Genomic DNA, 113,243 nt, shown 5'->3' with positions numbered 1-113,243 from the left:
TGCTGGACGAGCGTCTCGGCAAGATCACCTTCTGGACGCTGTTCATCGGCTTCCACGGCACGTTCCTCGTCCAGCACTGGCTGGGCGCCGAGGGCATGCCGCGCCGGTACGCCGACTACCTGGCGGCCGACGGCTTCACCACGCTGAACACGGTCTCGACGATCAGCTCGTTCCTGCTCGGCATGTCGATCCTGCCGTTCTTCTACAACGTGTGGAAGACGGCCAAGTACGGCAAGCCGGTCGGCGTCGACGACCCGTGGGGCTACGGCCGCTCCCTGGAGTGGGCGACCTCCTGCCCGCCGCCGCGGCACAACTTCGTCGTCATGCCGCGGGTCCGCAGTGAATCCCCGGCGTTCGACCTGCACCACCCGGAGATCGCCGCCCTCGACCAGCTCGAGAACGTCGGTCACGGCGAGAAGGCCATCGCTGGTGGCAAGGAGGCCGGCAAGTGAAGATCCAGGGTCAGATGTTCATGTGGCTGAGCGTCTTCGTCCTCGCCATGGCCGTGGTCTATGGCGTGTGGTCGAAGGAGCCGGCCGGTACCACGGCCCTCTTCCTGGCCTTCGGCCTGTGCATCATGATCGGCTTCTACCTCGGCTTCACGGCCAAGCGGGTGGACGTCGGCGCACAGGACAACAAGGAGGCGGACGTCGCGGACGACGCCGGCGAGGTCGGGTTCTTCAGCCCGCACAGCTGGCAGCCGCTCTCCCTGGCCATCGGCGGTGCCCTCGCCTTCCTGTCGATCGCGATCGGCTGGTGGCTGATGTACTTCTCGCTGCCGATCATCCTGATCGGCGTCTGGGGCTGGGTGTTCGAGTACTACCGCGGTGAGAACCGCACCCAGTAACACGCGCCGAGCGCCTCAGGGGCCCGGACACTCCGCAAGGAGCGTCCGGGCCCCTGCTTTTGCCGTAATGCGTGTCACTCGTACGGTTCGCTCGGCGTGCCGCTGTTGACGCTGCTTCCTAGCGTGAGCTCATGAGCCACACAGTGATATCCCGCCCCCGCACCGTCGTCGGCTGCACGCTGCTGGTGATCGCCCTCTGCGCGGGCGTCACCGCCTGCGGCTCGGACGGCAACCCGCTGGCCGCCCGCCCCTACGACGCGGCGGACCAGGTCTCCTTCAACGCCCCCTCGGAGGGCCGCCAGAAGGCCGACCCGGACAAGCCACTGGAAGTCGTCGAGGACTCCGACGGGCGCATCACGGACGTCACCGCCCACGACGCCTCAGGACGCTACGTGGCGGGCGAACTCGCCGCCGACGGCAGCCGCTGGCACAGCACCTCCCCGCTCGCCGCGAACGCCAGCTACACGGTCCGGGTGAGCACCGAGGATGAGGACGGGGCACCCGGCCGCAAGGTCGTCACCTTCGACACCGGCAAGCCCACCACCAAGAAGAGCCTGGACGTCACCTTCGGACCCAAGACGGGCACCTACGGCGTCGGCCAGCCCGTCACGGCCGAGCTGAGCCAGCCGGTCAAGGACACAGCCCAGCGGGCCGTCGTGGAACGCGCCCTGAAGGTCTCCTCGTCGCCCTCCACGGACGGCGCCTGGCACTGGGTGGACGACAAGAAGCTCCACTACCGCCCGAAGGACTACTGGCCCGCCCACGCCACCGTCCAGGTCCGCAGCAACCTCCAGGGCATCAAGATCGGCGACCGGATGTGGGGCGGCAAGGCCAAGCCGCTGACCTTCACCACCGCGGACAAGCTCGTGGCCGTCACGGACGCCGCCGCCCACCAGATGACCGTCTACAAGAACGACGAGATCGTCCGGCAGATACCGGTCACCACAGGCATGCCGGGCTACGACACCCGCAACGGCGTCAAGGTCGTGCTGGCGAAGGAGGGCACCGTCCGCATGACCAGCGCCAGCATCGGCGCCGCGGACTTCTACGACCTGATCGTGCACCACTCGGTCCGGGTCACCAACAGCGGCGAGTACGTCCACGCCGCCCCCTGGTCCGTCGGCTCCCAGGGCTACGCCAACGTCAGCCACGGCTGCACCGGCATGAGCACCGAGAACGCCGCCTGGTTCTACGACACCGTCCGCGAGGGCGACATCGTCAAGGTCATCAACTCCGGCGGCGACATGATGGCCCCCTTCGGCAACGGCTTCGGCGACTGGAACCTCGACTGGGCGAAGTGGCGCACCGGCAGCGCCCTGGTCGGCGGCACCCCGGACGGCCCGACGGAGGCCGACAGGGCCCGGCTGAGGCCGCAGAGCGTCTGAACGCCCTCAGGGGCGCGGGGAACTGCGCGAACAGCCCCCACGCGCCCGCACACGCCGAACTACGGGCGAACCCGACCCCTCAGGCGTTCAAAGCCGCCTTCTCCCGCAACAGAGAGGCCAATGCGGAGGCGAACTCCACCGGCTCCACCGGCAAGGTCACCGCGGACTCGGCCCGGCTCCAGGTCGCCAGCCACGCGTCCTGGGGCCGCCCGATCAGCAACAGCACCGGCGGACAGTCGAACACCTCGTCCTTGATCTGCCGGCAGACCCCCATGCCCCCCATCGGCACGGCCTCGCCGTCCAGCACACAGACGTCGATCCCACCCCGGTCCAGCTCCTTGAGCACCGCGGCCGGAGTCGCGCACTCCAGGAACTCCACCACGGGAACGTCCGGAGCCGGCCTCCGTCCCGTGGCGAGCCGCACCTGCTCGCGGGTGTTGGAGTCGTCGCTGTAGACCAGCACCGTGGCGGTCGGCTGCATTGTTCCTCCGTGACGTCAGCGTCGTAAGGACAGGCCCGTTGGGCCGGATGCTACTCCCTTGAACACCACGTCAACACCGGTACGACCGGCTTAGACACTCCGAACGGCACCCCCCGGAGTGAGGGCGGGATAAGCGACCGACATAATGTCGGTCGTGGCGACAGCAACGACAGTAGAAACCGGGCACGCGCACCCGTCGGTCAACCGGCCGAACCTCACCAGCGTCGGAACCATCATCTGGCTGAGTTCCGAGCTGATGTTCTTCGCGGCCCTCTTCGCGATGTACTTCACCCTGCGATCGGTGACGGGTCCCGATCACTGGAAGGAGATGGCTGCCCATCTCAACTTCCCGTTCTCGGCGACGAACACCACCATCCTGGTGCTCTCCTCACTCACCTGCCAGCTCGGCGTCTTCGCCGCCGAGCGCGGTGACGTGAAGAAGCTCCGGATGTGGTTCATCGTCACGTTCGTGATGGGTGCGATCTTCATCGGCGGTCAGGTCTTCGAGTACACGGAGCTGGTCAAGGAGGCGGGCCTGTCCCTCTCCTCCGACCCGTACGGCTCGGTGTTCTACCTGACCACCGGCTTCCACGGCCTGCACGTGACGGGCGGACTCATCGCCTTCCTGCTGGTCCTGGGCCGGACCTACGCGGCCCGGAGGTTCACCCACGAGCAGGCGACGGCCGCGATCGTCGTGTCCTACTACTGGCACTTCGTCGATGTCGTCTGGATCGGTCTCTTCGCCACGATCTACATGATCAAGTAGCAGGGCCCGCATCCGCGCGTGCTCGACGAAGCGCGCATCCCAGAAGCATCGACGCAGAAGATCCTGACACCGGGGTAATCCGTGAAAAAGCTCTCCGCACGACGACGCCACCCGCTGGCGGCGCTCGTCGTCCTACTCCTCGCGCTGGCATGCACCGGGGGGCTGTACGCCGTGTTCGCACCCGCGGACAAGGCGCAGGCCGACGAAACCGCCCAGTCCCTCACCATCGAGGAGGGCAAGAAGCTCTACGCCGTCGGCTGCGCCAGTTGCCACGGCACCGGCGGTCAGGGCACCTCCGACGGGCCGAGCCTGGTGGGTGTGGGCGCCGCGGCCGTCGACTTCCAGGTGGCCACCGGCCGTATGCCGGCCGCCACCTCCCAGGGCCCCCAGGTCCCGGAGAAGAAGAACATCTACTCGCAGGCCGAGATCGACCAGCTCGCGGCGTACATCGCCTCGCTGGGCGCCGGCCCGTCGATCCCGACGGAGGAGCAGTACGGCCCCGAGGGTGCCGACATCGCCAAGGGCGGTGAGCTGTTCCGCACCAACTGCGCGCAGTGCCACAACTTCACCGGCAAGGGCGGCGCGCTGACGCACGGCAAGTACGCGCCGACCCTCGAGGGCGTCTCCCCGAAGCACATCTACGAGGCCATGCAGACCGGCCCGCAGAACATGCCGTCCTTCCCCGACACCACGCTGTCGGAGAAGAACAAGAAGGACATCATCGCGTACCTCGACGCGGTCAACAGCGAAAAGACCGAGAGCCCCGGCGGCCTCGAACTGGGTGGCCTCGGGCCGGTCAGCGAGGGCCTGTTCGGCTGGATCTTCGGTCTCGGCGGTCTGATCGCCGTCGCCGTGTGGGTCGCCGCCCGGACCGCAAAGGCCAAGAAGTCATGAGTAGCCAAGACATTCCAGAAGAGAACCTGCCTGCCGCGCAGTCCGCAGGCCATGACGAGCACGGGCACGGCGCGGTGAGCGTCGCGGACGACAAGCACCCGTTCGCCGACCCGGGCCTGCCGCCCCACGAGCACCGGATCCAGGACGTCGACGAGCGGGCCGCCAAGCGCTCGGAGCGCTCGGTCGCCCTGATGTTCACGACGTCGATGCTGGCCACGGTCGCCTTCATCGCCGCGTTCGTGGCGATCCCGGTCGACAAGTCGGTCTACATCTGGCCGCTCGGCCACATCAGCGCCCTGAACTTCGCGCTGGGCATGACGCTCGGCATCGCGCTGTTCTGCATCGGCGCGGGCGCCGTCCACTGGGCCCGCACCCTGATGTCGGACGTGGAGGTCGCCGACGAGCGGCACCCGATCGAGGCGACGCCCGAGGTCCGCGAGAAGGTCTTCGCCGACTTCAAGCAGGGCGCCAAGGAGTCCGCGCTCGGCCGCCGCAAGCTGATCCGCAACACGATGCTCGGCGCGCTCACGCTGGTGCCGCTCTCCGGCGTCGTGCTGCTGCGCGACCTCGGCCCGCTGCCCGGCACGAAGCTCCGCCACACGCTGTGGTCCAAGGGCAAGCTGCTCGTCAACATGAACACGAACGAGCCGCTGCGCCCGTCCGATGTCGCGGTCGGTTCGCTGACCTTCGCCAAGCCCGAGGGCCTGGAGGAGCACGACCACTCGTTCCAGAACGAGATCGCCAAGGCCGCCCTGATGATCGTCCGGATCCAGCCGGAGGACATCAAGGACAAGCGCGAGCTCGAGTGGTCGCACGAGGGCATCGTCGCGTACTCGAAGATCTGCACCCACGTCGGTTGCCCGATCTCCCTGTACGAGCAGCAGACGCACCACGTGCTCTGCCCCTGCCACCAGTCCACCTTCGACCTCTCCGACGGTGCCCGAGTGATCTTCGGTCCCGCCGGTCACGCCCTGCCGCAGCTCCGCATCGGCGTGAACGACGAGGGCTATCTTGAGGCGCTCGGCGACTTCGACGAGCCCGTCGGCCCTGCATTCTGGGAGCGCGGATGAGCACTGCACAGACACGCCGCAAGGCCCCCGCGGGTGAGCGGGTCGCCGACTGGGCCGACGGCCGCCTCGGGATCTACTCCCTGGCCAAGGCCAACATGCGCAAGATCTTCCCGGACCACTGGTCCTTCATGCTGGGTGAGATCTGCCTCTACAGCTTCATCATCATCATCCTCACGGGTGTGTACCTGACGCTGTTCTTCCACCCGTCGATGAACGAGGTGGAGTACCACGGCAGTTACGTCCCGCTCCAGGGGCAGCTGATGTCGGAGGCGTTCGCCTCCACGCTGGACATCAGCTTCGACGTCCGCGGCGGTCTGCTCATCCGGCAGATCCACCACTGGGCGGCGATCATCTTCCTCGCCGGCATGTTCGTGCACATGATGCGCGTCTTCTTCACCGGCGCGTTCCGCAAGCCGCGCGAGATCAACTGGCTGTTCGGCTTCCTGCTGTTCGTCCTGGGCATGTTCACCGGCTTCACCGGCTACTCGCTCCCGGACGACCTGCTCTCCGGCACCGGTGTCCGCTTCACGCAGGGCGCGATCCTGTCCGTGCCGATCGTGGGCACGTACATCTCGATGTTCCTGTTCGGCGGGGAGTTCCCGGGCACCGACTTCGTCGCCCGGTTCTACTCGATCCACATCCTGCTGCTGCCGGGCATCATGCTCGGGCTCGTGGTCGGCCACCTGATCCTGGTCTTCTACCACAAGCACACCCAGTTCGCGGGTCCCGGCCGCACGAACAAGAACGTCGTCGGCATGCCGCTGCTGCCGGTCTACATGGCCAAGGCCGGAGGCTTCTTCTTCCTGGTCTTCGGTCTCATCGCGGCCCTCTCCGCGATCGCGACGATCAACCCGATCTGGGTCCTCGGCCCGTACCGGCCCGACCAGGTGTCGACCGGTGCCCAGCCCGACTGGTACATGGGCTTCGCCGAAGGCCTGATCCGTGCGATGCCGGGCTGGGAGATCAACCTCTGGGGCCACACCCTCGTCCTGGGCGTGTTCATCCCGCTGCTGCTCTTCGGTGTGTTCCTCGCGATCATCGCCCTCTACCCGTTCATCGAGTCGTGGGTCACCGGGGACAAGCGCGAGCACCACATCCTGGACCGGCCGCGCAACGCCCCGACCCGCACCGGTGTCGGTGTCGCGTGGGTCACCGGCTACATCATCATGCTGATCGGCGGTGGCAACGACATCGTCGCGACGCACTTCCATCTGTCGATCAACGCGGTGACCTGGTTCGTCCGGATCGGGTTCTTCGTCGGACCGGTCATCGCCTTCATCGTCACCAAGCGGATCTGCCTCGGCCTGCAGCGCCGGGACAAGGAGAAGGTGCTGCACGGCCGCGAGTCGGGCATCATCAAGCGCCTGCCGCACGGTGAGTTCATCGAGGTGCACGAGCCGCTCAGCCAGGAGCAGATGTACACGCTCACGGCGCACGAGCAGTACCAGCCGGCCGAGATCGGCCCGACGGTCGACGAGAACGGTGTCGAGCGCAAGGTGAAGGGCTCCGAGAAGCTGCGCGCCAAGCTCAGCGACGCCTACTACGGCGAGGGCGCCCAGATTCCGAAGCCCACCGCCGAGGAGTACCGGGAGATCACGAGCGGCCACGGCCACCACTGATCACTGCTTCGCCACGCCACAGAAGGGCCTCGTCCGAACACCGGACGAGGCCCTTCGTGGTGCTCGGGGCTGGATAGGGTGGGACCACTGCTTTTACGTGACGTACGACGACCCTGGAGCGGCTGATGAGCGCTGTGACCCCCGCTGGAGGCGACACCGCGGCGGGCCGCTCCTGGCCCCTGCTGCTGAACGGCCTGCTGGACGGCATGCACCTGGGCGCGGACGACACCGCCTGGGCGATGGACCGGATCATGCGCGGCGAGGCGACCGAGGCGCAGATCGCCGGGTTCGTCGTGGCGCTGCGCGCCAAGGGCGAGACCGTCGAGGAGATCAACGGCCTGGTCCGCACGATGTACGAGCACGCCAACGTGATCGAGGTGCCCGGGGCGACGGTCGACATCGTCGGCACCGGCGGTGACGGCGCGAAGACGGTCAACATCTCCACGATGTCCTCGATCGTCGTCGCCGGCACCGGCGCGAAGGTCGTCAAGCACGGCAACCGGGCCGCGTCCTCGGCGTCCGGGGCCTCCGACGTGCTGGAGAAGCTCGGCGTCAACCTGGAGCTGCCGCTGCACCGCGTCGCGGAGGTCGCCGACGAGGCCGGGATCACCTTCTGCTTCGCGGTGAAGTTCCACCCGGCGCTGCGGCACGCGGGCGCCGCCCGCGGCCAGTTGGGCATCCGCACGGTGTTCAACGCCCTCGGCCCGCTCACCAACCCGGCCCGGGTCCGCGCCCAGGCGGTCGGCGTGGCGGACCCGCGCATGGCGCCGATCGTCGCGGGAGTCTTCGCCGAGCGCGGCAACTCGTCCCTGGTCTTCCGGGGCGACGACGGCCTCGACGAGCTCACGACCACGGCCACCTCCCGGGTGTGGATCGTCCGGGACGGCCAGGTCACCGAGGAAACTTTCGACCCGCGGGACGTGGGCCTCGAACTGGTCCCGGTGGAGGCGCTGCGCGGCGCCGACGCCTCCTACAACGCCGAGGTCGCCCGCCGCCTGCTGGACGGCGAGACCGGCCCGGTCCGCGAGGCGGTCCTGCTGAACTCGGCTGCGGCGCTGGTGGCCCTGGAGCCCACCGCCGCGCCCCTGGCCGAGCAGATCGGCGCCGGGATGGCGAAGGCGGCCGAGTCGATCGACTCGGGGGCGGCCAAGCGCACGCTGGAGCGCTGGGTGGCCGCCAGCAACAGGTAGGACACCACGGACGGCGTCCCGCGATCCGGACTCGGGTTGCGGGACGCCGATCTCTTCGCGTACGTTCCTGATCAGGTCATGAGTGACAGTCATGAGGCCCCGGCCGACTGTCCGGCAACCCTCCGTCCGTGGCGGGGTGCCCCGGGTGAAGACCGGGTCGTAGGCAGCGAGGTCTACGGCAAGCGCGTGACGAGGAGTCTTCCGTGAACCAGCGAATGCGATAGGGCCGCAGAGCCCCGCCTCCGCATCCCCCTTTTCCTTTCCCCCGCTTGAGCCGACGCGCTCGCGGGCGGATTCCACCTGCCTTCACGGGAGTTCCGCCATGTCCGTCTCCACCCTTGCCTCCGCTCCGTCCGTTTGTGCCCCGCTGCCCGTTCTGGGGCGGGATGTCACCGTGCCGCTCGTGACCGGCGGCGAGGTCGCCTACGCCGCCCTCGACTACGCCGCCAGCGCCCCGGCCCTCCAGCGGGTCTGGGACGACGTAGCCGCCTACGCGCCCTACTACGGCAGCGTCCACCGCGGTGCCGGGTACCTCTCCCAGCTCTCCACCGACCTGTTCGAGAACGCCCGCCGGACCGTCGCCGGGTTCCTCGGCTGCCGCGAGGACGACCAGGTCGTGTTCACCCGGTCGACCACCGACTCACTCAACCTCCTCGCCGCCGCCCTCCCCGCCGACTGCCAGGTCTTCGTCTTCGAGACCGAGCACCACGCCTCCCTGCTGCCCTGGCGCGACGCCCGCGTCACGTACCTCGACGCCCCGCGCAGCCCCCGCGAGGCCGTCGAGACCCTGGAGCGCGCCCTCGCCGACCGCGACCCCTACGGGCCGGCCCTGGTGTGCGTCACCGGCGCCTCGAACGTCACCGGCGAGCTGTGGCCCGTACGGGAACTCGCGGCGGCCGCGCACGCCCACGGTGCGCGGATCGTGCTGGACGCCGCCCAGCTGGCCCCGCACCACCCGGTGTCCGTCGCGGACCTCGACGTCGACTGGGTCGCCTTGTCCGGGCACAAGCTGTACGCGCCGTTCGGCTCGGGCGTCCTGGCCGGTCGGGCGGACTGGCTGCGCGCGGCCGAGCCGTACCTCGCGGGCGGCGGCGCCAGCCGCAAGGTCAGCCGGCGCCAGGACGGGGGAGTGGACGTGGCGTGGCACGACAGCGCCGCCCGCCACGAGGCCGGGTCGCCCAACGTCATCGGCGCCTACGCGGTCGCCTCGGCCTGCAAGGCGCTGACCGAGGCCGGTTTCGACCGCCTCGTCGCCCGGGAGCAGCACCTGGTCCGCGCCGTGCGCGACGGTCTCGCCGATGTCCCCGAGGTGCGGTTCCTGTCCCTCTTCGGGGACGACGCGCCGCGTGTCGGCGTGCTCTCCTTCGTCGTCGAGGGCTGGAACAGCTCTCACTTCGCAGCCGCCCTGTCCGCCGAGTACGGCATCGGCGTACGGGACGGGCTGTTCTGCGCCCACCCGCTGCTGCGCACCCTGCTCGGCAGCGACCCGCAGGCGCAGGGCGAGTGCGGGTCGCCCGAGTCCGAGCCCGGGGAGAAGTCGCTCAACGCCATCCGGGTCAGCTTCGGCGCGGGCACGCCGGACGAGCACGTCGAGCGGTTCGTACGGGCCGTGAAGGAGCTCGTGACGGACGGGGCGCGGTGGAACTACCGCACGGAGGACGGGCGCTGCGTGCCCGACACCTCCGCCTGAACCGGCAGCCGGGTGCCCAGGACGATCATCCGCAGGGCGCGTTCGGTGGCGTCCGTGAGGAGTTCGCTCGCGCGCAGCAGGGCCTCGGCCAACTCCATCGGGGCGGGCAGGATGCCGTGACAGGCGTCCACGCCCGGCACCTCGCCCGCCCCCTCGCCGAGCGTGCCGGCCAGGGCCAGGACGGGCCGGCCGTGGAGCTTCGCGCGCCGGGCCACCTCGGCGGGGACCTTGCCGCGCGGCGTCTGGTGGTCCAGGGCGCCCTCGGCGGTGACGACCAGGTCGGCGCGGGCCAGCCGGGCGTCCAGGTCGAGGTGGTCCAGCAGCACGTCGAAGCGGGGGAGCAGCCGGGCGCCCAGGGCGGCAAGGCCCGCCCCCAGGCCGCCGGAGGCGCCCGTGCCGGGCCCGGAGCGCAGGTCGCTGTCCGGTACGGCGGCATCGCGGGTGAGGACGAACGCCCAGTTCTCCAGGGCCGCCGACAGTTCCTCCACCTGCGCGGGCGTCGCGCCCTTCTGCGGACCGAAGACCCGGGCCACGCCCCGATCGCCGCACAGCACGTTGTACGGGTTGCAGGCGACGAGCAGTTCCACCTCCGTGAGCCGGGGGTCCAAGCCGGTGGGGTCGATACGGTGCAGGCGCGTCAGCTCACGGCCGCCGTGGGGGAGTTCGCGCCCCTCGGCGTCCAGCAGCCGCGCCCCGAGCGCCTGGAGGGCGCCCGCGCCCCCGTCCGAGGTGCCCGAGTCGCCGCAGCCGACGAGGATCCGGTGGACGCCTGTGTCCAGGGCGGCGCGGATCAGCTCGCCGACGCCGTACGTGGTCGTGGCGCCCGGGTCGCGCAGGCCGCGCGGGACGAGCGAGAGGCCCGCGACCGCCGCCATCTCCACGACCGCGGTGTTCCCGCCGCCGAGGAGGGCGAAGTGCGCGGCGATGGTCTCCCCGACCGGGCCGGTCGCCGCGGTGGTGACGATCCGGCCCTCGGTCGCGGCGGCCAGGGCGAGAGCCGTGCCCTCGCCGCCGTCCACCAGGGGCACGAGGTCGAGGTCGGCGCCGGGCAGGACCCGGCGTACGCCGGCCGCGATGGCGTCGGCGGCGGCCTCGGCCGACAGGGACTCCTTGAAGCCGCTGGGGGCTACGACGACACGGTTCAGCACGGAAGGCTCCTCAACGGGTGACGGACACGCCGAGCAGCGGCCACACCGCGACGGCGAAGAACAGGACGAGCGCGGCGGTCAGCGGCGCCAGGACGGCGGACAGCCGCAGCAGGTCGCGCGGGGTGTAGGTCGGGGTGCCGGGGAGCTGCGCGAAGAGCGTGACCGGCTTGGCCGAGGCGGGCAGGGTGTGGCAGAAGCCCGCGGCGGCGGTCGAGGCGAGGGCGGCGGCGACCGGGTTGACCCCGACGCCGACGGAGGCGGCCACGACCAGCGGCACCAGCACCGACGAGCGGGCCGAACGGGACTGCAGAACGAGGTGGGCCACCGTGCTGACGGTGATCACGATGGCCAGGAACACCATCGGGGACGCGCCGGCCGGCAGCCCGGATACCAGCCATGTCGCCGCACCCGAGTCGGCTAGCGCGACCCCCATCGCCATCGTCGCGGCCATGAACAGCAGCAGCGACCAGGGGACGGTCTTCAGCGCGTCCTTCAGGCGCACGGTGCCGAGGGCGGGCGAGGCGGCGATGACCGCGCCGATCAGCGCCACCAGGGCCGGCGGCACACGGTGCAGCGGCTCACTGCACCACAGGACGATCACGGTGGCCAGCAGCAGGACACAGCGCTTCTCGGCCTGGCTCCAGGGGCCGGTGACCGGCTGTTCGCTGTGCCGCTGGATCTGCTCGGGGGTGATGTGGACGGGGCCGGTGCGGTCCGCGCGCCGGGTCGTCGTCAGCAGCACCAGCTCCGCGGCCAGGTGGGAGGAGGCCACGGCCAGCGGCAGGCCCAGCAGCAGCCACTGCGTGAAGCCGACCTGCTGTCCGGTCGTCTCCCAGAGCACCGACACGGTGATCAGATGGGCTCCCGCGCCGATCAGCGTCGCCACCGCCGACAGCAGGATCACCGTGGGGAACAGCAGCGCCAGCATCACGACCAGTCGCTTCCGGTCGGCCAGGACCTTGGCCAGGGCGAGGAACACCGGCAGCGCGAGCGCGGCCCGGCCGGAGGTGGCGGGCACCGCGAACGCCGTGACGACCAGGGCGGCCGTCGTCAGGTGCACCAGCTGCCGGACGGTGCGCGCCCCGCTCACCAGGAACACCGCAGCCCGCCCCGCGAGCCCGGTCCGGCTCACCGCGGCCGCGAGCACGAACGCGCAGATCAGCAGCCACACCGTGTCATCACCGAGCGTGCCGAACAGGGTGTCGCTGCTGATCACCCCGGTCACCGTGAGCGCGAGCCCGGCGCCGAGCGCGATGTACGTGTCGTCGATCGACGTCCCGATCCAGGCACAGGTCGCGAGCACGAACACGACGAGAGTGACCCGCGCGTCGCCACCGAGCCCCGGGAAGTTCGTAGGGACGGCGAGCAGCGCACACATCGACAGGGCGAAGCACAGGGCGGTGGCGGTCCGGAGGTTCAACGTCACACCATCGAGGATCTTCACGGGCGGTGAGCCGTCGATGAGTTCCACATGAAGGAACTTTCAGGTGCGGGACCTCAGGGGCGCGGGGAACTGCGCGAGCAGCCACATACGGCCCGCAGCTCACGGCAGCCGGTACCCCATCCCCCGCACCGTCTCCACCCGCTCCGCCCCCAGCTTCTTCCGCAGCGTCCGCACGTACACGTCCACGATGTTGGACCCCGGATCGAAGTCGTACCCCCACACATGGGACAGGATCTGCTCCCGGGAGAGCACCTGCCCGGGATGCCGCAGGAACAGTTCCAGCAGCACGAACTCACGAGCTGTCAGATCGACCGTCCGCTCCCCGGCCCGCGCACGCCTGGTGCGGAGATCGAGGCTCAGCGAGCCCGACCTGAGCACCGTCACCTCCGGCGCCCGCGCCGCCGTCCGCAGCCGCAGCCGCACCCGCGCGAGCAGCTCCTCGAACCGGAACGGCTTGGTCATCCAGTCGTCGGCGCCGCCCTCCAGGCCCGCCACCGTGTCCCGTACGGAGTCCCGTGCGGTCAGCACGATCACCGGCACCGACACCCGCGCCTCGCGCAGCTCCCGCAGGATCGTGAAGCCGTCCCGGCCGGGCAGCCCGATGTCCAGGACGACGAGGTCGAAGCCGCCGGTCAGGGCGTACTCGTAGCCCGCGTCGCCGTCGGTGACGACGGTCGTGGTGAAGCCGTTGGAGCGCAGGCCCTTCTCCACGAAGGAGGCGATGCGCTCCTCGTCCTCGACGATGAGGATGCGGTTCACGAGGGGTCCCCTTCCGGTGGCCGGGGGGTGTTCAGGACGAGGGCGAAGGTGGCGCCGCCCCCGGGTGTGCCGTGCAGCTGCACCCGGCCCCGGTGCCCCTCGGCGATCGCCTTGACGATGGACAGCCCGAGTCCGGCACCGGAGCCCCGGGCGCCCCGGCGGGCCGTGCCGCGCCGGAAGCGTTCGAAGATCACCTCGGCGTCCTGCGGCTGCACACCGGGCCCCGAATCCGCCACGTACAGCTCCAGGTCCGGGCCGACGGTGCGGGAGCCGATGCGGATGGTCTGCCCCGGCATCGTGTGCTGCACGGCGTTCTGCGCGAGCTGCACCATGGCCTGGGTGATCCGCTGCGGATCCAGTTCGGCCTCCAGGTCGGCGACCCCGTCGAGCCGCCAGTCGCGGTCGCCCAGGGTGCGGGCCTTGACGTAGACGTCGGCGGTGAGTTCGGCGACCTGGATCGGCTCGGGGGAGACGAAGTCGGGGCGTTCGGCCTTGGCGAGCAGGAGCAGGTCCTCGACGATGCGGCTCATCCGGTCCAGCTCGTCGGTGACCAGCCGGACGGTCTCCTCGCGTTCGGCCGGGTCGTCGCCCATGACCTCCAGGTGCCCGCGCACGATGGTGATGGGGGTGCGCAGCTCGTGGCCGGCGTCGTCGACGAACTCGCGCTGGGCGGCGAAGGCCCGCTCCAGCCGGTCGAGCATGCCGTTGAACGTCTCGGCGAGCGCCGCTATGTCGTCGTGGCCGTGCACCGGGATCCGGCGGGTGAGGTCCTGCTCGGTCAGCTGCGCCGCCGCCGCGCGCACCACCCGCACCGGTTTGAGGATCCGCCCGGCGACCGCCCAGGCGATGCCGACGGTCAGCAGCAGGGCCACCCCGGAGATGACGAGCAGCGTGCGGAACACGCTGGTGACCCGGGCCTGCTCGCGCTCCGGGTGGAACGCCACGACGAACGCGGCGTCCGGCGCCCGGCCCGGCTGGGCCACGGTGACCTTCGCCCACCGGATCTCGCCCTGCGGCCGGTCGAGCACGCCGGAGGAGTCGGGCGAGCCGAAGAGGCGGGCCCGGGCGGCGGGGTCCTCGTGCAGGGGCAGGGCGACGGGCAGGTCGTGCGGCTGGCGGATCTGCCGGGGGCCGGTGCCCGCCCGGCCGACCAGGCCGATCAGCTCCTCGTCCGCGTCGGGGTACTGCCGTTCCAGGAACACCGTCAGCAGCCGGTCCGCGTCGGTGAACGGGCGGCCGGTGCGCGGATCCCCGCCGCGCTCCTCGAAGTTCGCGAACTCGCCGGTCTCCTGGGTGAGCAGCCGGTTGATGCGGTGGTCGACGTCCCGCAGCAGGAAGGAGCGGGTGGTCATGGCCACCGCGGCGAGCGCGAGCGCCATCACGAGCAGCAGCCAGAGCAGGATCCGGACCCGGGCGGAGACCCGCCGGGGGCCGGTGTCAGCCGTCGGAGCCGGGGCCGTCGTCGTCGCCCGGTCCGTCGTCTCCGGTGCCCCGGCCGTGGTCGTCGTCGTCATCGTCACCCGCTGAGCTGTCGGTCACCGGAGGCCGCGAGACGACCTCGTCACCCGGTGTGGCGCCGGGCGGTGTGGCCTTCGGAGAGGGCCGGAGGGTGGAGGTGGGCGTGGGCGAGCCGTGGTCCAGCTCCACCTGCTGGGAGGGCACCCTGGGCGACTCGGGGCTGTCGGCGAGCGCGTAGCTGGTCGCGGCGATGCCCAGCGGGATCAGCACGACGGCGGACAGGGCCGCCATCCGGCGAGAGAAAACCATGCGCCCGATCCTGCGGAGGGAACCAGGGGAGCGGGATGAAGCCCGGATGAAGAACTTCTCATCCGGGGCCCGGCGGGCAGCACGCCGTCGCTAGTTGTCCAGCCCGATCGAGAAGGCCGCCTCCAGGTCGTGCTGGGAGTACGTGCGGAACGCCACGTGCGTGTCGGTGCCCTCCACCCCGGGGATCTTGCTGATCCGGCCCGGGATGACCTCCGCCAGGTCCTCGTGCTCCTTGACCCGGACCATCGCGATCAGGTCGTAGGTGCCCGTGACGGAGAAGACCTCGCTGACGCTGTCCAGCGCCGCGATCGACTCGGCGATCTCGGGGATCCGGTCCACGCTGGTCTTGATGAGGACGATCGCGGTGATCACGGCTGGTTCTCTCCCTCGGGGGCCGGAGCAGGGGCGGCCTTCACTCTAGTAGGGCTGGTGGGACGGCCGTAGCGGACCGACGCATAGCCGAAGCCCAGCCCGAATCCGATCAGGTGGGCGAGGTAGGCCACCCCCGGCCCGTCCGAGGCCCGCCCCGCCGCCAGCCACTGCAGTGCCGCCCAGAACGGCAGCACCACCCACGCCGGGAAACGCACCGGCAGGAAGAAGAGGAACGGCAGGAGACTGGTCACCCTGGCCCGGGGGAACAGGTAGAGGAACGCACCGAGGACCGCGGAGATCGCCCCCGAGGCACCGACCAGGGACTGCTCGGAGTCCGCGTTGGCGACGGCGTAGCCCAGCAGGGCCAGGTAGCCGCAGCCGACGTAGAACAGGGTGAACTGCACTCGCCCCATCCGCTCCTCGGTCATCGCCCCGAAGACGTAGAGGAAGAGCATGTTGCCGAGCAGGTGCACCCAGCTGCCGTGGACGAAGAGCGCGGTGGCGGGGGTGAGGGCCGACCCCGCGGACCCTTCGAACAGTTCTGCGGGAATGACGCCCCAGCGCCGGAAGTAGGCCCGCTGCACGGCGAGCAGTTCGTCGCCCGTGCCGTAGGCCGGATTCAGGCCCGAGGCGGGCCCGGCCAGGAAGGCCAGGCAGCACAGGGCGATCAGTGAGTACGTCACGGGCGCCGACGACCCCCGGGCCGCTCTGCCGGCCCGGACGAGCGACGCACTCCACTTGCGGATCATGAATACAGAGCATGACGTAACCGGACGCAACCACCCAGACCGCCTCGCCGCCGTGGACGCGCGGGCGGCGGGTACCCGCCAGGCCGTAGGGTTACGAGCCACACGCACCGGGGATGCCGGTCGCGTCGCGGACACTAGAAGGAAAGAGAACAGGTCACGATGACGGTTCCCCTGCCGACCGCCGAGACGCGGTGGCGCTGCACCCTCTGCGGCAACCTCACGAGGTTCGACGTGACCCGCTCGGCGAAGGTCGTCGAGTACGTCCACCTCGACCTGGCCGGAGAGCCGAAGGTCGAGGAGCGCGAGGTGCTCAGTGAGACCATCGAGTCGGTGCGCTGCCGCTGGTGCAACGCGGTGGACCAGGTGGAACTCGTGGACAGGCCGGGCGCCGGCTCCTGACAGGAGCCGGCCCCGCTCAGGCATTGGGGTGTGACGGATGGTGGAGACCACGGGCGGGGGGCCGGACGACGGCGCCGCCGAGGTGCTCGACCGTCCGCTGCCCGACGGCGTGCGCCGCAGGGTCGTGCAGATCGTCTCCGACGGCTTCGGCGCGCTGACGGTCGGGGAGCTGCCCGCGCAACTGAGGCAGTACGCCCGGTTCGCACCGAACCGCCGGGCGAAGTTCGCCGGCAACGCGATGGCGGCCGCCCTGGAGACCGACCCGCTGTTCCGGCAGCGCATCGGCGAGAAGCTCAGAGAGGCCCAGCCGGAACTGACCGGCGCCCTGGACTCCGGCTCCCCGCCCCCGGCCGCGGACCCGCTCGACGTGGCGGCCGCGGCCTACGTACTGCGGCCCCCCGGCTGGGTGAAGCAGGTGACGGCCGCCGGCGAGGAGGCCCAGCGGGCCGACGCCGAGCGCGCCGACGAGGAGGGCCGGGCCGAGCTGGAGCGGCTGCGCGCCGAACTGGACCGGGCCCGCGACCACACCCGGGCCGAGACCGAGCGGCTGCGCACGGAGCTGGAATCGGCCAAGAAGGAAACCGAGTCGCTGCACCGCAAGCTGCGCGCCGCCCTCAGCGACGTCAAGCGCGGTGAGGCCGCCCTGCGCAAGGCGCAGGGCGAGATCGAGGCCGTCCGCGCCGAGGGGCACGCCCAGGTGTCCGCCGCCGAGAGCGAGACCCGGCGCCTCAAGTCCCGGCTGGGCGAGACCGAGGCCGCCCTGGAGGCCGCGCGCCGGGCCGCCCGCGAGGGCCGCAGCGTCGAGGACATGCGGGTCCGGCTGCTGCTGGACACCCTGCTGGACGCCGCCCAGGGGCTCCGCCGCGAACTGGCCCTGCCGCCGGTGTCGGTGCGCCCCGCCGAGACCGTCGACGCCGTCGAGCCGGGCCGGATGTCCCCGAAGGACATCGCCGCCCGTGCCCTGTCCGAGCACGACCCGCAGGTCCTGGACCAGCTGCTGGCGCTCCCGCAGGCCCATCTCGTCGTCGACGGCTACAACGTCACCAAGACCGGCTATCCGCAGATGCCGCTGGAGAAGCAGCGCCTCAGGCTGCTCGGGCAGCTCTCCCAACTCGCCGCGCAGAGCGGCGCCGAGGTGACCTGCGTCTTCGACGGCGCCGAGCTCGCCGCGCCGGTGCTGCTCGCGCCGCCGCGCGGCGTCCGGGTGCTCTTCTCGAAGCCCGGCGTCACCGCCGACGAGCTGATCCGGCAGCTGGTGCGTGCCGAGCCCCCGGGTCGCCCGGTCATCGTGGCCTCCACCGACCGGGAGGTCGCCGACGGCGTGGCCCGCGCCGGCGCCCGCCCGGTGGCCTCGGCGATGCTCCTCAAGCGCCTTTCGCGGCCCTAGGAGACGTACGCCCCATGCGTAACGTCCGGGCCTGATGCCCGAATTGACGGGACCTGTGAGCCACCGTGCGTCAAGTGGGTCTCACCACCCGTGAGTCCAGAGGAAAAGTTGGCCTACCGTGACGCAATTTTTCATCTGAGGATTTGAACTGATCACAGGAAGGTCACTAGGGTCGGGCCGAAACCTCCGCTCGGGTGATCACTCATCGGGAGAGACGGCGGAGGGGCTGAGAAGGAGCTTTTCACCCGTGGCGTCCCACCGTCGTCCCAAGCAGCCGAGCCGCGCACGTGTGACCGTGCTGACCACCGCCGCCGCCGCTGCCGTCGCCTTCAGCTCGCAGGCCGCCAACGCCGCCCCCAGCGAGAAGCCGAGCAAGGACGAGGTCAAGGCCAAGGTCGACAAGCTCTACGAAGAGGCGGAGCAGGCCACCGAGAAGTACAACGGGGCCAAGGAGAAGCAGGAGAAGCTCCAGAAGGAGATCTCCACCATCCAGGACAACGTGGCCCGCGGCCAGGAGGAGCTCAACGAGCTCCGCGACAGCCTGGGCCTCGCCGCCGCGTCGCAGTACCGCACCGGCTCCATCGACCCCTCCGTCCAGCTGTTCCTCTCCGCGAACCCGGAGGACTACCTGGACAAGGCCTCCACCCTCGACCAGTTGAGCAGCCAGCAGGTCGAGGCGCTGAAGAAGGTCCAGGAGAAGCAGCGCGAACTGGCCCAGGAGCGCGCCGAGGCCTCCGAGAAGCTCAAGGACCTCGCCTCCACCCGGACCGAACTCGGCAAGAAGAAGAAGGAAGTCCAGGGCAAGCTCTCCTCCGCGCAGAAGCTGCTCAACAGCCTCACCGCGGCCCAGAAGGCCGAACTGGCCGCAGAGCAGAACCGCGCCAGCCGCACCGCCGAGCGCGACGCCCTCACCGCCGACGTCCCGCCCGGCTCCGGCCGTGCCGCCGCCGCCTTCGCCTTCGCCCAGAGCCAGCTCGGCAAGCCCTACGTCTACGGCGCCACCGGCATGAGCTCCTACGACTGCTCCGGCCTCACCTCCCGGGCGTACGCCGCCGCCGGCGTCCAGATCCCGCGCACCTCCGAGGCCCAGACCGGGGCCGGCACCAAGATCTACTCGGTCAGCCAGCTCAAGGTCGGCGACCTGGTCTTCTTCTTCAACGACCTGCACCACGTGGGCCTCTACGCCGGCAACGGGCAGATCATCCACGCCCCGCGCACCGGCACGGTCGTCCGCTACGAGTCGATGAACACCATCGGCGGCCCGTTCATGTTCGGCGTCCGGGTCTGATCCCGGCCCCCGCCGCCGCCCCTCAAAGACTCCCGGCGTCCTCAAGATCAGGACACCGTGTCCGCCGTTCGGGCGAATCGCAACAGCCCGAGTGAGCCCACGCCCCGCCATTGACCTGCGTCAGCGGCGGGGCGCCGTGCCGGATACCCACGGATGGTCGTTGGCGGCCCCCTGCCGCGGGGCTACTGTCTGCCGCGTTCCAAGTCCGCCAGCGGAAGGAGAGCGGCTTCCCGTGGGGTCTCATCGCCGCCTTGCACCGTCCGGGTTCGACCGGGGCGCCGGTGCCGCGGTCGGCTTCCTGTCCGTCGCGGCCGCCGCCGTGGGCGCCGTGCCGGCCACCGCCACACCGTACGACGACACCCGGGCCTCGGTGGACCGGCTCTACGAGCAGGCCGAGAAGGCGACCGAGGCGTACAACGCGGCCGACGAGCGCGCCGACGAGCTGCGCGACGAGGCCGGCATCGCCCGGGACCGCATCGCCCGGCGCCAGCACCGCGTCAACACCCTGCGGGAGTCCCTCGGTTCGCTGGCCGGCGCCCAGTACCGCGAGGGCGGCATCGACCCGTCCCTCGCCCTGCTGTTCTCCGACGACCCGGACGACTACCTCGACCACGCGTCCCGGCTCGACCGTCTCACCGCCCACCAGGCCGGTGAGCTGAAGCAACTCCGGCACGCCCTGCGCGAACTCGCCCAGGACCGCGAGGAGGCCGCCGGGAAGCTCCGCGAACTGGACCGGAGCCGTAAGGCCGTCGCCGCGCACAAGAAGACCGTCGAGCGCAAACTCGCCACGGCCCGGCGGCTGCTCAACTCCCTGCCGGAGTCCGAGCGCGACGCCTACGGCCGGGCCTCCCGCTCCGGCCGCGGCGACCTGCCCGGCCTCGATGGCGCCACCGCCGCCTCGGGACGCGGGTCGGCCGCCGTCGCAGCCGCCCGCAGCGCGCTCGGCAAGCCCTACGTCTGGGGTGCCAACGGGCCCACCGGCTTCGACTGCTCGGGCCTGATGCAGTGGTCGTACGCGCAGGCCGGGGTCTCCCTGCCGCGCACCTCGCAGGCCCAGCGGTACGCCGGCCGGCAGGTCCCGCTGTCCGAGGCACGCCCCGGTGACCTGGTCGTCTACCGGGGCGACGCCAGCCACGTCGGGATGTACATGGGCAACGGCCAGGTCATCCACGCGCCCTACCCCGGCGCGCCCGTGCGCTACGACCCGGTCGGGATGATGCCCGTCTCGTCGGTCACCAGGGTCTGACCGGGGCGGCCCGGCGCCCGTACGATCGGGAACGTGGCTGGTCGAAGGTCGGGGTCCGTGCTCGTGGCGCTCGTCGTGCTGCTCGTCGCCCTGACCGGGTGCGGCGGGCGGCCCGCGGCCGACCGTGCCACGGCCGACGTCCAGCGGCTTCTGGACCGGCGGGCCGCAGCCGTCCTCGACCGCGACGAGCGGGCCTACGAACGCACGGGCAGGGGGACGGATTTCGCCAGACTGCGCGAGGTGCCGGTGGCCGCCTGGTCGTACCGGGTGACCGGACTGCGCCGCACCGGCGACACAGCCACCGCCGACGCCGAACTGCGCTACCGCGTCGCGGGGTACGACCGGGCGCCGGTGACCGCCGGGCGCACCCTGCGGCTGAGCCGGGACGCGGACGGGAAGTGGTCCGTCGACACCGACCGGCCCGCGAAGAAGTCCGCGCAACAGCTCTGGGACCAGGGGGCGGTGCACCTCGTCCGGGGCCGGTACAGTCTCGTGCTCGGCGTCGGGCAGTCCGGGCGGGCGCTGCGGGACTTCGCCGACCTGGCCGACCGTGCCGTGCCCGCCGTGTCGGACGCCTGGGGCACGCAATGGAGCCGGCGGGTCGTCGTACTCGTACCGAGGTCGCTGGAGGGGATGGCGGGGCTGCTCGGCTCGCCCGCCTCCTCCTACCGCGGGATCGCGGCGGTCACCACCGGCGAGACGGGTGTGCGGGACCGGGCGTCGGCGGACCGGATCATCGTCAACCCGGACGCGTTCGCGCTCCTCGGGGGTCCCGGCGAGCAGGTCGTCGTCACCCACGAGACCACCCATGTCGCCACCCGTTCCCGCACCACGGCCGCCACGCCCCTGTGGCTGTCCGAGGGGTACGCCGACTGGGTCGGCTACCGCACCACCGGCCGCACCCCTGCCGAGGCCGCGCCCGAACTGTCCCGGGCGGTCGGTGCGGGCCGGGTCCCCACCGCGCTCCCGGACGACGAGGACTTCGGCTTCACCGGCGACGCGAGCCGCCTGGCCCGCTCCTACGAGAGCGGCTGGACGGCCTGCCGGCTGATCGCCGACCACTGGGGCGAGGCCCGGCTGCGCGACTTCTACCGGGCCGTCGGGGAGCACCGGGAGCGGCCCGGGGCGGTGGAGGACGCGATGCGGAAGGTTCTGGGGACGACGCCGGAGGCCTTCACGGAGCAGTGGCGGGCCTATCTGCGGGAGCAGCTGGGCTGACCCGGGGCCGGGCCGTCCGCGGTCTCACTCCGGCCGGTCGAGCAGCTCGATGGCCTCGCGCAGCCAGGCCCGTTCGGCCTCGCCCGTCGCCCGGGCCACGCGCAGCATGCCCTGGCGGAACAGGTCGTCCGACTCCTCGGCGCGGACCGGCTTGCCGGAGTCGTAGAAGAAGCTCGACGGCGTCTGGAGGAAGTCCAGCCGGCGGCGCAGCACCGCGGCCTGCTCGTGCCGGTCGGGCAGGTGGCGCAGGAACGCGAGGACCGTATTGAAGCGGACGTGGTCGGTGATCTCCGTCTGCTTCGGGTCGCGCAGGCGCGCCAGCAGTTCCTCCCGGCCCTCGGCGGTGAGGGCGAGGATCCGGCGCGGGGCCGCGCTCGCGCCCGGCTCGGTGTGCTGGTCGAGCAGGCCTTTCGCGGTGAGCCGGGTGATCGCCGGGTAGAGCGCGCCGTCGCTGACCGGCCGGACATGCCCGGTCAGCGCCGTGATGCGGTCCTTCAACTCATAGCCGTGCAGGGGCTCCTCGGCCAGGAAGCCCAGGATCGACAGCTCCAGCATGGTCCTCCTTGCGGGCGGGTCAGGGCGCATGCTACCTCTTAGCGAGATACCTCGAAACGTGATAGCTCGAATCGAGGTAGGCCGCATCGCGGTTCATCAGGACTCAGGGGGACCCTCACCGTGAACGCCCACCGCGAACAGCTCGTGCTGCTCGCCCGGCCCGTCTACTTCTCGCTGCTCGCCTCCGTCGCCGCCGGGATCATCAACACCGTCTGGGTCGCCCGGCTGGGCGGACCGGCCGTGGCCGCCGTCGCCGTGGCGACCACCACGGAGAACGTGCTGCTCGGCATCGCCCTGGTCTTCGGCTCCGGCACGACCGTGCTGGTCGCCCACGCCCGGGGCGCCCGCGACCCCGCCGCCGTACGGGCCGCGGTGCGCGGCGGGTGGGCGCTGTGGGCGCTGGTGACGCCGGTGGTCGTGGCCTGCGGTCTGCTGGGGCGCGAACCGCTTGCCCGGCTGGTGCTGGGCGGGGCCGACAGTGCCGCACTCCCGCTCGCCGTCGCCTACTTCACGCTCTCCATGCCGGGCCTGGCCGTCTTCTTCGCCCAGCAGCTCGTCGACGGCATCCTCAAGGGCACCGGCGACACCCGCACCCCGATGCGCCTCGCCCTGCTGGCAGGCGGCCTGATCCTGGCCCTCGACCCGCTCTTCATCCACCTCTACGGCGTCCGGGGCGCCGCCGCCGCGACGGTGCTGTCCCGGTGCGTGGCGCTCGGGGCCGGACTGGTGGCGCTGCGGCGCTCCCCCCTGCTGCGCACGGCCCGCAGGGCCGAACCGGGCGAGCCCCTGGAGGCCTCCCTGCGGCGCACGCTGAGGACCGGCCTGCCCATGTCAGCGGACTTCACCGTGCGGCAGACCGGCGCCCTGGTCCTGGTCGCGGTCGTGGCGCGGCTCGGGGTGACGGCGGTGGCGGCGTACGCGATCGCCTACAAGGTCATGTACGTGGCGACCATGGCCTTCTACGCCGTCCGGCAGGCCGCCTCCATCCATACCGCGCACGCGCGGGGCGCCGGACAGGACGCCCGGCGGGCGATCGGGCGGCAGGCCGTGCTCCTCTCCGGCGCCGTCGGGCTCGCCGCCGCCGTGCTCCTGGCCGTCACCGCCCCGTGGATCATGGCCGCCTTCGGCGCCGGGCCCCGGGTCGCGGGCGAGGGCGTGCTGTTCTTGCGCTGCGTCGGGCCCTACCTGGTGCTGCTGGGCTGCCTCATCGCGCTCGGCGGGGTCTTCGAGGGCAGCGGGCGGGCCCCCGTGCTGCTGCGGGTGACCGTGCTCGGGACGGCCGTCCAGCTGGGACTGGCGTACGCCCTCACGGAGTTCGGGCTCCCCGGGGTGTGTCTCGCGATGGCGCTCGCGGCGGCCGTGCAGTGCGCGGCGGCGGGGCTGCTGTTCCGGCGGGACCCGGTTCAGGAGGAGACGGGGGTCTCGTCGGTCCGGACGGGCTGAGCGGGCACGGCGGCGGGGAGGGTACGCGGCACCGCCGCACGCCACAGGGCACGGGCCGCGATCAGCGCGGCGGCCACCAGGAGGCCGTTGCGCAGGAACAGCAGGGTGAGGCCGAGGCCGTCGCTGGCGACGACGTTGGCGAAGTAGAACGGGAACTCCAGCACCGTCACGAAGCACGCCACCAGCACCAGGACGACCGGCAGCCGCATCCGGCTCCCGGGGTAGTACAGGCACACCGCCGCCAGCCCGACCAGCCACACCATGTACTGCGGGCTGATCACCCGGCTGGTGGTGGTGAACATCAGCACCGCCACGAAGGCCGCGTCGGCGAGCGTGTGCTCCTCGAAGCGCTTGGCCAGCAGCCGCCACAGCACCAGCCAGCCGAAGGCCGCCCCGGTCAGGAACAGGGCGCCCGTGCTCACCTCGCTCACATACGGCCCGAGGAACTCGATCGAGCCGTAGTTCAGCTTCACCTCGCCCTGCCAGCCGAAGTGCCGCGCGACATGGAAGACCAGCGCGCCGAGCGACTCCACCTCTGTGCCCCGGTCGCGCTGGAAGGTCAGGAACGCGAACGCGCCCGGCATGGCCAGCGCGAACGCACCCGTCACCACGATGCCCGTCACCAGGGCCGACACCCAGGCGCTGCGGCGGCGGGCGGCCAGCAGCAGCATCGCCGGCCAGACCTTCAGCAGGGCGCCGAACGCGGCCAGGGCCCCCAGCGCCTTCGGGTGCCGGGCGCCCGCGAGGAGGGCGGCCATGGCCACCGCCGCGACCATCACGTCGTAGCGGGCGTAGACCGTCGGGCCGAGCAGCGGCACGCCGATCACCCACACCCAGGCGCCGCGCAGCGAGCGGCCCGGGCGGCGTCCGGCGCAGGTCATCAGGACCAGCACGGCCAGGTCGGTGACGCAGACCAGTACGAAGAACGCGGTGCCGTAGTCCAGGAAGGGCAGCAGGCCGGGGGAGAGGATCGCCAGCGCGGCGGCGGGCGGGTACTGCCAGGTGACGTCGCGCAGCGGGAACGTTCCGGTGCTGAGGACCTCGTACCAGCCCCGGTAGATCACGTGCACGTCGCTCGTGACGTCCGGGCCTGGGAAGACGTACACCTTCAGGACGAAAAGCAGCAGCAACAGCCTCGTGAGACACCAGACCACCGGCAGCCATGCCAGGGACCGCCTCGTGCCCGTCGTCTTCACGTGATCCCTGCCCGTTCGTGCGCCGTGTTGAGGGGGCCATGATGGGCCCGTCAGCTGTGAGCGTGCCATACCTGCCGGCGCGTACGGCGGCAAGGGCCGTTGGGTAGGGTCGGCGGCGTGCGCAAGACCCTGATCGTGACCAACGACTTCCCGCCGCGGCCCGGGGGCATCCAGGCGTTCCTGCACAACATGGCGCTGCGGCTGGACCCGCAGCGGCTGGTCGTCTACGCCTCGACCTGGAAGCGGACCCGGGAGGGCGTCGAGGCGACCCGCGCCTTCGACGCCGAGCAGCCCTTCACCGTCGTACGGGACCGCACGACCATGCTGCTTCCCACGCCGGGTCCCACCCGGCGGGCCGTCGGTCTGCTGCGGGAGCACGGCTGCACCTCGGTGTGGTTCGGGGCGGCGGCCCCGCTCGGCCTGATGGCACCGGCCCTGCGCGCGGCGGGCGCCGAGCGGCTGGTCGCCACCACGCACGGCCACGAGGCCGGCTGGGCGCAGCTGCCCGCGGCCCGGCAGCTGCTGCGGCGGATCGGGGACTCCACCGACACCATCACCTACCTCGGCGAGTACACCCGCTCACGCATCGCCTCCGCCCTGACGCCCGGCGCGGCAGCGCGGATGGCGCAGTTGCCGCCCGGGGTCGACGAGAAGACCTTCCACCCCGGCTCCGGCGGCGAGGAGGTGCGGGCCCGGCTGGGCCTGACGGACCGCCCGGTCGTGGTCTGCGTCTCCCGGCTCGTGCGCCGCAAGGGCCAGGACACACTGATCCGGGCCCTGCCGCGCATCCTGGCGGCCGAGCCGGACACCGTCCTGCTGATCGTCGGCGGCGGCCCGTACGAGCAGGACCTGCGGCGGCTCGCGCACGAGACCGGCGTCGCCTCGGCCGTACGCTTCACCGGCGCCGTGCCCTGGTCCGAGCTGCCCGCCCACTACGGCGTCGGCGACGTCTTCGCGATGCCCTGCCGCACCCGCCGCGGCGGCCTGGACGTCGAGGGCCTCGGCATCGTCTACCTGGAGGCCTCCGCGACGGGCCTCCCGGTCGTGGCCGGCGACTCCGGCGGCGCCCCGGACGCGGTCCTGGACGGCGAGACGGGCTGGGTGGTGAGGGGCGGCTCCCCGGAGGAGACGGCCGACCGCATCACCGTCCTCCTCGGCGACCCCTGGCTGCGCCGCAGGATGGGGGAGCGGGGCAGGGAGTGGGTCGAGGAGAAGTGGCGCTGGGATTTGCTCGCGGAGAACCTCAAAAGCTTGCTTTAGGGCCATAGGGGCGCGGGGCTGTACCGATATGCGGCTCCGCCGCGTGGGCGCGAGAAACCACAGACAGCCCGCGCCCGCCCACAAGGATCAAGCTGCACCCCACTAGGCGGAACCCAAAAATCCGCCGATGCTGCGCCCATGACATCTAACCTGACGCATCGTCACCTGACAAGACGTCAAATCCTGGGCATGGCAGCCCTGCAGACCGCAGCCACCCTCGGCTTCACCCGCATCGGCCTCGAAAGCGCCCGAGCCGCCCAGCCCGACGCGGTCGACACCGCCCCCGCGATCGTCATCGGCTCCGGCTACGGCGGCGCCGTGGCCGCGCTCCGTCTCGGCCAGGCCGGCATCCGCACGATCGTCCTGGAGATGGGCCGCCTCTGGAACACCGCCGGCCCCGACGGCAAGGTCTTCTGCACCACCAGCGCACCCGACCACCGCTCCATGTGGTTCCGCGACCGCACCGAGGCCCCCCTCGGCACCTTCCTCTGGCTGGACGTCGTCAACCGGGACATCGGCCGCTACCCGGGCGTCCTGGACCGCGTGCACTTCGACCACATGTCCGTGTACGTCGGCCGGGGCGTCGGCGGCGGCTCCCTGGTCAACGGCAGCATGGCGGTCACCCCGCCCCGGCCGTACTTCGCCGAACAGTTCCCCACCGTCGACGCCGACGAGATGTACGGCACGTACTTCCCGCGCGCCCGGGCCGCTCTGGGCGTGAACACCGTCGATCCGGCCTGGTTCGAGTCGACGGAGTGGTACCGCTTCAGCCGGGTCTCCCGCAAGCACGCCGAGAAGACCGGCCTGCGGACCACCTTCGTCCCCAGCGTCTACGACTTCGGCCACATGCAGCGTGAGGCGGCCGGCACCGCCCCGAAGTCGGCGCTCGGCGGCGAGGTCATCTACGGCAACAACCACGGCAAGCGCAGCCTCGACAAGACGTACCTCGCCGGCGCGCTCGGCACCGGCAAGGTCACCGTCCACACCCTGGAGAAGGTGCGCGCGATCAGCCGCGCGCCGGACGGCACCTACGTCCTGACCGCCGACCGCATCGACCACACCGGCCGCGTCGTCGAGACCAAGGAGTACGGCTGCACGTACCTCTTCCTCGGCGGCGGCAGCCTCGGCACGACCGAACTGCTGCTGCGCGCCCGGGAGACGGGCACCCTGCCCGAACTCGACGCAAGCGTCGGAGCCGGCTGGGGCGCCAACGGCAACGTGATGCTCGGCCGGGCCAACCACCTGTGGGACACCGTGGGCGCGAACCAGTCGACCATGCCGGTCATGGGCATCGACGACTGGGCGAACACCGCCAACCCGGTGTTCGCCGAGATCGCCCCGCTGCCGACGGGTCTGGAGCACTGGGTGAGCCTCTACCTGGCGATCACCAGGAACCGGGAACGGGCGTCCTTCTCCTACGACACCGGCTCGGACCGGCTCCGGCTCGGCTGGACGGCCGCCCACTCGGCGGTCTCCGTCGCCATGGCCAAGAAGCTCTTCGACCGCATCAACGCGGCCAACGCGACGATCTACCGGTACGACCTGTTCGGTTCCGGCAGCAAGGTCTTCGCCGACGACTTCACCTACCACCCGCTGGGCGGCTGCGTGCTGGGCCGGGCGACGGACGCCTACGGGCGGGTCAAGGGGTACTCCCGCCTGTACGTCACCGACGGCTCGCTCGTGCCCGGGTCGCTCGGGGTCAATCCCTTCGTGACCATCACCGCCCTCGCCGAACGCACGATGGCGCGGGTCCTCGCCGAGGACACCGCGCCATAGCCGGCCCGGCCGAGGTCACTTCGCGTAGATCGCCTCGACCTCGTGCGCGTAGTCCTTCGCCACCACGTTCCGCTTCAGCTTCAGCGAGGGCGTCAGGTGACCCGACTCCTCCGTGAACTGGGAGGACAGAATGCGGAACTTCCGCACCGATTCCGCCTTCGACACCGCGGCGTTGCCGTCGTCGATCGCCGCCTGGATCGCGGCCAGCAGGTCCGGGTCCTCGCTCAGCGACGCCGCGGTGGAACCCGCCGGCTTGCCGTGGTCGGAGCACCAGCGGCCCAGGAACTCCTCGTCGATGGTGACCAGCGCGCCCACGAACGGCCGCCCGTCGCCCACCACCATGCACTCCGCGACCAGCGCGTGCGCCCGGATGCGGTCCTCGATCACGGCCGGGGCGACGTTCTTGCCGCCCGCGGTGACGATGATCTCCTTCTTGCGGCCGGTGATCCGGAGGTAGCCGTCCTCGTCGAGGGTGCCGATGTCACCGGTGTGGAACCAGCCGTCTGCCAGCGCCTCGGCGGTCGCGCCGGGGTTGTTCCAGTACTCCTTGAACAGGTGCTCGCCGTGCAGCAGCACCTCACCGTCGTCGGCGATGCGCACCACCGAGCCGGGCAGCGGCTGCCCGACCGTGCCGATCTTCTGCCGGTCCCAGGGGTTGAACGCGGTGGCCGCACAGGACTCGGTCAGGCCGTAGCCCTCCAGGACCGTGAAGCCGATGCCGCGGAAGAAGTGCCCGAGGCGCTCGCCCAGCGGGGCGCCGCCGGAGATGGCGTACTCGCCCCGGCCGCCGAGGACCGCCCGGAGCTTGCTGTAGACGAGCTTGTCGAACGTCTTGTGCTTGATCTTCAGGCCGAACGACGGGCCCGAGGGGGTGTCCAGCGCCTTGCTGTAGGCGATCGCGGTGTCGGCGGCCTTGTCGAAGATCTTGCCCTTGCCGTCGGCCTGGGCCTTGGCGCGCGCCGAGTTGTAGACCTTCTCGAAGACGCGCGGCACACCGAGGATCAGCGTCGGGCGGAACGCGGCCAGCTCGTCGGTGAGGTCCTTGATGTCCGGGACCGTGCCCAGTTTGATCGGCGCCATCATGGGCGCGATCTGCACCAGCCGGCCGAAGACGTGCGCGAGCGGCAGGAACAGCAGCACCGAGCACTCGCCGGTGCGGAACAGCGGACGCAGCCGTTCCACGATGTTGCCGCACTCGGCGAAGAAGCTGCGGTGGGTGAGCACGCAGCCCTTGGGGCGGCCGGTGGTGCCGGAGGTGTAGACGATCGTCGCCGGGTCGTCGGCCTTGGCGAACGAGCCCCGCTCCTCGACCGTCTCGTCGGTGACGTCCTGGCCGAGCCGGCCCAGCTCGTCGACGCCGCCGCCGTCGATCTGCCACACGTGCTTGAGCGCCGGCAGCCCGTCGCGCACCGACTCGATCGCGGCCGCGTGGGCCTGCGACTCCACCACGCAGGCGGTCGCGCCCGAGTCGCCGAGGATCCACTGCACCTGCTCCGGTGAACTGGTCTCGTACACCGGCACGGTCACCGCGCCCGCGCTCCAGATCGCGAAGTCCAGCAGCGTCCACTCGTACCGCGTGCGGGACATCAGGCCCACCCGGTCGCCCGGCTGGACCCCGGCGGCGATCAGTCCCTTGGCCGCCGTGTGCACCTCGGCGAGGAAGGTGGTGGCGGTGACGTCCTGCCAGCTGCCGCCGACCTTGCGGGCGATGACGGCGACGTCCGGGTGCTGCGCGGCGTTTCTGCGGACGATGTCGGTCAGATTTCCGTCCGCAGGGACCTCGTACAAAGCCGGAAGGCTGAACTCGCGCAAGACTGCTGCTCCTCATAGGGCGCCGGCGCCACGACGGTGTGTGCTGCGACGGTGCGGTCCAAGGCTCGGGGAGGTGCTCGCGCATTCACTTGTTGAAATGCAGAGCACGACTGGACTGCCCGGACGTTACCCGCCGGTATGGCTTCTACGACAGGGGGTCCCATCGAGATGTTCGCTGCGTCACACAGTTGGGTATTCCTTCGCGCACAGTAGTCCACGGGCTAACTGACTGGCCAGTAACCGCAGGTAGGGCCGCCACTGTTCACAAGGGCAGCGCGCGACCTACGCTTGATCGTCATGGCACCCACACCAGCCGGAAACCAGCGGACGCGCGTCCACGTGGTCAGCGACGTGCACGGCAACGCCCGCGACCTGGCCAGGGCTGGCGAGGGCGCCGACGCCCTGATCTGCCTGGGCGATCTCGTCCTCTTCCTCGACTACGCGGACCACTCGCGCGGCATCTTCCCCGACTTGTTCGGCGTCGAGAACGCCGACCGCATCGTCGCGCTGCGCACCGCCCGCCGTTTCGAGGAGGCCAGGGTGCTCGGGGCCTCGCTGTGGGCCGGCCTCCAGGAGAACCGCGCCACGGTGATCGAGGAGGCGGTCCGCAAGCAGTACGCCGAGCTGTTCGCCGCATTCCCCTCTCCTACGTACGCGACCTACGGCAACGTCGACATGCCGCCCCTGTGGCGGGAGTACGCGGGCCCCGGCACGACCGTCCTCGACGGCGAGCGCGTCGAGATCGGCGGCCGGGTCTTCGGCTTCGTCGGCGGCGGCCTGCGCACACCGATGCGCACGCCGTACGAGATCAGCGACGAGGAGTACGCGGCGAAGATCGAGGCGGTCGGCGAGGTCGACGTGCTCTGCACGCACATCCCGCCCGAGGTCCCCGAGCTGGTCTACGACACCGTCGCCCGCCGCTTCGAACGCGGCAGCCGGGCCCTGCTGGACGCCATCCGCCGCACCCGGCCCCGCTACTCCCTCTTCGGGCACGTCCACCAGCCGCTGGTGAAGAGGATGCGGATCGGGGCGACCGAGTGTGTGAACGTGGGGCACTTCGCGTCGACCGGGACCCCGTGGGCGCTGGAGTGGTGAGGGCGGCCCAGGTCGGGTGAGATCCGCGGGCCCCGTGCGCGGTAGCCTTCACGCTGCACACACGTGCGCAGGACGACGTCTTACCGGCCCGCATCTGGAGGAGCCACGGCGATGGCGGAACACACCAGCTCGAGCATCACCATCGAGGCCGCCCCGGCCGACGTCATGGCGGTCATCTCCGACTTCGCCCGCTACCCGGACTGGACCGGTGAGGTGAAGGAGGCGGAGGTCCTCAAGACCGACGCCCAGGGCCGCGCCGAGCAGGTCCGCCTCGTCATGGACGCGGGCGCGATCAAGGACGACCAGGTCCTCGGGTACACCTGGACCGGCGAGAACGAGGTGTCCTGGACGCTGGTGAAGTCCCAGATGCTGCGCTCCCTCGACGGCTCGTACATCCTCAAGCCGTCCGGCGCGGGCGGCACGGAGGTGACGTACCTCCTGACCGTGGACGTCAAGATCCCCATGCTCGGCATGATCAAGCGCAAGGCGGAGAAGGTCATCATCGACCGGGCGCTGGCGGGTCTGAAGAAGCGGGTGGAGTCGGGCAAGTAGGGGCCCCGCCGCAGGGTGCGCGTGCGCGGCCCGGCCGGGCGAGCCGCTCAGCCGGTTCGCCCGTGTGCCGGCGCGGGCCCGCCGTGGCCGGTCGCGCAAGTTCCCCGCGCCCCTGGGCCGGCTCGGCTGCGGGCAGTCGTGCCGCTGAGGCGATGGGGGCCCGTGCCCGAGCAAGGCCGAGAGCTCGGGGGAGAGCGGGCGCAGCGGCACCCGCACCGCCGGGTTGCGCAACGGCCCCGCCCAACAGCATCACACCAGGCACCTGGTCAACGCCGGTACCGTTCAGCCCCATGCGCACCATCCTGATCACCGGCCCCGGCGGCAGCGGTCGTACCACCCTCGCGGCCGCGACCGCCCTGGCCGCGGCGGCCGAGGGCACCCGCACCCTCGTCCTCGGCACCGACCGCACGGACACCCTCGGTGCCGCCCTGGGGGTGCCGACCGGCCCGGCCCCGGTCCAGGCCGCCCCCGGGCTCACCGCCTGGCGCCCCGACGCCGCCCAGGACTTCTGCAAAGACCTCACGGCACTCCAGGACCGCGCCTCCACCGCCCTGGACCTCCTCGGCGCCCCCCGCCTCGACCCCGAGGAACTCACCCCCCTGCCCGGCGCCGAGGAACTCGCCCTGCTGCGCGCCCTGCGCGACGCCGCGCTGTCGGAGGAGTACGACACCCTCGTCGTGGACCTCCCCCCGGCCCCGCAGGCCCTCGCCCTCCTCGCCCTGCCCGAGGAACTCCGCCGCTACCTGCGCCGCCTCCTCCCGGCCGAACGGCAGGCAGCCCGCGCCCTGCGCCCCGTCCTCGGCCGCCTCGCCGGCGTCCCCATGCCCGCCGAGTGGCTCTACGAGACGGCCGGCCGCTGGGACCTGGAACTGGCCGCCGTCCAAGCGGTCGTCGCCGACCGCGACACCGTCGTACGCCTGGTCGCCGAGCCCGGCCCGGCCGGTGCCGAAGCGCTGCGCACCGCCGGCCTCGGCCTCGCCCTGCGCGGTCTGCGCACCGACCTCGTGATCGCCAACCGGGTCCTGCCCGAGGCCTCCCCGGACACCTGGCTCGCCGGACCCGTCGCCCAGCAGCGCAAGACGCTGGAGGAGTGGCGGGAGTCGTACGACGTCCGGACCGTGGCCCACCTCGGACACGACCCGCGCGGCACCGACGACCTCACCGCGCTCGCCGTGCCCGGCGGCCGGCCGGCGCCCCCCGCGGCCGACTGGCCCGTGACCGACCGGCTCGGCGAGGACGGCGTCCTCGTCTGGCGGATCCCGCTGCCCGGCGCCATACGCGAGGAACTGGACCTCGTCCGGCGCGGCGACGAACTCGTCGTCACGGCGGGGCGGTTCCGCCGGATCGTCCCGCTGCCCTCCGCGCTGCGCCGCTGCACCGTCGACGGGGCCGCCCTGCGCGAGGGCGAGCTGCGGATCCGCTTCGTACCCGACCCCGGGCTGTGGCCGCAGAGCCGGTGACCCAGCGGGCGACGGACCGGGCCGGATCGGCCGGCCCCGGCCCGTGAACGCGGTACGCCCGTTCGGGTAACGTCGTAGGGACGAACCGTAGTCAGGAGTCCGTCATGAGCGAAGAGCCCTCCCCGTCCGGCGCCGCCCGCGAAGAGGCCGCGGACGAGGTGCGGGCGAGCGACGCCGACGCCTGGGCGACCGCGTGCGCCGAGGACCTCCAGGCGGAGAAGGCCCGCCGCCGCACCCAGTACGGCACGCCCCCGGGTTCCGCGGCCGACGAGCTGAAGAAGCTCGTCGACGCCGTCGCGGAGAAGCTGTCCGGCGTCCAGTCGCCGCTGCTCGGCGCGGTCGCAGGGCCCGCAGCCCAGCAGGTCGTCCGGCAGGTCGTGCAACAGGCCAAGGACGCCGTGGAACCCGTCATCGAGCGCAATCCGGACGTCTTCGACCACCTGGCGGCGGCCGGGAACGAACTGCTCGCCGCCTACCGCTCCGCCGTCCAGGCCCAAGAGCGCCGCTGGACCGGCCGCGACGACCAGGGCGACCCCCGTGACCAGGGCGGACGCCGGGACCGGGGCGGACGCCGGGACCGGGGCGACGACGCCGGTCCCGGGGAGCGCATCGACCTGGACTGAGTCCCCGGTCCCGGCCGAGCGGCACTTCCGGTGCGGCCGCCCGGGGGTGCCCACCGTGCGGACGACCGCCGACCGACGGCAGGGCCTCGGGTACCGTTATCCGTAGCGGGGCTCGACCGAAACTGAGGGATTCATGGGACTCACCATCGGCGTCGACATCGGCGGCACGAAGATCGCGGCCGGCGTGGTCGATGAGGAAGGCAACATCCTCTCGACCCACAAGGTGCCGACCCCGGGCACGGCTGAGGGCATCGTGGACGCCATCGCTTCGGCGGTGGACGGCGCACGCGTCGGGCACGACATCGTCGGCGTGGGCATCGGCGCCGCCGGCTACGTCAACCGGCAGCGCTCCGAGGTCTACTTCGCGCCCAACATCCACTGGCGCAACGAGCCGCTCAAGGAGAAGGTCGAGGCCCGCGTGGGCCTCCCGGTCGTCGTGGAGAACGACGCCAACGCGGCGGCGTGGGGCGAGTACAAGTTCGGTGCCGGCAAGGGCCACCGCAACGTCATCTGCATCACGCTGGGCACCGGCCTCGGCGGCGGCATCATCATCGGCAACAAGCTGCGCCGCGGACACTTCGGCGTGGCCGCCGAGTTCGGCCACATCCGGATGGTGCCGGACGGCCTGCTGTGCGGATGCGGTTCACAGGGCTGCTGGGAGCAGTACGCCTCGGGCCGGGCCCTGGTGAGGTACGCCAAGCAGCGCGCCAACGCCACCCCCGAGAACGCCGAGACGCTGCTCGGCCTCGGCAACGGCACGCCCGACGGCATCGAGGGCAAGCACATCTCCATGGCCGCCCGCCAGGGCGACCGGGTCGCCGTCGACTCCTACCGTGAACTGGCCCGCTGGGTCGGCGCGGGCCTCGCCGACCTCGCCTCCCTCTTCGACCCCTCCGCGTTCATCGTCGGCGGCGGTCTCTCCGACGAGGGCGAGCTGGTCCTGGGCCCGATCCGCAAGTCGTACAAGCGCTGGCTGGTCGGCGGCAACTGGCGCCCGGTGGCCGAGGTCCGCGCGGCGGAACTGGGCAACAAAGCCGGCCTGGTGGGCGCGGCGGACCTGGCCCGCGAGCCCGACCCGATCATGTAGACGCCCTCAGGGGACGCGCGCTTCAGGGGCGCGGGGAACTGCGCGATCAGCCACACACGACCGGCACTCGCGCACCATCCCCGCGCCCCGCCCCTTTGGGCGTAAATTGATCACATGTCGCTGCTCCCCAACTCGCGTACCGAACGCGACGGTTCCGCAGTCATCAGGGTCCTCAGCTACAACATCCGCTCCATGCGCGACGACACCGAAGCCCTGGCCCGCGTCATCAAGGCCTGTGAGCCCGACCTCGTCCTCATCCAAGAAGCCCCCCGTTTCTTCCGCTGGCGCAAGAAACTCGCCCGCCTCGCCCTCGCCTCCGACCTCGTGATCGTCACCGGCGGCGCCACCACCACGGGCCCGGCCATCCTCAGCTCGCTCCGCGCGACCGTCGAACGCACGGAGGACATCCTCCTGCCCCCCACCCCCGGCCTGCACCGCCGCGGCTTCGCCACCGCGGTCGTCCGCATCGCCGGCGCCCGCCTCGGCGTGCTCAGCTGCCACCTGTCCCTCCAGAAGGGCGAGCGCTACGAGCAGTCCGGCATGCTGCTGGACCGGCTCTCCGGCATGGGCGTGGAGCACCTGATCGCCGGCGGCGACCTCAACGAACGCCCCGGCGGCCCGGCCTTCCGCCGCCTGGCCGACCGCCTCACCGACTGCCGGGCCGCGGCCCCCTGGGGCGGCGAGCACACCTGGACGCCCGCCGACCCCTACCAGCGCATCGACGCGATCTTCGTGACGCAGGGCATCGAGGTCCTGGGCTGCGGCGTGCCGTCCCACGGCCTGCCGGGGGTGTCCGACGCGGACCTGAGGGCGGCCACGGACCACCTTCCGGTCCTGGCCGCCCTCAGAGTCCCCGCTTCCCAGTCTTCCCAGGCTTCCTAGACGACCGCGCCCCGCCCGGGGTCGTCGTCGTCCTCGTCGTCCGTGCGCATGCGCATCACCAGCGTCGCGAACCCGCCCAGGAATCCGCCGATCCCCAGCGTGGCCAGCCACCACGTCATGTCCCAGCCGAGCAGCACGGCCAGCAGGAGCAGCACCGGCCCGCCGAGCACGCCGAGCCAGGCGAACTTGGAGGTCGGGTCGGCGGTGGGCAGCGGGGGCGGCTCCGGGGGCACGAAGTGGCCCTCGTCGTCCTCATCGAAGTCGTCCTCGGCGGGCTCGGGCGTGGTGTAGTCGCGTGGGCCGACGCCGGGCGCGAACGAGATCGAGCCTCCCAGGGGCTGCACGGCCTTGTCCCCGGGCTCCTCGGCCTCCCGCGGCTCCGCCGGCTTGACGGTGTCCCCGGACTTCACGGCCGTGTCGCCCCGGTCGCCGTCGATCCCGGCTTCGTTGGGCCCGGTCGCCGGCAGGGCCAGGTCCTCGATGGACTTGAACGGCTTGGCGCCCGGCGGGTCCGGCGGCTCCTCGCCGTACCCGGCGACGATCGCCGCCCAGGCGGCCTCCTCGTCGATGGGGACGCCCCTCTCCTCCGGCTCCCGGCCCTCGCGGTCGGAGTCGTGCTCAGCCACCTGCGGTCGTCCCTTCCTTGCCGAGCCCGGGCTCCTTGCCGAGGGCGGACGCGATGCGGCCGATGAACGCGAGGCTCTCCTCGTGGATCCGGTCCGCGTCATGGTCCAACGTGGCGACGTGGTAGCTCTGTTCCAGGATGACCTCTTTCACGTCCGTCGAGGAGATGCGACTGAGGATCCGGGCCGAGTCGGCGGGCGGCACCACGTGGTCCTGCGGGCTGCGCATCAGCAGCACCGGCTGCGTGACCTGCGGCAACTCGCGGTCGGTGGCCTGGAAGAACTGCCGCAGCGAGTGCGCCGCGTGCAGCGGAACCCGGTCGTAGCCGAGCTCCGCGCAGTCCGGCTTGGCGATGTCGCTGGCGATGCCCTTCGTCGCGGGGACGAGGTGGCGCACCACCGGGAGGGCGTGGGCGGCCAGGCCGTGCACCTTGTTCGCGGGGTTGACGACCATGACACCGCGGACGGCGTCGCCGTGCTTGGCGGCCAGCCGCAGGGCGAGCGCGCCGCCCATGGACAGACCGGCCACGAAGACCGTCTCGCGGCGCTCGCACAGCACACGCAGCGCGCGGTCCACCTCCGCGTACCAGTCCTGCCAGCCGGTGATCCGCAGGTCCTCCCAGCGCGTGCCGTGCCCGGGCAGCAGCGGCAGGGAGACGGTCAGGCCGTGCTCGGCGAGGTGCTCCGCCCAGGGGCGCAGCGACTGCGGTGATCCGGTGAAGCCGTGGCAGAGGAGGACGGCGACCTCTCCGCCCTCGTGGTGAAACGGCTCGGCTCCGGCAAGGACCGGCACCTTCGGCCTCCTGGTCGTGAGAAGGGACTGGCACGATCACGGAATGTCACGGAACGTCATGGAAAGGGGTCGCACGTCGTTCGCGGGACCTTCACCGTACGCGACCGCACTGACACCGACCAGGGCCGTCGGAGCCTTTGACGGCGCTCCGGGTTAAGGTCTGATCGACACATACAGGAGGCACTCGGTTGTTGTACGGCGCGATGAAGGTCACCATCGGGGGTCCGCTGAAGCTCGCCTTCAGACCCTGGGTGGAGGGCCTGGAGAACGTACCCGCCGAGGGCGCTGCGATCCTGGCGAGCAATCACCTGTCGTTCTCCGACTCCTTCTTCCTGCCCGCCGTCCTCGACCGCAAGGTCACCTTCATCGCGAAGGCCGAGTACTTCACGACGCCCGGTGTGAAGGGCCGGCTGACGGCCGCCTTCTTCAAGGGGGTCGGGCAGCTTCCCGTGGACCGCTCCGGTGCGCGCGGCGCGGGCGAGGCCGCCATCAAGAGCGGCATCGACGTGCTGGAGCGCGGTGAGCTGTTCGGGATCTACCCGGAGGGCACGCGCTCGCCCGACGGACGGCTCTACCGGGGCAAGCCGGGCGGCCTCGCGCGCGTGGCGCTCGCCACGGGCGCGCCGGTCATCCCCGTCGCCATGATCGACACGGAGAAGATCCAGCCGCCCGGGAAGGTCGTGCCGAAGCTGATGCGGCCCGGCATCCGGATCGGCAAGCCCCTGGACTTCAGCCGCTACCAGGGCATGGAGCACGACCGGTTCGTGCTGCGCGCGGTGACCGACGAGGTCATGTACGAGATCATGAACCTCTCCGGCCAGGAGTACGTCGACATGTACGCCACGGCCATGAAGCGGCAGCTCACCGAAGCGGCGAAGGCGGAGAAGGAAGCCGAGAAGGCGGCCAAGGCCGCTCTCGCACGGGCCGAGAAGGAACAGGCCGAGAAGGAAAAGCGGGAGAAGGAAAAGCAGCAGCCGGAGCAGCAGGAGCGGCGGACCGGGCCCTAGCCGGGGCTTCGGTCGGGGGCGGGGGAGATGGCCAAGCGCGAGCGAGTCATGAGGATGTCGGTCGAGCAGCCCCTGTGGCGTGCCCTCACCGGGTACCGGGTGCTCACGATGCTGTACGCGGTCGGCCTGTTCGCCACCGCCTACGACGAGTTCACCCGCCCCTGGGTCGCCGTCGTCTACTACGCCGTGCTGTGCGCCTGGACCCTGGCCACGCTGCCCCGCGTCGCGAACGCCGCCCGCTGCACCAAGCGGTTCCTCGCCGCCGACCTCACCATCGCCGTCACCGGCATCCTGCTCACGCCGGTCGCCGACGCCCATGAGCGGGTCCAGGCGGGCGGCCCGACGCTGCCGTCGATATGGACCGCCGGTGCCGTCCTCGCCTTCGCCATCAAGGGCGGCTGGCGCTGGGCCGGGCTCGCCTCCGGCCTCGTGGCCGTCGCCAACCTGGTCGAGCGCGGCAGCCCGGCCCGCGACACCGTCCACAACGTCATCCTGGTCTGCATCGCCTCCATCGCCATCGGCTACGTCGTCGAGGTCGCCCGCGCCTCCGAGCGCACCCTCGCCCGCGCCCTGGAGATCGAGGCCGCGACGCGCGAGCGGGAGCGCCTCGCCCGGGACATCCACGACAGCGTGCTCCAGGTGCTGGCGATGGTGCAGCGCCGCGGGGCCGTGCTCGGGGGAGAGGCGGCCGAGCTGGGCCGGATGGCCGGTGAGCAGGAGGTCGCGCTGCGCACCCTCGTCTCCGGCGGCCTCGTGCCCGTCTCCCGGGTCTCGGAGGACGCCGCCGAGGGCGCGCTCGTCCGGGCCGTCGACGAGGAGCCGGAGCCGAGCGGCCCCGTCGACCTGCGCACCCTGCTCGCGCCGTACGCCGGGGCCAGGGTCAGCCTGGCGGAGCCCGGCGCGCCCGTGCCGCTCGCGCCGGCCGCCGCCCGGGAGGTCGCCGCAGCCGTCGGGGCCGCCCTGGACAACGTCCGCCGGCATGCCGGTCAGGACGCGCGCGCCTGGATCCTCGTCGAGGACGAGCCGGACGAGGTGATCGTCACCGTCCGGGACGACGGCCCCGGCATCCCGGTGGGGCGGCTCGACCAGGCCGAGGGCGAGGGGCGGCTCGGCGTCGCCCTGTCCATCCGCGGCAGGCTGCGCGACCTGGGCGGCAGCGCGGAGCTGATCTCGGTGCCGGGCCAGGGCACGGAGGTCGAGTTGAAGGTACCGAAGGACGTGACGGACACACGGGGGAAGGCGGAGCAGCGATGACGGACACCAGCGGGGACCGGCAGGACCCGATCAAGGTCATGGTCGTCGACGACCACCCCATGTGGCGCGACGCCGTCGCCCGCGACCTCGCCGAGTCGGGCTTCGAGGTGGTCGCCACGGCGGGCGACGGCGACCAGGCCGTACGCCGCGCCAAGGCCGCCGCCCCCGACGTCCTCGTGCTCGACCTGAACCTGCCCGGCAAGCCCGGCGTCCAGGTCTGCAAGGAGGTCGTCGGCGAGAACCCCGCGCTGCGCGTCCTCGTGCTGTCCGCGAGCGGCGAGCACGCCGACGTCCTGGAGGCCGTGAAGTCCGGCGCGACCGGCTATCTGCTGAAGTCGGCCTCCACCGCCGAACTCCAGGACGCGGTCCGCCGCACGGCCGCCGGCGACCCGGTCTTCACTCCGGGCCTCGCCGGGCTGGTCCTCGGCGAGTACCGCCGCCTGGCCTCCGAGCCCGCCCCCGCCGCCGACGCCGACGAACCCAAGGCGCCCCGCCTCACCGACCGCGAGACCGAGGTGCTGCGGCTGGTCGCCAAGGGCCTGAGCTACAAGCAGATCGCCGAACGCCTGGTCATCTCCCACCGCACGGTGCAGAACCACGTCCAGAACACCCTCGGCAAGCTCCAGCTGCACAACCGCGTCGAACTCGTCAGGTACGCGATAGAGCGCGGCCTCGACGACGAGTGAGACGCCCGTCACACTGACCCTTCGTCAGGCACCTGCGGCGAAGGGACTGTTCCATGCGCGTCGGAGTACTGACCGGAGGCGGCGACTGCCCCGGGCTCAACGCCGTCATCCGGGCCATCGTCCGCAAGGGCGTGCAGGAGTACGGCTATGACTTCACCGGCTTCCGGGACGGCTGGCGAGGACCCATGGAGAACGCCACCGTCCGTCTCGACATCCCGGCCGTGCGCGGCATCCTGCCCCGCGGCGGCACGATTCTCGGCTCCTCACGGACCAATCCGCTGAAGGCGGGGGACGGCATCCGCCGGATCAAGCAGACCCTCGCCGAGCTGGAGGTCGATGCGCTGATCACCATCGGCGGCGAGGACACCCTCGGCGTGGCCGCCCGCCTCTCCGACGAACACGGCGTGCCCTGCGTGGGCGTGCCGAAGACGATCGACAACGACCTGTCCGCCACCGACTACACCTTCGGCTTCGACACCGCCGTCGGCATCGCGACCGAGGCCATCGACCGGCTGCACACCACCGCCGAGTCCCACATGCGCGTCCTGGTCGTCGAGGTGATGGGCCGCCACGCCGGCTGGATCGCCCTGCACTCGGGCCTCGCCGGCGGCGCCAACGTCATCCTCATCCCCGAGCAGCGCTTCGACGTCGAGCAGGTGTGCGCCTGGGTGACCTCCCGCTTCCGGGCGTCGTACGCGCCGATCGTCGTCGTCGCCGAGGGGGCCGTGCCCAAGGACGGCGACATGGTCCTCAAGGACCAGTCGCTGGACTCCTTCGGGCACGTCCGGCTGTCCGGGGTCGGCGAGTGGCTCGCCAAGGAGATCGAGAAGCGCACGGGCAACGAGGCCCGCACCACGGTCCTCGGCCACGTCCAGCGTGGCGGCACCCCCAGCGCCTTCGACCGCTGGCTCGCCACCCGCTTCGGGCTGCACGCCATCGACTGCGTCCGCGACCGCGACTTCGGCCGGATGGTCGCCCTGCGCGGCACCGACATCGTCCGCGTCCCCATCGCGGACGCCACGGCCCGCCTGAAAACGGTGGATCCGGCGCTGTACGAGGAGGTCGGGGTGTTCTTCGGCTGACCGGCCGACGCCCGGTGCCGGCCGGGGCCGAGCGGGCCCCGGCCGGCACCGGGTCGGACCGAGTCGGCCGGATCCGGGTCAGACCGAGGGCGCGCCCGTGCCCCGCACCTGTGCCACCAGCTCGCGCACCACCGCCGCGCCGTTCAGCGTCAGCACCGACTCGGGATGGAACTGCACGCCCGCGAAGCCGCGGGCGCGCAGCGCGTGCACCTCCCCGTCGGCGGCGCGCGCGACCTCGACCCCGTGCGCCGACAGCCCGGCCGCCGCCTCGTCGTCGCAGCGCGCCACGAAGCTGTTGTAGAAGCCGACGGTCTCCCGCCGCCCGAACAGCTCGATCTCCGTCTGCGCCCCCTGGTACGGCACTTCCTTCCGGACGATGTCCAGCCCCAGCTCGGCCGCGATCAGCTCGTGCCCGAGGCACACCCCGAGCACGCCCTGCCGTTCGCCGCGGATCACCTCGGCGGTGAGGCCGCGCAGGAAGCGCATTTTGGGATCGGCGAGGTCGGACGGGTCGCCCGGACCGGGCCCGAGCACGACGGGCCCCTGGTGCGCGAGCACCGCCTCGCGCAGCCCCGGCTCGTCGTACCGCCGCACGCTCACCTCCAGGCCGGCGCTGCGCAGCACGTGCGCGAGCATCGCCGTGAAGGTGTCCTCGCCGTCGACGACCAGGGCGCGGCCGGTGAGTTCCGCGGAGCGCTCCTGCATCCGCAGCCAGAAGGGGGCGAGCGAGGAGCGGCGTCCGTCGAGTGCGGCACGCACCCGGGGGTCGTCGGCCAGCCGCGGCCGCACGGACTCCTCGCGCGGCCGTCCCGGCCGTACGCCCAGGGCCGCCAGGACACCTGCCGCCTTCGCATGGGTCTCGGCGACCTCGCTCCGAGGGTCGGAACCGCGTACGAGTGTGGCGCCGACCGGAACGCGCAGCCGCCCGCTTGCGGAGATGTCGGCGGTGCGGATCAGGATCGGGGAGTCGAGGGTCTGGGCGCCGCCGGAGTCCCGGCCGATCAGGGCCAGCGCGCCCGCGTAATACCCCCGCCCGCCGGTCTCGTGCCGTTCGATGACCCGGCACGCGTTCTGCACGGGCGAGCCGGTGACGGTCGCCGCGAACATCGTCTCCCTCAGCACGTCCCGCACGTCCAGCGAGGACTTCCCGCGCAGCTCGTACTCGGTGTGCGCGAGGTGCGCCATCTCCTTCAGCCGGGGCCCGATCACGACCCCGCCCATGTCGCCGACGGTGCACATCATCTTGAGCTCCTCGTCGACGACCATCGACAGCTCCTCGATCTCCTTGCCGTCGGCGAGGAAGCCGAGCAGGTGCTCGGGCGTGGGCCCCTCGGCGGGGTAGCGGTAGGTGCCGCTGATCGGGTTCATGACGACCGTGCCGCCGGACATCCGCACGTGCACCTCGGGGCTGGCCCCGACCAGGGTGCGGTCCCCGGTGTGCACCACGAACGTCCAGTACGCCCCCCGCTCGCCCTCCAGCAGCCGACGGAACAGGGCCAGCGCGTCGGCCCGCCCGAACCCGGGGATCTCTCCCTCGTAGGTCCGCCGGATCACGAAGTTCGCGCCCTCGCCCCGCCCGATCTCCTCGCGCAGCACGCGCCCGACGATCTCGCCGTACTCCTCGTCGGCGACATCGAAACCGCCGCCCTCGACACGGACGTCGTGTGCCGGGAGCTGCTCCAGGGCTTCGGCCAGCGGGACGTCGTACGACTCCTCGGGCGTGAGGGCCAGCAGGGGCGTGCCGTCGTCGCGGACGTCGAAGCCGCGCTCGCGGATCTGCCGGAAGGGCACCAGTGCGAGGCTGCGGTCGGGGAGGTCGGCGAGGCGGTCGTGCGGGGCGACCGGGCCGATCAGGACCTCGACCTGTTCCTGGTCGTGGCCCGGGGTGCGGCGGCGCAGCAGGGCGAACGGACGGGGGTCGTCCGGCAAGCCGAGCAGGTTCATGGGTCCGTGCTCCATCTCGGTGAGATCGGTGCGAGAGGAACGGACCCCGGAAACACCGAAGGCCGCCCCTCGGGCGGCCTTCGCGAAGTCGTGGGTACGCGCAGTCAGCGGGCCGCCGGATGAGCGGTCCACCACCAGGTCTGGGTCGAATGCGCGAACATGCGACGCACCCTACCCCATGTCCGGGGAGTGTTCGGGGTGTCTCAATTGCTGGTCATGGGTCAGGACGCCCGACACGACCCCGTAGTGTTGAGGTTGTGACCGTGAACGCTAAGACCAGCGCCTCCGCTGGCAACACCTGGCGAGACCTGCCCGCGGCGCAGCAGCCCGAGTACCCCGACACCGAGGCTCTGCGCGCAGTCGTTGCGGACCTCGAGTCGTATCCGCCGCTCGTCTTCGCGGGCGAGTGCGACCAGCTGCGCGCCCGGATGGCGGCCGTCGCCAAGGGAGAGGCGTTCCTCCTCCAGGGCGGCGACTGCGCCGAGGCCTTCGACGCGGTGTCCGCCGACCACATCCGCAACAAGCTGAAGACGCTGCTCCAGATGGGCGCCGTGCTCACGTACGCCGCGTCCGTGCCGGTCGTGAAGGTCGGCCGCATCGCCGGCCAGTACTCCAAGCCGCGCTCCAAGCCGACCGAGACCCGCGACGGCGTGACGCTGCCGACCTACCGCGGCGACTCCGTCAACGGCTTCGACTTCACCGAAGAGGCCCGGATCCCGGACCCCGAGCGGCTGAAGCGGATGTACCACGCGTCCGCCTCCACGCTGAACCTGGTGCGCGCCTTCACCACCGGCGGCTACGCCGACCTGCGCCAGGTGCACGCCTGGAACCAGGACTTCGTGAAGTCGTCCCCGTCGGGCCAGCGCTACGAGCAGCTGGCCCGCGAGATCGACCAGGCGCTCAACTTCATGCACGCCTGCGGGGCCGACCCGGAGGAGTTCAAGACGGTCGAGTTCTACGCCTCGCACGAGGCGCTGCTGCTCGACTACGAGTCCGCGCTGACCAGGGTCGACTCGCGCACGGGGCAGTTGTACGACGTCTCCGGGCACATGGTGTGGATCGGTGAGCGCACCCGCCAGCTGGACCACGCGCACATCGAGTTCGCCTCGAAGATCCGCAACCCCATCGGCATCAAGCTGGGTCCGACGACCACCGCCGAGGACGCGCTGCAGTACATCGAGCGCCTCGACCCCGAGCGTGAGCCGGGCCGGCTGACGTTCATCGTCCGCATGGGCGCCGACAAGGTCCGCGACAAGCTCCCCGAGCTGGTCGAGAAGGTCACCGCCTCCGGCGCGACCGTGGCCTGGGTGACCGACCCGATGCACGGCAACACCTTCGAGGCGGCCTCCGGGCACAAGACGCGCCGCTTCGACGACGTGCTCGACGAGGTCAAGGGCTTCTTCGAGGTCCACAAGGCCCTCGGCACCCACCCGGGCGGCATCCACGTGGAGCTCACCGGCGACGACGTCACCGAGTGCGTGGGCGGCGGCGACGAGATCTTCGTCGACGACCTGCACCAGCGCTACGAGACGGCCTGCGACCCGCGGCTCAACCGCAGCCAGTCGCTCGACCTGGCGTTCCTCGTGGCCGAGATGTACCGGGACCAGTGATGTACAGGGGCCAGTGACGGGTCCGCCTCTTACCGGGGCAAGGACTGGGGCGCGGATCACACGATCCGCGCCCCTCTCCACTTTTGCGCTCCGGACCCGACGGGTAAGGTTAGGTTAGCCTCACCGATCAACGGGGACGGCACATCGAGAACGACCCGTCGGAGGTGAACCGCGTGTACGTCTGCAGTTGCTTCGGGATCACCGAGCAGCAGGTCAAGCAGCACGCGGACGGCGGCGCCTGCACCCCCCGCCAGATAGCCTCCGCCTGCAAGGCGGGCACGGACTGCGGGTCCTGTGTACGCCGCATCCAGGCGATTCTGGGCAGGGGATCCTGCCGCGATCTGGCCGACCGGGGCGAGCCGGTGCTCACGGAGCTGGAAGACGCCGCCTGACGGCAGGCCTCAGCTCGGCTGCTCGATCTGTTGCGCGATGTACAGCGCCTCACCGAGCTTCTCGATCAGCTCCAGCTGCGTGTCCAGGTAGTCGATGTGGTGCTCCTCGTCCTCCAGGATCGACTCGAAGAGGTTCGCGGACGTGATGTCGCCCTTGCTGCGCATCACCTCGATGCCGCGCCTGAGCCGGTCGATCGCCTCGACCTCGACCTGCCGGTCCGCCTGGAACATCTCGGTGACCGTCTGGCCGACCCGTACATGGAAGAGCCGCTGGTAGTTGGGCAGGCCGTCCAGCATGAGAATGCGTTCGGTGATCTTGTCCGCATGCTTCATCTCATCGATGGACTCTTCACGCGTGTACTTGGCGAGCTTGGTCCAGCCCTTGTTGTCCTGGATCCGGTAATGCAGCCAGTACTGGTTGATCGCCGTCAGCTCGCCGGTCAGCTGCTCGTTGAGGAATTCGAGGACCTCGGGGTCGCCCTGCATCGCAGAGGCTCCTTCCACGCGGGGGAACTGGCAGGTTGCGCCGCATGATTCCACTGGTGAAGAAGATCGTCCAGTAAGTCTGCACTTAGTAAGTAAGGGCATGCTTAGTTGAGTTTGTCCCTTTTCGGAGTGGGCCCGGTCAGGGGCATCACCCGGGGTCTGTCAGGATGGAGACATGGGTCAGCCGCTGGAACACGAATCGGGAGAAGGGCGCGATCCAGCAGGAGCGACGCAGCCGGAGCTGCCCCCGGGACAGCGGCTGCAACGCGGCTGGCCGGTCACGCACTACGGGCCCGTCCCCAAGTTCCGGCCCGAGCGCTGGGAGTTCCGGGTCTTCGGCGCCACCGCGGGCGGCGGCAAGCACTGCTGGTCCCACGAGGAGTTCACGGCCCTGCCCCACACCACCGTGGTGGCCGATCTGCACTGCGTGACGAAGTTCAGCATGCTGGGCGCCGAGTGGGGCGGCATCCCCGCGCGCACGCTCCTCGACCTCGCCCCGCCCGCCGACGACGTCACCCATGTGATGGTGTGGGCCGAGTACGGATTCAGCTCCAACCTGAGACTGTCCGACTTCGCCGACGAGCAGGTCCTCTTCGCCACCCACAAGGACGGCGAACTGCTCACCGCCGAGCACGGCTTCCCACTGCGCCTGATCGTCCCCCACCTCTACGCCTGGAAGGGTCCCAAGTGGGTGCGCGGCGTGGAGTACATGACCGCCGACCGGCGGGGCTTCTGGGAGGAGCGCGGCTACCACAACATCGGCGACCCCTGGCGAGAGCAGCGCTACTCGTACCAGGAGCTGCCGGGGGACGGCCCCGACCTCTGACGCCTCAGCCCTCGCGCAGCTTCTTCAGCCGCTCCACATCCGCCGCGTGCCCCTGCTTGCCGCCCGGCGTCTCGATGATCAGCGGCACGCCCGCGGTCGCGGGGTGCGTCATCAGGGCCCGGAACGGATCCTCGCCGATGTGGCCGACGCCGATGTTCTCGTGCCGGTCCTTGTGGGCGCCCACCACGTCCTTGGAGTCGTTGGCGTGGATCAGCTTCAGCCGGCCCTCGCCGACGGTGTCCACCAGCAGGTCCAGCGTCCGGTGCATGCCGCTCGGGCCGGTCAGGTCGTGCCCCGCGGCATAGATGTGGCAGGTGTCCAGGCACACGCCGAGCATCGGATGGGCGTCCAGCGCCTCGAAGTACGGGCCGAAGTCCCACGTCCGCGAGCACAGCGAGGCGCCCTGTCCGGCCGTCGACTCCAGCAGCAGGTACGGGTCGTCGTCGTGGGTCAGCTCGTCCAGCAGCGGCAGCAGGTGCTCCCGTACCTGCTTCAGCGCCACCGACCGCTCCCGGCCGCCGGTCGCGCTGCCCGTGTGGACGACCACGCCGAGCGCCCCGATCTCCCGGCCGCGCCGCAGTGAATGCCGCAGCGACTCCACCGACCGCTCCACGGTCGCCTCGGTGTGCGATCCGAAGTTGATCAGGTAGGGGGCGTGCACATAGGCCGGGATCGACCCGTCCGCGCACGCCGCGCGGAACGCCTCGTCCTGTTTCGGGTTGCCGGCGGGCGTGGCCCAGCCGCGCGGGTTGGCGACGAAGACCTGGACGGCCTCCGCCTCCAGGTCACGGGCGTACGACAGGCCTACGGAATGGAGCCCGCCCGCCACCGGGACGTGGCCGCCCACGGGGTTGCGGGAGGGGCCGGACAGCTGACTGTTCACCCGTTCAGGGTGTCATGCGTCCGGCCCTGCTCCGTTCACGGGTTCCGCCCGCCGTCGTCACCTGATCTTGATGGTGATGGTCGAACCCTTGGGCGCGGTCGCGCCGCCGTCGACGGACTGGCTCTTGACCTCGTCGCCGAACAGGCCGAGTAGACCGCGGTCCTCGTCGACCTGGAATCCGGCTCCTTCCAGCGCCCGCGTGGCGTCGTCGACGCTGTCGCCGACCACGTCCGGGACCTCGATCATCTCGGGGCCCTTCGACAGCGTCAGCGTCACGGTGTCGCCCTCGGCCGCCGTACCGCCGGACGCCGGCGTCTGCCGGACGACCTGGCCCTTGTCGTACTCGGAGGAGTTGACCCGCTCGGTGGCGATCTTCACCCTGAGGCCGGCCTCGGCCAGCTCGGACCTGGCGTCGGCCTCGTCCGAGCCGGTGACGTCGGGGATGTCGATCGGGCTGCCCTTGCTGACGACCAGCGCGACGGCCGTGCCCGAGCGCACCTTCGTGCCGTCGGCCGGCCGCGCGGAGACCACCGAGCCGCGCGGTACGTCCTCACTGAACTCCCGCGTGACCATGCCCGGCTCCAGCCCGCCCTCCTTCAGCCGGGCCCGCGCCCGGTCCAGCTTCTGGCCCGCCAGCGCGGGCACCCGCACGGTCTCGGGGCCGTCGGAGACGGTGATGCTCACCGAGTCGTTGCCGCGGATGCGCTCCCCGGCCTCCGGTTCGCTGCTGATGATCTGGCCGCGCTCCACGGTGTCGCTGTAGGCGTGCTCGACCTTGCCGAGTTCCAGCCCGGCGTCCTGCAGCCGGTCCTCGGCCTGCTCCTGCGTCTTCGCCAGCAGCGGCGGGACCTCGGTGAACTGGCCGGAGTTGATGTACCAGACGCCCGCGCCGATGCCCAGCACGAGCAGCACGGCGACGACGATCGCCGCCGGTCCGCGCCGCGATCCCGGGCGGCGCCGGGACGGCGGGGGCGGCGGCGGGGAGGCGAACCGGCTGGTGCGGTCCAGGCCGGCTCCGGAGGCCTCGTCGTCCTCGTTCACCGGCAGCGGGCGCGGGGTGGTCAGGGCACGAGGGATCACGGTCGTCCGGTCGTCGCCGTTGTCGTGATCCACCGCGAGCGCCTGCGGCGGCACGGCGTCCAGCTGCTCCTCGCTCAGCCGACCGCGTCCGTCGCGGACCTGCGCGAGCAGCGCCACCGCGTCGTGCGGCCGGATCTGCGGGGTGCGGGCCGTCGCCGAGGCCACCATCTCGTCCAGCTCGTACGCCATGCCGGGCACGACGGCCGAGGGCGGGGGCACGTCCTCGTGCAGGTGCTTGTAGAGGATCACGGCGGGGGAGTCCCCGTCGTGCGGCTTGTCGCCGGTCAGCATCTCGTACAGCATCACGCCGCACGCGTACACGTCGACGCGGGGATCGGCGGTGCCGTCCTCTATCTGTTCCGGGGCGAGGTACGAGACCGTGCCGAGGACGGTGCCGGTGGTGTTCGTCACCGTGTTCACGGCCCGGACGAGCCCGAAGTCGGCGACCTTGACCCGGCCGTCGTCCCCGATGAGGACGTTTTCGGGCTTCATGTCGCGGTGCACGAACCCGGCGCGGTGGGCGGCGCCCAGCGCGGCCAGCACCGGCTCCAGGATGTCCAGGGCGGCGCGCGGCTGCAGGGCCCCGCGCTCGCGCAGCACGTCGCGCAGGGTGCAGCCCGCCACGTACTCCATCGCCAGGTACACGTACGAGCCGTCGGTGCCCTGGTCGAAGACCTGCACCACGTTCGGATGGGCCAGCCGGGCCACCGACTTCGCCTCGCGGATGAACCGCTCGACGAACGAGGCGTCGACCGCGAGCGCGGGGTGCATCACCTTGAGCGCGAGGACCCGGTCGAGCCGGGTGTCCACGGCCCGGTAGACCGTGGCCATCCCGCCGACCGCGATCCGCGCGTCGATGCGATACCGGCCGTCGAGCACCTGCCCGACCAAGGGGTCCTGAAGGGTCGTGTCCACGCAGGCGAGTGTACGAGCCGACACCGACAGCTCTCCCGCCCCGCCCGATTTCGGGGCGCGACTGCAGCCGACCTGTGACGTGTGGACAAGCCCCTACTGGAAGGCGGGCCGTTCGGGGTCCAGGGCGGCCATTCCGTCCGTCGGCGACGACGCCTCCGCGAAATGCCGCCGGGGGATCCGCCCGGCCCGGTACGCCAGCCGCCCCGCCTCCACCGCGTGCCGCATGGCGTCGGCCATCAGGACGGGCTCCTGCGCCCGCGTCACCGCCGAGGCGAGCATCACACCCGCGCACCCCAGCTCCATCGCCAGTGCCGCGTCCGAGGCCGTACCGGCACCCGCGTCCAGGATCACCGGCACGCGCGCGTGCTCGACGATCAGCTGGAAGTTGTGCGGGTTGCGGATCCCGAGACCGGAGCCGATCGGCGAGCCGAGCGGCATGATCGCCGCACAGCCCGCGTCCTCCAGCTTCCGCGCCAGCACGGGGTCGTCGTTGGTGTACGGCAGCACCGTGAACCCGTCGTCGACCAGGGTCTCGGCCGCCTCCAGCGTCTCGATCGGGTCCGGCAGCAGTGTGCGCTCGTCGGCGATGACCTCCAGTTTGACCAGGTCGGTGCCGAGGGCCTCGCGCGCGAGACGGGCCGTGAGGACGGCCTCGCCGGCGGTGAAGCAGCCCGCCGTGTTGGGCAGCACCCGGATGCCGAGCCGGTCCAGGACGGACAGCACCGAGCCGTGCACCGAGGCGTTCACCCGGCGCATCGCGACGGTCGTCAGCTCCGTCCCCGAGGCGACGAGCGACCGCTCCAGCACCTCCAGGCTGGGCGCCCCGCCCGTGCCCATGATCAGACGGGACGTGAACGACGTACCACCGAGGACGAACGGATCGTCGGCCATGGTCAGCCTCCTTGGACGGCCGTGAGGACTTCCACCCGGTCTCCCTCGGAGAGCGGCGTGGCGGGCCACTGCGTGCGCGGGACGACGGTTTCGTTGAGGGCGGCGGCCACGCCCGAGGGCGAGGCGGTGAGCGACCTCACGACGGTGTCGAGAGCGGTACCGGGCCGGACGTCCCGGGGCTCGCCGTTGACGGAGATGTTCATGCGGGCTGCTCCGTGAGTGCGGTGGCGGTACTGAAGCGCTTCGGGGTGAAGGGCCGGGCCTCTTCCGGGAGTTCACCGGTGGCCAGGGCGTGCGCCAGGGCGTCGCCGGTCACCGGCGTGAGCAGGACGCCGTTGCGGTAGTGCCCGGTGGCCAGCAGCAGGCCCTCCAGACCCGTCGGGCCGAGCAGGGGCGCGTTGTCGGGGGAGCCGGGCCGCAGCCCGGCCCGGGTCTCCGTGAGCGGCAGCTCGGTGATGCCCGGGACCAGCTCGTGCGCGTCCCGCAGCAGCTCGTACACGCCGCCCGCGGTCACGGTGGTGTCCCAGCCCAGCTCCTCGCTGGTCGCCCCGACGACCAGTTCGCCGCTCTCGCGCGGCACCAGGTACACGTGGCTGCCGCGCACCACCGCGCGCACGGTCCGGCTCAGGAACGGCCCGTGCCGCAGCGGCATCGTCAGCCGCAGGACCTGCCCCTTCACCGGCCGCACCGGAGGCAGCACGTCGTCCGGGACACCGGCGAGCCGCCCGCTGAGGCTGCCCCCGGCGAGCACCACCTGCCCGGCGGCCGCCTCGGTCCCGTCGGCCAGGACGGCCCCCGCGGCCCGGTCCCGTACGACGGTCAGCCGCTCCGCCCACGTCCGGTGGAAGACCACGCCCGCCCGCTCACAGGCGGCGACCAGGGCGCCGGCCAGCCGCCGGGGGTCGATCTGGTGGTCGCCGTCGACCCGCAGCCCGCCGCGCACGCCCGGCGCGAGCATCGGCTCCAGACGCCGGCACTCGCGCCCGGACAGCCACTGCGACTCCAGGCCCGACTGCTGCTGCAGGGCGTGCAGTTCGCGCAGGTGGGCCCGGTCGTCGGCGTCCAGGGCCACGGCGAGCGTGCCGCAGCGGCGGTAGCCGAGGTCCCGGCCCGTCAGCTCGGTGAGCTCGGCGGCGAAGTCCGGGTAGCGCCGGGCCGAGGCGAGGTTCAGGCCGAGCAGGGTCTGCTCGCCGTAGTGCAGTTCCGTGACGGCGGCCAGCATGCCGGCCGCGACCTGCGCGGCCCCGCCGCCCGGCTCGGGGTCGACGACGGCCGTGGCGAACCCGCGCTGCGCGGCCCGCCAGGCCGTGACCAGGCCGATGATCCCGCCCCCGATGACGAGGACGTCTGACGATGTGGACGTAGGCGACATGGGCGTCCAGCCCCTCCCTTCGCCGGCATGACCCGGATCAGGTTCGTACGGTCGGAGGCCGCCAGCCTCCCTCTCAGCCCGGTGCGTCCGGGCTCCCGCGAGTGCTTTACGTTGGCCACCCTAGCCCGATGCCGTATCCCCCAGTAAGGGAGCCTCTCCCATGGCCCGGTCCCTCGACGGTCTCGTCCTCGCCCCGGTCGCCGACCAGGCACCGGGCCAGGTGGGCGCCCGCACCCGGTTCACGTACCACGAGCGACAGGGCGAGATCTGGGCCGAGTACGCGGGCGGCGACGTCGTACGCGGCCGTCTCGTGGGTACCCGGGAAGGTGACCGGCTGGACTTCCGGTACGTCCAGCTCACGCGGGACGGGACCACGTCCTCGGGGCACTGCGTGTCGGCGGTCGTGGAGCTGCCCGACGGGCGGGTGCGGCTGGAGGAGACCTGGGAGTGGGAGTCCCGGCAGGGCGACGGCACGAGCGTTGTGGAGCAGGTCACGGCGCATGAGCACTGACTGACAATGTGTCAGGTGTCTATGGTGATCAGGTGAGCGAGCAGACGCAGGAACCAGATTCGTCCGCGCCGCGGCGCGTCGTCGTGGCGGGTGCGGGGATGGCCGGCGTGCAGACCGCCGTCGCCCTGCGCGAGCGGGGCTTCACCGGTGACGTGATCCTGCTCGGCGCCGAGCCCCACCAGCCCTACGACCGGCCCCCGTTGTCCAAGGCCGTCCTGCTCGGCAAGGCCGAGGGCTCCGCCTTCGACGTCGACTTCGAAGCCCTCGGCGTCGAACTGCGGCTCGGCTGCGAGGTGCTGGGCCTGCGCCCCGCCGACCACGAACTGGACACCGAGGACGGGCCCGTGCCCTACGACGTCCTGGTCGTCGCGACCGGCGCCGAACCGGTCCGGCTGCCCGGCGCGCAGGGCGTGCCCGGCGTGCATCTGCTGCGCACCCTGGACGACGCCGAGCGGCTGCGGCCGGTGCTGGCCCGGCGGCACGACATCGTGGTCGTCGGCGCGGGCTGGATCGGCGCCGAGTTCGCCACGGCCGCCCGCGAGGCGGGCTGCGCCGTGACCGTCGTGGAGGCCGCGGAACGGCCGCTCGCCGGAGCACTGCCCGCCGAGGTGGCCGCCCCGATGACCGGCTGGTACGCCGACGCCGGCGTGACCCTGCGGACGCACGCGCGCGTGGAGCGCGTCGAACCGGGCGCGGTCCTCCTCGACGACGGCGCGCGGCTGCCCGCGGGCGCGGTCGTCGTCGGCATCGGCGCCCAGCCCGCGACGGCCTGGCTGGCCGGCTCCGGGATCGAGCTCGGCTCGTACGGCGAGATCGTGGCCGACGAGCATCTGCGCACGTCCGTGCCGGACGTGTACGCCGTCGGCGACTGCGCCTCCTTCCCCTCGGGGCGCTACGGCGAGCGCCTGCTGGTCCACCACTGGGACAACGCCCTCCAGGGGCCCCGCACGGTCGCCGTGAACATCGTCGGCCGGGCCACGGGGGAGACACCGGCGGTGTACGACCCGGTGCCGTACTTCTGGTCCGAGCAGTTCGGGCGGTTCGTCCAGTACGCCGGGCACCACGCGGCGGCGGACACGATCCTGTGGCGGGGCGATCCCGCCGGACCGGCCTGGACGGTCTGCTGGCTGCGCGGTGAGCGGCTGGTGGCGCTGCTGGCGGTGGGCCGGCCCCGGGACCTCGCGCAGGGCCGCCGCCTGATCGAGTCGGGCACCGCGATGAATCCTGCGCTGCTGGCGGATCCGGCCAGGCCCATGAAGGCCGCGACGACTTGAGCTCCGGCCCCCTCGTGGGGCAGCCCGGGCGGCCCTGCCGGGCCCGGGGCGCCTGCCCGTGTGGACCGGGCCGACTTCCGACTGTCAGTGGCAGATGGCAGGCTGGTTTCCGTGACCGAGATTGACGCAAAGATCGATGCTCTCGTCCCCGCCTGGCTCACCCTCCCCGACATCGCCGAACAGTTCGGCGTCGAGGTGACGCGTGTGCGGCAGCTGGTCAAGGACGGCCAGCTCATCGCCGTACGCCGCGGTGAGAACCGCGCGCTGCACGTCCCCGCCGCCTTCATCGACGGGGACAAGGTCGTCAAGGGCCTGTCCGGGACCTTGACGCTCCTGCGGGACGACGGCTTCACGGACGAAGAGATGCTGGAGTGGCTCTTCACCCCGGACCCCAGCCTGCCCGGCACCCCCGCGCAGGCGCTCAGTGAGAATCGCGGCACGGAGGTGAAGCGCCGCGCCCAGGCGCTCGCGGTCTGACCCGCCCCCGACCGGACAACCGTCCGGTGCCGCGCGAGCGGGGCCGGACCTGAACAGCCACCCGAAGAGGGGCCGTGACCCGAGGGGCCACGGCCCGGGGTGGACCGCGCTTCCCCGGGCCCCGGTGGATGTCCCGTGCAGGAGTCGCGCGCGGACACCGGGGAAGCGGCGCGACCCGCGGGCAGGCGTAGGGTGCCCGAGGCGTGCACAGCGGGACGGAGCGCTCCCGCGCCGCACGCCGCCGGTACTCGCGCGGCCGTCCGGCACGGGTGCGCCGACGCATGGACGGGCCCACCGGCCCGCCCACCACGACACCCAGGGGGACACGCATGACCGGCACCGCCGCCGCCCGGGCCCAGCTCGCCGACGCCCGGGTCTACCTCTGCACCGACGCGCGCAAGCGGCAGGGCGACCTCGGGGCGTTCCTCGACGCCGTGCTGACCGGCGGTGTCGACATCGTGCAGTTGCGGGACAAGGGCATGGAGGCCGGTGAGGAGCTGGAGCACCTGGCCGTCTTCGCCGACGCCTGCGCCCGGCACGGCAAGCTGCTCGCGGTCAACGACCGGGCGGACGTCGCGCACGCCGCCGGCTCCGACGTGCTGCACCTCGGCCAGGGCGACCTCCCGGTCCCCGCGGCCCGCGCGCTCCTCGGCGACGACGTCCTGATCGGCCGCTCCACCCACGCCGAGTCCGAGGCCGCCGCGGCCGCCGTCCAGCCGGGTGTGGACTACTTCTGCACCGGCCCGTGCTGGCCGACCCCCACCAAGCCCGGCCGTCACGCGCCCGGCCTGGACCTCGTCCGGTACACCGCCGCTCTTCGCACCGACCGCCCCTGGTTCGCCATCGGCGGCATCGACCTCGGCAACCTCGACCAGGTCCTGGAAGCGGGCGCCCGGCGCGTCGTGGTCGTACGGGCGATCACCGAGGCCGACGACCCGGGGGCCGCGGCGGCCGAGTTCGCCAAGCGGCTGCGGGAGGTCTAGGGCCGGTCCGAACGACAGGCCGGGGCGAGACGGTTGTCCAAGGGATGGACAACAAGTGGACAATCCGGGCAAATCCCGGCTCGTGGTTGGGGGACCGACCTGCCCTGGCTAACCTGCCCGTATGGCCCTCGGCACCGCATCCATCAGGTCGGACCACGCTCGCACCGTCCGCGACATGCTCGCGGCCGGCAAGACGACGTACTCGTTCGAGTTCTACGCCCCCAAGACCCCGAAGGGCGAACGGAACCTGTGGAACGCCCTGCGCCGGGTCGAGGCGGTGGCGCCCGACTTCGTCTCCGTGACCTACGGCGCGGGCGGTTCCACCCGCGCGGGCACGGTCAAGGCGACCGAGGCGATCGCCTCCGACACCACGCTCACCCCGATCGCCCACCTCACCGCGGTCGACCACTCGGTGGCCGACCTGCGCAACATCATCGGCCAGTACGCCGACGCCGGGATCCGCAACATGCTCGCCCTGCGCGGCGACCCGCCCGGCGACCCCATGGGCGACTGGGTGCCGCACCCGCGCGGCCTCGCCTACGCCGCCGAACTCGTCGAGCTGATCAAGGCGTCCGGCGACTTCTGCGTGGGCGTCGCCGCTTTCCCGGCGATGCACCCGCGCTCCCTCGACTGGGACACCGACGTCCGCCACTTCGTCGACAAGTGCCGGGCGGGCGCGGACTACGCCATCACGCAGATGTTCTTCCAGCCGGAGGACTACCTCCGGCTGCGGGACCGGGTCTCGGCCGCCGGCTGCGACACCCCGATCATCCCCGAGGTCATGCCGATCGCGAGCGTGAAGACGCTGGAGCGGATCGGGTCGCTCACCAACGCCGCGTTCCCGGCCGCCCTGAAAGAGCGGATCCTCACAGCAGAAGACGATCCGGCCGCTGTACGCTCCATTGGTATCGAATTCGCCACGGAGTTCTGTGCGCAGCTGCTCGCCGAGGGGGTGCCCGGCTTGCACTTCATCACGCTCAACAACTCCACCGCGACACTGGAAATCTACGAGAACCTTGGCCTGCACCATTCACCGCAGGCCTAGACCGTTCGCACCGGTATACGACACACTGCGTAGCGGCCACTGGGAGAGGGGCGTACATGGGCTGGGCGGTCCTCTACATCGCGTTCGGCATCGTCGCGCTGTGGCTGCTGGGCGAGGTGCTGCTGCAGTACAAGGCGCGGCTGCGCTGGCGGCTGCTGGCCTTCGTCGGGTTCCTCGGTGTCGTCGTCGGTGTTCTGATCCCGTCGGTCGTCGTGATCGGCCTCGGCGCGGCCGCCTTCGCGGTCGGCCAGACCTACGTCACCCTGTCCTTCCGCAGCGGCTTCGCGTCCGGCTGGGCGATGAACGCGCCCGCGCTGGGCGGCAGCAAGCGCCGCCGGGGTGAGCGCGGCCGCCAGGAACCGACGCTGGAGGTCTCCGGTCTGGAGGCCGAGGGCGGCTACGACGACGGGTCCGGCGCCTACCGCCGCGACACCGCCGCCTACGGCCAGGACGACGACTACGACCGCGACGACGTCTTCACCCCCGCCCGCCCCGCCCACCAGCCGGCGGCCGCCGAGACCACGGCCGTCTACGAGCCGCAGCCCATGCCGGAGGACACCGGCTCCTACGGCACCTACGACAGCGGGTACCAGGCCGCGGGACAGCAGGGCCAGGACCAGTACGCCGCCCAGGCCGCCGACCAGGCCTACGCCTACGACTACTCCGGCTACGGCCAGCAGCAGGGCTACGACGCCACCGGCCAGCAGCAGTACGCCGCCTACTCCGACCCGTACATCGGCTCGTCGAACTACGGCCAGGGCACCTACGACGGCACCTACGGCGACCAGCAGTACTACGGCCAGCAGCAGGGCTACGACGCCACCGGCCAGCAGCAGTACACCGGCAGCTACGGCGGCGAGACCCCGCCCGGCGGGGTGTGGGTCCCGCAGCAGCGCAACACCGACGAGTACGGGCAGGAGCTGCCGCCGGAGCAGCCGTACCCCTACCAGGGCGGCGGGCAGCAGCCGCAGGGCAACGGCTTCGACGAGCAGTACCGTTTCTGAGGCTTCGGTCCCGCCGGGGCGTGGCTTCACTGCGAGCCGCGGAACTCCGGCCCCTCCACGATCAGTCCCGCGACCAGCGCGCCCGACATGCCCGCGTGCGGCAGTCCGCCGCCGGGGTGGGCCCAGCCGCCCACGGTGAACAGGCCGGGCACCCGCGTGCCGTTGGACGGGTGCAGCAGCCGTCCGCCGGCCGCCGCCAGGGCCGGCACCGGCACCGCCCCTCCCTCCGCGCCCGTCTCTTCCGCGGTGTCGGCCGGGGTGCGCGCCTTGTGCCAGAGGAGGCGGTCGCGCAGGCCGGGCGCGGCGCGTTCGGCGGCGGTGATCATGTGGTCCACGAGGTCGCCGTGCGGCTCGCCGGGCCGCGCGGGCACCGCCGTCGTGACGGTGACCGCCTCGTGGTCCGCCGGGGCCAGGCCGGGGTCGTCGGGCCGTAGCACCGTGACCGTCGGACGGCGATGCCCGGCGCCCGTGCCGAACAGCGCCTCCAGCTCGGCCTCGCGGTCCGGGGTGTGCACCACCGTGCGGTGTGCCGTGCCCGCGGGGCGGGGGCCGCGCAGGGCGAGCAGGAGCGTCAGCCGGCCGGCTGACGCAGGCTGGGGCGGAACCTCACTCCCGCCCCGCAGGGCGGTGCCCGGAGTCAGGCGGTCCAGGATGCCGGGTGCGACACCGGCGACCACGAAGTCCGCCTCCGCGACCGACCCGTCGGCGAGTTCCACTCCGGACGCCCGGCCGTCCTTCTCCAGCACCCCGGTGACCTCGGCGCCGAAGTGGAACTCGACCCTGCGGGCCCGGCACCGCTCGTACACCGCCCGCGCCAGCTCGCGCAGGCCGCCGCGCACGTACCAGGTGCCGAAGGCGTGCTCCAGGTACGGCAGGACGGCCGCGCTCGCCGGGGCGACCCGTGGGTCCAGGCCGTACCCGAGGGCGTGGCTCTCCAGGAGTGCCGCGAGCCGGGGGTCGCGCAGCTCCCAGGCGCCGACCTCGGCGAGGGTGCCGGCCCGGCGGGTGCGCAGCAGCCGTTTGTGCGGCACCGACGGGTAGGGCTCGCGCTCGGCCAGCACCTGCCAGTTCGGCCAGAGCGGCTCCTCCAGCAGCGGCCGGCGGGTCCGGTCCCAGGCCTCGCGGGCCCGGACCAGGAAGTCGCCCCAGCGCTTCCCGGCGCCCGCGCCGAGCCCCTCGTCCAGGGCGGCGACGACGCCCGCGCGCGAAGCGTTCGGCAGTGACACCCCGGTGCCGTCCGCGAACACGTGCCGGGACGACGGATCGACCTGGACCAGCTCGACGCAGGACTCCAGCGGCTCCTTGCCGGTCTTCACGAACAGGTCGCGGTAGACGGCCGGCAGCGGCAGCAGGGCGGGGCCGGTGTCGAAGGAGAAGCCGTCGCGCTCGAAGCGGCGCAGCGCTCCGCCGTACGTGTCCGTCCGCTCGTACACCGCCACCCGGTGGCCCGCGACGGCCAGCCGGGCGGCAGCCGCCAGCGCGCCCATCCCGGCGCCGATCACCGCAATCCGTGCCATGCGGCGACCTTATCGGCCCCCACCGACAGCCCCGGCCGACGGCCTCCGAGTACGGGCGCGGAGGCGATCGTGACCAGGCGGCGGTACAGCGCTGTGGGGCCCCGTGCGCAGGTCTGAGTATGCCTACCTAGCCGGGGAGTTGAGTACGCGCGCGGATGGGGGACGACCTGCGCGGACGGGAGAGTGGAGACACGGAGAGGGGCACGGCTCCGGCACCGGCGACACGGGGCGCCGGAACGGAGCCGGCCCACGATCCGCTCCTTCCGCCGGCGGTGTCGGCGGGAGCGAGGCACGGGGGAGAACCGGGGGACGACCGCAACGGGGGTCCTGCGGGGGGAACGTACGGGGGAGCAGGGAAACGGGGGAGCACGGAAGGCGCCGGTTCGAGGTGGCCCGCGGGGGACGCGGCCACAGCGGACCGGCGCTTTCGCGCGGTGGCCGCAGCCGCGGTCAGCGGCAGCCGCTCACCCTCCCCTGCAGCAGCCGCGACAGGGCCGCGTGGACGTCGTCCAGGGAACGCTCCGGCTGGAACGACTGCCAGTCGAGCGCGGCGACCAGGACCATGCCGACCAGTGCCGCCGCCGTCAGCGGCACGTCGATCTCCTCGCTGAACTCGCCGTTGCCGACGCCCTCGCGCAGGACGTCCTCCACGACCGCGACGGCCTGCTGCCGGACCACCATGAGCGTGGACTGCCAGGCCCGGTTGGTGCGCCACAGTTCGGCCACGTACAGCTGGGTGAAGGCCGGGTAGCGGTCGATGAAGACCAGCCCAGCGCGGATCATCGCGTCCAGGGCGTCGACCTTGCTGCCGCCCTCCCGCGCGGTCCGCTCGGCCGCTTCCCGCAGGGAGGCGGTCAGCAGACCCACTCCGTGCCGCAGCAGTTCCTCGAAGAGGACGGACTTGCTCGCGAAGTTGTAGTAGACCGTGCCCTTCGCGACCCCGGCACGCTCGGCGATCTCGTCCACGGTCGTGGCGGAGAACCCCTGCTCGGCGATGAGCGTGACGGCCGCCTCGTAGAGCTTCTGCCGGGTGGCCTCGCGGCGCGTGCTGCCGCCCGACGCGGCACTGCTGCTTTCCATGGCCCTGATTGTCACAGGAACCTTTCCGGGGGACGTGACGGTGGGGAGGCCGACGGGCACGGCGGCGGGGCTCACAGGCTCAGCTCCGGGTGCAGCCGGTCCAGCGTCCACACCTGGCGCCGCCGGGCCGCCACGGCGGTCAGCGCAAGGGCGCCCGCGGTGAACGCCGTCAGCACCACGCACGCGTGCCACACCGGTTCGAGACCACCGCCCGTGATGAGCCGCCTCAGGGCCTCGACGACGTAGCTCATCGGCAGGAACGGGTGGAGCGCGTTGAAGAAACCGGGGCTGGTCTGCACGGGGTACGTGCCGCCCGCCGACGTCAGCTGGAGCATCAGCAGCGCGAGGACGAGGATCCGGCCCGCCGCCCCGAAGCGCGCGTTCAGCCACTGCACGATCGCCGCGAAGCACGCCGTCACCAGGAACAGGAAGCCCACCGTCCCGGCCGCCCGGGCCATCTCCAGGCCGACGGCCCAGTGCAGCACCGACATCAGCGCCACCGTCTGGAGCACCCCGATCGCCACCACCGGCAGCCAGCCCGCCAGCGCGATCCGCCACGCCGGAGCGCCCGCCGCCAGCGCACGCCGGTTCATGGGCGCGATCAGCATGTACGCCACCATCGCACCCACCCACAGGGACAGCGGGATGAAGTACGGCGCGAACCCGGTGCCGTAGTTGGGCGCCTTGTGCAGGTCCTGGGAGGCGAGCCGGACGGGGTCGGCCATGACCTCGGTGCGCCGGTCGCGGTCCCGTTCGTCGTAGTCGGGGATCTTCTCCGCCCCGTCGTGCAGACCGCCGGCGAGCTTCCCGGAACCGCCGACGAGCTTGTAGATGCCGCCGTTGAGGTCGTCGGCGCCCGTCTTCAGCTTGCCGACGCCCTTGTCCAGGTCGACGGCACCGGTCTTGGCCGTGCCGATGCCCTTGTGCAGCTTCTTCGCCCCCGCGGCGACCTCGGCCGCCCCGTCGTTGAGCTTGTTGATCTTCTTGACGGCGTCGGTGAGGTCCTCGGAGAGGTGCGGGGCGCGGTTGGCGAGGGCCTGCGACTGCTTCTGGAGGGTGGCGAGGTTCTTGTCGAGCTTGTCCAGGTCGCCGTCCTGGTCCGCGATCACCGTGTTGACGTCGTCGGCGATGGTGGTGACGTCGGCGGCTGCGTCCTTGGCCTTCTTCAGGTCGGAGCAGGCCGCGTCGGGCAGGACGGGGTCGTCGCAGCGCCGGGCGTAGACGTCGTTCAGTGTGCCGGATGCCGCGCGGGCGCCCTTGGCGGCGGTCGGAGCCGTCTTCACCAGGGTGTCCAGGTGCTTGCGGGTCACCCCGGAGGTGTCGGCGATCATCTGCGCGGTGTCGCCGATGGTCTTCTCGTTGCCCTTCAGGAAGGGGCCGACCTTGTCGGCGGTGCCGTTGACCCGGTCGGCGAGCTTCTGCGTGCCCGCGGCGACCTGCTTCGCGCCGTCCGCCACGTCGCCCGCGCCGGTGTGGAGCTTCTTCAGGCCGGTGGAGAGCTTGCCGCTGCCGGTCTTGGCCTTCCGCAGGCCGTCGGCGAGGTCCTTGGAACCCTTCTCGGCCTTGCCGATCCCGCCCTTGAGCCGGTCGGCGCCCTGAGCCGCCTTCACGGTCTTGCCGTGGATGTCGGAGAACGACACGAAGATCTTGTCCAGGAACGACCGGGACGTCTTCGTGGACGCCGCCTGCCGGACCTCGCCGAAGACCGTGCGGGAGATCTGCCCGACGATGTAGTTGTTCGCGTCGTTGGTGTGCACCTGGAGGGCGCCGGTCTCGGGGCTGTCCCCGGAGCTGGAGGCGATCCGCTCGCTGAAGTCGGCGGGCAGGGTGAGCGACAGGTAGTAGCTGCCGTCCTCGACGCCCCTGCGGGCCTCGGCGGCGCTGACCTCCTGCCAGTCGAAGGTCTTGCTGTCGTGCAGGCCCTTCGTGATGTCGTCGCCCGCCGTGATCCTCTTCCCGTCGGCGGTCACCCCCTTGTCGTCGTTCACGAGCGCCACCGGGATCTTGTCCAGACGGCCGTACGGGTCCCAGAAAGACCACAGGTACAGCGCGCCGTACAGCAGCGGCAGCACCAGCAGCGCGACCAGAGCGGCGCGCGGCAGCTTCCCCCGCCCGAAGCGGCGCAGCTCAAGCGCGGCCAGTCTCGGCGAGCGCATCGGCCTTCTCCTCTCCCTGGCCGGGCCGGTCGGCCTGGTCGGTCTCGTCCTCGGTGGGCGGCTCTTCGCTTCTCTCCGCGGTGGTGACCTTGACGGCGCCCTCGGGGGCCTCGCTGCACACCGCCACGACCGTCGTCCCGGCATCGGCCAGGGACTTCAGCAGCGCCCAGACCTCCTCCCGCTCACCGTCCGCGAGCTTGAGGTCGGTGTCGTCGATGCCGAGCAGCCGCGGCCCGCCGACCAGGGCGAGCGCCACCGACAGCCGCAGCGCCTCCAGGCGCTCCAGGTCTCGTACGGCCGTGCGCGGCCCCTTGGGCAGGGCCTCCAGATCGAGCCCGGCGGCTTCGAGGGCGGCGTCGACGCGCTGCCCGGCCTCGGCCGCCCGCTCGCTGCGGGGCCGCAGCAGACCGCGCAGGGACGCGCCGAACCGCTGCTGGAGCAGGACCCGCTCCCGCAGGTGCTCGCCGACGGTCAGCGCCGGATCGAGGTCGGTGACCCCCGGGACGTGCGCCAGCGCGCTGATGCCCCGCACCGCCGCCATCTGCTTCGGCAGCTTCGCGTCCCCCACCGAAGCCGTGCCCTCCGAGACCTTCATCCGCCCCGTCAGCGCGAGCAGCAGGCACGTGCGGCCGGACCCGGACGGTCCCTCGACCGCGACGAGCGCCCCCGGCCCGGCGTCGACGGAGATCCCGCGGACCGCCCACCCCCGTGGCCCCTTGATCCCGAGGCCCTCGGCGACGATCCGCACCCCTCCCGCCCGTTCCCCCACGAGTCTCCCCTGAAATTTGAACTGACTGGTCAGTGCAAAAACTACTCCGAACCTACGAGCGAAGCAAAACAGCAGGTCAGAACGGATTGTCAGTGCCATACCTCACGATGGGTCACATACGGCACTCCGTGACCGGACGTGCCGTCACACAGACGACAGGAGGTTCGTCATGGCCAGCTATCACGCAGCAGCCGCCCGTCGGCGCCGCGCCACCGGCCCTGCCCCCTCACTGACCGGCCCGGCGAGCGACGTGCACCCCGTGCTGCGCCGGGCCACGGCCCCGCCCGCCGCCCTCGACCTGCTCGCCCAGGCCCGCGCGAGCCTCGACGAGGCCACCGCCCTGGAAACACCGAACGAGCGCTACGCGACGGCCCACCTCGCCGCCCTGCGCACCGCCGCCGCGGTACTCGCCGCCCGGGGGCGCCCGGAGACCTCGCCCCGGGCCCGGGCCAAGATCCGGAGCGCCTGGGAAGTGCTCCCCGAGATCGCGCCCGAACTGACCGAGTGGAGCGCGCTGTTCGCCGCCGGCGCCCGGCGCCGGGCCCGGGCCGAGGCCGGCATCCAGGGCGCCGCCACCGGCCGGGACGCTGACGACCTGATACGGGACGTGGCGATGTTCCTGCGCCTCGTCGAGCGGATGCTGGTCCTCCAGCCGGTCCTCCCGCAGCCCCGCCCTGACCAGGACCGGCCCGAGGGCCCCGGCCCGGGGAGGGACATGCCGGACGCGGGCTGACGGGGCGGGGGCCTGGGTCCGGTCGGGGGCCCGGGCCGGGAGCCCCCCGGCCCGAGGACCGTCTGGCACCGGGTCATACGGGTGCCGCGGCGTAGGCAATAGGGTGGGGGACGCCTGAAGTCTTCCCCCCCGCTGGCCGGGGCAGGGGAAGACGCCCCGTTCACGCCGCCGCGCAGAGGCGGTGCCGCGCCGAGGAGTCAACTGCCGTGTCGGACCCGATGCGCCCCCGCGCCTCACTCCGTACCGCCGTGGTCTGGGAGGTCCTCCAGGACGCCCTGGACCGCCGGGCCAAGGCCACGGGCCGGGAGGCGCTGGACGTCCTCGACACCGGAGGCGGCAGCGGCAACTTCGCGGTGCCCGTCGCCCGCCTCGGTCACCGCGTCACCGTCGTCGACCCCAGCCCCAACGCGCTGTTCGCCCTGGAGCGCCGCGCCGCCGAGGCCGGTGTCGCCGACCGCGTCGAGGGCGTCCAGGGCGACGCCCACGGCCTCTTCGACGTGGCCGAGCGCGGTGGTTACGACGTCGTGCTGTGCCACGGCGTCCTGGAGTACGTGGACGACCCGGCTGAAGGCGTCCGCAACGCGGTGGCGGCCCTGCGCGCGGAGGGCGTCCTCAGCCTGCTCGCCGCCGGGCTCGGCGGTGCCGTGCTGGCCCGCGCCCTCGCCGGGCACTTCAAGGAGGCCCGGCAGGCACTCGACGACCCGAACGGACGATGGGGCACGGGTGACCCGGTCCCGCGCCGCTTCACCGCCGAGCAGCTCACGGGCCTGGTCGAGGCCGCGGGACTGCGCGTCGGTGCGGTGCACGGGGTACGGGTCTTCGCCGACCTCGTGCCCGGCGTCCTCGTCGACACCGAGCCCGGGGCGCTGGAAGCGCTGCTGAAGCTGGAGGAGGCCGCGGCCGAGCTTCCCGCCTTCCACTCCGTGGCCACGCAATTGCACGTGCTCGGTGAGACCGGCGGGTCCGCTGCAACAGGTGGGGCCCGCGATACCGATGGGGCTGCCGAGGCCTGAACCGCCTCGTGAGGTACCGCCGCTGATCAGCGCCTTGGCTGCGCATGGAGTACGCCACAGGCCCCCCGAATGGACGCGGCGCGCCGTATGATCGAGGGAGACCGTTCCGGCATGACGGGTCGGCCGCCGGGGAATGGAAGCCTCAGCGAGCCGGGACGCCCATGGCGGGGTCCGGTTGGTCAATTGGCGCAGAGGGGCGGGTTTCACGGGGGCGATTCCCTGCCTATCCTGAAGGGACCCCCCGGGTCGCCCCGGCGACTGCACGATGAGGAGGACTCCGTGCCGCTCTCGGAGCACGAGCAGCGCATGCTCGAGCAGATGGAGCGAGCGCTGTACGCCGAAGATCCCAAGTTCGCGACAGCGCTTGAGGGAAGCGGGCTGCGCACGTACACCCGGCGACGGGTCTACCAGGCGGTCGCCGGCTTCCTCGTAGGTATCGCGCTCCTCATGGCTGGAATGGTCGCCAAGCAGGTCTGGCTCAGCGTCGTGGGCTTCCTCGTCATGCTGGGCTGTGCGGTGCTCGCCGTCACCGGCTGGCGCAAGGCTCCCAAGCCGGGCGAGCAGGCCGGCGGTGGCGCCGGGCCCCAGGCCCGCCGACAAAGTCGGCAGCGCCGCTCCGTGATGGACCGCATCGAGCAGCGCTGGCAGAAGCGCCGCGACGAGCAGGGCGGCCACTAGCCCTCGCCCTCCGCGCAGCCTCTCCAGGCCTACGTCCGCATACGTACGTCAGGGGGTGACCACCGAGCCGGTGGTCACCCCCTGACGCATGCCTCGGCAGCTACGCGAAGACCGTCCCGGCCCAGTAGGCGGAAACCCGCCCTGGCCCCGGTACGCGAAGGCCGGCCGGCGCACGCGCGCCGACCGGCCTGATCCGCTCGTATCCCTCAGCCCTGCTGGCCCGACCCCTTCCGCCAGGTCGGCCGCATCGCCACGGCGCGCTCCCGGACCCCCGTCCACCAGGCCGACGCCGCCCACACCACCCGCACGGTGGAGCGGGGAGCCACGAGCGCCCGGAGCCGGGCCGGGCGGCCGGCCGCCGCGCTGAGGCCCGCCGTCGCACGGCGGACATCCTCCGTGAGGCCTGCCACGGGGCGGGGATGCGGTGCGTACAGGACCTGCTCCACCGCGTTCGCCACCCGGTGCACCGAGGCCGCGGCCGTCGCGTCGAGGTCGCCCAGACGGACGATACGGGCGGCCGCCTTGCGCGGTGTCTGCGACTCGTCCGGCGTGATGCCGAAGTCCCACGCCGTGTCGGTCAGCTCCTGCCAGACGGCCAGCGTGTGCCGCGCCGCGTCCGTCTCGCTGCGGCCGTGCGCCCCGAGCCGTACCGTGCGCGTCCGCAGCCGCCACAGCATCGGTGCCAGGGGGAGTGCGAGGACGGCGAGACCGGCGAGGGCCCACACCAGGAACGCGTACCACTTCGGGCCGTCGTCGTCCGTGGGCAGCGCCGCCTGCGGCGACTCACTCGCGCAGCCGCCGTCCAGCTTCTTCTGCTCCGGGGTGCAGGACTCGCTCGCCGACGGTGCCGAGGAGGGAGCGGTGGACGTCGTCTCGGACGGCCGCACCGGGTCGGGCACCGAACTGTCGGGGCTGTCCGGCAGGGTGTACGACGGCATCGAGCCGCGGTTCGGGGTGGGCTCGAAGCGGGTCCAGCCCACGCCCTCGAAGTACAGCTCGGGCCAGGCGTGCGCGTCGCGCAGGCCCACCGACACCGAGCCGTCCGCCTGCGGGGAACCGGGCGCGAAGCCCACCGCGACCCGGGCCGGGATGCCCAGGGAGCGGGCCATCGCCGCCATCGCGAAGGAGAAGTGCACGCAGAAGCCCTGCTTGTCCTTCAGGAAGCGGGCGATGGCCTGCGAGCCGCTGCCCACCTGCACCTGCGTGTCGTACTCGAAGCCGCCGGTCACGGCGAACCAGTCCTGGAGCTTGACCGCCTGGTCGTACGGGTTGGCGGCGCCCTCGGTGACCTGGCGGGCGGTGCGGCCCACCACCGACGGCAGCGAGTCGGGCAGTTCGGTGAAGTCGTCCTCGACGTCCGCGGGCGGCGGCCCCGCCGCGGCGAGCTGCCGCGCCGTCGGCTGCATCTCCAGGCTCTTCACCTGGTACGTCAGGCCCCGCGTGTTCTGTCCGTGGTCGCCGACCAGGGTCATGCCCACCGGCTCGTAGCGCCAGTTGCCGCTGATGCGCACCCCGCTCGGCGGGTACGGCATGGGCAGCCAGTCCTGGGCGTACCAGTCGGCCGCCGTGATCGTGGTGTCGACCTCCCTGCGCTTGACGTCCGGGCTGAGGCCGACCGGGGCCGGGAAGGTGCCGTCGGGAACGGCCGTGATGGACCGCCGGGACGGCTTCCACGTGGTGCCGTCGAAGTCGTCCAGGGACACGATCCGCAGATACAGGTCCGAGACGTCTTCCATCTTCGTCCGCACGGACAGGACTTGCTGGTCCTCGTCCGCGTTCAGGCTGTCCCGCAGCGACACCAGCGGGTTCACGGCGGAGATCGTGCCCCCGCCGCCGGGGCCGCCGCCCGCGCCGGCGCCCACCGAGTCCAGCAGGCCGCCGTTCATCGCGGGCAGGCCGAGCGGGACCACCAGGGCGATGCCCAGCGCGACCACGCCGATGCGCCGGCCGGTGCGGACCGGGGCGACCGCGCCGCCCGGTTCCCCGCCGGACGTGCGCGGAGCACCGCCGAAGACCCGGCCCCACTGCGAGAGCCGGTCCCGCCCCTCGGCCAGGAGCAGCATCAGATAGCCGGCCGCGGCCACCAGGAACCACAGCCAGTCCGTGCCCCCGTCGGACAGCCCGGCGGCCACGGAGTACAGCGCGAGCAGGGGCAGCCCGGCCGGGGCGGCACTGCGGAACGTCACCGCGAGGGTGTCCACCAGCAGCCCGATGACCAGGACCCCGCCTATGAGCATCAGCCGGATGCCGTCGGACTCCAGGGGCGCCGGGATCGCGTACCGCGCGATGTCGTCCCCGCCCTGCTGGAGCAGGACCGCGAAGCGGTCGAAGGCCTGCGGCCCGGGGATCAGTCCGACCAGGGCCTGCTCACGGGCGAACACGAAGGTCAGCAGCGCGACGGTGACCACGGCCTGCGCGGCGACGGTCAGCGGCCGGGCCAGCGGCACCCTGCGGGCAGCGGCACCCACGCCCGACTGCAGGGCCAGCAGGAAGGCCGCCTGCACGATCCATGTGGCCGGCTTGACCAGGGGCAGCAGGGCGCACGCGGCCATCAGCGTGGCCGCCCAGGCGCCCAGCGTCAGTCGTACCCGCCCGCTCATCCCCGCCCCTCCCCGCCGCTCGCGGCGGCCACACCCCTGCGCTCCCGGTCGGCCTGCCGCCACACCTCGTCGACCGAGGCGCCCCGCGGCACCCGCAGGGCCGTCCAGCCGGCCTCCCGCAACATGCGCAACCGGTCTTCGCTCCTGTCCAGCGGACCCGGGACGTCGCTCGGTTCCCGCACCCAGCTCTCGCTGTCCAGCACGAAGGCGACCGCGCCCGGGCTGCGCTGCCGCATCCGGCCCAGCACCGCCGCCTGGTCCTCGTCCAGGTCGCCGAGGAAGGCCACCAGCAGACCCTCGTTCCCGCCGCGCAGCACGTCGTAGGCCCGGGACAGGCCCGCGCCGTCGGAGTGGTCGATCACCGCGAGGGTGTCCATCATCAGCCCGGCGGCGTCCGCCGACTCCTGGCTCGCGCCCGCGAAGCCGTCACCGCCCTCGCCGGGCACCGCGTTGCCGGTGTCGGTCAGCAGCCGCACCGAGTAGCCCCGTTCGAGCATGTGCACCAGCACCGACGCGGCGCCCGACACGGCCCACTCGAAGGCCGAGTCCGGTCCCGCGCCCTGGTAGGCGATGCCCCGGGTGTCCAGCAGCACCGTGCAGCGAGCGCGCTGCGGCTGCTCCTCGCGGCGGACCATCAGCTCGCCGTAGCGGGCGGTGGAGCGCCAGTGCACGCGGCGCAGGTCGTCGCCGTAGCGGTAGCCGCGCGGGATCACGTCGTCCTCGCCGGCCAGCGCGAGCGAACGCTGTCGGCCGTCGCCGTACCCCTTGGCCTCACCGCTGAGGCGCACCGGCGCCAGCGGCTCCACGCGCGGGATCACGGTCAGGGTGTCGTACGTCGAGAAGGACCGGGTCAGCTCGCACATGCCGAACGGGTCGGTCAGGCGCAGCTGGAGCGGGCCCAGCGGGTAGCGGCCGCGCAGGTCGGAGCGCACCCGGTAGGAGACCTCGCGCCGGCCGCCCGCCTCGACCCGGTCCAGCACGAAGCGGGGCCGGGGGCCGAGCACGTACGGGACCCGGTCCTGGAGCATCAGCAGGCCCGTGGGCAGCCGCGAGACGTTGTCCATCCGCAGGTGGACCCGGGCCTCGCTGCCCGCGGGCACGCGCGCGGGGGAGAGCCGGCGGCTGCCCGCCACCCGGTAGCGCGTGCGGTACAGCACCGCCGCGCACACCAGCGGCAGCACGGCCAGCAGCAGCCCCACCCGCAGCAGATCCGCCTGCCCGAGCACGTACGAGCAGACCGCCGCCGCGACACCGGCGGCCAGGAAGGAGCGTCCGCGGGTGGTCAGACCGGCCAGAGCGGTGCGGATGCCGCCCTTCTCGCCCCGGTCGGCTTCCGCGTGCCCCGTCCCCGCGGTGGTCATCACAGCCTCCGCGGCGGCTGCTGGGGGTAGGCCGGGGCCGCACGGTCGAGGCCGCCGAAGCCGCTCTGCTGCTGCGGCGCCGCGGTCGGCACCGGGGTGCGCTGCAGGATCTCCTCGACGACCTGCTCGGAGGTGCGCCGGTTGAGCTGGGCCTGGGCGGTGGGCAGCAGCCGGTGGGCCAGGACGGCGACGGCGAGGGCCTGGACATCGTCCGGCAGCGCGTACTCCCGGCCGCTGAGGGCCGCGGACGCCTTCGCCGCGCGCAGCAGGTGCAGCGTCGCGCGCGGGGAGGCGCCGAGTCTCAGGTCGGGGTGCGTGCGCGTGGCGCCGACCAGGTCGACCGCGTAGCGCCGGACCGGCTCGGCGACGTGCACGCCGCGCACCGCCTCGATCAGCTTGAGGATCTCGTGCGCGTGGGCCACGGGCTGGAGGTCCTCCAGCGGCGAGACGCCGCCGTGCACGTCCAGCATCTGCAGTTCGGCCTCCGCGCTCGGGTAGCCGACCGACACCCGGGCCATGAAGCGGTCGCGCTGGGCCTCCGGCAGCGGGTAGGTGCCCTCCATCTCGACCGGGTTCTGCGTCGCCACCACCATGAAGGGACTGGGCAGCTCGTAGGTCTTGCCGTCGATGGTGACCTGGCGCTCCTCCATCGACTCCAGGAGCGCGGACTGCGTCTTGGGCGAGGCGCGGTTGATCTCGTCGCCGATCACCACCTGCGCGAAGATCGCCCCCGGCTTGAACTCGAAGTCACGGCGCTGCTGGTCCCAGATGGACACACCCGTGATGTCCGACGGCAGCAGGTCCGGCGTGAACTGGATGCGCCGCACCGAGCAGTCGATGGACCGCGCCAGCGCCTTGGCCAGCATCGTCTTGCCGACACCCGGGACGTCCTCGATCAGCAGATGTCCCTCGGCGAGCAGTACGGTCAGCGAGAGCCGTACGACCTCGGGCTTGCCCTCGATCACGCCTTCCACCGACTCCCGCACGCGCTCCACGACGGCGGTCAGATCAGTGAGGCTCGCTCGATCGTCATAGGTCGTCACCCGGCCCTCCTCGGCCTTTCCCGCGCTCCCAAGGAGCACGGGATACCCCATTTTCCCGGGCCGACGCCGCATGACGCAGGCCGGCCCACCCCGAACCACGGACACCACGCGTGAAAAGTTCCGCGTGACGCCACTCCCGCATTCTTGCTGCCGTTACCGTTTCGTGTCACTCGACTGTGGACAACTGGCCGCGATATGTCGGTCTTACGACCATTCGAACGCGTGACTGACAGGCTTTCGACAGCTACAGCAGGTGGTCTTCCGGGGCGGGGGCCCACGGCGCCCAGGCCTGCGGGCCGGGTCAGGAGGCCGGGTCGACCTCGCGCAGCAGGCCGGTCTTCACGTCGAACACGAATCCGCGCACGTCGTCGGTGTGCGGCACGAACGGCGAGGTCCGCACGCGCTGCATCGACTGCCGCACGTCCTGGTCGACGTCCCGGAAGGACTCCACCGCCCACGCCGGGCGCTGGCCGACCTCCGCCTCCAGCTCGTTGCGGAAGTCCTCCGTGAGGCTCTCCAGGCCGCAGCCGGTGTGGTGGATGAGCACCACGCTGCGGGTCCCCAGCTTGCGCTGGCTGATGGTGAGCGAGCGGATCACGTCGTCGGTCACGACGCCGCCCGCGTTGCGGATCGTGTGGCAGTCGCCCAGCTCCAGACCGAGCGCGGCGTGCAGGTCGAGACGGGCGTCCATGCAGGCCACGACGGCGACCTGCAGGACGGGACGGGCGTCCATGCCGGGATCGGTGAAGGCCTCGGCGTAGCGCTCGTTGGCTTCGACGAGCCGGTCGGTGACGGTGCCGCCGGTGGTCGCGGCGTGGGGGCCAGTGGGAACCGATGCAGAAGTCGTCATAACCATGACGTTACTGGTCACCAGTGTTCTCGTCCCGCTGTGAGGGGGGACAAAGAACGCCATCAGACCTTGTAGTGAGGTAACCCACAGGGCCGATGTGTCGTGGGCTGCGACGCGCAGGCCGGTTGATTGACCGCGAGACAGGGTGGACTAAAGTGACGCGAAGCGGGAGGCGAGAGTCTGCCCGCTGGACTGATTCTTCGGAGATCCCGGCGACGACCGGGAATCTCCCCGCGTGCGCGGCGCGTACGTACGGGCCCGCCGGATCTGAGAGGGCCCCTTGAGCGAGAGTCGACACGTCCCGGTGATGCTCCAGCGGTGCCTTGATCTGCTGGCACCCGCCCTGGAGGGCCCGGACGCCGTGGTCGTCGACTGCACCCTCGGCCTCGGCGGGCACAGCGAGGCACTCCTGGAGAGGTTCCCCGCCGCCCGGCTCGTCGCCCTCGACCGCGACAAGGAGGCCCTGCGCCTGTCCGGCGAGCGCCTCGCCCCCTACGGCGAGCGCGCCACCCTCGTGCACGCCGTCTACGACGAGCTCCCCGAGGTGCTGCACAGGCTCGGCATCGCGCGCGTGCAGGGTGTCCTGTTCGACCTGGGCGTCTCCTCCATGCAGCTCGACGAGGCCGACCGCGGCTTCGCCTACGCCCAGGACGCCCCGCTCGACATGCGCATGGACCAGACGACCGGCGTCAGCGCGGCCGAGGTGCTCAACACCTACCCGCCGGGCGAACTGGTGCGCATTCTGCGGGCCTACGGTGAGGAGAAGCAGGCCAAGCGGATCGTCAGCGCGATCGTGCGGGAGCGGGAGAAGGAGCCGTTCAGCAACAGTGCGCGGCTCGTCGAACTGATCCGCGACGCCCTGCCGCAGGCCGCCAAGCGGACCGGCGGCAACCCGGCCAAGCGCACCTTCCAGGCCCTGCGCATCGAGGTCAACGGCGAGCTCTCCGTCCTGGAGCGGGCGATCCCGGCCGCCGTGAAGGCGCTCGACGTGGGCGGGCGGATCGCCGTGCTGTCGTACCACTCGCTGGAGGACCGGTTGGTCAAGCAGGTCTTCGCGGCGGGCGCGGCCACCACCGCGCCGCCCGGACTGCCCGTCGTCCCCGAGCGCTACCAGCCGCGGCTCAAGCTGCTCACCCGCGGTGCCGAACTCCCCACCGAAGAGGAGATCGCCGAGAACCGGCGGGCGGCACCGGCGCGGCTGCGCGGGGCCCAGCGCATCAGGGAGGACGTCGAGTGAGGCGTGTGCAGGCCGGACCGAGGGAGCGTGCGTGAGCGGCAAACCCGAACTGAAGGGGAGGGCGGCCCGACTCGCCCGGCTCCTCCCGACCGGCCCCGGGCAGGCGGCCCGGACGCCCTTCGTCCTCCTGGTCATCCTCCTCCTCGGCGGCGGTCTCATCTGTCTCCTGGTGCTGAACTCGGCGCTCAGCGAAGGCGCGTTCAAGCTCGACGACCTCCAGCGCGGGACCAAGAACCTCACCGACGAGGAGCAGGCCCTCCAGCGGGACATCGACGCCTACTCCGCCCCCGGCGCCCTGCAGCGCCGCGCCCGCGAGCTCGGCATGGTGCCCGGCGGCGACCCCGCCTTCCTCGCCCCTGACGGCACCGTCAAGGGCGTCCCCAGCGCCGCCCCCGGCGTCCGGCAGTCCTCCGTGCACACCCCCCTGGTCCTCGCCCCCGAGGCCATGACCGACGGCCCTCCTCCGACCCCCGGCAGGTGACGGAAGTGTCCGACAGGGAACCGCCACGCCGCCGCGTGCCCGGCCCCGCCAGGCCCGCCCGCCCCGACGCCCGGCGCCGTCCCGGCCCCGGTGCCCGTCCGGCCCGGCGGCCGGGGCAGGGCCGCCCGCCGGCGCCCAGGCCGCTGCGGCTCGGCAGCCCCCGCCCCCGCCTGCGCCTGGTCGGACTCGCACTGACCCTGGTGTTGAGCGCCTTCGTCGTGCGGCTCTTCCAGGTGCAGGCCGTCGACGCGAGCACGTACGCCGCCAAGGCCGAGCAGAACCGCTACGTCGGGCAGGTGCTGGCCGCGGACCGGGGCGAGATCACCGACCGGTCCGGGGTCGCCCTCGCGACCAGCGAGGACGCCTACGACATCACCGCCGACCCCACGATGTTCGCCCCGAAGATGCTGAAGATCGGGGACGGCCCCGAACAGGCTGCGGCCCTCCTCGCGCCGATCCTCGGCCAGGAGCAGGAAGCCCTGGTCGAGAAGCTGCGCCCGAAGAACAAGGCCCTGCGCTACGTCAAACTGGCCTCCCGCCAGACCCCGCAGGTCTGGAAGCAGATCAAGGACCTCAAGTCGGCGCTCGCCAAGAAGGCGGAGACGGACAAGTCCACGCCCAACGTCCTCTCGGGCGTGTTCTCCGTCGCCACCAGCAAGCGCGTGTACCCCGGCGGCGACCTCGCCGCCGGCGTCCTGGGCTGGGTCAACGGCGAGGGCAAGCCCGGCGGCGGCATCGAGCTGCAGCTGAACAAGCAGCTCGCCGGCAAGGACGGCAAGATCCGCTACGCCCAGTCCGGCGGCCGTCTCGTGCCCACCGCGGGCTCCACCGAGACACCCGCCGTGTCCGGCAGCGACGTCGAGCTCACCATCGACCGCGACATCCAGTGGGCCGCCCAGAACGCCATCAGCGACCAGGTGAAGGAGTCCGCGGCCGACCGCGGCTACGTCATCGTCCAGGACACCCGCACCGGGCAGATCCTGGCCATGGCCAACTCACCGGGCTTCGACCCGAACGACCTGTCGGACGCGGACCCGGCCGCCCTCGGCAACGCCGCCCTCCAGGACGCCTTCGAGCCCGGTTCCACCGCCAAGGTCATGTCGATGGCGGCCGTCCTCCAGGAGGACGCCGCCACACCGGGGACCCATGTGGTGGTGCCCAACCGGCTGCATCGCGGCGACCGGCTCTTCAAGGACGACATCGACCACCCGACCTGGTACCTGACGCTCAACGGCGTCCTGGCCAAGTCCAGCAACATCGGCACCATCCTCGCCACCGGACAGCTCGGCAAGACCCAGGCCCAGGCCAACAAGGTCCTCTACGACTACCTGCGCAAGTTCGGCCTCGGCAGCTACACCGGCCTCGGCTTCCCCGGCGAGACCAAGGGCATCCTCGCCCCGCCCGACAAGTGGTCCACCTCGCAGCAGTACACGATCCCTTTCGGCCAGGGCGTCTCCATCAACGCCATGCAGGCGGCCTCGGTGTACTCGACCATCGCCAACGGCGGGGTCCGTATCGAGCCCACCCTCGTGCGCGGCACCAAGGGACCCGACGGGCGCTTCACACCCGCCCCGAAACCCGCGGAGAACCGGGTCGTCAGCGCCAAGACGGCGAAGACCCTCGCCCAGATGCTGGAGTCCGTCGTGGACGACGAGGAGGGCACCGGCACCAAGGCGCGCATCCCCGGCTACCGCGTCGCGGGCAAGACGGGTACCGCCAACCGAGTGGATCCGGCCACCGGCAAGTATCACGGCTACACCTCGTCGTTCGCCGGGTTCGCTCCCGCCGACAAGCCCCGCATCACCGTCTACTGCGCCATCCAGAACGCCACCCAGGGCAGCTACTTCGGCGGTCAGATCTGCGGGCCCGTCTACAAGAAGGTCATGGAGTTCGCACTGAAGTCCCTCCAGGTCCCGCCGACCGGCGCCAAGCCCGCGAAGCTGCCCGTCTCCTTCAAGCAGTGATCAGGGCCAACACGCCCTGCCCGTACTCAGCCCCACCGAGCCACCAGGACCGCCTCCGTGACAACGATCACCCCGCAGCCCGGGAACCAGAGCAGCCCCAGCCCCTCACTTCGCCCGGAGGCGGGTACGCCCGGTACGCTCACCGCCGTGCCACACGCTGATCAGTCCCAAACCACCCAGAAGGGCCATCCCGTGACATACCCCGGGCCGCCCAGGCCGGTGCAGGTCTCCGCCACACCCCTCGCGGAACTGGCCGCTCAGCTGGGTGCCTCCACGCCGGAGAGCGCCGCCGAGGTCACGGGCATCACCCATGACTCGCGCGCCGTCCGCCCCGGCGACCTGTACGCCGCTCTCCCGGGAGCCCGGCTGCACGGCGCCGACTTCGTCAACCAGGCCGCGGGCCTCGGTGCCGCCGCCGTGCTGACCGATCCGACGGGCGCCGAGCGCGCCGCCGCGTCCGGGCTGCCCGTGCTGGTCGTCGACGACCCGCGCGGACGGATGGGCGAACTGGCCGCCACGATCTACGGCCACCCCGGCCGGGACCTGCTCCAGATCGGCATCACCGGCACCTCCGGCAAGACCACCACCGCCTACCTGGTCGAGGGCGGCCTGAAGACGGTTCGGTCCACCGGCCTGATCGGCACGGTCGAGATGCGCATCGGCGACGAGCGCATCAAGTCCGAGCGCACCACCCCCGAAGCCACCGACCTCCAGGCCCTGTTCGCCGTCATGCGCGAACGCGGTGTCGACGCGGTGGCCATGGAGGTCTCCAGCCACGCCCTGGTGCTGGGCCGCGTCGACGGCTGCGTCTTCGACATCGGCGTCTTCACCAACCTCAGCCCGGAGCACATGGAGTTCCACTCCGACATGGAGGACTACTTCCAGGCGAAGGCGCAGCTGTTCACCCCGAAGCGGGGCAAACTCGGCGTGGTCAACGTCGATGACGAGTACGGCCGCAGGCTGGCGAAGGAAGCCACCGTCCCGGTCGTCACCTACTCCGCCGAAGGGCACCCCGACGCCGACTGGCGCGCCGAGGACGTCGAGGTCGGCCGGCTCGACTCGACCTTCACCGTCATCGGCCCCAAGGGCGAGCGGCTCGCCGCCAAGTCGCCGCTGCCGGGCCCGTTCAACGTGGCCAACACCCTCGCCGCGATCGTCGCCCTCGCCGTCGCCGGCCTCGACCCGCAGGCCGCCGCCGACGGTGTCGCCGCCGTCCCCGGCGTCCCGGGCCGTCTGGAGCGCGTGGACGCGGGCCAGCCCTACCTCGCGGTCGTCGACTACGCCCACAAGACCGACGCCGTCGAGTCCGTGCTGCGCGCCCTGCGCAAGGTGACCGAGGGCAAGCTGCACATCGTCCTCGGCTGCGGCGGCGACCGGGACAAGACCAAGCGCGAGCCCATGGGCGCCGCCGCGGCGCGGCTCGCCGACACCGCCGTACTGACCTCCGACAACCCCCGTGGCGAGGACCCCCTCGCGATCCTCGCCACGATGCTCCAGGGCGCGGCGTCCGTGCCCGCGCACGAGCGCGGCGAGGTGCAGGTCTTCGAGGACCGGGCCGCCGCGATCGCCGCCGCCGTGGCGCGTGCCGAACCCGGCGACACCGTGCTGGTCGCCGGCAAGGGCCACGAGCAGGGCCAGGACATCGCCGGGGTGGTCCGTCCCTTCGACGACCGCCAGGTGCTGCGCGAAGCCATCCGGAAGACCCAGGGATGAAAATCCAGAAGACCCAGGGGATGAACTTGTGATCGCCCTCTCCCTCGCCGAGATCGCAGAAGTCGTCGGCGGGCAGACGCACGACATACCGGATCCGTCCGTCCAGGTCACCGGCCCGGTCGTCCGGGACTCCCGCGAGGCGGGGCCGGGCAGCCTGTTCGTGGCCTTCGCCGGGGAGCGCGTGGACGGCCACGACTTCGCGGCGGCGGTCGTCGAGGCGGGAGCGGTGGCCGTGCTCGGCACCCGCCCCGTCGGCGTACCCGCGATCGTCGTGGACGACGTCCAGGCCGCCCTCGGCGCCCTCGCCCGGCACGTCGTACGCCGCCTCGGTGCCACCCTCGTCGCCCTCACCGGCTCGGCGGGCAAGACCAGCACCAAGGACCTCATCGCGCAGGTGCTCCAGCGCAAGGCGCCGACCGTGTTCACGCCCGGCTCGCTCAACAACGAGATCGGACTGCCGCTGACCGCGCTGAGCGCCACCGAGGAGACCAGGTTCCTGGTCCTGGAGATGGGCGCCCGCGGCATCGGGCACATCAGCTACCTCGCCGGCCTGACACCCCCCAAGGTCGGCCTGGTCCTCAACGTGGGCAGCGCCCACATCGGAGAGTTCGGCGGCCGCGAGCAGATCGCACAGGCCAAGGGTGAACTGGTGGAGGCGCTGCCGCCCGAGGCCGAGGGCGGCACCGCGATTCTCAATGCGGACGACCCCTACGTACGGGCCATGGCCTCCCGTACGAAGGCGAAGGTGATCTTTTTCGGAGAGTCCGGCGAAGCGGACGTTCGAGCCGAGAACGTGCGACTCACGGACACCGGACAGCCCTCGTTCAGGCTTCACACACCCTCCGGTGCAAGCGATGTGACCATGCGCCTGTACGGTGAGCACCACGTGTCGAACGCGCTCGCCGCGGCCGCCGTCGCCCACGAGTTGGGCATGTCCGCTGACGAGATCGCCGTGGCGCTCTCCGAGGCGGGCTCCCTCTCCCGCTGGCGGATGGAGGTCACCGAGCGCCCGGACGGCGTGACGGTCGTCAACGACGCCTACAACGCGAACCCCGAGTCCATGCGAGCCGCTCTGCGCGCGCTCGCGGCGATGGGCAAGGGGCGTCGTACGTGGGCGGTGCTCGGCAAGATGGCCGAGCTCGGGGACGAGGCTCTCGCCGAGCACGACGCGGTCGGGCGGCTCGCCGTCCGGCTCAACGTCAGCAAGCTCGTCGCGGTCGGTGGCAGGGAAGCCGCCTGGCTGCAACTGGGCGCATATAACGAGGGTTCGTGGGGTGAGGAGTCGGTGCACGTGTCCGACGCACAGGCGGCGGTCGACCTGTTGCGCAGCGAGTTGCGCCCAGGGGACGTCGTACTCGTGAAGGCGTCCCGTTCGGTCGGTCTGGAGAGCGTGGCGCAGGCGCTCGTCGAGACCGGTGCCGAGGGTGAGGTTTCCGCCCGATGATGAAGCAGATCCTGTTCGCAGGAGTCATTGGTCTCTTTCTCACGCTGGTCGGCACCCCGCTGCTGATCAAGCTGCTCGCGCGCAAGGGCTACGGCCAGTACATCCGCGACGACGGCCCGCGCGAGCACGCCAGCAAGCGCGGTACGCCCACCATGGGCGGTATCGCCTTCATCTTCGCGACGGTCGCGGCGTACTTCCTGGCCAAGGTGATCACGGGCTATCTTGACCCGGACGTCGACGCGGCGCCGACCTTCTCGGGCCTGCTGGTGCTGGGCCTGATGGTCGGCATGGGCCTGGTCGGCTTCCTCGACGACTACATCAAGATCGTCAAGCGGCGTTCGCTCGGCCTGCGCGCCAAGGCGAAGATGGCCGGCCAGCTGATCGTCGGCATCGCTTTCGCGGTGCTGTCGCTGCAGTTCGCGGACGCCCAGGGCCAGACCCCGGCGTCCACCAAGCTCTCCTTCGTCCATGACTTCGGCTGGTCCATCGGGCCGGTGCTGTTCGTCGTCTGGGCGCTGTTCATGATCCTCGCGATGTCGAACGGCGTGAACCTGACGGACGGTCTGGACGGCCTCGCCACCGGCGCGTCCGTGCTGGTGTTCAGTGCCTACACCTTCATCGGCGTCTGGCAGTTCCAGGAGTCCTGCGTGAACGCGGAGACCCTGACGAACCCGACGGCCTGTTACGAGGTGCGCGACCCGCTCGACCTCGCGGTCGTCTCCTCCGCCCTGATGGGCGCCTGCCTGGGCTTCCTGTGGTGGAACACCTCGCCCGCCAAGATCTTCATGGGTGACACCGGTTCGCTCGCCCTCGGCGGTGTGCTCGCCGGCCTCGCGATCTGCTCCCGCACCGAGCTGCTGCTCGCCATCCTCGGCGGCCTGTTCGTCCTCATCACGATGTCCGTGGTGATCCAGGTCGGCTCCTTCCGCCTCACCGGAAAGCGCGTCTTCCGGATGGCGCCACTCCAGCATCACTTCGAACTCAAAGGCTGGTCCGAAGTGCTCGTGGTGGTTCGCTTCTGGATCATCCAGGGCATTTGCGTGGTAGTCGGACTGGGTCTCTTCTACGCGGGATGGGTAGCGGACAAGTGATCTCCTCGGAGCCCTTCGACTTCCAGGGCAAGCACGTCACCGTCGCCGGGCTCGGCGTCTCCGGCGTCCCGGCGGCCAAGGTGCTGCACGGCCTCGGCGCGACCGTCACGGTCGTCAACGACGGCGCCGACGAGCGCGCCCGGGCACAGGCGGCCGACCTGGAGGCGCTCGGCGTCACCGTGCGCCTCGGCGACGGCGGCACTCTGCCGGAGGGCACCGAGCTGATCGTCACCGCGCCCGGCTGGAAGCCGGACAAGCCGCTGTTCACGGCGGCGGAACAGGCGGGCGTGCCCGTCTGGGGCGACGTCGAACTGGCCTGGCGCCTGCGCGGCCCCGACGCCGCCGACTGGCTCGCCGTGACCGGCACCAACGGCAAGACCACCACCGTCCAGATGCTGGCGTCGATCCTGAAGGCGGCGGGCCTGCGCACGGCCGCCGTCGGCAACATCGGTGTCTCGCTGCTGGACGCGGTGCTCGGCGAGGAGCAGTACGACGTCCTCGCCGTGGAACTCTCCAGCTACCAGCTGCACTGGGCGCCCTCCCTGCGCGCCCACTCGGCGGCCGTGCTGAACCTCGCCCCCGACCACCTCGACTGGCACGGCTCCATGGAGGCGTACGCCGCCGACAAGGGCCGTATCTACGAGGGCAATCGCGTCGCCTGCGTCTACAACGCGGACGCCACCGACAAGCCGTCCACCGAGGACCTGGTCCGCGCGGCCGACGTCGAGGAGGGCTGCCGGGCCGTCGGCTTCACCCTCGGCACTCCGGCGCCGTCCCAACTCGGCGTCGTGGAGGGCATCCTGGTCGACCGCGCCTTCGTCGAGAACCGGCAGAAGAACGCCCAGGAGCTCGCCGAGGTCGCCGACGTGAACCCGCCGGCCCCGCACAACATCGCCAACGCCCTCGCGGCGGCGGCCCTCGCCCGCGCCTACGGCGTGCCCGCCAAGGCCGTACGGGACGGCCTGCGGGCCTTCACCCCGGACGCCCACCGCATCGCGCACGTGGCGGATGTGGACGGGGTCGCCTACGTCGACGACTCCAAGGCCACCAACACGCATGCCGCGGAAGCCTCGTTGGCGGCCTACGAGCCGATCGTGTGGATCGCGGGCGGGCTCGCGAAGGGCGCGACCTTCGACGAACTGGTCGCCAAGTCGGCGAAGCGGCTGCGGGGCGCCGTGCTGATCGGCGCGGACCGCGCGCTCATCCGGGAAGCCCTGGCGCGACACGCCCCGGAGGTACCCGTCGTCGACCTCGACCGGACCGACACTGGGGCGATGCGCGCGGCGGTCCGGGAGGCGCAAAAACTCGCTCACGCGGGCGACACGGTGCTGCTGGCTCCGGCCTGTGCCTCCATGGACATGTTCGCCAACTACAACAAGCGCGGGGACGCTTTCGCGGACGCCGTCCGTGAGCTCGGCTCCGCCGACGGCTGACCCGGGTCCGCCTCGCCCGGCGGCGGTGCCGGGCGTACCTGGGAGGGACGCGTGACACGGATGTGGCTGGTGCCCGAGCGGCCAGGGGGCGTGCAACGAGCGATGCTCCCCTCCGGCATGGCAGGGTGAGCCGCTATGCCCACCAGCCGCACCGGACGGCCTCCGATCCCGCGCGCCCCCAAGCGACCCGCCGCGCCCCGGCTCGCGCGGGAGAACCGCGTCCTGAGCCTCTACATCCGCGCACGCAGGGGCTGGGACCGGCCGCTGACCGCCTACTACCTGATCCTGGGCGGCAGTCTGCTGATCACCGTGCTGGGCCTGGTGATGGTCTACTCGGCCTCCCAGATCACCGCGCTGCAGATGTCGCTGCCCGGTTCGTACTTCTTCCGCAAGCAGTTGCTCGCGGCGGGGATCGGCACCGGTCTGCTGCTCGCGGCCTCGCGGATGCCGGTGAGACTGCACCGGGCCCTCGCCTACCCGATCCTCGCGGGCGCCGTCTTCCTCATGGTCCTGGTGCAGATCCCGGGGATAGGGGTGTCGGTCAACGGCAACCAGAACTGGATCTCCCTCGGCGGCTCCTTCCAGATCCAGCCCAGCGAGTTCGGCAAGCTCGCCCTCGTGCTGTGGGGCGCCGACCTGCTCGCCCGCAAGCAGGACAGGAAGCTGCTGACCCAGTGGAAGCACATGCTCGTGCCGCTGGTCCCGGCCGCGTTCATGCTGCTCGGCCTGATCATGATCGGCGGCGACATGGGCACCGCGATCATCCTCACGGCCATCCTGTTCGGCCTGCTCTGGCTGGCCGGCGCCCCCACGCGGCTGTTCGCCGGGGTGCTGTCGATCGCCGCCGTCCTCGGCCTGATCCTCATCAAGACCAGCCCCAACCGGATGGCCCGCCTGCAGTGCCTGGGCGCCACCGAGCCGCAGTCGGGACCCGTCGACTGCTGGCAGGCCGTACACGGGATCTATGCCCTCGCCTCGGGCGGAATCTTCGGTTCCGGGCTGGGTGCGAGTGTGGAGAAATGGGGCCAACTCCCCGAAGCCCACACCGACTTCATCTTCGCCGTCACCGGTGAGGAACTGGGCCTGGCGGGGACGCTGTCGGTACTCGCCCTCTTCGCGGCTCTAGGCTATGCGGGTATCCGCGTGGCCGGACGCACGGAGGACCCCTTCGTGAGGTATGCCGCGGGAGGCGTGACCACCTGGATCACGGCGCAGGCCGTGATCAACATCGGTGCGGTGCTCGGTCTGCTGCCGATCGCCGGCGTCCCTCTCCCGCTGTTCTCCTACGGAGGATCCGCCCTGCTGCCGACCATGTTCGCCATCGGGTTGCTGATCGCCTTCGCGCGTCAGGACCCCGCTGCGCGGATGGCGCTTGCGATGCGGCAACCCCGCTTTGGTAGAAAGCGGGGGGCGGGGGGCACCGGTTCCGGTCGGAGTCCCCGGAGATGGAACACGATGCGACGGCGCGCCTCGGCGGCGCGCTCGTCCGGAGAGCGGTGAATTTCGGTGCATGTCGTACTCGCCGGCGGAGGAACCGCGGGCCACATCGAGCCCGCGCTCGCCCTCGCGGACGCCCTGCGCAGGCAGGACCCGAGCGTGGGCATCACGGCCCTGGGCACGGAGCGCGGCCTCGAGACCCGTCTCGTACCCGAGCGCGGGTACGAACTCGCGCTGATCCCCGCCGTGCCGCTGCCGCGCAAGCCCACCCCCGAACTGATCACCGTCCCGGGCCGGCTGCGCGGCACCATCAAGGCGACCGAGCAGATCCTGGAGCGCACCAGGGCGGACGCCGTGGTCGGCTTCGGCGGCTACGTCGCCCTGCCCGGCTACCTCGCGGCCAAGCGCCTGGGCGTGCCGATCGTGATCCACGAGGCCAACGCCCGCCCGGGCCTGGCCAACAAGATCGGCTCGCGGTACGCCAGCCAGGTCGCCGTCTCCACGCCCGACAGCAAGCTGCGGGGCGCCCGCTACATCGGCATCCCGCTGCGCCGCTCCATCGCCACGCTCGACCGGGCCGCCGTACGCCCCGAGGCCCGGGCCGCGTTCGGCCTCGACCCGAACCTGCCCACCCTGCTGGTCACCGGCGGCTCCCAGGGCGCCCGCCGTCTGAACGAGGTCGTCCAGCAGGTCGCGCCCTGGCTCCAGCAGGCCGGGATCCAGATCCTGCACGCGGTCGGCCCGAAGAACGAACTGCCGCAGGTCCACCAGATGCCGGGAATGCCCCCCTACATCCCGGTAAGTTACCTGGACCGGATGGACCTCGCGTACGCCGCGGCCGACATGATGCTCTGCCGCGCGGGCGCGATGACCGTGGCCGAACTCTCCGCCGTCGGGCTCCCGGCCGCCTACGTCCCGCTGCCCATCGGCAACGGCGAACAGCGGCTCAACGCCCAGCCGGTGGTCAAGGCCGGCGGCGGACTGCTGGTCGACGACGCGGAGCTGACCCCCGAGTGGGTCCAGCGACACGTCCTGCCTGTGCTCGCCGACCCGCACCGGCTGTACCAGATGTCCCGCGCCGCCGCCGAGTTCGGCCGCCGGGACGCCGACGAGCTGCTCGTCGGCATGGTGTACGAGGCGATCGCCGCCAGTCGTGCACACCGATAGGACTGTATGACGGAAGGCAGGGGAGCGTGGCCGGATCGACCACCGCCGAACGCGGTGAACGCCAGCAGAAGTCGTCCGGCCCGCCGCCCCGCCTGCGGTCGAGGCGGGCCAGGCTCCGCGCGCTCGTCCTCCTGGGCCTCGCCCTGGTCTTCCTCGGCATCCCGACGGTCTGGCTCTTCTACGGCTCCGACTGGCTGCGAGCCGAGCACGTCTCTGTGTCCGGCACCCGGGTTCTGACGCCCGATCAGGTCGAGTCCGCCGCTGAGGTTCCGCTCGGGAAGCCGCTGATTTCCGTCGACACCAGTGCGATCGAGACACGATTGCGCCGGAAATTGCCCCGAATTGACGCGGTTGACGTGGTCCGTTCCTGGCCCCATGGAATCGACCTGAAAGTGGTGGAGCGGACTCCGGTTCTGATTGTCCACAAGGGCGAAAAGTTCGTCGAAGTGGACGATGAAGGTGTCCGCTTCGCCACGGTTTCTGAAGCCCCGAAAGGCGTCCCGGCACTGGAATTGACGCTCTCCCGGACCGGCTCCGCCGCCGCCGGCCTGCGCCGCTTCGGGGAGTCCCGGCTGGTGCGCGAGGCGGTCGGTGTCGCACGCGCGGTTCCGGCCGCCGTCGCGCGCGAGACACGGACCGTCAAGGTCCGTTCCTACGACGACATCTCGCTGGAGTTGAGGGACGGCCGCACGGTCGTCTGGGGGAGCAGCGAGAAGGGTGCCGCGAAGGCCCGTACCCTCACCGCCCTGATGAAAGCAACGCCCGATGCGGGGTACTTCGACGTAAGTGTGCCCACCGCCCCGGCGTCAGCCGGGAGTTGACGCACATCAGCGCAGGCCAGCACCCTGGTTGGGCAGTGCTACGGCTGATCACATAGGGTGAAAAGAAAAACGGGAGGTTCGGCGTGTTCGTTGAACGTGCGCCACTTGTCGACTTAGTGTCCTGTTCAGAAGACTCCAAGGAACAGACACACTGGTAACCCTAAACTTCAGGGTTAGGGTTCGGGTCGGCGATACGGACCGTCCCATTCGGCATCAGTCGTCGGGTCGCGGGGCGCAGGGCGTCACGCTGATCCGTCGACACGTAACTCGAGGCGAGAGGCCTTCGACGTGGCAGCACCGCAGAACTACCTCGCAGTCATCAAAGTCATCGGTGTCGGCGGCGGTGGTGTCAATGCCATCAACCGGATGATCGAGGTCGGTCTCAAGGGCGTCGAGTTCATCGCCATCAACACCGACGCGCAAGCTCTGTTGATGAGCGACGCCGACGTCAAGCTGGACGTCGGCCGCGAACTCACCCGCGGACTCGGCGCCGGAGCCAACCCGGCCGTCGGCCGCAAGGCCGCCGAGGACCACCGCGAGGAGATCGAGGAGGTCCTCAAGGGGGCCGACATGGTCTTCGTGACAGCCGGTGAAGGCGGCGGCACCGGCACCGGCGGCGCGCCCGTCGTGGCCAACATCGCCCGCTCGCTCGGTGCCCTCACCATCGGCGTGGTCACGCGCCCGTTCACCTTCGAGGGACGGCGCCGCGCGAACCAGGCCGAGGACGGCATCGCCGAACTCCGCGAAGAGGTCGACACCCTCATCGTCATCCCGAACGACCGGCTGCTGTCCATCTCGGACCGCCAGGTCTCGGTGCTGGACGCCTTCAAGTCGGCCGACCAGGTCCTGCTCTCCGGTGTCCAGGGCATCACCGACCTCATCACCACCCCGGGCCTCATCAACCTCGACTTCGCCGACGTCAAGTCGGTCATGTCCGAGGCCGGCTCGGCCCTGATGGGCATCGGCTCGGCCCGCGGCGACGACCGCGCGGTGGCCGCAGCCGAGATGGCGATCTCCTCGCCGCTGCTGGAGGCGTCCATCGACGGCGCCCGCGGTGTCCTGCTCTCCATCTCCGGTGGCTCCGACCTCGGTCTGTTCGAGATCAACGAGGCCGCCCAGCTGGTGAGCGAGGCCGCCCACCCCGAGGCCAACATCATCTTCGGCGCGGTGATCGACGACGCTCTCGGCGACGAGGTCCGGGTCACCGTGATCGCGGCCGGCTTCGACGGCGGCCAGCCGCCCGCCAAGCGGGACAACGTCCTCGGCTCCTCCTCGGCCAAGCGCGAGGAGCCGGCCCCGGCGCGGCAGACCGAGAGCCGCCCGTCCTTCGGATCACTCGGCAGCGTGACCCCGAAGGAGGACCCGGAGCCCGCTCCGGAGCCGGTCAAGGACATCCCGGTCGCCCCGCCGGTCACGCCGGCGCCGCGGACCTACTCGGACAGCGCGGCCGAGGAACTGGACGTACCGGACTTCCTCAAGTGATCCTTCAGTCGTGATAGGACAGCGCGAAAGCGCGAGCGGCGCGCACTTCGGCTTCACCGACCGGTGGGGCGGGGTGAGCGCCGCTCCGTATGAGGAGCTCAACCTCGGCGGAGCGGTCGGCGACGCCCCCGACGCCGTACGCACCAACCGGGACCTGGCCGCCAAGTCCCTGGGCATCGAGCCGGACCGGGTCGTCTGGATGAACCAGGTGCACGGGGCCGACGTGGCCGTGGTGGACGGGCCTTGGGGATCTTCGGCCGCGATTCCGTCGGTCGACGCGATCGTCACCACGCGCCGGGGGCTCGCCCTCGCCGTGCTCACCGCCGACTGCGTGCCGGTGCTGCTCGCCGATCCCGTCGCCGGGGTCGCCGCCGCGGCCCACGCGGGCCGGCCCGGCATGATCGCCGGAGTCGTCCCGGCCGCGCTGCGCGCGATGACGGACCTGGGCGCCGAACCCTCCCGGATCGTCGCCCGCACCGGGCCCACCGTCTGCGGCCGGTGTTACGAAGTGCCCGAGGCGATGCGCGCCGAGGTGTCCGCCGTCGAGCCGGCGGCGTACGCCGAGACGAGTTGGGGCACACCGGCGGTGGACGTGAGCGCCGGAGTGCACGCCCAGCTGGAGCGGCTCGGGGTGCACGACCGGGAGCAGTCGCCGGTGTGCACGCTGGAGTCGCGCGATCACTTCTCGTACCGCCGCGACCGCACCACCGGTCGGCTCGCGGGTTATGTGTGGCTGGACTGACAGGACATGACGGACCGTAAGGACGAACTCGCCGCGAATCTGGCGAAAGTGGAACGGCGCATCGCCGACGCGTGCGCCGCGGCGGGGCGGGCGCGCGACGAGGTGACCCTCATCGTGGTCACCAAGACCTACCCCGCGAGTGATGTGCGGATCCTCGCCGAACTCGGCGTGCGGCACGTCGCCGAGAACCGCGACCAGGACGCGGCCCCCAAGGCCGAGGCCTGCTCGGATCTGCCCCTCACATGGCACTTCGTGGGTCAACTCCAGACCAACAAGGTGCGATCGGTGGTCGGTTACGCGGATTACGTGCAGTCGGTCGACCGTTCCAAGCTCGTCACGGCTCTGTCGAAGGAGGCCGTCCGGGCCGGGCGCGAGCTGGGATGTCTCCTCCAGGTCGCACTCGACGCCGGTGAGAGCGGCCGGGGCGAGCGGGGCGGGACCGGACCCGGCGGAATCGGGGAGTTGGCCGATCTCGTGGCCGGGGCCCCGGGACTCCGGCTCGACGGACTGATGACCGTCGCGCCGCTCACCGGGGAGTACGCGGGCCGCGAACAGGCGGCCTTCGAGCGGCTGATGGTTTTGTCGACCGACCTGCGCCGGAGTCATCCGGCTGCCACCATGGTCTCGGCAGGGATGAGTACGGACCTCGAACAGGCCGTGACGGCCGGAGCGACACATGTGCGCGTCGGCAGCGCGGTACTCGGAGTCCGCCCCAGGCTCGGGTAACGTCGCCAAGAAGTCGGACCACAGCAGAAAATATGGTCATTGCCGCCGAAAGGCGGATTCAAGGACCTCGTGGATCGCGGGCACTTGGCAGTCGTCAGCCGATCCACCACAGAGCGGAGGACTCAGAGCATGGCCGGCGCGATGCGCAAGATGGCGGTCTACCTCGGCCTCGTGGAGGACGATGGGTACGACGGCCGCGGATTCGACCCCGACGACGACTTCGAACCCGAACTGGACCCGGAGCCCGAGCGGGACCACCGACGGCACGAGCCGTCCCACCAGCCGCACGTCTCACATCAGCCCCAAAGGGACGAAGAGGTACGAGTCGTACAGCCGCCCGCGCCCCGCGAACCGGCCCCCCGCTCCGCTTCGCTCCCCGCGGAATCCAACCGCCCGGCGCGCATCGCGCCCGTGGCATCCATCACACAAGAACGCGCAAGTCTGGAGAAGAACGCACCGGTGATCATGCCCAAGGTCGTGTCCGAACGAGAGCCTTACCGGATCACCACGCTTCACCCACGGACCTACAACGAGGCCCGTACCATCGGGGAACACTTCCGTGAAGGCACCCCGGTGATCATGAATCTGACTGAGATGGATGACACAGATGCGAAGCGACTTGTCGACTTTGCGGCCGGTCTGGTGTTTGGTCTTCACGGCAGTATCGAGCGGGTGACGCAGAAGGTGTTCCTGTTGTCGCCTGCTAACGTCGATGTCACGGCGGAGGACAAGGCCCGCATCGCAGAGGGCGGGTTCTTCAACCAGAGCTGAGACGCACCACCGGAAGCAGCAGTACTGATCAGGGAACAGGGGAGAGGGAAGCACCAGTCATGAGCGTGGTCTTGCAGGTTCTCTACATCGCGCTGATGGTCTTCCTCATCGTGCTCATCTTCCGGTTGGTCATGGACTACGTCTTCCAGTTCGCCCGCTCGTGGCAACCCGGCAAGGCGATGGTGGTCGTTCTGGAGGCCACCTACACTGTCACTGATCCACCGCTCAAGCTTCTGCGGCGGGTCATCCCGCCGCTGCGTCTCGGGGGCGTGGCGCTCGACCTGTCCTTCTTCGTACTGATGATCATCGTCTACATCCTGATCACGCTCGTGCGGAACGCGATGTGAGCGATGTGACAGATACGGTCTTGCCGACTGCCGACGACAACGTTGAGGTGAAGAAATGCCGTTGACCCCCGAGGACGTGCGGAACAAGCAGTTCACGACCGTCCGCCTCCGAGAAGGCTATGACGAGGACGAGGTCGATGCCTTCCTCGATGAGGTCGAAGCCGAACTGACCCGCCTGCTCCGTGAGAACGAGGACCTGCGCGCCAAACTGGCCGCGGCCACGCGCGCTGCTGCGCAGAACCAGCAGAACATGCGCAAGCCTCCGGAGCAGCAGGATCAGCAGCAACAGCAGCAGGGTATGCGCGGTCCGGGTGGTCCTGTCCCCGCCGGCATATCGGGCCCGCCGCAGCAGCAGATGGGTGGCCCCATGGGTGGTCCGCCCCAGCTGCCGAGCGGTGCCCCGCAGCTGCCCGCCGGTCCCGGCGGTCAGGGTGGACCCCAGGGTCCCGGTCCGATGGGCCAGGGTCCGGGTCCGATGGGCCAGCCCCCGATGCAGCAGCAGATGGGCGGCCCCATGGGCGGCCCCGGCCCGATGGGCGGTCCGATGGGCGGCCCCGGTCAGGGAGGCCCCGGTGGCGACAGCGCCGCCCGTGTCCTCTCGCTGGCCCAGCAGACCGCCGACCAGGCGATCGCCGAGGCCCGTTCCGAGGCCAACAAGATCGTCGGCGAGGCGCGTTCGCGTGCCGAGGGTCTGGAGCGTGACGCCCGTGCCAAGGCCGACGCCCTGGAGCGGGACGCGCAGGAGAAGCACCGTGTCGCGATGGGCTCCCTGGAGTCCGCCCGCGCCACGCTGGAGCGCAAGGTCGAGGACCTGCGCGGCTTCGAACGCGAGTACCGCACGCGCCTGAAGTCGTACCTGGAGTCGCAGCTGCGCCAGCTGGAGACCCAGGCCGACGACTCGCTGGCCCCGCCGCGCACTCCGGCGACCGCGTCCCTCCCGCCGTCCCCGGCGCCCTCCATGGCTCCGGCCGGCGCGAGCGCCCCGTCCTACGGCGGCGGCAACCCGACGATGGGCGGCGCTCCCGCCCCGGCTGCTCCGTCCTACGGTGGCCAGCAGCAGATGTCGCCGGCGATGACCCAGCCGATGGCGCCGGTACGCCCGCAGGGCCCCTCGCCGATGGGCCAGGCGCCCTCGCCCATGCGGGGCTTCCTGATCGACGAGGATGACAACTGACGGCCTGATGGCCAGTAGTACGGCATAGACGTCGGCAGCGTTCAGGGCGGGGCCCCGGGTTCACACCCGGGGCCCCGCCCTTTTGCCACGCGCGTTCGTGCGTACGCAACGCCGAAGGCCCGGTCCCGCCAAGATCTTTGGCGGGACCGGGCCTTCGGCCTGTGGGCTACGCCTTGCGCAGGCGGAACGTGAGGGTGAGGCCCTCGTCCGTGAACGGGGTGCCGTAGCCGTCCTCCGCCTCGCCCTGGCCGAAGTCGGTCGCCAGCACCTCGTCGGCGATCAGGCCGGCGTGGTCGGTCAGGGCCGCCACCGTGGCCTGGTCCGTGGCCGTCCAGCGCAGTGCGATGCGGTCGGCCACGTCGAGGCCGCTGTTCTTGCGGGCTTCCTGGATCAGGCGGATCGCGTCACGGGCGAGGCCCGCACGGCGGAGCTCCTCGGTGATCTCCAGGTCCAGGGCGACCGTCGCGCCCGAGTCGGAGGCCACCGACCAGCCCTCGCGGGGGGTCTCCGTGATGATGACCTCGTCCGGGGCCAGTGTGATGGTTTCACCGTCGACCTCGACCGACGCCGTGCCCTCGCGCAGGGCCAGCGACAGGGCGGCCGCGTCCGCGTGCGCGACAGCCTTCGCCACGTCCTGGACGCGCTTGCCGAACCGCTTGCCCAACGCGCGGAAGTTGGCCTTGGCCGTGGTGTCGACCAGGCTGCCGCCGACCTCGCTCAAGGTCGCCAGCGACTCGACGTTCAGCTCCTCCGTGATCTGCGCGCGCAGTTCGGAGTCCAGCGTCTCGAAGCCCGTCGCCGCGATCAGCGCGCGGGACAGCGGCTGGCGCGTCTTGACGCCCGACTCCGCGCGCGTGGCACGGCCCAGCTCCACCAGGCGGCGCACCAGCACCATCTGCTTCGACAGCTCCGGGTCGATGGCGGCGAGGTCCGCCTCCGGCCAGGACGACAGGTGGACCGACTCCGGAGCGCCCGGGGTGACCGGGACGATCAGGTCCTGCCAGACCCGCTCGGTGATGAACGGGGTCAGCGGGGACATCAGCTGCGTGACCGTCTCGACGACCTCGTGCAGCGTGCGCAGCGCCGCCTTGTCGCCCTGCCAGAAGCGGCGGCGCGAGCGGCGCACGTACCAGTTCGACAGGTCGTCGACGAACGCGGACAGCAGCTTGCCGGCGCGCTGGGTGTCGTAGGCGTCCAGCGCCTGGGTGACCTGGTCGGTGAGGGCGTGCAGTTCGGACAGCAGCCAGCGGTCCAGGACCGGGCGGTCGGCCGGGGCCGGGTCGGCCTCGGACGGGGCCCAGCCGGACGTACGGGCGTACAGGGCCTGGAAGGCGACCGTGTTCCAGTACGTCAGGAGCGTCTTGCGGACGACCTCCTGGATCGTGCCGTGGCCCACGCGACGGGCCGCCCACGGGGAGCCGCCGGCCGCCATGAACCAGCGGACCGCGTCGGCGCCGTGCCGGTCCATGAGCGGGATCGGGTCCAGGGTGTTGCCCAGGTGCTTGGACATCTTGCGGCCGTCCTCGGCGAGGATGTGGCCGAGACAGACGACGTTCTCGTAGGACGACTTGTCGAAGACCAGCGTGCCGACCGCCATCAGCGTGTAGAACCAGCCGCGGGTCTGGTCGATGGCCTCGCAGATGAACTGCGCCGGGTAGCGGGTCTCGAACAGTTCCTTGTTCTTGTACGGGTAGCCCCACTGCGCGAACGGCATCGAACCCGAGTCGTACCAGGCGTCGATCACCTCGGGCACGCGCGTGGCCGTCTTCCCGCAGCCGCCCTGCGGGCAGGCGAAGGTGACGTCGTCGATGAACGGGCGGTGCGGGTCCAGGCCCGACTGGTCCGTGCCGGTCAGCTCGGACAGTTCCGCGAGGGATCCGGCACAGGTGAGGTGGTCGTCCTCGCAGCGCCAGATCGGCAGCGGGGTGCCCCAGTAGCGGTTGCGGGACAGGGCCCAGTCGATGTTGTTGTTCAGCCAGTCGCCGTACCGGCCGTTCTTGACCGTGTCCGGGAACCAGTTGGTGCCCTCGTTCTCCGCAAGGAGGCGGTCCTTGATCTCCGTGGTGCGGATGTACCAGGAGGGCTGCGCGTAGTAGAGCAGCGCGGTGTGGCAGCGCCAGCAGTGCGGGTAGCTGTGCTCGTACGGGATGTGCTTGAAGAGCAGGCCGCGCTCGTCGAGGTCGGCGGTGAGCTTCTCGTCGGCCTTCTTGAAGAAGACGCCGCCGACCAGCGGGACGTCCGCCTCGAAGGTGCCGTCCGGGCGGACCGGGTTCACGACCGGCAGGCCGTAGGCGCGGCAGACCTTGAGGTCGTCCTCACCGAAGGCGGGGGACTGGTGGACCAGACCCGTGCCGTCCTCGGTGGTGACGTACTCGGCGTTGACGACGAAGTGGGCCTCGGCCGGGCTGTGCCCATTGCTTCCCTTGCTTGCGCTCGGGAACTCGACCAGCTCGAAGGGGCGCTGGTAGGTCCAGCGCTCCATCTCGGCGCCCGTGAAGGTCTCGCCGGTGGTCTCCCAGCCCTCGCCGAGGGCCTTGGTCACGAGCGGTTCGGCGACGACGAGCTTCTCCTCGCCGTTCGTCGCCACCACGTAGGTGACCTCGGGGTGGGCGGCGACGGCGGTGTTGGAGACCAGGGTCCAGGGGGTCGTCGTCCACACCAGGAGCGCGGCTTCGCCGGCCAGAGGGCCGGAAGTGAGCGGGAAGCGGACGAAGACCGACGGGTCGACGACCGTCTCGTAGCCCTGCGCCAGCTCGTGGTCGGACAGGCCCGTGCCGCAGCGGGGGCACCAGGGGGCGACGCGGTGGTCCTGGACGAGCAGGCCCTTGTTGAAGATCTCCTTCAGCGACCACCAGACCGACTCGATGTACTCGGGGTCCATCGTGCGGTACGGGTCCTGGAGGTCGGTCCAGTAACCCATGCGGGTCGTGAGCGCCTCGAAGGCGTCCGTGTGCCGGGTCACCGACTCGCGGCACTTCTCGTTGAACTCCGCGATGCCGTACGCCTCGATGTCCTGCTTGCCGGAGAAGCCGAGCTCCTTCTCGACGGCGAGCTCCACCGGGAGGCCGTGGCAGTCCCAGCCGGCCTTGCGGGCGACGTGGTAGCCGCGCATGGTGCGGAAGCGGGGGAAGACGTCCTTGAAGACGCGTGCCTCGATGTGGTGGGCACCCGGCATGCCGTTGGCGGTGGGCGGGCCCTCGTAGAACACCCATTCGGGGCGACCCTCGGACTGCTCCAGGGTCTTGGCGAAGATCTTCTGCTCGCGCCAGAAGTCGAGCACGGCGTGCTCGAGGGCGGGCAGGTCGACCTGGGCGGGCACCTGGCGGTACGTCGGCGATGTCATCAGCGGGCTTCCTCCGGCGGACTTGCTGCCTTCCGTCCGGAGGGACGAGAGCTACGTCTGCCTGCGCCGCCTTCGGCGCGCTCCCGCGGTACCACCCTCCTTGGCCCTCCGGCACGGGATGTGCGCCGGTGAGCCCCCTCATTGGGGTCGCGATGCCGGGTCTACCGGCCGCTGCGCTCGGCTGCGGCGTTCTTCCGGCGGCTCCGGGGTGATCTTCACGTCGCGCTCGCCCCCGGGCTCACACCGTCCCCGGGTCGCTCTGGGCTGCGTACGCCGCTACTCGTCCCCATCCACGCTTTTCGCTCCGCCCAGTGTACGGCGCCGCGCGGACGGCGGCCGACCGGATTTCCGGGCCGCCGGCCGTGCACGTACGGGGCGGGGTGCGAAATGGGTTTGATGACCCTAATGGAGTGGTATAGGTGTTCGGATCCTGGGACGTCCGGCTCGGCGGATTACCGGGCGGGGAGCTGGGCACAACGGATGCAGGTTCGCCGCGGCGTGCGCGAGGCGGGCGAATCAGGCGGTGTGCCCCGTTGCCGCGGGACTCGAGTCGATTTATCGTCCCAGCACGATTCGCGAGCAAGATCACAATATGTGAAGGGGCCGCGGCCATGGTGGCGAAGAAGACCGCCGTACAGCAGCCGGCGTCCGGCAGGTCCGCGGAGGCCTCCGGCGGCGCGGCCAAGGACGTGGGCGGTAAGAAGTCCACGCAGGGGGGCTCGGTGGGGCGGGCGGCGAAGGAGGGCCGCGGGAAGACGGCCGGGGGCACATCATCCGGGGCCAGATCGTCCGGGGCCAGGTCGTCAGGGCCTGAGCCGCCAGGGACCGGGCAGCCCGGGGCTGAGGTGGCCAGGACCGAGCAGAGCGCGACCAAGGCGGCATCGGCCAGGGCGTCAGCGGCGAAGGCACCGGCCGAGAGGGCGGCGGGGAAGAAGGCGGCGGGGAAGAAGGCGGCGGGGAAGAAGGCGGCGGGGAAGAAGGCGGCCGCCAGGAAGACCGCCTCGGCTGAGAAGACCGCCTCGGCTGACAAGACCGCCCCGGCCGGGAAGGCCGCCGTCAGGAAGGCCGCCCCGGCCCGGAAGGTCAGCGCCGGGGAGACCACCCCGGCCGAGAAGGCCGCCGCCGGGAAGGCGGCGGGCAGGGCGGGAGGCAAGGCGGCGGGCGTCGGGAAGGCCGCCGCCGGGAAGACCCCGGCCCGGAAGGCCGCCGGAGGCAAGAGCACCACCAGGGGCGCGGCCGGGAAGGGCGCTGCCCGGACCGGCGCGGTCACACAGGACACGGCCGCGAGCAGGACGGCCAAGAAGGCGGGTGCGGCACAGGCCGCGCAGCAGACGGGAGCGACGACGGTGGTTGCGAAGAAGACTCCTGGCACGGCCACGGCGGCGAAGACGGCCGTCCCCAAGGCGCGGGTCGCCGCGGCGGAGCCCGGTGAGCTCGCGGTACGCCCGGGCGAGGACCCCTGGACGGCGGAGGAGGTCGAGGAGGCGCGGTCCGAACTGACGTCCGAGGAGACCCGGCTGCGCGAGGAGATCACGTCGTCGGAGCGGTCGCTGGCCGGTCTGATGCGGGACTCCGGGGACGGCGCGGGCGACGACCAGGCGGACACCGGCACCAAGAACATCACCCGTGAGCACGAGCTGGCCCTTGCCGCCAACGCGCGGGAGATGCTCCTCCAGACCGAGCGTGCCCTGGAACGCCTGCACGCCGGCACCTACGGCCTGTGCGAGAACTGCGGCAACGCCATCGGCAAGGCCCGCATGCAGGCCTTCCCCCGGGCCACCCTCTGCGTGGAGTGCAAGCAGAAGCAGGAGCGCCGGTACTGACCGGCCGCCGAATGCCTCCTGAGCACGTGCGGCGTACGGGGTGTGCCGTACCCTCGTCCTCAGTCAGGCACCTAGGTTGAGGGACTCACGTGGCAGAGGCGGAGCGCATCATCGGTACGCCGGACACACCGGACGCGGCCGGGGGCGGCGATGAACGGCCCGACTCCGAGGGCACCCCGCCCGACGAGTCCGGCGCCGGGCGGCCCCGGGGCAGGCGTCGGATCGCGGTGCTGTTCGCCGTCGCCTCGCTCGCGTACGCCCTCGACCTGATCAGCAAGTTGATCGTGGTGGCCAAGCTGGAGCACCACCCGCCCATCGAGATCATCGGGGACTGGCTGAAGTTCGAGGCGATCCGCAACGCGGGCGCGGCCTTCGGCTTCGGCGAGGCCTTCACCGTGATCTTCACGATGATCGCGGCGGCGGTGATCGTGGTGATCGCCCGCCTCGCCCGCAAGCTCTACAGCCTGCCCTGGGCGATCGCGCTCGGCCTGCTGCTCGGCGGTGCGCTGGGCAACCTCACCGACCGGATCTTCCGGGCGCCGGGCGTCTTCGAGGGCGCGGTCGTGGACTTCATCGCGCCCAAGCACTTCGCAGTCTTCAACCTGGCCGACTCGGCGATCGTGTGCGGCGGCATCCTGATCGTGCTGCTGTCGTTCAAGGGCCTCGACCCGGACGGGACCGTCCACAAGGACTGAGCGCGCGTACGGCGCTGTCGCAGCCGTCCGGCATACTCGACGGGTGAGCACGCTTCCCGAGATCCGTACCCTGCCCGTGCCCGACGGCCTGGAGGGCGAGCGCGTCGACGCCGCCATCTCCCGCATGTTCGGCTTCTCCCGTACCAAGGCGGCCGAGCTCGCCGCCGCGGGGAAGGTCACGGTCGACGGGTCGGTGGTCGGCAAGTCGGAGCGCGTGCACGGCGGCGCCTGGCTGGAGGTCGAGATGCCGCAGGCGCCCGCGCCGGTGCAGGTCGTCGCCGAGCCGGTCGAGGGCATGGAGATCGTGCACGACGACGATGACGTGGTCGTGATCGTCAAGCCCGTCGGCGTCGCCGCGCACCCCTCGCCGGGCTGGACCGGGCCGACTGTCATCGGAGGCCTGGCCGCTGCCGGGTACCGGATCTCCACCTCCGGCGCCGCCGAGCGCCAGGGCATCGTCCACCGGCTCGACGTGGGCACCTCGGGGCTGATGGTCGTGGCCAAGTCGGAGCGGGCGTACACCTCGCTCAAGCGCCAGTTCAAGGAGCGCACGGTCGACAAGCGGTACCACACGCTCGTCCAGGGCCACCCCGACCCGACCAGCGGCACCATCGACGCGCCCATCGGCCGGCACCCCCAGCACGACTACAAGTGGGCCGTGACCGCCGAGGGCAAGCCGTCCGTCACGCACTACGACCTCATCGAGGCCTTTCGCGCGGCCTCGCTGCTCGACGTGAAGCTGGAGACCGGCCGCACGCACCAGATCCGCGTCCACATGGCCGCCCACCGGCACCCCTGCGTCGGCGACCTCACCTATGGCGCCGACCCGACGCTCGCCAAGCGCCTCGGCCTGACCCGTCAGTGGCTGCACGCGGTGCGGCTCGGCTTCGAGCACCCCGGGGACGGGCAGTGGGCCGAGTTCTCCTGCGACTACCCGGAGGACCTCCAGAAGGCCTTGGAGCAGGTCCGCGAGGAGACCTACGCGTGAGCACCCCGTACGTGGTGCGGGTCGCCGAGGACCCTGCCGACCGTGAGGCGTGCTTCGCGGTGCGCAAGGAGGTCTTCGTCGGCGAGCAGGGCGTACCGGAGGACCTGGAGTACGACGCCTACGACGCCGGCGCGGTCCACGTCCTGGCGGTCCGTCAGGACGGCGTCCCGCTCGGGACGGGGCGGCTGCTGCACGGCGAGGCGGCCGTGGCGCAGACCGGCGCCGGCCCGTCCGTGGGCTCCCTCGGCCGGCTCGCCGTGACGGGATCCGCTCGCGGGCACGGCGTCGGTGCCGCCCTGGTGCGGGCCATCGAGGACGCCGCCCGAGCGCGAGGGCTCGCGGCCGTGGACCTGCACGCGCAGACGCACGCGCTCGGCTTCTACGCGCGGCTCGGTTATGAGCCGTACGGGCCCGAGTACGTGGAGGCGGGCATTCCGCACCAGGGGATGCGGCGTTCGCTTTAGCCCTTCATGCCGGGTGCCGAAACGGTTTGTCCCGGAAGTTGCGTGGCAGGCTTGAGGTCAGTCGTGTGAACATTTGACCGTTGTGGAGCGCTGACCGTGGATCAGTTGGCCCTGCTGTTCGTGCTGCTGCTCGGGGCCGTGATCAGTGTCCCCATGGGGGACCGGTTCAAGGTGCCCGCCCCGGTGCTGATGACGCTCCTCGGGATAGTCCTCGCGCTGCTGCCGTTCGTGCCGAACGTCGAGATCGCGCCGGACCTGATCCTGCCGCTGCTGCTGCCGCCCCTGCTGTACGCCGCCGTGCGGCGCACGTCCTGGCGGCAGTTCGCGGCGAACAGGAGGCCGATCTTCCTGCTGGCCGTGGCGCTGGTGTTCGTCACGATGGCCTGCGTGGCCGCCGTCGCCGACGCGATCGTGCCGGGGCTGCCGCTCGCCGCGGCCTTCGCGCTGGGCGCGCTGGTGGCGCCGCCGGACCCGGTCGCGGCGACCGCCGTGGCCGGGCAGCTGGGACTGCCGCGCCGGCTGGTGTCGATCCTGGAGGGCGAGGGCCTGTTCAACGACGTGACGGCCATCGTCCTCTACCACGTGGCGATCGCGGCCGCCGTCAGCGGGACGTTCTCGCCCTGGAAGGCCGGGCTCGATCTGGTGCTGTCGGCCGTGGTGGCGGTGGCCGTGGGCCTCGCGCTGGGCTGGGGCGCGAACAAGCTGATGGAGGTGCTCGGCGACGCCACCCTGCAGGTCGGGCTGACCCTGCTGGTGCCGTACGCCTCGTACGTCATGGCCGAGGAGCTGCACGGGTCCGGCGTGCTCGCCGTGCTCACCACCGCACTGTTCCTCGCGGAGTACGGCTCCGACGCCGACGACGTCATGACGCGGCTGGCCGGGCACACGTTCTGGAACATCGTCGACACGCTCGTCACCGGCGTCGCGTTCGGGCTGGTCGGTCTCGAGCTGCACAACGCGATCCGCACGGCCTCCGGGCGGTGGGGCGAGCTGCTGGGCTGGGCGGCGGTGGTGGTGGTCGTCGTCGTGTTCGCCCGGCTGCTGTGGCTGCTGCCGGCGACCTGGCTGACCAAACGGCTGCACGCGCGGCGGGACTACGACGAGGACATTCCGGTGAGCTGGCGCGAGACCGTGGTGATGTGGTGGTCGGGGATGCGCGGGGTGGCCTCGGTCGCGCTGGTGCTGGCCATTCCGCTGGAGACCGATGCCGGCGCGCCGTTCCCCAGCCGGGACGAGATCATCTTCATCGCGTTCGGGGTGATCATGGCGACGCTGGTGCTGCAAGGGCTGACCCTGCCGTGGCTGGTGCGCCTGCTCGGGGTGAAGGCCGACACGGACCGGGAGAAGGAGTTCGCGAAGGAACTGGCGATCCGGGCGGCCAAGGCGGCGAAGCAGCGGCTGCGGGAGATCGAGGGGACCGAGGACCTGCCGGAGGACCTGTCCGAGCAGATGCTGCGGCGGGCCTACGACATCGGGGTGCGGATCAGCCCCGAGCTGGCCGAGGACGAGCGGCGGGAGGCGTACCGGGAGGGGGCCCGGCGGGTGAAGCGGGTGCGGCGGATCCAGCAGGAGATGCTGAGCGCGGCGCGGCACGAGGTACTGGCGGCGCGCAGCGAGCCCGGGGCGGATCCCGAGGTGGTCGACCGGGTTCTGCGGCACCTGGACGTGCGCAGCCTGCGGTGAGGGCGGCGGCAGCGGCCGCCGGTTTGACCTCGGGCGGCCGGGGCGTCGTAGGGTCGTTGGTATGGTACGGAATGTAGTAATCAGTGGTGGAGGAACGGGAATTGGGCTCGCGGCGGCCCGGGTGTTCGCCGCGGACGGTGATCGGGTGCTGCTGCTCGGGCGGCGCGCCGACGTGCTGGAGAAGGCCGAGGTGCCCGGCGCGCTGACATACGCGGCCGATCTCGCCGACCCGGAGGACGTGCGCGGTGTCGCCGCCTTCGTGGAACGGGAGTTGGGGGCCGTGGACGTGCTCGTGCACAGCGCCGGGGGCAACGGGCTGCTCGAACCGGACGCCCCGGGGGACGATCCGCTCGCGGCCGTCGCGCACACCTGGAGCGTGAACTTCCGGCTCAACACCCTGACGGCCGTCCTGCTCACCGAGGCGCTGAAGCCGCGGCTCGCCGAGCCCGGCGGTCGGGTGCTGTTCCTCGGGTCCATCGCCGCCTACCGGGGATCCGGGAGCGGGGCGTACGCGGCGGCCAAGGCGGGGCTGCACCCTTACGCCCACGACCTGGCCCGGGAGCTGGGACCGCGCGGCATCACCGTGAACGTGGTGGCGCCCGGGTACGTCGAGGACACCGAGTTCTTCGGGGACGCGATGGCGGAGGAGCGGCGGGCGCGCCTCATCGGTGAGACCTCGAACGGCCGGGCCGGCACCCCGGGGGACGTCGCCGAGACCCTGCACTGGCTGGCCTCCCCGGGCGCCGGGCACATCACCTCGCAGATCATCCAGGTCAACGGGGGCGCCGAGCGCGGCCACTGACCGGCGGAAGGCAGGAGGGGCTCCCCGCGCCGCGGGGAGCCCCTCCTGCCTTCCGTGTGCGGGGTCAGCGCTCCGGCCGCCCCGAGTTGTGGTTGCCGTGGTAGCGGCGCTGCTGGGCCGGGACGCCGTCCGGGGACGAGCGGTGGCCGTTGCCGTTGGAGGACGGCGGCAGGACCGCGTCGGCCGTGTTGACCCGGGGCAGGGCGTACGGGTGCTCGTCGGCCAGCCAGCCCATCATCTGCTCGCGGACCGTGACCCGCACCGTCCAGATGTCGTCCGCGTCCTTGGCCGTCACCAGGGCCCGCACCTGCATGGTGCTCGGGGTGGTGTCCGTGACCGACAGGTTGTAGGCGCGGCCGTCCCAGGCCGGGCACTCGCGCAGGATGTCGCGGAGCTTGTCGCGCATCGCCTCCACGGGGGCGGAGTGGTCGACGTGCCAGAAGACGATGCCCGTCATCTGGGGGCTGCCGCGCGACCAGTTCTCGAACGGCTTGGACGTGAAGTACGACACCGGCATGGTGATGCGCCGCTCGTCCCAGGTGTGGACGGTCAGGAAGGTCAGGGTGATCTCCTCGACCGTGCCCCACTCGCCGTCCACCACCACCGTGTCCCCGATGCGCACCATGTCGCCGAAGGCGATCTGGAAGCCCGCGAACATGTTGCTCAGCGTGGACTGCGCGGCGACACCGGCGACGATGCCGAGGATGCCGGCCGAGGCCAGCAGCGAGGCGCCCGCCGCCTTGAACGCCGGGAAGGTCAGCAGCATCGTCGCCGCGGCCACCACACCGACGATCGCGGACACCACCCGCATGATCAGCGTCACCTGGGTGCGCACCCGGCGGACCCTGGCAGGGTCACGATGGGCCCGGGCACTGGCGTACCGGCTGTACGACGTCTCGACGATCGCCGCCGCGATACGGATGACCAGCCAGGCGGCCGACCCGATCAGTATCAGGGTCAGCGCCCGGCCGACTCCGTCGGCGCGGCTCTCCAGCAGGTCCGCCTCGTCGTACGACCCTCTCAGCAGGGCCGCGAAGAGGACGAGCATGTAGGGGATGCGGCCACGGCGGAGCAGACCCCACAGCGGGGTCTCGTGGTGCCGTTCGTCGGCCTTGCGCAGCAGGAAGTCGGTGGCCCAGCCGATCACCAGCGTGAGCACGACCGAGCCACCGACCACGATCAGCGGTCGTAGCAGGTTCTCCATGCCACCGAACCTAACCGGCCACCGGGGTGCATGAACATGTGACTTCCGCTGCGTCGTGGGTAGTGCCGGGATCCCGGCTTGTCACACCCGGCTGGCACCATGGCCTCATGAACATCATGCTGTTCCACTCGACCCAGGGTCTGCGGCCCGCGGTGCTCCAGGCCGCTGACAGACTGCGCGCGGCCGGACACGAGGTGTGGACGCCCGACCTCTTCGAGGGGCATACCTTCGACACGGTCGAGGAGGGCATGGAGCAGCAGGAGAAGATCGGCAAGGAGGCCCTGCTGAAGCGGGCGGTGCTGGCCGCCGCTCCCTACTCCGAGCGCGGGCTGGTGTACGCCGGGTTCTCGCTCGGCGCCTCCATCGCTCAGACCCTCGCCCTCGGCGACGACAAGGCGCGTGGCCTGCTGCTCCTGCACGGCACGTCGGACATCGCGCCGGACGTCACGGCCGAGGACCTGCCGGTCCAGCTGCACGTGGCCGAGCCGGACCCCTTCGAGACGGACGACTGGCTCAGCGCCTGGTACCTCCAGATGCGCCGCACCGGCGCCGACGTCGAGGTGTACCGGTACGCCGGGGCCGGCCACCTCTACACCGACCCCGACCTGCCGGACTACGACGAGGAGGCCGCCGAGGCCACCTGGCGGGTGGCGCTCGGTTTCCTCGAAACCCTGTAGCGGCGGTTACACCGGGTCGTAGGTGCGCTCGACCTTCTGCGTGCCGCTGCGGGTGCGGTACGAGCGGGACCACTTGGCCGTCGCGTCGCGCTTCGCGCGGTCGGAGACGACGTAGAAGTCCATCTGCGCACGCTCGGCCGTGATGTCCAGGACGCCGAAGCCGTGCCGGTCGGTGTCGACCCAGTGGACATGGCGGTTGGCGGCGCGGATGACCGGCGCGGCGACCGCGGAGACAGTGCCCTCCGGGACCTTGACGATGTCGTCGAGGTTGTCGGAGGTGACCGACGTGACGACGAATTCTGTGGCGGCCGACGGGGACAGCGGATACGTCCCGGCGTCCACCGGCACGTCGTTGGCCCAGGCCATGTGGATGTCGCCGGTGAGGAAGACGGTGTTGCGGATCGCGTTCGTCCGCAGGTGCGCCAGGATCTCGCGGCGGTCGTCGGTGTAGCCGTCCCACTGGTCGGTGTTGAGGGCGAGGCCCTCCTGGGGCAGGCCCAGTAGCTTGGCCAGCGGCTTCAGCAGGTCGGCGGAGAGCGAGCCGATGGCGAACGGCGAGATCATCACCGAGTTGCCGACCAGCCGCCAGGTGGTGTCGGAGGACGCCAGTCCCGTCTTGAGCCAGTCCAGCTGGGCGCGGCCGGTGAGCGTGCGGTCCGGGTCGTCGACCTCGCCGTTGCCGACCTTGACCTGCTGCGAGCGGAAGGACCGCAGGTCCAGCAGCGAGAGGTCGGCGAGCTTGCCGAAGCGCAGCCGGCGGTAGGTGGTGCCCGCGATCGCCGGGCGCACCGGCATCCACTCGAAGTAGGCCTGCTTGGCGGCGGCCTGACGGGCGGACCAGGTGCCCTCGGCGCCCTCCGTGTGGTTCTCCGCGCCGCCCTCGAAGGCGTCGTTGGCGAACTCGTGGTCGTCCCAGATCGCGACGACCGGGGCCGTGGCGTGCAGCGCCTGGAGGTCCGGGTCGGTCTTGTAGCGGGCGTGCCGGGTGCGGTAGTCGGCGAGCGTGACGATCTCGTGGGCCGGGGCGTGCGGGCGGACGACCTTGCCGCGGGTGCCGTACTCGCCGGTGCCGTACTCGTAGATGTAGTCGCCCAGGTGCAGCCAGGCGTCCAGGTCGCCGCGGGCCGCGAGGTGCCGGTAGGGGGAGAAGTAGCCGGCCTCCCAGTTGGCGCAGGAGACGACGCCGAAGCGCAGGCCCGTGACGGCCGCGTCGTGCGCGGGGGCGGTGCGGGTGCGTGCGGTGGGGGAGTCGGTGCCGCCGGCGGAGAAGCGGAACCAGTAGTCGGTGCCCGGCTTGAGGCCGCGGATGTCGGCCTTCACGGTGTGGTCGGAGGCGGCCGTGGCGGTGGTCGAGCCCTTGGCGACGACGGTGGTGAACGCCTTGTCCTCGGCGACGGTCCAGCTCACCTCGGTGTCCGGGCCGGCTCCGGAGCCGGGTATCGCCTCCGGCACCGGTGTGACGCGGGTCCACAGCAGGACGCCGTCCGGCAGCGGGTCCCCGGAGGCGACGCCGTGCAGGAAGGCGGGAGCCTGGTCGACGGCGCGCGCGGGCAGGGTCGCCGCCAGCGGGCCGGCCAGGACAGCGGTCGCCGCCGCGGCCTTGACGACCGTACGGCGGCGAGGGGTGAGGGAGTTGATGCCCTCCGACGTATTCGATGATCTGTATCGACTGGTCACGACCGATCAGGTTACTGGTCGGTATGGGCCGGAGCGGGCGAACTCCGGAAGTTCGCCCGCCCTTCACCTGCCGACCGGTATTTGACCAGCCGTCACTTCTTGAGGGCCTCGCCCACGACCCGGTTGAAGTCGGCCACCGTCATCAGCGGTGTGCCCTGGCTGTCGGCGGTGAGCTGCTTGCCGTCCATGGCGAAGCCCGGAGTGCCCTTCACGCCCTCCTTGTTGTCGTCGAAGGTCTTCGACATGGCCATCGCCCAGGCGTCGTAGGTGCCCTTCTCGACCGCGTCCTGGAACTTCTTGTTGTCCTTCAGTTCGGGGACGGTGTTCGCGACCTTGATGAGGTAGCTGTCGTCCTTGAACTTGTCGGTCGTCTCCTCGGGGTGGTACTTCGCCGAGTACAGCGCGGCCTTGTAGTCGAGGAACGCCGTGTCGCTCACGTTCAGCGCGGCGCCCAGGGCGCTCAGCGCGTTCTTGGAGCCCTCGCCGTTGTCCTTGTTGTCGATGAAGGTGGCGCCGACGAACTGCATCTTGTACTTGCCGTCGTCGATGTCCTTCTTCACGGTCGGACCGACGGTCTGCTCGAACTGGGCGCACACGGGACAGCGCGGGTCCTCGTAGATCTTCAGCGTCTTCTTCGCCGAGTCCTTGCCGATGACGACCGTGGTGCCGTCGGTGCCGGTGGTGTTGGCCGGCGTGACGACCTTCTCGTCCTTGACCGCCTCCCAGTGGGTGGGCTTGTTGGCCTGGACGACGGCGTAGCCGATGCCGCCGGCTATCGCCAGGACGCCGACGATCGAGCAGGCGACGATGACCTGCCGCTTCGTCTTCGCCCGCTTGGCCTCGCGCTCACGCTCGACGCGCAGCCGCTCGCGTGCCGCCGTCTTCGCCGCCTGGCTGTTCCGCTTGCTCATGGTGATGTTCTCCGTGGGGGACGCGCACACCTGTGTGTGCGGGATACGTAGGGGGACTGCCGGTGCTCGAAAGGGCCGCGAGGAAGGCGCAGGAGCCTCCGGCGACGGTGAGTGCCTTACGCGAAGGCGGGTGAGCACGGCGGTCCACGCCGCCCCAGGGAGTACGCGAGGATCCGGTCGCGGGCGGTGGGGGTGCGGTCCGCGGCACGCGCCGGCAGGCGCCGCCCGGCCGGGGCCCGCTCCACCGCGACCGCGGCGACCGCCAGCAGCAGCGGCCGGAACGTCGTCGCCGTCACCGCCCGCAGCAGCTGGGCCAGGGCCCGCTCGCCGCGGCGCAGCCAGACGGCGGCGAGGAGCCCGACGCCGACGTGCGCGCCGAGCAGCAGCCAGGCGGTGGCCGGTTCGGCATGGGCGACCGCGGCCGCCAGGCGCTCGGTGCCGGTGGCCCCGGCCATCCGGGCCAGGGGCGTGCCGACCTCTCCGCCGCCGCAGAGCACATCCAGGCCGACCGAGCGCAGGGGCCCGGCGACCGGGCCGCCCGCCCGGCCGTAACAGGCGTGCTGGCCGGTGGTGAACACCGTGTCGGCGGCCAGTTCCAGCGGGATCAGCAGGGCCGCGATCCGCCCGAAGGAGCGCTCCCGGCCCGCCAGGGCGAACGCGATCACGAACACGGCGGCGGCGACCGCGGCCACCGTGCCCACCGGTAGCGGGGCCCGGGACAGCAGCACGTGCGACGCGGTGCTGAGCGTCACGACGACGGCCGTGAACAGCGCCGCGCGTACGGCTCTGAGGCGGATCCCGGATATGTCCATAGCGAAAGGAGAGTCTGTCATGGGGGCCGGTAAGGGACCCCTAAAGGATGCCTGTGAGAGGCCTGACCGTCACAGCCCCGGAATCCGTCCGTTGCGGAACAGGTCCACGAAGGTCTGGTGGTCGGCCCGCGCGCGTGCGCCGTAGGTGTGCGCGAAGTCGACCAGCAGGGGGGAGAAGCCCTCCTCATCGGCCGCGATCGCCGCGTCGATGGCCCGCTCCGTGGAGAACGGCACCAGGGACTCGCCGGACTGGTCGTCCGCCGCCGAGTGCATCGTGGCCGTCGCCCGGCCGAGGTCGGCCACCACCTGGGCGATCTCCTCCGGGTCGTCGATGTCGCCCCAGTCGAGGTCCACCGCGTACGGCGAGACCTCGGCCACCAGCTGGCCCGCGCCGTCCAGCTCCGTCCAGCCCAGCCACGGGTCGGCGTGCGCCTGGAGGGCGCGCTGGGAGATGACCGTGCGGTGCCCCTCGTGCTGGAAGTAGCCGCGGATCTCCCGGTCCGTGATGTGCCGGGAGACGGCCGGGGTCTGGGCCTGCTTGATGTAGATCACGACATCGTTCTCCAGGGCGTCGCTGTGCCCCTCCAGCAGGATGTTGTACGACGGCAGCCCCGCCGAGCCGATGCCGATGCCGCGCCGGCCGACCACGTCCTTCACGCGGTAGGAGTCCGGGCGGGCCAGCGAGCTGTCCGGGAGCGTCTCCAGATAGCCGTCGAAGGCGGCGAGGACCTTGTAGCGCGTGGCCGCGTCCAGCTCGACCGAGCCGCCTCCGGAGGCGAAGCGGCGCTCGAAGTCCCGGATCTCCGTCATCGAGTCCAGCAGGCCGAAGCGGGTCAGCGAGCGGGCGTCACGCAGCGCGTCCAGCAGCGGGCCCTGCGCGGTGTCCAGTGTGAACGGCGGCACCTCGTCGCTCTTGGCGCCCGTCGCCAGGGCGTGGATCCGCTCGCGGTAGGCGACCGCGTAGATCGTCACCAGCTCGGAGATCTGCTCGTCGCTGAGCGCCTTCGCGTAGCCGATCAGCGCGATGGAGGCGGCGAGGCGCTTGAGGTCCCAGGTGAAGGGGCCGACGTAGGCCTCGTCGAAGTCGTTGACGTTGAAGATCAGGCGGCCGTTGGCGTCCATGTACGTGCCGAAGTTCTCCGCGTGCAGGTCGCCGTGGATCCACACGCGCGAGGTGCGCTCGTCCAGGTACGGGCCGCCCCGCTTCGCCCCGAACTGATCAGACTCGGTGAGGTCGTGGTAGAACAGGCCGGCCGTGCCCCGGTAGAAGGCGAAGGCCGAGGCCGCCATCTTGCGGAACTTGACGCGGAACGCGGCCGGGTCGGCGGCCAGGAGCTCGCCGAAGGCGGTGTCGAAGACGGCGAGGATCTCCTCACCGCGGTGCTCGCCGTCGAGCTGCGGGAACGACATCGCTGGGTGCCTCCTGGTGCATGCGTGTCAGGGCGGCAGGTCCGCCCTGAAGCCTAACGTGCGGCGGCTCGCGGGAGTGCCCGCGAACCCTCGCACGGAGGTACGCGGGTCAGCCCTCCGGGTGTCAGTGCCGAGGCATAGACTTCGACGCTGTCCCCCAGACTGTCCGCAGCCTGCCGGGCCCCATTTGTCATATGTTTCCTCTGGAGGCCGCAGCCGTGTCAAAGCCGCCGTTCACGCACCTGCACGTCCACACCCAGTACTCGCTGCTGGACGGTGCCGCGCGGCTGAAGGACATGTTCAACGCGTGCAACGAGATGGGCATGACGCACATCGCCATGTCCGACCACGGCAACCTGCACGGCGCGTACGACTTCTTCCATTCCGCGCAGAAGGCCGGAGTCACCCCGATCATCGGGATCGAGGCGTACGTCGCGCCCGAGTCCCGGCGCAACAAGCGCAAGATCCAGTGGGGCCAGCCGCACCAGAAGCGGGACGACGTCTCCGGTTCCGGTGGTTACACCCACAAGACGATGTGGGCGGTGAACTCGACCGGCCTGCACAACCTCTTCCGGCTCTCCTCCGACGCGTACGCCGAGGGCTGGCTGCAGAAGTGGCCCCGGATGGACAAGGAGACCATCGCCCAGTGGTCCGAGGGGATCGTCGCCTCCACCGGCTGCCCCTCCGGCGAGGTCCAGACCCGGCTGCGCCTCGGCCACTTCGACGAGGCCCTGAAGGCCGCCGCCGACTACCAGGACATCTTCGGCAAGGACCGCTACTTCCTGGAGCTGATGGACCACGGCATCGAGATCGAGCACCGGGTCCGCGACGGCCTCCTGGAGATCGCCAAGAAGCTCGGCATCCCCCCGCTGGTCACCAACGACTCGCACTACACGTACTCACACGAGGCGAGCGCCCACGACGCCCTGCTGTGCATCCAGACCGGCAAGAACCTCTCCGACCCCGACCGCTTCCGGTTCGACGGCACCGGCTACTACCTGAAGTCCACGGACGAGATGTACGCCATCGACTCCTCGGACGCCTGGCAGCAGGGCTGCGCCAACACCCGCCTGATCGCCGAGATGGTCGACACCACGGGCATGTTCCAGAAGCGCGACCTCATGCCCAAGTTCGACATCCCGGAGGGGTACACGGAGGTCAGCTGGTTCCGCGAGGAGACCCTGCGCGGCATGCACCGCCGCTTCCCGGACGGCATCCCGGACGACCGCATGAAGCAGGTCGAGTACGAGATGGACACCATCATCTCGATGGGCTTCCCGGGCTACTTCCTCGTGGTCGCCGACTTCATCATGTGGGCCAAGAAGCAGGGCATCGCGGTCGGCCCCGGCCGCGGCTCAGCGGCCGGCTCGATCGTCGCCTACGCCCTGGGCATCACCGACCTCGACCCCATCCCGCACGGCCTGATCTTCGAGCGGTTCCTCAACCCCGAGCGCATCTCCATGCCCGATGTCGACATCGACTTCGACGAGCGCCGGCGCGTCGAGGTGATCCGGTACGTGACGGAGAAGTACGGGGCCGACAAGGTCGCCATGATCGGCACGTACGGCACCATCAAGGCCAAGAACGCGATCAAGGACTCCGCACGCGTGCTGGGCTACCCGTACGCGATGGGCGACCGCCTCACGAAGGCCATGCCCGCCGACGTCCTGGGCAAGGGCATCAACCTCGACGGCATCACCAACCCCGAGCACCCCCGCTACTCGGAGGCGGGCGAGATCCGGGCGATGTACGAGAACGAGCCGGACGTGAAGAAGGTCATCGACACCGCCAAGGGCGTCGAGGGCCTGGTCCGGCAGATGGGCGTGCACGCCGCCGGCGTGATCATGTCCAGTGAGACCATCACCGACCACGTGCCCGTCTGGGTCAGGCACACGGACAAGGTCACCATCACCCAGTGGGACTACCCGAGCTGCGAGTCGCTCGGCCTGCTGAAGATGGACTTCCTCGGCCTGCGCAACCTGACGATCATGGACGACGCCGTCAAGATGGTGAAGTCCAACAAGGGGGTCGACATCGACCTCCTGAGCCTCCCGCTCGACGACCCCACGACCTTCGAACTGCTCCAGCGCGGCGACACCCTCGGCGTCTTCCAGTTCGACGGCGGCCCCATGCGCTCCCTACTCCGGCTGATGAAGCCGGACAACTTCGAAGACATCTCCGCCGTGTCGGCCCTGTATCGCCCGGGCCCGATGGGCATGAACTCCCACACGAACTACGCGCTGCGCAAGAACGGGCAGCAGGAGATCACGCCCATCCACCCCGAGCTGGAGGAGCCGCTCAAGGAGGTCCTGGACGTCACCTACGGCCTGATCGTCTACCAGGAGCAGGTGCAGAAGGCCGCCCAGATCATCGCCGGCTACTCGCTCGGCGAGGCCGACATCCTCCGCCGCGTGATGGGCAAGAAGAAGCCCGAGGAACTGGCGAAGAACTTCGTCCTCTTCCAGGAGGGCGCCCGCAAGAAGGGCTTCAGCGACGAGGCCATCCAGGCCCTGTGGGACGTGCTGGTCCCCTTCGCCGGATACGCGTTCAACAAGGCGCACTCCGCCGCGTACGGACTCGTCTCGTACTGGACGGCGTACCTCAAGGCGAACCACCCCGCCGAGTACATGGCCGCGCTGCTCACGTCCGTGAAGGACGACAAGGACAAGTCGGCCGTCTACCTCAACGAGTGCCGCCGCATGGGCATCAAGGTGCTCCCGCCGGACGTCAACGAGTCGATGTCCAACTTCGCGGCCCAGGGCGACGACGTGATCCTCTTCGGCCTCTCCGCCGTCCGCAACGTCGGTACGAACGTGGTCGAGTCGATCATCAGGTGCCGCAAGGCCAAGGGGAAGTACGTCTCCTTCCCGGACTACCTCGACAAGGTGGAGGCGGTGGTCTGCAACAAGCGCACCACCGAGTCGCTGATCAAGGCCGGCGCCTTCGACGCGATGGGCCACACCCGCAAGGGCCTCACGGCGCACTACGAGCCGATGATCGACAACGTGGTCGCGGTCAAGCGCAAGGAGGCCGAGGGGCAGTTCGACCTCTTCGGCGGCATGGGCGAGGCCGAGACCAGCGAGCCGGGCTTCGGGCTCGACGTGGAGTTCTCGCCCGACGAGTGGGACAAGACCTATCTCCTCGCCCAGGAGCGGGAGATGCTCGGTCTGTACGTCTCCGACCACCCGCTGTTCGGCCTGGAGCACATCCTGTCCGACAAGGCCGACGCGGGCATCTCCCAGCTGACCGGAGGTGAGCACTCCGACGGCGCGGTCGTCACCATCGGCGGCATCATCTCGGGTCTGCAGCGGAAGATGACCAAGCAGGGCAACGCCTGGGCCATCGCCACCGTCGAGGACCTCGCCGGCTCGATCGAGTGCATGTTCTTCCCCGCGACCTACCAGCTCGTCTCGACCCAACTCGTCGAGGACGCCGTGGTGTTCGTCAAGGGCCGCCTCGACAAGCGCGAGGACATCCCGCGGCTCGTCGCGATGGAGCTGATGGTCCCGGACCTGTCGAACGCGGGCACCAACGCCCCCGTGGTCCTCACCATCCCGGCCACCCGGGTCACCCCGCCGCTGGTCAGCCGCCTCGGCGAGGTCCTCAGCCACCACAAGGGCGACAGCGAGGTCCGGATCAAGCTCCAGGGACCCACCAAGACGACCGTGCTGCGGCTGGACCGGCACCGGGTGAAGCCGGACCCGGCGCTCTTCGGAGACCTGAAGGTGCTGCTCGGGCCGTCCTGCCTGGCCGGGTGACGCACGGATCTCGACGCGCTTGAGGGGCGTACCCGCAACCGGGTACGCCCCTCGTGCGTATGCGTGGGCTCAACACCCGTCACGCAGACGTCAGTTGTGGCCGAAGCTGCGCTTTCGCTTGCCGGACGGCGCCATCTCGCCCGGAGTCGCCTCGACCTCGGTCTGGGGCTCCGTCTGCGAGGCGGGGCTGCGGTCGGCCCGCTGGCCACGCTCGGTCGGACGCTGCTGCTTACGGTCACGGTTCTTGTTCTTGGCCATGGTGATGCCTCCTGTGGGGGACTAGGGGCCAGGGCCGGGACCAGATTCACACAGGCCGACAACGATCGCATGTCGGACAATTACCGTGTGTGACAGGGGTGGTCGGAGCTGCGCGTCCCGAAACGCCACGCCGAAGATCGAGTTCCGGCCGTTAACCTCCGCGCCGTCGGGCAGACTCGAAGCAAGCCCGAAGCAAACCTCCTGGGAAGAGGGTGAGTCGCGTGGACCGCTGCATCGTCCTGGTGGACGCTGGGTATCTGCTGGGAGCCGCGGCGAGTCTCCTCGCCGGAGAGCCCTCGCGGTCCCGGATCACCGTCGACCACACCGCCCTCATCCAGGGGCTGCGTGAACGCGCCGAGTCCGACACGCAGCAGCCGCTGCTGCGCATCTACTGGTTCGACGGCGCCCCCGACCGCGTCCCGCAGCCCGAGCACCGCAGGCTGCGCGTGATGCCCCGGGTCACCGTCCGGCTCGGCGCCCTGACCCGCAGCGACGGCCGCTGGGCGCAGAAGGGCGTGGACGCCGCGATGCACGCCGAGCTGACCGAACTGGCCCGCAACCGCGCCTGCTCCGACATCGTCCTCGTCACCGGCGACGGCGATCTGCTGCCCGGCATGATGGCCGCCAAGGAGCACGGCGTCGCCGTCCATCTGTGGGCCGTCCAGGCCGCCGACGGCGACTACAACCAGTCCGAGGACCTGGTCGCCGAGGCCGACGAGCGGCGCGTCCTGGACCGCACGTGGATCACCAAGGCCGTCCGCGCCAAGGACTACACCGGGGCGTGCGCGCCGCAGCCCGCGCCCCGCCCCGAGATCGCCGCGATCCTCTCCGCGCCGCTGCCCGAGTCCGCGCTCGGCGCCGCGACCGACCGGCCCGCCCCGCAGCCCCGCCACCCGGTGGCCGGCCCCGGGCAGAACGGCACCGAGGAGCGGATGCCCGCCGCCAAAGGGGTCCCCACGCCCAAGGACCTGGCCGCCCTGCGGGCCCCCGGCACCCAGCCCGCCCAGCACCCCGCCTCCGCAACCCTCCGGTGGTCCTCCGACAAAGGCTGGGTCGACCGGCCCACGGCCGAGCCCCCCGAGGCCGCCTCGATGCCGACGCTCGCCCAGCTGACCACGGCGGAGCAGCGGTGGGCCGACCGCGAGGAGGACATCACCACCGTCGGCGGTGACCCCTTCGAGGTGGGGCAGGTCTTCGCGCGGCGCTGGGTGGAGCGCCTCGGCGACCAGAACCACCTGCAGAAACTGTCCGGGATGTACCCGCGCATCCCGCATCGTGTCGACGGGGAGCTGCTGCGCTACGCCGCCCGGTTCGGCCTGCTCGCCCACAAGGACGACCAGATCGACGAGCGGGACCGCTACGCCATCCGGGCCGGCTTCTGGCGGGAGATCAGCGTGCGCACGGGTGTGGAGCACCCACCCCTCGACGACTGAGGGACCCTGAGTCCTTTGCCGGAGGATTTCCCGGAATGAACCGACCCGGGAGCGGACCGGGGTCGCCGACCCCGTAGTCTCGTCCCTTGTGAGTAAGCGTGCGGCACAGGCATTTCGGCACGATGGTGACGTCGTCGTGTGCGCGGTGCGCGGGCTGACCAAGACCTATCCGGCGGTCCGGGGCCGGCGCGGGGCCCCGGGAACACCCGAGGTCCGGGCCACGGACGACGTGACGCTCGACATCCGCCGCGGTGAGATCTTCGGCCTGCTCGGGCCGAACGGCGCCGGCAAGTCCACCCTCGTGCGCCAGCTCACCGGGCTGATGCGGCCCGACCACGGCGGTGTGGAGATCCTCGGCCACGACATCGTGCGCCACCCCGAGCGGGCCTCGCGGATCCTCGCCTACCTCGGGCAGGAGTCGACCGCCCTCGACGAGCTGACCGTGTCGCTCGCCGCCGAGACCACCGGGCGGCTGCGCGGCCTGGACGTACGGCAGGCGCGGGCCGAGCGGGACGCCGTCCTCGACGAGCTGGGGCTCGCCCCGCTGGCCGGGCGGCCGCTGAAGAAGCTCTCCGGGGGCCAGCGGCGCCTGGCCTGCTTCGCCGCGGCCCTGGTGGGGGAGCGGCCGCTTCTCGTGCTCGACGAGCCGACCACCGGCATGGACCCGGTGGCGCGGCGGGCCGTGTGGTCCGCCGTCGACCGGCGCCGGGCCGAGCGCGGGACGACCGTGCTGCTCGTCACCCACAACGTCATCGAGGCCGAGACGGTGCTGGACCGGGTGGCCGTCCTCGACCGGGGGCGGGTGATCGCCTGCGACACCCCCGGCGGGCTGAAGGAGCAGGTCGCCGGTGAGGTGCGCGTCGACCTGGTGTGGCGGGAGGCGGCTCCGCTGCACGTGCCTGAGGTGGCCGCCCTGAAGGACCGCGTCGTGGAGTCGGGCCGCCGCTGGACGCTGCGGCTCGGGCCCGAGGAGGCCCGGACGGTCGTCGCGACGGTCACCGGCGGGGCCGCCTTCGCCGCCCTGGACGACTTCACCCTGGCCACGCCGAGCCTGGAGGACGTGTACCTCGCCCTCGGCGGGGCCGTGCAGCAGGGGCTGGTGAAGGTGTGAGCGCGAGGACACCGGGCGCGCGGGCCGTGAGCAGACCGGCCGCCGTATCCGTACCGAACAGGCGACTGCCCCAGTGGACCCGAGCGAAGGGAAGCAGCGCGACGTGAGTGTCGTACCCGCCGATGTCCTGCCGGGCAGTGCCCTGGCCGTGGAGGAGCCCGCCGCGTGCGCGGCCGAGCTCGGACCTCGGGCGCGGCTGTGGCCTTCGCTGGCGGCCGTGTACCGGGCCCAGCTGTCCCGGGCGCGGGTGGCGCGGATCCCGCTGCTGTTCGTGGCGACCTTCCAGTCGGTCGGGATCATGATCCTGATGCGCGGGGTCGTGGACGACGGGGCGGAGGCGCAGGCCGTCGTCGCCGGGTCGTCGGTCCTGGTGGTCGCCTTCGTCGCGCTGAACCTGCTCGCGCAGTACTTCGGGCAGCTGCGGGCCAGCGGGGGCCTCGACCACTACGCGACGCTGCCGGTGCCGCCGGCGGCCGTGGTGCTGGGCGCGGCGGGCGCGTACGCCTCGTTCACGGTGCCCGGGACCGTCGTGACCGCGGTGTTCGGCTGTGTGCTGTTCGGGCTGCCGATGGCCCATCTGTGGATCCTCATGGCGGTGATCCCGCTCGCGGGCGCCGCGCTGGCCGGGCTCGGGGCGGCACTGGGACTGCTCGCGCCCCGGCCGGAACTGGCCACGCTGCTCGGGCAGCTGGGCATGTCGGCGGCGCTGCTGCTGGGCGTGCTGCCGGCGGACCGGATGCCGGAGGTCGTGCGCTTCACGCGGGACCTGCTGCCGTCGACGTACGGCGTGGAGGCCTTCGCGCGGACCTTCGGACCGCATCCCGACTGGGCCTTCGTGCTCGGTGACCTCGCCGTGTGCGGGGTCGTGGGCGTCGTCTCGCTGGCCGTGGCAACCTGGGCCTACCGCCGGGCGGCCGTCCGGTGAGCGAGGAGGGGTCGTCCGGTGCCGCGGCACACAAGCGGGCCTGGCACGATGGCAGGGTGACCGCACCGCTGACTCCGCCACCGCCGCCGCACGAACACTCCGCACAGGGTCCGTGGCAGCCGCCGGCCGCCGGGCCTCAGGCTCCCGGGTCGCAGCACGCCGAGTACGCCGGGCACGGCTGGTACGGACAGGACGGCCCCGGGATGAGGACGGAACTGCGGGAGTCCGCGGTGATCGCGGTGGCGGTGGCGCTCGGCGGGGTGCTGCTCGGAGTGCTGTGGTGGTGGCTCGCGCCGCACGTGCCGCTCGTCGGCGACGTGGTGGAGAAGAGCTGGGTCGTCTACCTCAAGGACACCGAGGGGGAGCAGGCCATCGGGGTCGACGGCACGTTCACGCTCCTCGGGCTGGGCTTCGGCGCCGTCAGCGCGCTGGTCGTCTTCCTGCTGCGCCGGCGCGGAGGCGTGCCGCTGGTGGTGGGGCTGGCCCTCGGAGGGCTGCTCGGCTCGCTGCTCGCCTGGCGGGTGGGGGTGTGGCTCGGGCCCGCCGAGGACGTGATCGCGCACGCTCAGGCCGTCGGGCGGGGCGTGACGTTCGACGCGCCCCTGAAACTGGGCGCGAAGGGGGCGTTGCTGGCCTGGCCGCTCGCCGCTCTGGTGCTGCACCTCGGGCTCATGGCCCTGTTCGGCCCCCGGGATCCGGAGCCGGAGTTCGCGCCGGGGCCGTACCGGGAGTCCCCCCGCGGCTAGGTGTGCTGTTCGGGCAGGTTGGTGACGCGGCTGGCTGGCGTTTGGCCGCCGATTCCGGTGTGGGGTCGGTGGTAGTTGTACCAGTCCAGCCAGTC

The 113,243-nt window shown here is 71.6% G+C and carries 104 protein-coding genes and 2 riboswitches; of the genes, 67 read left to right on the top strand and 37 right to left on the bottom strand.

Annotated elements, in window-relative coordinates:
• From OO68_RS32245 to OO68_RS32235, 3 genes are all read left to right on the top strand, one after another.
• Positions 1–452: cbb3-type cytochrome c oxidase subunit I (locus OO68_RS32245; protein ID WP_033312743.1), on the top strand; the 452-nt coding region annotated here is incomplete at its 5' end.
• Entirely contained in the window at positions 449–847 is a 399-nt protein-coding gene (locus tag OO68_RS32240; protein ID WP_033312742.1) for a cytochrome c oxidase subunit 4, read from the top strand. The genes OO68_RS32245 and OO68_RS32240, both read left to right, overlap by 4 nt.
• A gap of 131 nt (positions 848–978) precedes the next feature.
• Positions 979–2,232, top strand: a complete 1,254-nt coding sequence (locus OO68_RS32235) for a L,D-transpeptidase (protein ID WP_033312741.1) — start codon at positions 979–981, stop codon at positions 2,230–2,232.
• A gap of 79 nt (positions 2,233–2,311) precedes the next feature.
• Here OO68_RS32235 and OO68_RS32230 read toward each other — a convergent pair whose 3' ends face one another.
• On the bottom strand, positions 2,312–2,713 hold the full coding sequence (locus OO68_RS32230; protein ID WP_033312740.1) for a response regulator: 402 nt from the start codon (positions 2,711–2,713) through the stop codon (positions 2,312–2,314).
• Between the two features lie 145 nt (positions 2,714–2,858).
• Here OO68_RS32230 and ctaE point away from each other — a divergent pair, with 145 nt between their 5' ends.
• The 6 genes from ctaE (at position 2,859) to OO68_RS32200 (ending at position 9,942) form a co-directional block, all read left to right on the top strand.
• Complete coding sequence (gene ctaE / locus OO68_RS32225; RefSeq protein ID WP_033312739.1) at positions 2,859–3,479, top strand: aa3-type cytochrome oxidase subunit III; 621 nt, start codon at positions 2,859–2,861, stop codon at positions 3,477–3,479.
• 81 nt (positions 3,480–3,560) lie between these two features.
• Positions 3,561–4,373 carry a cytochrome bc1 complex diheme cytochrome c subunit gene (qcrC, locus tag OO68_RS32220; protein WP_033312738.1) on the top strand — a complete coding sequence of 271 codons (813 nt, stop codon included), beginning with the start codon at positions 3,561–3,563 and terminating at the stop codon, positions 4,371–4,373.
• Positions 4,370–5,443 carry a cytochrome bc1 complex Rieske iron-sulfur subunit gene (gene qcrA / locus OO68_RS32215; protein WP_033312737.1) on the top strand — a complete coding sequence of 358 codons (1,074 nt, stop codon included), beginning with the start codon at positions 4,370–4,372 and terminating at the stop codon, positions 5,441–5,443. Before qcrC ends, qcrA begins: the two co-directional genes overlap by 4 nt.
• Positions 5,440–7,062, top strand: a complete 1,623-nt coding sequence (gene qcrB, locus OO68_RS32210) for a cytochrome bc1 complex cytochrome b subunit (RefSeq protein ID WP_033312736.1) — start codon at positions 5,440–5,442, stop codon at positions 7,060–7,062. The genes qcrA and qcrB overlap by 4 nt, the downstream gene beginning before the upstream one ends.
• 125 nt (positions 7,063–7,187) lie before the next feature.
• The gene (gene trpD / locus OO68_RS32205; RefSeq protein ID WP_033312735.1) at positions 7,188–8,252 is read left to right on the top strand and encodes an anthranilate phosphoribosyltransferase; all 1,065 of its coding nucleotides are present in this window, start codon (positions 7,188–7,190) and stop codon (positions 8,250–8,252) included.
• A gap of 74 nt (positions 8,253–8,326) precedes the next feature.
• A riboswitch (SAM riboswitch) is annotated at positions 8,327–8,443 on the top strand.
• Between the two features lie 131 nt (positions 8,444–8,574).
• On the top strand, positions 8,575–9,942 hold the full coding sequence (locus OO68_RS32200) for an aminotransferase class V-fold PLP-dependent enzyme (RefSeq protein ID WP_033312734.1): 1,368 nt from the start codon (positions 8,575–8,577) through the stop codon (positions 9,940–9,942).
• Here the strand turns inward: OO68_RS32200 and OO68_RS32195 are convergent.
• From OO68_RS32195 to OO68_RS32165, 7 genes are all read right to left on the bottom strand, one after another.
• Positions 9,897–11,090: a glycerate kinase gene (locus OO68_RS32195; protein WP_033312733.1), complete on the bottom strand. Its 1,194-nt coding sequence runs from the start codon at positions 11,088–11,090 to the stop codon at positions 9,897–9,899. The genes OO68_RS32200 and OO68_RS32195 overlap by 46 nt on opposite strands.
• Positions 11,091–11,100: 10 nt before the next feature.
• Positions 11,101–12,516, bottom strand: coding sequence for an SLC13 family permease (locus OO68_RS32190; protein ID WP_033312749.1), 1,416 nt, complete (start codon positions 12,514–12,516; stop codon positions 11,101–11,103).
• A gap of 117 nt (positions 12,517–12,633) precedes the next feature.
• The gene (locus OO68_RS32185) at positions 12,634–13,293 is read right to left on the bottom strand and encodes a response regulator transcription factor (protein ID WP_033312732.1); all 660 of its coding nucleotides are present in this window, start codon (positions 13,291–13,293) and stop codon (positions 12,634–12,636) included.
• Positions 13,290–14,807 (bottom strand): sensor histidine kinase, encoded by a 1,518-nt coding sequence (locus OO68_RS32180; protein WP_078625593.1) that lies wholly within the window; start codon positions 14,805–14,807, stop codon positions 13,290–13,292. The genes OO68_RS32185 and OO68_RS32180 overlap by 4 nt, the downstream gene beginning before the upstream one ends.
• Positions 14,731–15,060: a small secreted hydrophilic protein gene (locus OO68_RS32175; protein ID WP_033312731.1), complete on the bottom strand. Its 330-nt coding sequence runs from the start codon at positions 15,058–15,060 to the stop codon at positions 14,731–14,733. Before OO68_RS32175 ends, OO68_RS32180 begins: the two co-directional genes overlap by 77 nt.
• A 90-nt stretch (positions 15,061–15,150) precedes the next feature.
• A complete protein-coding gene (locus tag OO68_RS32170; protein ID WP_030848030.1) occupies positions 15,151–15,432 on the bottom strand; it encodes an Lrp/AsnC family transcriptional regulator in 282 nt (93 codons plus the stop codon).
• On the bottom strand, positions 15,429–16,181 hold the full coding sequence (locus OO68_RS32165; protein ID WP_033312730.1) for a rhomboid family intramembrane serine protease: 753 nt from the start codon (positions 16,179–16,181) through the stop codon (positions 15,429–15,431). The genes OO68_RS32170 and OO68_RS32165 overlap by 4 nt, the downstream gene beginning before the upstream one ends.
• 159 nt (positions 16,182–16,340) lie before the next feature.
• Here OO68_RS32165 and OO68_RS32160 point away from each other — a divergent pair, with 159 nt between their 5' ends.
• The 5 genes from OO68_RS32160 (at position 16,341) to OO68_RS32140 (ending at position 21,719) form a co-directional block, all read left to right on the top strand.
• Complete coding sequence (locus tag OO68_RS32160; protein ID WP_033312729.1) at positions 16,341–16,580, top strand: hypothetical protein; 240 nt, start codon at positions 16,341–16,343, stop codon at positions 16,578–16,580.
• 37 nt (positions 16,581–16,617) lie between these two features.
• Positions 16,618–17,967 (top strand): NYN domain-containing protein, encoded by a 1,350-nt coding sequence (locus OO68_RS32155; RefSeq protein WP_033312728.1) that lies wholly within the window; start codon positions 16,618–16,620, stop codon positions 17,965–17,967.
• Between the two features lie 247 nt (positions 17,968–18,214).
• Positions 18,215–19,255, top strand: a complete 1,041-nt coding sequence (locus OO68_RS32150; RefSeq protein ID WP_033312727.1) for a C40 family peptidase — start codon at positions 18,215–18,217, stop codon at positions 19,253–19,255.
• A 232-nt stretch (positions 19,256–19,487) separates the two neighbouring features.
• Positions 19,488–20,501, top strand: coding sequence for a C40 family peptidase (locus tag OO68_RS32145; protein ID WP_033312726.1), 1,014 nt, complete (start codon positions 19,488–19,490; stop codon positions 20,499–20,501).
• A 33-nt stretch (positions 20,502–20,534) separates the two neighbouring features.
• Positions 20,535–21,719: a lipoprotein gene (locus OO68_RS32140; RefSeq protein WP_033312725.1), complete on the top strand. Its 1,185-nt coding sequence runs from the start codon at positions 20,535–20,537 to the stop codon at positions 21,717–21,719.
• 24 nt (positions 21,720–21,743) lie between these two features.
• Here the strand turns inward: OO68_RS32140 and OO68_RS32135 are convergent, their stop codons facing one another.
• Positions 21,744–22,274 (bottom strand): PadR family transcriptional regulator, encoded by a 531-nt coding sequence (locus tag OO68_RS32135; protein WP_033312724.1) that lies wholly within the window; start codon positions 22,272–22,274, stop codon positions 21,744–21,746.
• Between the two features lie 120 nt (positions 22,275–22,394).
• On the opposite strand from OO68_RS32135, the gene OO68_RS32130 reads away from it, so the two are divergent.
• Positions 22,395–23,717 (top strand): MATE family efflux transporter, encoded by a 1,323-nt coding sequence (locus OO68_RS32130; RefSeq protein ID WP_033312723.1) that lies wholly within the window; start codon positions 22,395–22,397, stop codon positions 23,715–23,717.
• Here the strand turns inward: OO68_RS32130 and OO68_RS32125 are convergent.
• Positions 23,678–24,913 carry a glycosyltransferase 87 family protein gene (locus tag OO68_RS32125; RefSeq protein WP_033312722.1) on the bottom strand — a complete coding sequence of 412 codons (1,236 nt, stop codon included), beginning with the start codon at positions 24,911–24,913 and terminating at the stop codon, positions 23,678–23,680. The two genes, OO68_RS32130 and OO68_RS32125, sit on opposite strands and share 40 nt — an antisense overlap.
• 117 nt (positions 24,914–25,030) lie before the next feature.
• Between OO68_RS32125 and OO68_RS32120 the strand changes: the two genes are divergently transcribed.
• The gene (locus OO68_RS32120) at positions 25,031–26,173 is read left to right on the top strand and encodes a glycosyltransferase family 4 protein (RefSeq protein ID WP_033312721.1); all 1,143 of its coding nucleotides are present in this window, start codon (positions 25,031–25,033) and stop codon (positions 26,171–26,173) included.
• Between the two features lie 138 nt (positions 26,174–26,311).
• Positions 26,312–27,949, top strand: a complete 1,638-nt coding sequence (locus OO68_RS32115) for a GMC oxidoreductase (protein WP_450269369.1) — start codon at positions 26,312–26,314, stop codon at positions 27,947–27,949.
• 15 nt (positions 27,950–27,964) lie between these two features.
• Here OO68_RS32115 and OO68_RS32110 read toward each other — a convergent pair whose 3' ends face one another.
• A complete protein-coding gene (locus OO68_RS32110; RefSeq protein ID WP_033312719.1) occupies positions 27,965–29,761 on the bottom strand; it encodes an AMP-dependent synthetase/ligase in 1,797 nt (598 codons plus the stop codon).
• A 297-nt stretch (positions 29,762–30,058) separates the two neighbouring features.
• Between OO68_RS32110 and OO68_RS32105 the strand changes: the two genes are divergently transcribed.
• The 6 genes from OO68_RS32105 (at position 30,059) to OO68_RS32080 (ending at position 35,460) form a co-directional block, all read left to right on the top strand.
• Complete coding sequence (locus tag OO68_RS32105; RefSeq protein WP_078625591.1) at positions 30,059–30,856, top strand: metallophosphoesterase family protein; 798 nt, start codon at positions 30,059–30,061, stop codon at positions 30,854–30,856.
• Between the two features lie 111 nt (positions 30,857–30,967).
• Entirely contained in the window at positions 30,968–31,408 is a 441-nt protein-coding gene (locus OO68_RS32100; protein ID WP_033312717.1) for an SRPBCC family protein, read from the top strand.
• Positions 31,409–31,698: 290 nt separating this feature from the next.
• Positions 31,699–32,868 carry an ArsA family ATPase gene (locus OO68_RS32095; RefSeq protein ID WP_033312716.1) on the top strand — a complete coding sequence of 390 codons (1,170 nt, stop codon included), beginning with the start codon at positions 31,699–31,701 and terminating at the stop codon, positions 32,866–32,868.
• A gap of 104 nt (positions 32,869–32,972) precedes the next feature.
• A complete protein-coding gene (locus OO68_RS32090) occupies positions 32,973–33,491 on the top strand; it encodes a DUF5304 domain-containing protein (RefSeq protein ID WP_033312715.1) in 519 nt (172 codons plus the stop codon).
• Positions 33,492–33,624: 133 nt separating this feature from the next.
• Positions 33,625–34,578, top strand: a complete 954-nt coding sequence (locus tag OO68_RS32085) for an ROK family glucokinase (protein ID WP_031107652.1) — start codon at positions 33,625–33,627, stop codon at positions 34,576–34,578.
• A 114-nt stretch (positions 34,579–34,692) separates the two neighbouring features.
• A complete protein-coding gene (locus OO68_RS32080) occupies positions 34,693–35,460 on the top strand; it encodes an endonuclease/exonuclease/phosphatase family protein (protein ID WP_033312714.1) in 768 nt (255 codons plus the stop codon).
• Here the strand turns inward: OO68_RS32080 and OO68_RS32075 are convergent.
• Positions 35,457–36,086 (bottom strand): hypothetical protein, encoded by a 630-nt coding sequence (locus OO68_RS32075; protein WP_033312713.1) that lies wholly within the window; start codon positions 36,084–36,086, stop codon positions 35,457–35,459. The genes OO68_RS32080 and OO68_RS32075 overlap by 4 nt on opposite strands.
• Positions 36,079–36,876, bottom strand: a complete 798-nt coding sequence (locus OO68_RS32070) for an alpha/beta hydrolase (RefSeq protein ID WP_033312712.1) — start codon at positions 36,874–36,876, stop codon at positions 36,079–36,081. The genes OO68_RS32075 and OO68_RS32070 overlap by 8 nt, the downstream gene beginning before the upstream one ends.
• A 203-nt stretch (positions 36,877–37,079) precedes the next feature.
• Here OO68_RS32070 and OO68_RS32065 point away from each other — a divergent pair, with 203 nt between their 5' ends.
• The 4 genes from OO68_RS32065 to OO68_RS32050 are packed head-to-tail and all read left to right on the top strand — an operon-like array spanning position 37,080 to position 40,905.
• Positions 37,080–37,883 carry a lysophospholipid acyltransferase family protein gene (locus OO68_RS32065; protein ID WP_033312747.1) on the top strand — a complete coding sequence of 268 codons (804 nt, stop codon included), beginning with the start codon at positions 37,080–37,082 and terminating at the stop codon, positions 37,881–37,883.
• 27 nt (positions 37,884–37,910) lie between these two features.
• Positions 37,911–39,137, top strand: coding sequence for a MacS family sensor histidine kinase (gene macS / locus OO68_RS32060; RefSeq protein WP_033312711.1), 1,227 nt, complete (start codon positions 37,911–37,913; stop codon positions 39,135–39,137).
• Positions 39,134–39,823: a response regulator gene (locus OO68_RS32055; RefSeq protein WP_033312710.1), complete on the top strand. Its 690-nt coding sequence runs from the start codon at positions 39,134–39,136 to the stop codon at positions 39,821–39,823. Before macS ends, OO68_RS32055 begins: the two co-directional genes overlap by 4 nt.
• Positions 39,824–39,876: 53 nt before the next feature.
• Positions 39,877–40,905, top strand: coding sequence for a 6-phosphofructokinase (locus OO68_RS32050; protein ID WP_033312709.1), 1,029 nt, complete (start codon positions 39,877–39,879; stop codon positions 40,903–40,905).
• A 78-nt stretch (positions 40,906–40,983) separates the two neighbouring features.
• Here the strand turns inward: OO68_RS32050 and OO68_RS32045 are convergent, their stop codons facing one another.
• Both OO68_RS32045 and OO68_RS48630 read right to left on the bottom strand, forming a co-directional pair.
• Positions 40,984–42,849, bottom strand: a complete 1,866-nt coding sequence (locus OO68_RS32045; protein WP_033312708.1) for an anthranilate synthase family protein — start codon at positions 42,847–42,849, stop codon at positions 40,984–40,986.
• A 104-nt stretch (positions 42,850–42,953) separates the two neighbouring features.
• Positions 42,954–43,010 (bottom strand): trp operon leader peptide, encoded by a 57-nt coding sequence (locus tag OO68_RS48630; RefSeq protein ID WP_078625594.1) that lies wholly within the window; start codon positions 43,008–43,010, stop codon positions 42,954–42,956.
• A gap of 96 nt (positions 43,011–43,106) precedes the next feature.
• Here OO68_RS48630 and OO68_RS32040 point away from each other — a divergent pair, with 96 nt between their 5' ends.
• Both OO68_RS32040 and OO68_RS32035 read left to right on the top strand, forming a co-directional pair.
• On the top strand, positions 43,107–44,459 hold the full coding sequence (locus tag OO68_RS32040; RefSeq protein ID WP_033312707.1) for a class II 3-deoxy-7-phosphoheptulonate synthase: 1,353 nt from the start codon (positions 43,107–43,109) through the stop codon (positions 44,457–44,459).
• 164 nt (positions 44,460–44,623) lie between these two features.
• Positions 44,624–44,851 (top strand): (2Fe-2S)-binding protein, encoded by a 228-nt coding sequence (locus OO68_RS32035; RefSeq protein ID WP_033312706.1) that lies wholly within the window; start codon positions 44,624–44,626, stop codon positions 44,849–44,851.
• 9 nt (positions 44,852–44,860) lie between these two features.
• Here OO68_RS32035 and bfr read toward each other — a convergent pair whose 3' ends face one another.
• Positions 44,861–45,337: a bacterioferritin gene (gene bfr / locus OO68_RS32030; RefSeq protein ID WP_033312705.1), complete on the bottom strand. Its 477-nt coding sequence runs from the start codon at positions 45,335–45,337 to the stop codon at positions 44,861–44,863.
• A 175-nt stretch (positions 45,338–45,512) separates the two neighbouring features.
• On the opposite strand from bfr, the gene OO68_RS32025 reads away from it, so the two are divergent.
• Positions 45,513–46,163, top strand: a complete 651-nt coding sequence (locus OO68_RS32025) for a sulfite oxidase-like oxidoreductase (protein ID WP_033312704.1) — start codon at positions 45,513–45,515, stop codon at positions 46,161–46,163.
• Positions 46,164–46,167: 4 nt separating this feature from the next.
• Here the strand turns inward: OO68_RS32025 and OO68_RS32020 are convergent, their stop codons facing one another.
• From OO68_RS32020 to thiO, 5 genes are all read right to left on the bottom strand, one after another.
• Positions 46,168–47,046 carry a deoxyribonuclease IV gene (locus OO68_RS32020; RefSeq protein ID WP_033312703.1) on the bottom strand — a complete coding sequence of 293 codons (879 nt, stop codon included), beginning with the start codon at positions 47,044–47,046 and terminating at the stop codon, positions 46,168–46,170.
• A 57-nt stretch (positions 47,047–47,103) separates the two neighbouring features.
• Positions 47,104–49,041: a Stk1 family PASTA domain-containing Ser/Thr kinase gene (pknB, locus tag OO68_RS32015; protein ID WP_033312702.1), complete on the bottom strand. Its 1,938-nt coding sequence runs from the start codon at positions 49,039–49,041 to the stop codon at positions 47,104–47,106.
• A 93-nt stretch (positions 49,042–49,134) separates the two neighbouring features.
• Positions 49,135–49,932 carry a thiazole synthase gene (locus OO68_RS32010; RefSeq protein WP_033312701.1) on the bottom strand — a complete coding sequence of 266 codons (798 nt, stop codon included), beginning with the start codon at positions 49,930–49,932 and terminating at the stop codon, positions 49,135–49,137.
• A gap of 2 nt (positions 49,933–49,934) precedes the next feature.
• Positions 49,935–50,135 (bottom strand): sulfur carrier protein ThiS, encoded by a 201-nt coding sequence (thiS, locus tag OO68_RS32005; RefSeq protein ID WP_033312700.1) that lies wholly within the window; start codon positions 50,133–50,135, stop codon positions 49,935–49,937.
• Entirely contained in the window at positions 50,132–51,304 is a 1,173-nt protein-coding gene (gene thiO, locus OO68_RS32000) for a glycine oxidase ThiO (RefSeq protein WP_033312699.1), read from the bottom strand. Before thiO ends, thiS begins: the two co-directional genes overlap by 4 nt.
• Positions 51,302–51,413, bottom strand: a riboswitch (TPP riboswitch). (Overlaps the previous gene by 3 nt.)
• A gap of 51 nt (positions 51,414–51,464) precedes the next feature.
• Between thiO and OO68_RS31995 the strand changes: the two genes are divergently transcribed.
• The 6 genes from OO68_RS31995 to OO68_RS31970 all read left to right on the top strand — a co-directional run bounded on the left by OO68_RS31995 (position 51,465) and on the right by OO68_RS31970 (position 56,598).
• A complete protein-coding gene (locus tag OO68_RS31995; protein WP_033312698.1) occupies positions 51,465–51,815 on the top strand; it encodes an avidin-fold protein in 351 nt (116 codons plus the stop codon).
• 32 nt (positions 51,816–51,847) lie between these two features.
• Entirely contained in the window at positions 51,848–53,089 is a 1,242-nt protein-coding gene (locus tag OO68_RS31990) for an NAD(P)/FAD-dependent oxidoreductase (RefSeq protein ID WP_078625590.1), read from the top strand.
• A 111-nt stretch (positions 53,090–53,200) separates the two neighbouring features.
• Positions 53,201–53,566, top strand: coding sequence for an Rv2175c family DNA-binding protein (locus tag OO68_RS31985; RefSeq protein ID WP_031131943.1), 366 nt, complete (start codon positions 53,201–53,203; stop codon positions 53,564–53,566).
• 329 nt (positions 53,567–53,895) lie between these two features.
• Complete coding sequence (thiE, locus tag OO68_RS31980) at positions 53,896–54,549, top strand: thiamine phosphate synthase (protein WP_033312696.1); 654 nt, start codon at positions 53,896–53,898, stop codon at positions 54,547–54,549.
• 121 nt (positions 54,550–54,670) lie between these two features.
• Complete coding sequence (metF, locus tag OO68_RS31975) at positions 54,671–55,594, top strand: methylenetetrahydrofolate reductase [NAD(P)H] (RefSeq protein ID WP_033312695.1); 924 nt, start codon at positions 54,671–54,673, stop codon at positions 55,592–55,594.
• 56 nt (positions 55,595–55,650) lie between these two features.
• The gene (locus tag OO68_RS31970) at positions 55,651–56,598 is read left to right on the top strand and encodes an SCO2102 family sporulation regulator (protein WP_033312694.1); all 948 of its coding nucleotides are present in this window, start codon (positions 55,651–55,653) and stop codon (positions 56,596–56,598) included.
• A 26-nt stretch (positions 56,599–56,624) separates the two neighbouring features.
• Here the strand turns inward: OO68_RS31970 and OO68_RS31965 are convergent, their stop codons facing one another.
• The 4 genes from OO68_RS31965 to OO68_RS31950 all read right to left on the bottom strand — a co-directional run bounded on the left by OO68_RS31965 (position 56,625) and on the right by OO68_RS31950 (position 62,120).
• Entirely contained in the window at positions 56,625–58,115 is a 1,491-nt protein-coding gene (locus OO68_RS31965; protein ID WP_033312693.1) for a phytoene desaturase family protein, read from the bottom strand.
• A gap of 450 nt (positions 58,116–58,565) precedes the next feature.
• On the bottom strand, positions 58,566–59,195 hold the full coding sequence (locus OO68_RS31960) for a TetR/AcrR family transcriptional regulator (RefSeq protein WP_033312692.1): 630 nt from the start codon (positions 59,193–59,195) through the stop codon (positions 58,566–58,568).
• 71 nt (positions 59,196–59,266) lie between these two features.
• On the bottom strand, positions 59,267–61,351 hold the full coding sequence (locus OO68_RS31955) for a YhgE/Pip domain-containing protein (protein WP_033312691.1): 2,085 nt from the start codon (positions 61,349–61,351) through the stop codon (positions 59,267–59,269).
• Positions 61,323–62,120 carry an ATP-binding cassette domain-containing protein gene (locus OO68_RS31950; protein ID WP_033312690.1) on the bottom strand — a complete coding sequence of 266 codons (798 nt, stop codon included), beginning with the start codon at positions 62,118–62,120 and terminating at the stop codon, positions 61,323–61,325. Before OO68_RS31950 ends, OO68_RS31955 begins: the two co-directional genes overlap by 29 nt.
• Before the next feature lie 169 nt (positions 62,121–62,289).
• On the opposite strand from OO68_RS31950, the gene OO68_RS31945 reads away from it, so the two are divergent.
• From OO68_RS31945 to OO68_RS31935, 3 genes are all read left to right on the top strand, one after another.
• Positions 62,290–62,853 (top strand): SAV_6107 family HEPN domain-containing protein, encoded by a 564-nt coding sequence (locus tag OO68_RS31945; RefSeq protein ID WP_033312689.1) that lies wholly within the window; start codon positions 62,290–62,292, stop codon positions 62,851–62,853.
• Between the two features lie 206 nt (positions 62,854–63,059).
• Complete coding sequence (locus OO68_RS31940) at positions 63,060–63,866, top strand: methyltransferase (RefSeq protein ID WP_033312688.1); 807 nt, start codon at positions 63,060–63,062, stop codon at positions 63,864–63,866.
• Between the two features lie 279 nt (positions 63,867–64,145).
• Positions 64,146–64,544 carry an SCO2097 family morphological protein gene (locus OO68_RS31935; protein ID WP_033312687.1) on the top strand — a complete coding sequence of 133 codons (399 nt, stop codon included), beginning with the start codon at positions 64,146–64,148 and terminating at the stop codon, positions 64,542–64,544.
• Between the two features lie 206 nt (positions 64,545–64,750).
• Here the strand turns inward: OO68_RS31935 and OO68_RS31930 are convergent, their stop codons facing one another.
• From OO68_RS31930 to OO68_RS31915, 4 genes are all read right to left on the bottom strand, one after another.
• Positions 64,751–67,144 carry a transglutaminase TgpA family protein gene (locus tag OO68_RS31930; RefSeq protein ID WP_033312686.1) on the bottom strand — a complete coding sequence of 798 codons (2,394 nt, stop codon included), beginning with the start codon at positions 67,142–67,144 and terminating at the stop codon, positions 64,751–64,753.
• Positions 67,141–68,505, bottom strand: a complete 1,365-nt coding sequence (locus OO68_RS31925; protein WP_033312685.1) for a DUF58 domain-containing protein — start codon at positions 68,503–68,505, stop codon at positions 67,141–67,143. The genes OO68_RS31930 and OO68_RS31925 overlap by 4 nt, the downstream gene beginning before the upstream one ends.
• Positions 68,505–69,548 carry an AAA family ATPase gene (locus tag OO68_RS31920; RefSeq protein ID WP_033312684.1) on the bottom strand — a complete coding sequence of 348 codons (1,044 nt, stop codon included), beginning with the start codon at positions 69,546–69,548 and terminating at the stop codon, positions 68,505–68,507. The genes OO68_RS31925 and OO68_RS31920 overlap by 1 nt, the downstream gene beginning before the upstream one ends.
• A gap of 301 nt (positions 69,549–69,849) precedes the next feature.
• Positions 69,850–70,398, bottom strand: coding sequence for a beta-class carbonic anhydrase (locus OO68_RS31915; RefSeq protein WP_033312683.1), 549 nt, complete (start codon positions 70,396–70,398; stop codon positions 69,850–69,852).
• A 280-nt stretch (positions 70,399–70,678) separates the two neighbouring features.
• Between OO68_RS31915 and rsmH the strand changes: the two genes are divergently transcribed.
• From rsmH to OO68_RS31835, 16 genes are all read left to right on the top strand, one after another.
• Positions 70,679–71,635 (top strand): 16S rRNA (cytosine(1402)-N(4))-methyltransferase RsmH, encoded by a 957-nt coding sequence (gene rsmH, locus OO68_RS31910; RefSeq protein ID WP_078625587.1) that lies wholly within the window; start codon positions 70,679–70,681, stop codon positions 71,633–71,635.
• 31 nt (positions 71,636–71,666) lie between these two features.
• Positions 71,667–72,116: a cell division protein FtsL gene (gene ftsL / locus OO68_RS31905; protein WP_033312681.1), complete on the top strand. Its 450-nt coding sequence runs from the start codon at positions 71,667–71,669 to the stop codon at positions 72,114–72,116.
• A gap of 5 nt (positions 72,117–72,121) precedes the next feature.
• A complete protein-coding gene (locus OO68_RS31900; protein WP_280922555.1) occupies positions 72,122–74,080 on the top strand; it encodes a peptidoglycan D,D-transpeptidase FtsI family protein in 1,959 nt (652 codons plus the stop codon).
• Positions 74,081–74,272: 192 nt separating this feature from the next.
• Positions 74,273–75,793 carry a UDP-N-acetylmuramoyl-L-alanyl-D-glutamate--2,6-diaminopimelate ligase gene (locus OO68_RS31895; RefSeq protein WP_033312679.1) on the top strand — a complete coding sequence of 507 codons (1,521 nt, stop codon included), beginning with the start codon at positions 74,273–74,275 and terminating at the stop codon, positions 75,791–75,793.
• A gap of 28 nt (positions 75,794–75,821) precedes the next feature.
• A complete protein-coding gene (locus OO68_RS31890) occupies positions 75,822–77,237 on the top strand; it encodes a UDP-N-acetylmuramoyl-tripeptide--D-alanyl-D-alanine ligase (protein ID WP_033312678.1) in 1,416 nt (471 codons plus the stop codon).
• Positions 77,237–78,328, top strand: a complete 1,092-nt coding sequence (mraY, locus tag OO68_RS31885; RefSeq protein ID WP_033312746.1) for a phospho-N-acetylmuramoyl-pentapeptide-transferase — start codon at positions 77,237–77,239, stop codon at positions 78,326–78,328. Before OO68_RS31890 ends, mraY begins: the two co-directional genes overlap by 1 nt.
• Positions 78,310–79,761 (top strand): UDP-N-acetylmuramoyl-L-alanine--D-glutamate ligase, encoded by a 1,452-nt coding sequence (murD, locus tag OO68_RS31880; RefSeq protein ID WP_078625585.1) that lies wholly within the window; start codon positions 78,310–78,312, stop codon positions 79,759–79,761. The genes mraY and murD overlap by 19 nt, the downstream gene beginning before the upstream one ends.
• Positions 79,762–79,896: 135 nt before the next feature.
• On the top strand, positions 79,897–81,261 hold the full coding sequence (gene ftsW, locus OO68_RS31875; protein WP_033312676.1) for a putative lipid II flippase FtsW: 1,365 nt from the start codon (positions 79,897–79,899) through the stop codon (positions 81,259–81,261).
• Positions 81,262–81,267: 6 nt separating this feature from the next.
• Positions 81,268–82,365: an undecaprenyldiphospho-muramoylpentapeptide beta-N-acetylglucosaminyltransferase gene (gene murG / locus OO68_RS31870; protein ID WP_033312675.1), complete on the top strand. Its 1,098-nt coding sequence runs from the start codon at positions 81,268–81,270 to the stop codon at positions 82,363–82,365.
• A 26-nt stretch (positions 82,366–82,391) separates the two neighbouring features.
• Positions 82,392–83,186, top strand: a complete 795-nt coding sequence (locus tag OO68_RS31865; protein ID WP_033312674.1) for a cell division protein FtsQ/DivIB — start codon at positions 82,392–82,394, stop codon at positions 83,184–83,186.
• A gap of 288 nt (positions 83,187–83,474) precedes the next feature.
• Positions 83,475–84,668 carry a cell division protein FtsZ gene (gene ftsZ, locus OO68_RS31860; protein WP_033312673.1) on the top strand — a complete coding sequence of 398 codons (1,194 nt, stop codon included), beginning with the start codon at positions 83,475–83,477 and terminating at the stop codon, positions 84,666–84,668.
• 10 nt (positions 84,669–84,678) lie between these two features.
• Positions 84,679–85,410, top strand: coding sequence for a peptidoglycan editing factor PgeF (gene pgeF, locus OO68_RS31855; RefSeq protein WP_033312672.1), 732 nt, complete (start codon positions 84,679–84,681; stop codon positions 85,408–85,410).
• Between the two features lie 6 nt (positions 85,411–85,416).
• Complete coding sequence (locus OO68_RS31850) at positions 85,417–86,136, top strand: YggS family pyridoxal phosphate-dependent enzyme (RefSeq protein WP_033312671.1); 720 nt, start codon at positions 85,417–85,419, stop codon at positions 86,134–86,136.
• Positions 86,137–86,265: 129 nt separating this feature from the next.
• On the top strand, positions 86,266–86,907 hold the full coding sequence (locus tag OO68_RS31845; RefSeq protein ID WP_033312670.1) for a cell division protein SepF: 642 nt from the start codon (positions 86,266–86,268) through the stop codon (positions 86,905–86,907).
• 59 nt (positions 86,908–86,966) lie between these two features.
• Positions 86,967–87,254, top strand: coding sequence for a YggT family protein (locus OO68_RS31840; protein WP_033312669.1), 288 nt, complete (start codon positions 86,967–86,969; stop codon positions 87,252–87,254).
• Positions 87,255–87,309: 55 nt separating this feature from the next.
• Positions 87,310–88,428, top strand: a complete 1,119-nt coding sequence (locus OO68_RS31835) for a DivIVA domain-containing protein (RefSeq protein ID WP_157852772.1) — start codon at positions 87,310–87,312, stop codon at positions 88,426–88,428.
• A gap of 166 nt (positions 88,429–88,594) precedes the next feature.
• Here OO68_RS31835 and ileS read toward each other — a convergent pair whose 3' ends face one another.
• Positions 88,595–91,771 carry an isoleucine--tRNA ligase gene (gene ileS / locus OO68_RS31830; protein WP_033312668.1) on the bottom strand — a complete coding sequence of 1,059 codons (3,177 nt, stop codon included), beginning with the start codon at positions 91,769–91,771 and terminating at the stop codon, positions 88,595–88,597.
• Between the two features lie 611 nt (positions 91,772–92,382).
• On the opposite strand from ileS, the gene OO68_RS31825 reads away from it, so the two are divergent.
• The 6 genes from OO68_RS31825 (at position 92,383) to OO68_RS31800 (ending at position 98,226) form a co-directional block, all read left to right on the top strand.
• Entirely contained in the window at positions 92,383–93,594 is a 1,212-nt protein-coding gene (locus OO68_RS31825; RefSeq protein WP_033312667.1) for a TraR/DksA family transcriptional regulator, read from the top strand.
• Between the two features lie 89 nt (positions 93,595–93,683).
• Positions 93,684–94,289 (top strand): signal peptidase II, encoded by a 606-nt coding sequence (gene lspA / locus OO68_RS31820; RefSeq protein ID WP_033312666.1) that lies wholly within the window; start codon positions 93,684–93,686, stop codon positions 94,287–94,289.
• Positions 94,290–94,332: 43 nt separating this feature from the next.
• Complete coding sequence (locus OO68_RS31815; RefSeq protein ID WP_033312665.1) at positions 94,333–95,277, top strand: RluA family pseudouridine synthase; 945 nt, start codon at positions 94,333–94,335, stop codon at positions 95,275–95,277.
• Positions 95,274–95,741 (top strand): GNAT family N-acetyltransferase, encoded by a 468-nt coding sequence (locus tag OO68_RS31810; RefSeq protein ID WP_033312664.1) that lies wholly within the window; start codon positions 95,274–95,276, stop codon positions 95,739–95,741. The genes OO68_RS31815 and OO68_RS31810 overlap by 4 nt, the downstream gene beginning before the upstream one ends.
• Positions 95,742–95,837: 96 nt before the next feature.
• Positions 95,838–97,424 (top strand): Na+/H+ antiporter, encoded by a 1,587-nt coding sequence (locus OO68_RS31805; RefSeq protein ID WP_033312663.1) that lies wholly within the window; start codon positions 95,838–95,840, stop codon positions 97,422–97,424.
• A gap of 61 nt (positions 97,425–97,485) precedes the next feature.
• Positions 97,486–98,226, top strand: a complete 741-nt coding sequence (locus OO68_RS31800; protein ID WP_033312662.1) for an SDR family NAD(P)-dependent oxidoreductase — start codon at positions 97,486–97,488, stop codon at positions 98,224–98,226.
• Positions 98,227–98,290: 64 nt separating this feature from the next.
• Here the strand turns inward: OO68_RS31800 and OO68_RS31795 are convergent, their stop codons facing one another.
• A complete protein-coding gene (locus tag OO68_RS31795; RefSeq protein ID WP_033312661.1) occupies positions 98,291–99,430 on the bottom strand; it encodes a mechanosensitive ion channel family protein in 1,140 nt (379 codons plus the stop codon).
• 62 nt (positions 99,431–99,492) lie between these two features.
• Between OO68_RS31795 and OO68_RS31790 the strand changes: the two genes are divergently transcribed.
• The gene (locus tag OO68_RS31790; protein ID WP_280922554.1) at positions 99,493–100,107 is read left to right on the top strand and encodes a dienelactone hydrolase family protein; all 615 of its coding nucleotides are present in this window, start codon (positions 99,493–99,495) and stop codon (positions 100,105–100,107) included.
• Between the two features lie 6 nt (positions 100,108–100,113).
• Here the strand turns inward: OO68_RS31790 and OO68_RS31785 are convergent, their stop codons facing one another.
• From OO68_RS31785 to OO68_RS31770, 4 genes are all read right to left on the bottom strand, one after another.
• Positions 100,114–101,784: an alkaline phosphatase D family protein gene (locus OO68_RS31785; RefSeq protein ID WP_033312660.1), complete on the bottom strand. Its 1,671-nt coding sequence runs from the start codon at positions 101,782–101,784 to the stop codon at positions 100,114–100,116.
• Between the two features lie 92 nt (positions 101,785–101,876).
• Positions 101,877–102,695, bottom strand: a complete 819-nt coding sequence (locus tag OO68_RS31780; protein ID WP_033312659.1) for a thioredoxin domain-containing protein — start codon at positions 102,693–102,695, stop codon at positions 101,877–101,879.
• Positions 102,696–102,811: 116 nt separating this feature from the next.
• Entirely contained in the window at positions 102,812–103,507 is a 696-nt protein-coding gene (locus OO68_RS31775; protein ID WP_033312658.1) for a hypothetical protein, read from the bottom strand.
• Between the two features lie 69 nt (positions 103,508–103,576).
• Positions 103,577–104,917 carry a DUF2252 domain-containing protein gene (locus OO68_RS31770; RefSeq protein WP_033312657.1) on the bottom strand — a complete coding sequence of 447 codons (1,341 nt, stop codon included), beginning with the start codon at positions 104,915–104,917 and terminating at the stop codon, positions 103,577–103,579.
• A 218-nt stretch (positions 104,918–105,135) separates the two neighbouring features.
• Between OO68_RS31770 and dnaE the strand changes: the two genes are divergently transcribed.
• A complete protein-coding gene (gene dnaE / locus OO68_RS31765) occupies positions 105,136–108,675 on the top strand; it encodes a DNA polymerase III subunit alpha (RefSeq protein ID WP_033312656.1) in 3,540 nt (1,179 codons plus the stop codon).
• A 90-nt stretch (positions 108,676–108,765) separates the two neighbouring features.
• Here dnaE and OO68_RS46990 read toward each other — a convergent pair whose 3' ends face one another.
• A complete protein-coding gene (locus OO68_RS46990) occupies positions 108,766–108,933 on the bottom strand; it encodes a hypothetical protein (protein ID WP_167345932.1) in 168 nt (55 codons plus the stop codon).
• A 221-nt stretch (positions 108,934–109,154) separates the two neighbouring features.
• On the opposite strand from OO68_RS46990, the gene OO68_RS31760 reads away from it, so the two are divergent.
• The 4 genes from OO68_RS31760 to OO68_RS31745 all read left to right on the top strand — a co-directional run bounded on the left by OO68_RS31760 (position 109,155) and on the right by OO68_RS31745 (position 113,148).
• Positions 109,155–110,366 carry an NYN domain-containing protein gene (locus tag OO68_RS31760; protein WP_033312655.1) on the top strand — a complete coding sequence of 404 codons (1,212 nt, stop codon included), beginning with the start codon at positions 109,155–109,157 and terminating at the stop codon, positions 110,364–110,366.
• A 136-nt stretch (positions 110,367–110,502) separates the two neighbouring features.
• On the top strand, positions 110,503–111,477 hold the full coding sequence (locus OO68_RS31755; RefSeq protein WP_033312654.1) for an ABC transporter ATP-binding protein: 975 nt from the start codon (positions 110,503–110,505) through the stop codon (positions 111,475–111,477).
• Positions 111,478–111,580: 103 nt separating this feature from the next.
• Positions 111,581–112,402, top strand: a complete 822-nt coding sequence (locus OO68_RS31750; RefSeq protein WP_033312653.1) for an ABC transporter permease — start codon at positions 111,581–111,583, stop codon at positions 112,400–112,402.
• Between the two features lie 56 nt (positions 112,403–112,458).
• Positions 112,459–113,148 carry a hypothetical protein gene (locus OO68_RS31745; RefSeq protein ID WP_033312652.1) on the top strand — a complete coding sequence of 230 codons (690 nt, stop codon included), beginning with the start codon at positions 112,459–112,461 and terminating at the stop codon, positions 113,146–113,148.
• Here OO68_RS31745 and OO68_RS31740 read toward each other — a convergent pair.
• Positions 113,145–113,243 (bottom strand): integrase core domain-containing protein (locus OO68_RS31740; protein ID WP_033312651.1); only part of this gene is annotated, 99 nt, incomplete at its 5' end. The two genes, OO68_RS31745 and OO68_RS31740, sit on opposite strands and share 4 nt — an antisense overlap.

It is taken from the genome of Streptomyces iakyrus (genome assembly GCF_000717055.1).
Taxonomy (GTDB): domain Bacteria; phylum Actinomycetota; class Actinomycetes; order Streptomycetales; family Streptomycetaceae; genus Streptomyces; species Streptomyces iakyrus.
Note: the sequence above shows the minus strand (reverse complement) of the source record. Positions and strands in the feature narration are given on the sequence as shown.

Bases quoted from the DNA above. Each gene is read 5' to 3' on its own strand.
- OO68_RS31840 (WP_033312669.1), top strand. From the start codon at position 86,967: ATGAGCGTGGTCTTGCAGGTTCTCTACATCGCGCTGATGGTCTTCCTC.
- ftsW (WP_033312676.1), top strand. From the start codon at position 79,897: ATGCCCACCAGCCGCACCGGACGGCCTCCGATCCCGCGCGCCCCCAAG.
- OO68_RS32100 (WP_033312717.1), top strand. From the start codon at position 30,968: ATGGCGGAACACACCAGCTCGAGCATCACCATCGAGGCCGCCCCGGCC.
- ctaE (WP_033312739.1), top strand. From the start codon at position 2,859: ATGTCGGTCGTGGCGACAGCAACGACAGTAGAAACCGGGCACGCGCAC.
- qcrB (WP_033312736.1), top strand. From the start codon at position 5,440: ATGAGCACTGCACAGACACGCCGCAAGGCCCCCGCGGGTGAGCGGGTC.
- OO68_RS32230 (WP_033312740.1), bottom strand. From the start codon at position 2,713: ATGCAGCCGACCGCCACGGTGCTGGTCTACAGCGACGACTCCAACACC.
- OO68_RS32025 (WP_033312704.1), top strand. From the start codon at position 45,513: ATGGGTCAGCCGCTGGAACACGAATCGGGAGAAGGGCGCGATCCAGCA.
- OO68_RS32155 (WP_033312728.1), top strand. From the start codon at position 16,618: ATGGTGGAGACCACGGGCGGGGGGCCGGACGACGGCGCCGCCGAGGTG.
- macS (WP_033312711.1), top strand. From the start codon at position 37,911: ATGGCCAAGCGCGAGCGAGTCATGAGGATGTCGGTCGAGCAGCCCCTG.
- OO68_RS31995 (WP_033312698.1), top strand. From the start codon at position 51,465: ATGGCCCGGTCCCTCGACGGTCTCGTCCTCGCCCCGGTCGCCGACCAG.
- OO68_RS31845 (WP_033312670.1), top strand. From the start codon at position 86,266: ATGGCCGGCGCGATGCGCAAGATGGCGGTCTACCTCGGCCTCGTGGAG.
- OO68_RS32175 (WP_033312731.1), bottom strand. From the start codon at position 15,060: ATGGTTTTCTCTCGCCGGATGGCGGCCCTGTCCGCCGTCGTGCTGATC.
- qcrA (WP_033312737.1), top strand. From the start codon at position 4,370: ATGAGTAGCCAAGACATTCCAGAAGAGAACCTGCCTGCCGCGCAGTCC.
- metF (WP_033312695.1), top strand. From the start codon at position 54,671: ATGGCCCTCGGCACCGCATCCATCAGGTCGGACCACGCTCGCACCGTC.
- OO68_RS32085 (WP_031107652.1), top strand. From the start codon at position 33,625: ATGGGACTCACCATCGGCGTCGACATCGGCGGCACGAAGATCGCGGCC.
- OO68_RS32180 (WP_078625593.1), bottom strand. From the start codon at position 14,807: ATGACGACGACGACCACGGCCGGGGCACCGGAGACGACGGACCGGGCG.
- OO68_RS32080 (WP_033312714.1), top strand. From the start codon at position 34,693: ATGTCGCTGCTCCCCAACTCGCGTACCGAACGCGACGGTTCCGCAGTC.
- OO68_RS32050 (WP_033312709.1), top strand. From the start codon at position 39,877: ATGCGCGTCGGAGTACTGACCGGAGGCGGCGACTGCCCCGGGCTCAAC.
- OO68_RS32105 (WP_078625591.1), top strand. From the start codon at position 30,059: ATGGCACCCACACCAGCCGGAAACCAGCGGACGCGCGTCCACGTGGTC.
- OO68_RS31960 (WP_033312692.1), bottom strand. From the start codon at position 59,195: ATGGAAAGCAGCAGTGCCGCGTCGGGCGGCAGCACGCGCCGCGAGGCC.
- OO68_RS31925 (WP_033312685.1), bottom strand. From the start codon at position 68,505: ATGACCACCGCGGGGACGGGGCACGCGGAAGCCGACCGGGGCGAGAAG.
- OO68_RS31825 (WP_033312667.1), top strand. From the start codon at position 92,383: ATGGTGGCGAAGAAGACCGCCGTACAGCAGCCGGCGTCCGGCAGGTCC.
- OO68_RS31850 (WP_033312671.1), top strand. From the start codon at position 85,417: ATGACGGACCGTAAGGACGAACTCGCCGCGAATCTGGCGAAAGTGGAA.
- OO68_RS31955 (WP_033312691.1), bottom strand. From the start codon at position 61,351: ATGCGCTCGCCGAGACTGGCCGCGCTTGAGCTGCGCCGCTTCGGGCGG.
- murD (WP_078625585.1), top strand. From the start codon at position 78,310: ATGGGTAGCGGACAAGTGATCTCCTCGGAGCCCTTCGACTTCCAGGGC.
- OO68_RS31970 (WP_033312694.1), top strand. From the start codon at position 55,651: ATGGGCTGGGCGGTCCTCTACATCGCGTTCGGCATCGTCGCGCTGTGG.
- ileS (WP_033312668.1), bottom strand. From the start codon at position 91,771: ATGACATCGCCGACGTACCGCCAGGTGCCCGCCCAGGTCGACCTGCCC.
- mraY (WP_033312746.1), top strand. From the start codon at position 77,237: ATGAAGCAGATCCTGTTCGCAGGAGTCATTGGTCTCTTTCTCACGCTG.
- OO68_RS32115 (WP_450269369.1), top strand. From the start codon at position 26,312: ATGACATCTAACCTGACGCATCGTCACCTGACAAGACGTCAAATCCTG.
- thiO (WP_033312699.1), bottom strand. From the start codon at position 51,304: ATGTCGCCTACGTCCACATCGTCAGACGTCCTCGTCATCGGGGGCGGG.
- OO68_RS32090 (WP_033312715.1), top strand. From the start codon at position 32,973: ATGAGCGAAGAGCCCTCCCCGTCCGGCGCCGCCCGCGAAGAGGCCGCG.
- OO68_RS31780 (WP_033312659.1), bottom strand. From the start codon at position 102,695: ATGAGCAAGCGGAACAGCCAGGCGGCGAAGACGGCGGCACGCGAGCGG.
- OO68_RS32045 (WP_033312708.1), bottom strand. From the start codon at position 42,849: ATGAACCTGCTCGGCTTGCCGGACGACCCCCGTCCGTTCGCCCTGCTG.
- OO68_RS31915 (WP_033312683.1), bottom strand. From the start codon at position 70,398: ATGACGACTTCTGCATCGGTTCCCACTGGCCCCCACGCCGCGACCACC.
- OO68_RS32095 (WP_033312716.1), top strand. From the start codon at position 31,699: ATGCGCACCATCCTGATCACCGGCCCCGGCGGCAGCGGTCGTACCACC.
- OO68_RS31945 (WP_033312689.1), top strand. From the start codon at position 62,290: ATGGCCAGCTATCACGCAGCAGCCGCCCGTCGGCGCCGCGCCACCGGC.
- OO68_RS32055 (WP_033312710.1), top strand. From the start codon at position 39,134: ATGACGGACACCAGCGGGGACCGGCAGGACCCGATCAAGGTCATGGTC.
- OO68_RS32065 (WP_033312747.1), top strand. From the start codon at position 37,080: ATGAAGGTCACCATCGGGGGTCCGCTGAAGCTCGCCTTCAGACCCTGG.
- trpD (WP_033312735.1), top strand. From the start codon at position 7,188: ATGAGCGCTGTGACCCCCGCTGGAGGCGACACCGCGGCGGGCCGCTCC.
- OO68_RS46990 (WP_167345932.1), bottom strand. From the start codon at position 108,933: ATGGCCAAGAACAAGAACCGTGACCGTAAGCAGCAGCGTCCGACCGAG.
- bfr (WP_033312705.1), bottom strand. From the start codon at position 45,337: ATGCAGGGCGACCCCGAGGTCCTCGAATTCCTCAACGAGCAGCTGACC.
- OO68_RS31775 (WP_033312658.1), bottom strand. From the start codon at position 103,507: ATGGACATATCCGGGATCCGCCTCAGAGCCGTACGCGCGGCGCTGTTC.
- OO68_RS32010 (WP_033312701.1), bottom strand. From the start codon at position 49,932: ATGGCCGACGATCCGTTCGTCCTCGGTGGTACGTCGTTCACGTCCCGT.
- OO68_RS32200 (WP_033312734.1), top strand. From the start codon at position 8,575: ATGTCCGTCTCCACCCTTGCCTCCGCTCCGTCCGTTTGTGCCCCGCTG.
- OO68_RS31800 (WP_033312662.1), top strand. From the start codon at position 97,486: ATGGTACGGAATGTAGTAATCAGTGGTGGAGGAACGGGAATTGGGCTC.
- OO68_RS31835 (WP_157852772.1), top strand. From the start codon at position 87,310: ATGCCGTTGACCCCCGAGGACGTGCGGAACAAGCAGTTCACGACCGTC.
- OO68_RS31770 (WP_033312657.1), bottom strand. From the start codon at position 104,917: ATGTCGTTCCCGCAGCTCGACGGCGAGCACCGCGGTGAGGAGATCCTC.
- OO68_RS32235 (WP_033312741.1), top strand. From the start codon at position 979: ATGAGCCACACAGTGATATCCCGCCCCCGCACCGTCGTCGGCTGCACG.
- OO68_RS32135 (WP_033312724.1), bottom strand. From the start codon at position 22,274: ATGCTGGAGCTGTCGATCCTGGGCTTCCTGGCCGAGGAGCCCCTGCAC.
- OO68_RS31930 (WP_033312686.1), bottom strand. From the start codon at position 67,144: ATGAGCGGGCGGGTACGACTGACGCTGGGCGCCTGGGCGGCCACGCTG.
- OO68_RS31965 (WP_033312693.1), bottom strand. From the start codon at position 58,115: ATGGCACGGATTGCGGTGATCGGCGCCGGGATGGGCGCGCTGGCGGCT.
- OO68_RS32160 (WP_033312729.1), top strand. From the start codon at position 16,341: ATGACGGTTCCCCTGCCGACCGCCGAGACGCGGTGGCGCTGCACCCTC.
- OO68_RS31795 (WP_033312661.1), bottom strand. From the start codon at position 99,430: ATGGAGAACCTGCTACGACCGCTGATCGTGGTCGGTGGCTCGGTCGTG.
- thiS (WP_033312700.1), bottom strand. From the start codon at position 50,135: ATGAACATCTCCGTCAACGGCGAGCCCCGGGACGTCCGGCCCGGTACC.
- OO68_RS32165 (WP_033312730.1), bottom strand. From the start codon at position 16,181: ATGATCCGCAAGTGGAGTGCGTCGCTCGTCCGGGCCGGCAGAGCGGCC.
- thiE (WP_033312696.1), top strand. From the start codon at position 53,896: ATGACCGGCACCGCCGCCGCCCGGGCCCAGCTCGCCGACGCCCGGGTC.